At 68.3% G+C, this 115,343-nt stretch carries 95 protein-coding genes and 1 other RNA gene (2 of these 96 only partly in view); 47 read left to right on the top strand and 49 right to left on the bottom strand.

Annotation, left to right across the window (positions count from 1 at the left end; all coding sequences use genetic code 11):
* Together trpD and AC5WS7_RS35860 are read left to right on the top strand one after the other, a co-directional pair.
* A protein-coding gene (trpD, locus tag AC5WS7_RS35855; RefSeq protein ID WP_495959080.1) for an anthranilate phosphoribosyltransferase crosses the window boundary here: on the top strand, positions 1-1,011 show its 3' portion. 45 nt of this gene lie to the left of the window's left edge; 1,011 of the gene's 1,056 nt are visible here — the last part of the coding sequence; its start codon lies off the left edge, out of view; its stop codon occupies positions 1,009-1,011.
* A gap of 205 nt (positions 1,012-1,216) precedes the next feature.
* On the top strand, positions 1,217-1,873 hold the full coding sequence (locus tag AC5WS7_RS35860) for a YdcF family protein (RefSeq protein ID WP_495959081.1): 657 nt from the start codon (positions 1,217-1,219) through the stop codon (positions 1,871-1,873).
* 9 nt (positions 1,874-1,882) lie between these two features.
* Here AC5WS7_RS35860 and AC5WS7_RS35865 read toward each other — a convergent pair whose 3' ends face one another.
* From AC5WS7_RS35865 to AC5WS7_RS35880, 4 genes are all read right to left on the bottom strand, one after another.
* The gene (locus AC5WS7_RS35865; protein WP_495959082.1) at positions 1,883-2,335 is read right to left on the bottom strand and encodes a MaoC family dehydratase; all 453 of its coding nucleotides are present in this window, start codon (positions 2,333-2,335) and stop codon (positions 1,883-1,885) included.
* Between the two features lie 41 nt (positions 2,336-2,376).
* A complete protein-coding gene (locus AC5WS7_RS35870; protein WP_495959083.1) occupies positions 2,377-2,979 on the bottom strand; it encodes a TetR/AcrR family transcriptional regulator in 603 nt (200 codons plus the stop codon).
* Between the two features lie 9 nt (positions 2,980-2,988).
* Positions 2,989-4,170, bottom strand: a complete 1,182-nt coding sequence (locus AC5WS7_RS35875) for an MFS transporter (RefSeq protein ID WP_495959084.1) — start codon at positions 4,168-4,170, stop codon at positions 2,989-2,991.
* A gap of 326 nt (positions 4,171-4,496) precedes the next feature.
* Positions 4,497-5,024: a hypothetical protein gene (locus tag AC5WS7_RS35880; RefSeq protein WP_495959085.1), complete on the bottom strand. Its 528-nt coding sequence runs from the start codon at positions 5,022-5,024 to the stop codon at positions 4,497-4,499.
* A 15-nt stretch (positions 5,025-5,039) separates the two neighbouring features.
* Here AC5WS7_RS35880 and AC5WS7_RS35885 point away from each other — a divergent pair, with 15 nt between their 5' ends.
* Complete coding sequence (locus AC5WS7_RS35885) at positions 5,040-6,128, top strand: alpha/beta hydrolase family protein (RefSeq protein ID WP_495959086.1); 1,089 nt, start codon at positions 5,040-5,042, stop codon at positions 6,126-6,128.
* 335 nt (positions 6,129-6,463) lie between these two features.
* Here the strand turns inward: AC5WS7_RS35885 and AC5WS7_RS35890 are convergent, their stop codons facing one another.
* From AC5WS7_RS35890 to cysD, 6 genes are all read right to left on the bottom strand, one after another.
* Complete coding sequence (locus AC5WS7_RS35890) at positions 6,464-7,387, bottom strand: hypothetical protein (RefSeq protein ID WP_495959087.1); 924 nt, start codon at positions 7,385-7,387, stop codon at positions 6,464-6,466.
* A 148-nt stretch (positions 7,388-7,535) separates the two neighbouring features.
* Positions 7,536-8,669, bottom strand: coding sequence for a sulfotransferase family protein (locus AC5WS7_RS35895; protein WP_495959088.1), 1,134 nt, complete (start codon positions 8,667-8,669; stop codon positions 7,536-7,538).
* Between the two features lie 16 nt (positions 8,670-8,685).
* Positions 8,686-9,462 (bottom strand): SDR family oxidoreductase, encoded by a 777-nt coding sequence (locus tag AC5WS7_RS35900; protein ID WP_495959213.1) that lies wholly within the window; start codon positions 9,460-9,462, stop codon positions 8,686-8,688.
* Positions 9,463-9,533: 71 nt separating this feature from the next.
* On the bottom strand, positions 9,534-10,745 hold the full coding sequence (locus tag AC5WS7_RS35905; RefSeq protein ID WP_495959089.1) for a hypothetical protein: 1,212 nt from the start codon (positions 10,743-10,745) through the stop codon (positions 9,534-9,536).
* 48 nt (positions 10,746-10,793) lie between these two features.
* A complete protein-coding gene (gene cysC, locus AC5WS7_RS35910; RefSeq protein ID WP_495959090.1) occupies positions 10,794-12,626 on the bottom strand; it encodes an adenylyl-sulfate kinase in 1,833 nt (610 codons plus the stop codon).
* 115 nt (positions 12,627-12,741) lie between these two features.
* Entirely contained in the window at positions 12,742-13,647 is a 906-nt protein-coding gene (cysD, locus tag AC5WS7_RS35915; protein WP_495959214.1) for a sulfate adenylyltransferase subunit CysD, read from the bottom strand.
* A 220-nt stretch (positions 13,648-13,867) separates the two neighbouring features.
* On the opposite strand from cysD, the gene AC5WS7_RS35920 reads away from it, so the two are divergent.
* Positions 13,868-14,713, top strand: coding sequence for a helix-turn-helix domain-containing protein (locus AC5WS7_RS35920; protein ID WP_495959091.1), 846 nt, complete (start codon positions 13,868-13,870; stop codon positions 14,711-14,713).
* Positions 14,714-15,152: 439 nt separating this feature from the next.
* Entirely contained in the window at positions 15,153-16,532 is a 1,380-nt protein-coding gene (locus AC5WS7_RS35925) for an FAD-binding oxidoreductase (RefSeq protein ID WP_495959092.1), read from the top strand.
* 180 nt (positions 16,533-16,712) lie between these two features.
* On the opposite strand, the gene AC5WS7_RS35930 is transcribed toward AC5WS7_RS35925, so the two are convergent.
* On the bottom strand, positions 16,713-17,129 hold the full coding sequence (locus AC5WS7_RS35930; RefSeq protein ID WP_495959093.1) for a cytochrome c oxidase subunit 4: 417 nt from the start codon (positions 17,127-17,129) through the stop codon (positions 16,713-16,715).
* 13 nt (positions 17,130-17,142) lie between these two features.
* Complete coding sequence (gene ctaC / locus AC5WS7_RS35935; RefSeq protein WP_495959094.1) at positions 17,143-18,168, bottom strand: aa3-type cytochrome oxidase subunit II; 1,026 nt, start codon at positions 18,166-18,168, stop codon at positions 17,143-17,145.
* 538 nt (positions 18,169-18,706) lie between these two features.
* Here ctaC and asnB point away from each other — a divergent pair.
* The 4 genes from asnB (at position 18,707) to AC5WS7_RS35955 (ending at position 23,115) form a co-directional block, all read left to right on the top strand.
* Complete coding sequence (asnB, locus tag AC5WS7_RS35940; RefSeq protein WP_495959095.1) at positions 18,707-20,632, top strand: asparagine synthase (glutamine-hydrolyzing); 1,926 nt, start codon at positions 18,707-18,709, stop codon at positions 20,630-20,632.
* A 30-nt stretch (positions 20,633-20,662) separates the two neighbouring features.
* The gene (locus AC5WS7_RS35945) at positions 20,663-20,935 is read left to right on the top strand and encodes a type II toxin-antitoxin system Phd/YefM family antitoxin (RefSeq protein ID WP_495959096.1); all 273 of its coding nucleotides are present in this window, start codon (positions 20,663-20,665) and stop codon (positions 20,933-20,935) included.
* Entirely contained in the window at positions 20,932-21,201 is a 270-nt protein-coding gene (locus AC5WS7_RS35950; protein ID WP_495959097.1) for a type II toxin-antitoxin system RelE family toxin, read from the top strand. Before AC5WS7_RS35945 ends, AC5WS7_RS35950 begins: the two co-directional genes overlap by 4 nt.
* Before the next feature lie 270 nt (positions 21,202-21,471).
* Entirely contained in the window at positions 21,472-23,115 is a 1,644-nt protein-coding gene (locus tag AC5WS7_RS35955; protein WP_495959098.1) for a purple acid phosphatase family protein, read from the top strand.
* 149 nt (positions 23,116-23,264) lie between these two features.
* On the opposite strand, the gene AC5WS7_RS35960 is transcribed toward AC5WS7_RS35955, so the two are convergent.
* Both AC5WS7_RS35960 and cobT read right to left on the bottom strand, forming a co-directional pair.
* Positions 23,265-24,017, bottom strand: coding sequence for an adenosylcobinamide-GDP ribazoletransferase (locus tag AC5WS7_RS35960; protein WP_495959099.1), 753 nt, complete (start codon positions 24,015-24,017; stop codon positions 23,265-23,267).
* Between the two features lie 287 nt (positions 24,018-24,304).
* Complete coding sequence (gene cobT, locus AC5WS7_RS35965; protein ID WP_495959100.1) at positions 24,305-26,179, bottom strand: nicotinate-nucleotide--dimethylbenzimidazole phosphoribosyltransferase; 1,875 nt, start codon at positions 26,177-26,179, stop codon at positions 24,305-24,307.
* 149 nt (positions 26,180-26,328) lie between these two features.
* On the opposite strand from cobT, the gene AC5WS7_RS35970 reads away from it, so the two are divergent.
* On the top strand, positions 26,329-26,694 hold the full coding sequence (locus tag AC5WS7_RS35970; RefSeq protein ID WP_495959101.1) for a ClpX C4-type zinc finger protein: 366 nt from the start codon (positions 26,329-26,331) through the stop codon (positions 26,692-26,694).
* Positions 26,695-26,708: 14 nt separating this feature from the next.
* Here the strand turns inward: AC5WS7_RS35970 and AC5WS7_RS35975 are convergent, their stop codons facing one another.
* Entirely contained in the window at positions 26,709-27,662 is a 954-nt protein-coding gene (locus AC5WS7_RS35975; protein WP_495959102.1) for a helix-turn-helix domain-containing protein, read from the bottom strand.
* An 86-nt stretch (positions 27,663-27,748) separates the two neighbouring features.
* Here AC5WS7_RS35975 and AC5WS7_RS35980 point away from each other — a divergent pair, with 86 nt between their 5' ends.
* Entirely contained in the window at positions 27,749-27,913 is a 165-nt protein-coding gene (locus AC5WS7_RS35980) for a hypothetical protein (RefSeq protein ID WP_495959103.1), read from the top strand.
* Between the two features lie 14 nt (positions 27,914-27,927).
* Positions 27,928-28,098, top strand: coding sequence for a hypothetical protein (locus AC5WS7_RS35985; protein ID WP_495959104.1), 171 nt, complete (start codon positions 27,928-27,930; stop codon positions 28,096-28,098).
* 93 nt (positions 28,099-28,191) lie between these two features.
* Here AC5WS7_RS35985 and AC5WS7_RS35990 read toward each other — a convergent pair whose 3' ends face one another.
* Positions 28,192-28,851: a DUF3043 domain-containing protein gene (locus tag AC5WS7_RS35990; RefSeq protein ID WP_495959105.1), complete on the bottom strand. Its 660-nt coding sequence runs from the start codon at positions 28,849-28,851 to the stop codon at positions 28,192-28,194.
* 230 nt (positions 28,852-29,081) lie between these two features.
* Here AC5WS7_RS35990 and AC5WS7_RS35995 point away from each other — a divergent pair, with 230 nt between their 5' ends.
* The 3 genes from AC5WS7_RS35995 to AC5WS7_RS36005 all read left to right on the top strand — a co-directional run bounded on the left by AC5WS7_RS35995 (position 29,082) and on the right by AC5WS7_RS36005 (position 31,442).
* On the top strand, positions 29,082-29,432 hold the full coding sequence (locus AC5WS7_RS35995; RefSeq protein ID WP_040821053.1) for a HesB/IscA family protein: 351 nt from the start codon (positions 29,082-29,084) through the stop codon (positions 29,430-29,432).
* Between the two features lie 131 nt (positions 29,433-29,563).
* Positions 29,564-30,535, top strand: a complete 972-nt coding sequence (locus AC5WS7_RS36000) for a carbohydrate kinase family protein (RefSeq protein ID WP_495959106.1) — start codon at positions 29,564-29,566, stop codon at positions 30,533-30,535.
* A gap of 193 nt (positions 30,536-30,728) precedes the next feature.
* On the top strand, positions 30,729-31,442 hold the full coding sequence (locus AC5WS7_RS36005; RefSeq protein ID WP_495959107.1) for an MBL fold metallo-hydrolase: 714 nt from the start codon (positions 30,729-30,731) through the stop codon (positions 31,440-31,442).
* A gap of 24 nt (positions 31,443-31,466) precedes the next feature.
* Here the strand turns inward: AC5WS7_RS36005 and AC5WS7_RS36010 are convergent, their stop codons facing one another.
* Positions 31,467-32,567: a branched-chain amino acid aminotransferase gene (locus AC5WS7_RS36010; protein ID WP_495959108.1), complete on the bottom strand. Its 1,101-nt coding sequence runs from the start codon at positions 32,565-32,567 to the stop codon at positions 31,467-31,469.
* Between the two features lie 204 nt (positions 32,568-32,771).
* Positions 32,772-33,872 carry a glycine cleavage system aminomethyltransferase GcvT gene (gene gcvT / locus AC5WS7_RS36015; protein ID WP_495959109.1) on the bottom strand — a complete coding sequence of 367 codons (1,101 nt, stop codon included), beginning with the start codon at positions 33,870-33,872 and terminating at the stop codon, positions 32,772-32,774.
* Positions 33,873-34,043: 171 nt separating this feature from the next.
* Between gcvT and AC5WS7_RS36020 the strand changes: the two genes are divergently transcribed.
* Entirely contained in the window at positions 34,044-35,564 is a 1,521-nt protein-coding gene (locus AC5WS7_RS36020) for a leucyl aminopeptidase (RefSeq protein WP_495959110.1), read from the top strand.
* Positions 35,565-35,658: 94 nt separating this feature from the next.
* Here AC5WS7_RS36020 and AC5WS7_RS36025 read toward each other — a convergent pair whose 3' ends face one another.
* Entirely contained in the window at positions 35,659-36,021 is a 363-nt protein-coding gene (locus tag AC5WS7_RS36025; protein WP_495959111.1) for an oxidoreductase, read from the bottom strand.
* Between the two features lie 383 nt (positions 36,022-36,404).
* Between AC5WS7_RS36025 and sucB the strand changes: the two genes are divergently transcribed.
* From sucB to lipA, 5 genes are all read left to right on the top strand, one after another.
* Positions 36,405-38,171, top strand: coding sequence for a 2-oxoglutarate dehydrogenase, E2 component, dihydrolipoamide succinyltransferase (sucB, locus tag AC5WS7_RS36030; RefSeq protein ID WP_495959112.1), 1,767 nt, complete (start codon positions 36,405-36,407; stop codon positions 38,169-38,171).
* A 21-nt stretch (positions 38,172-38,192) separates the two neighbouring features.
* Positions 38,193-39,086 carry a TIGR01777 family oxidoreductase gene (locus AC5WS7_RS36035; RefSeq protein ID WP_495959113.1) on the top strand — a complete coding sequence of 298 codons (894 nt, stop codon included), beginning with the start codon at positions 38,193-38,195 and terminating at the stop codon, positions 39,084-39,086.
* Between the two features lie 97 nt (positions 39,087-39,183).
* Complete coding sequence (locus AC5WS7_RS36040; protein ID WP_495959114.1) at positions 39,184-39,750, top strand: GNAT family N-acetyltransferase; 567 nt, start codon at positions 39,184-39,186, stop codon at positions 39,748-39,750.
* Entirely contained in the window at positions 39,747-40,577 is an 831-nt protein-coding gene (gene lipB, locus AC5WS7_RS36045) for a lipoyl(octanoyl) transferase LipB (RefSeq protein WP_495959115.1), read from the top strand. The genes AC5WS7_RS36040 and lipB overlap by 4 nt, the downstream gene beginning before the upstream one ends.
* A gap of 24 nt (positions 40,578-40,601) precedes the next feature.
* Entirely contained in the window at positions 40,602-41,702 is a 1,101-nt protein-coding gene (gene lipA, locus AC5WS7_RS36050) for a lipoyl synthase (protein ID WP_495959116.1), read from the top strand.
* Here lipA and AC5WS7_RS36055 read toward each other — a convergent pair.
* From AC5WS7_RS36055 to AC5WS7_RS36070, 4 genes are all read right to left on the bottom strand, one after another.
* Entirely contained in the window at positions 41,699-42,160 is a 462-nt protein-coding gene (locus tag AC5WS7_RS36055) for a hypothetical protein (protein WP_495959117.1), read from the bottom strand. The two genes, lipA and AC5WS7_RS36055, sit on opposite strands and share 4 nt — an antisense overlap.
* 58 nt (positions 42,161-42,218) lie before the next feature.
* Entirely contained in the window at positions 42,219-42,599 is a 381-nt protein-coding gene (locus AC5WS7_RS36060; RefSeq protein WP_495959118.1) for a hypothetical protein, read from the bottom strand.
* 13 nt (positions 42,600-42,612) lie between these two features.
* Entirely contained in the window at positions 42,613-43,119 is a 507-nt protein-coding gene (locus tag AC5WS7_RS36065; RefSeq protein WP_495959119.1) for a hypothetical protein, read from the bottom strand.
* Positions 43,120-43,592: 473 nt separating this feature from the next.
* Positions 43,593-44,177, bottom strand: a complete 585-nt coding sequence (locus AC5WS7_RS36070; RefSeq protein WP_495959120.1) for an MspA family porin — start codon at positions 44,175-44,177, stop codon at positions 43,593-43,595.
* A 299-nt stretch (positions 44,178-44,476) separates the two neighbouring features.
* On the opposite strand from AC5WS7_RS36070, the gene AC5WS7_RS36075 reads away from it, so the two are divergent.
* From AC5WS7_RS36075 to AC5WS7_RS36085, 3 genes are all read left to right on the top strand, one after another.
* On the top strand, positions 44,477-44,674 hold the full coding sequence (locus AC5WS7_RS36075; RefSeq protein WP_495959121.1) for a hypothetical protein: 198 nt from the start codon (positions 44,477-44,479) through the stop codon (positions 44,672-44,674).
* A 94-nt stretch (positions 44,675-44,768) separates the two neighbouring features.
* The gene (locus tag AC5WS7_RS36080; protein ID WP_495959122.1) at positions 44,769-46,982 is read left to right on the top strand and encodes an elongation factor G-like protein EF-G2; all 2,214 of its coding nucleotides are present in this window, start codon (positions 44,769-44,771) and stop codon (positions 46,980-46,982) included.
* A 94-nt stretch (positions 46,983-47,076) separates the two neighbouring features.
* Entirely contained in the window at positions 47,077-47,826 is a 750-nt protein-coding gene (locus AC5WS7_RS36085) for a DUF4191 domain-containing protein (protein WP_495959123.1), read from the top strand.
* Positions 47,827-47,912: 86 nt separating this feature from the next.
* On the opposite strand, the gene AC5WS7_RS36090 is transcribed toward AC5WS7_RS36085, so the two are convergent.
* Positions 47,913-48,515, bottom strand: a complete 603-nt coding sequence (locus tag AC5WS7_RS36090) for an RDD family protein (protein ID WP_495959124.1) — start codon at positions 48,513-48,515, stop codon at positions 47,913-47,915.
* Positions 48,516-48,887: 372 nt separating this feature from the next.
* On the opposite strand from AC5WS7_RS36090, the gene glnA (AC5WS7_RS36095) reads away from it, so the two are divergent.
* Positions 48,888-50,324, top strand: a complete 1,437-nt coding sequence (glnA, locus tag AC5WS7_RS36095; protein WP_495959125.1) for a type I glutamate--ammonia ligase — start codon at positions 48,888-48,890, stop codon at positions 50,322-50,324.
* A gap of 58 nt (positions 50,325-50,382) precedes the next feature.
* Here the strand turns inward: glnA (AC5WS7_RS36095) and AC5WS7_RS36100 are convergent, their stop codons facing one another.
* Entirely contained in the window at positions 50,383-50,709 is a 327-nt protein-coding gene (locus AC5WS7_RS36100) for a tyrosine-type recombinase/integrase (RefSeq protein WP_495959215.1), read from the bottom strand.
* A gap of 842 nt (positions 50,710-51,551) precedes the next feature.
* On the opposite strand from AC5WS7_RS36100, the gene AC5WS7_RS36105 reads away from it, so the two are divergent.
* Together AC5WS7_RS36105 and AC5WS7_RS36110 are read left to right on the top strand one after the other, a co-directional pair.
* Positions 51,552-51,728, top strand: coding sequence for a hypothetical protein (locus AC5WS7_RS36105; RefSeq protein ID WP_495959126.1), 177 nt, complete (start codon positions 51,552-51,554; stop codon positions 51,726-51,728).
* A gap of 52 nt (positions 51,729-51,780) precedes the next feature.
* Positions 51,781-52,722 (top strand): hypothetical protein, encoded by a 942-nt coding sequence (locus AC5WS7_RS36110; RefSeq protein WP_495959127.1) that lies wholly within the window; start codon positions 51,781-51,783, stop codon positions 52,720-52,722.
* A 443-nt stretch (positions 52,723-53,165) separates the two neighbouring features.
* Here the strand turns inward: AC5WS7_RS36110 and AC5WS7_RS36115 are convergent, their stop codons facing one another.
* On the bottom strand, positions 53,166-54,119 hold the full coding sequence (locus AC5WS7_RS36115; RefSeq protein ID WP_495959128.1) for an alpha/beta hydrolase: 954 nt from the start codon (positions 54,117-54,119) through the stop codon (positions 53,166-53,168).
* 840 nt (positions 54,120-54,959) lie between these two features.
* Here AC5WS7_RS36115 and AC5WS7_RS36120 point away from each other — a divergent pair.
* Positions 54,960-55,868 (top strand): oxygenase MpaB family protein, encoded by a 909-nt coding sequence (locus tag AC5WS7_RS36120; RefSeq protein WP_495959129.1) that lies wholly within the window; start codon positions 54,960-54,962, stop codon positions 55,866-55,868.
* Between the two features lie 349 nt (positions 55,869-56,217).
* On the opposite strand, the gene AC5WS7_RS36125 is transcribed toward AC5WS7_RS36120, so the two are convergent.
* Positions 56,218-70,305, bottom strand: coding sequence for a non-ribosomal peptide synthetase (locus AC5WS7_RS36125; protein WP_495959130.1), 14,088 nt, complete (start codon positions 70,303-70,305; stop codon positions 56,218-56,220).
* A 255-nt stretch (positions 70,306-70,560) separates the two neighbouring features.
* On the opposite strand from AC5WS7_RS36125, the gene AC5WS7_RS36130 reads away from it, so the two are divergent.
* Both AC5WS7_RS36130 and AC5WS7_RS36135 read left to right on the top strand, forming a co-directional pair.
* Positions 70,561-71,637 carry an alpha/beta hydrolase gene (locus AC5WS7_RS36130; protein WP_495959131.1) on the top strand — a complete coding sequence of 359 codons (1,077 nt, stop codon included), beginning with the start codon at positions 70,561-70,563 and terminating at the stop codon, positions 71,635-71,637.
* A 9-nt stretch (positions 71,638-71,646) separates the two neighbouring features.
* A complete protein-coding gene (locus AC5WS7_RS36135) occupies positions 71,647-72,108 on the top strand; it encodes a 6,7-dimethyl-8-ribityllumazine synthase (RefSeq protein WP_495959132.1) in 462 nt (153 codons plus the stop codon).
* Here the strand turns inward: AC5WS7_RS36135 and AC5WS7_RS36140 are convergent.
* The 5 genes from AC5WS7_RS36140 to AC5WS7_RS36160 form a co-directional block, all read right to left on the bottom strand.
* Positions 72,077-73,375, bottom strand: coding sequence for an RNA polymerase sigma factor (locus tag AC5WS7_RS36140; RefSeq protein WP_495959133.1), 1,299 nt, complete (start codon positions 73,373-73,375; stop codon positions 72,077-72,079). The two genes, AC5WS7_RS36135 and AC5WS7_RS36140, sit on opposite strands and share 32 nt — an antisense overlap.
* The gene (locus tag AC5WS7_RS36145) at positions 73,372-73,767 is read right to left on the bottom strand and encodes a YciI family protein (protein WP_495959216.1); all 396 of its coding nucleotides are present in this window, start codon (positions 73,765-73,767) and stop codon (positions 73,372-73,374) included. The genes AC5WS7_RS36140 and AC5WS7_RS36145 overlap by 4 nt, the downstream gene beginning before the upstream one ends.
* A gap of 135 nt (positions 73,768-73,902) precedes the next feature.
* On the bottom strand, positions 73,903-75,117 hold the full coding sequence (locus tag AC5WS7_RS36150) for a serine hydrolase domain-containing protein (protein ID WP_495959134.1): 1,215 nt from the start codon (positions 75,115-75,117) through the stop codon (positions 73,903-73,905).
* Between the two features lie 51 nt (positions 75,118-75,168).
* Complete coding sequence (locus tag AC5WS7_RS36155) at positions 75,169-76,464, bottom strand: MFS transporter (protein WP_495959135.1); 1,296 nt, start codon at positions 76,462-76,464, stop codon at positions 75,169-75,171.
* A 46-nt stretch (positions 76,465-76,510) separates the two neighbouring features.
* Positions 76,511-76,918, bottom strand: coding sequence for a VOC family protein (locus AC5WS7_RS36160; protein WP_495959136.1), 408 nt, complete (start codon positions 76,916-76,918; stop codon positions 76,511-76,513).
* Between the two features lie 104 nt (positions 76,919-77,022).
* On the opposite strand from AC5WS7_RS36160, the gene AC5WS7_RS36165 reads away from it, so the two are divergent.
* A complete protein-coding gene (locus AC5WS7_RS36165) occupies positions 77,023-77,622 on the top strand; it encodes a TetR/AcrR family transcriptional regulator (protein WP_495959137.1) in 600 nt (199 codons plus the stop codon).
* 2 nt (positions 77,623-77,624) lie between these two features.
* Positions 77,625-77,981, top strand: a complete 357-nt coding sequence (locus tag AC5WS7_RS36170) for a DoxX family protein (RefSeq protein ID WP_495959138.1) — start codon at positions 77,625-77,627, stop codon at positions 77,979-77,981.
* Between the two features lie 37 nt (positions 77,982-78,018).
* On the opposite strand, the gene AC5WS7_RS36175 is transcribed toward AC5WS7_RS36170, so the two are convergent.
* Entirely contained in the window at positions 78,019-79,392 is a 1,374-nt protein-coding gene (locus AC5WS7_RS36175) for a bifunctional lysylphosphatidylglycerol flippase/synthetase MprF (protein ID WP_495959139.1), read from the bottom strand.
* 555 nt (positions 79,393-79,947) lie between these two features.
* Entirely contained in the window at positions 79,948-80,100 is a 153-nt protein-coding gene (locus AC5WS7_RS36180) for a hypothetical protein (RefSeq protein WP_495959140.1), read from the bottom strand.
* A 127-nt stretch (positions 80,101-80,227) separates the two neighbouring features.
* Between AC5WS7_RS36180 and AC5WS7_RS36185 the strand changes: the two genes are divergently transcribed.
* Positions 80,228-81,055: a class I SAM-dependent methyltransferase gene (locus tag AC5WS7_RS36185; RefSeq protein ID WP_495959141.1), complete on the top strand. Its 828-nt coding sequence runs from the start codon at positions 80,228-80,230 to the stop codon at positions 81,053-81,055.
* A 188-nt stretch (positions 81,056-81,243) separates the two neighbouring features.
* Here AC5WS7_RS36185 and AC5WS7_RS36190 read toward each other — a convergent pair whose 3' ends face one another.
* The 3 genes from AC5WS7_RS36190 to AC5WS7_RS36200 form a co-directional block, all read right to left on the bottom strand.
* Positions 81,244-84,258, bottom strand: coding sequence for a bifunctional [glutamine synthetase] adenylyltransferase/[glutamine synthetase]-adenylyl-L-tyrosine phosphorylase (locus AC5WS7_RS36190; protein ID WP_495959142.1), 3,015 nt, complete (start codon positions 84,256-84,258; stop codon positions 81,244-81,246).
* Positions 84,259-84,382: 124 nt separating this feature from the next.
* Positions 84,383-85,723: a type I glutamate--ammonia ligase gene (gene glnA / locus AC5WS7_RS36195; protein ID WP_495959143.1), complete on the bottom strand. Its 1,341-nt coding sequence runs from the start codon at positions 85,721-85,723 to the stop codon at positions 84,383-84,385.
* Between the two features lie 273 nt (positions 85,724-85,996).
* Positions 85,997-87,538: an alpha/beta hydrolase gene (locus AC5WS7_RS36200; RefSeq protein WP_495959144.1), complete on the bottom strand. Its 1,542-nt coding sequence runs from the start codon at positions 87,536-87,538 to the stop codon at positions 85,997-85,999.
* 143 nt (positions 87,539-87,681) lie between these two features.
* Here AC5WS7_RS36200 and panB point away from each other — a divergent pair, with 143 nt between their 5' ends.
* The 5 genes from panB (at position 87,682) to AC5WS7_RS36225 (ending at position 92,267) form a co-directional block, all read left to right on the top strand.
* Positions 87,682-88,530, top strand: a complete 849-nt coding sequence (gene panB / locus AC5WS7_RS36205) for a 3-methyl-2-oxobutanoate hydroxymethyltransferase (protein WP_495959145.1) — start codon at positions 87,682-87,684, stop codon at positions 88,528-88,530.
* A 154-nt stretch (positions 88,531-88,684) separates the two neighbouring features.
* Positions 88,685-89,767, top strand: coding sequence for a DUF4185 domain-containing protein (locus AC5WS7_RS36210; RefSeq protein WP_495959146.1), 1,083 nt, complete (start codon positions 88,685-88,687; stop codon positions 89,765-89,767).
* Between the two features lie 198 nt (positions 89,768-89,965).
* The gene (locus AC5WS7_RS36215) at positions 89,966-90,391 is read left to right on the top strand and encodes a hypothetical protein (RefSeq protein WP_495959147.1); all 426 of its coding nucleotides are present in this window, start codon (positions 89,966-89,968) and stop codon (positions 90,389-90,391) included.
* Positions 90,391-91,350, top strand: a complete 960-nt coding sequence (gene pip / locus AC5WS7_RS36220) for a prolyl aminopeptidase (RefSeq protein ID WP_495959148.1) — start codon at positions 90,391-90,393, stop codon at positions 91,348-91,350. The genes AC5WS7_RS36215 and pip overlap by 1 nt, the downstream gene beginning before the upstream one ends.
* Positions 91,350-92,267 carry a CHAD domain-containing protein gene (locus AC5WS7_RS36225; protein ID WP_495959149.1) on the top strand — a complete coding sequence of 306 codons (918 nt, stop codon included), beginning with the start codon at positions 91,350-91,352 and terminating at the stop codon, positions 92,265-92,267. The genes pip and AC5WS7_RS36225 overlap by 1 nt, the downstream gene beginning before the upstream one ends.
* Positions 92,268-92,334: 67 nt before the next feature.
* On the opposite strand, the gene AC5WS7_RS36230 is transcribed toward AC5WS7_RS36225, so the two are convergent.
* Both AC5WS7_RS36230 and AC5WS7_RS36235 read right to left on the bottom strand, forming a co-directional pair.
* Positions 92,335-92,667: a hypothetical protein gene (locus tag AC5WS7_RS36230; protein ID WP_495959150.1), complete on the bottom strand. Its 333-nt coding sequence runs from the start codon at positions 92,665-92,667 to the stop codon at positions 92,335-92,337.
* 764 nt (positions 92,668-93,431) lie between these two features.
* Positions 93,432-94,019 carry a TetR/AcrR family transcriptional regulator gene (locus AC5WS7_RS36235; RefSeq protein WP_495959151.1) on the bottom strand — a complete coding sequence of 196 codons (588 nt, stop codon included), beginning with the start codon at positions 94,017-94,019 and terminating at the stop codon, positions 93,432-93,434.
* A gap of 104 nt (positions 94,020-94,123) precedes the next feature.
* Here AC5WS7_RS36235 and AC5WS7_RS36240 point away from each other — a divergent pair, with 104 nt between their 5' ends.
* Positions 94,124-95,101 (top strand): zinc-dependent alcohol dehydrogenase family protein, encoded by a 978-nt coding sequence (locus AC5WS7_RS36240; protein ID WP_495959152.1) that lies wholly within the window; start codon positions 94,124-94,126, stop codon positions 95,099-95,101.
* An 80-nt stretch (positions 95,102-95,181) separates the two neighbouring features.
* The gene (locus AC5WS7_RS36245) at positions 95,182-96,105 is read left to right on the top strand and encodes an alpha/beta hydrolase family protein (RefSeq protein WP_495959153.1); all 924 of its coding nucleotides are present in this window, start codon (positions 95,182-95,184) and stop codon (positions 96,103-96,105) included.
* Positions 96,106-96,165: 60 nt separating this feature from the next.
* On the opposite strand, the gene rpoB is transcribed toward AC5WS7_RS36245, so the two are convergent.
* Positions 96,166-99,678: a DNA-directed RNA polymerase subunit beta gene (gene rpoB / locus AC5WS7_RS36250; RefSeq protein WP_495959217.1), complete on the bottom strand. Its 3,513-nt coding sequence runs from the start codon at positions 99,676-99,678 to the stop codon at positions 96,166-96,168.
* 318 nt (positions 99,679-99,996) lie between these two features.
* A complete protein-coding gene (locus AC5WS7_RS36255; protein WP_495959154.1) occupies positions 99,997-100,944 on the bottom strand; it encodes a slipin family protein in 948 nt (315 codons plus the stop codon).
* Between the two features lie 242 nt (positions 100,945-101,186).
* On the opposite strand from AC5WS7_RS36255, the gene AC5WS7_RS36260 reads away from it, so the two are divergent.
* Positions 101,187-101,981 carry a D-alanyl-D-alanine carboxypeptidase family protein gene (locus AC5WS7_RS36260; protein WP_495959155.1) on the top strand — a complete coding sequence of 265 codons (795 nt, stop codon included), beginning with the start codon at positions 101,187-101,189 and terminating at the stop codon, positions 101,979-101,981.
* A gap of 35 nt (positions 101,982-102,016) precedes the next feature.
* On the opposite strand, the gene AC5WS7_RS36265 is transcribed toward AC5WS7_RS36260, so the two are convergent.
* From AC5WS7_RS36265 to rnpB, 4 genes are all read right to left on the bottom strand, one after another.
* Positions 102,017-102,523, bottom strand: coding sequence for an HAD domain-containing protein (locus tag AC5WS7_RS36265; RefSeq protein WP_495959156.1), 507 nt, complete (start codon positions 102,521-102,523; stop codon positions 102,017-102,019).
* A 283-nt stretch (positions 102,524-102,806) separates the two neighbouring features.
* The gene (locus AC5WS7_RS36270; protein ID WP_495959157.1) at positions 102,807-103,883 is read right to left on the bottom strand and encodes an SDR family NAD(P)-dependent oxidoreductase; all 1,077 of its coding nucleotides are present in this window, start codon (positions 103,881-103,883) and stop codon (positions 102,807-102,809) included.
* A gap of 34 nt (positions 103,884-103,917) precedes the next feature.
* Complete coding sequence (locus AC5WS7_RS36275; protein ID WP_495959158.1) at positions 103,918-104,382, bottom strand: hypothetical protein; 465 nt, start codon at positions 104,380-104,382, stop codon at positions 103,918-103,920.
* Between the two features lie 207 nt (positions 104,383-104,589).
* An RNA gene (rnpB, locus tag AC5WS7_RS36280) (RNase P RNA component class A) lies at positions 104,590-105,000 on the bottom strand.
* 137 nt (positions 105,001-105,137) lie between these two features.
* Here rnpB and AC5WS7_RS36285 point away from each other — a divergent pair.
* The 3 genes from AC5WS7_RS36285 to AC5WS7_RS36295 all read left to right on the top strand — a co-directional run bounded on the left by AC5WS7_RS36285 (position 105,138) and on the right by AC5WS7_RS36295 (position 107,267).
* A complete protein-coding gene (locus tag AC5WS7_RS36285) occupies positions 105,138-106,025 on the top strand; it encodes an alpha/beta hydrolase (protein ID WP_495959159.1) in 888 nt (295 codons plus the stop codon).
* A 79-nt stretch (positions 106,026-106,104) separates the two neighbouring features.
* Positions 106,105-106,578 carry a GNAT family N-acetyltransferase gene (locus AC5WS7_RS36290; protein WP_495959160.1) on the top strand — a complete coding sequence of 158 codons (474 nt, stop codon included), beginning with the start codon at positions 106,105-106,107 and terminating at the stop codon, positions 106,576-106,578.
* 170 nt (positions 106,579-106,748) lie between these two features.
* On the top strand, positions 106,749-107,267 hold the full coding sequence (locus tag AC5WS7_RS36295) for a TrmH family RNA methyltransferase (RefSeq protein ID WP_495959161.1): 519 nt from the start codon (positions 106,749-106,751) through the stop codon (positions 107,265-107,267).
* Here the strand turns inward: AC5WS7_RS36295 and AC5WS7_RS36300 are convergent, their stop codons facing one another.
* From AC5WS7_RS36300 to cobC, 4 genes are all read right to left on the bottom strand, one after another.
* Positions 107,268-108,452 (bottom strand): bifunctional RNase H/acid phosphatase, encoded by a 1,185-nt coding sequence (locus AC5WS7_RS36300; RefSeq protein ID WP_495959162.1) that lies wholly within the window; start codon positions 108,450-108,452, stop codon positions 107,268-107,270.
* 7 nt (positions 108,453-108,459) lie between these two features.
* Entirely contained in the window at positions 108,460-109,197 is a 738-nt protein-coding gene (locus tag AC5WS7_RS36305; RefSeq protein ID WP_495959163.1) for a zinc ribbon domain-containing protein, read from the bottom strand.
* A 388-nt stretch (positions 109,198-109,585) separates the two neighbouring features.
* Positions 109,586-110,710: a Nif3-like dinuclear metal center hexameric protein gene (locus AC5WS7_RS36310; RefSeq protein WP_495959164.1), complete on the bottom strand. Its 1,125-nt coding sequence runs from the start codon at positions 110,708-110,710 to the stop codon at positions 109,586-109,588.
* A 62-nt stretch (positions 110,711-110,772) separates the two neighbouring features.
* A complete protein-coding gene (cobC, locus tag AC5WS7_RS36315; protein ID WP_495959218.1) occupies positions 110,773-111,810 on the bottom strand; it encodes an Rv2231c family histidinol phosphate aminotransferase CobC in 1,038 nt (345 codons plus the stop codon).
* A gap of 134 nt (positions 111,811-111,944) precedes the next feature.
* On the opposite strand from cobC, the gene AC5WS7_RS36320 reads away from it, so the two are divergent.
* The 3 genes from AC5WS7_RS36320 to AC5WS7_RS36330 form a co-directional block, all read left to right on the top strand.
* A complete protein-coding gene (locus AC5WS7_RS36320) occupies positions 111,945-112,463 on the top strand; it encodes a low molecular weight protein-tyrosine-phosphatase (protein ID WP_495959165.1) in 519 nt (172 codons plus the stop codon).
* 5 nt (positions 112,464-112,468) lie between these two features.
* A complete protein-coding gene (locus tag AC5WS7_RS36325) occupies positions 112,469-113,446 on the top strand; it encodes an SURF1 family cytochrome oxidase biogenesis protein (protein ID WP_495959219.1) in 978 nt (325 codons plus the stop codon).
* A gap of 482 nt (positions 113,447-113,928) precedes the next feature.
* Positions 113,929-115,343: the 5' portion of a cation:proton antiporter domain-containing protein gene (locus AC5WS7_RS36330; protein ID WP_495959166.1), read on the top strand. Its footprint extends 76 nt past the window's final position; 1,415 of the gene's 1,491 nt are visible here — the first part of the coding sequence; the start codon lies at positions 113,929-113,931; its stop codon lies off the right edge, out of view.

Below are 115,343 nucleotides of genomic sequence, written 5' to 3' on the forward strand. Positions count from 1 at the left end.
GGGGTCGATCTGACCACGGAGGAGACCGCGTGGGCGATCGATGAGATCTTCTCCGACAACGCCACTCAGGCGCAGATCGCCGCGTTCGGCGTCGCGATGAAGATGAAGGGCCCCACCCCGGCGGAGCTGGCCGGGCTGGCCGACGCGATGCTGGGGCTGTCCCGGCGGGTGCCGATCGAGGGTCCGGCGATAGATATCGTCGGCACCGGCGGCGATCGGTCGGGCACGGTGAACATTTCCACGATGTCCTCGATCGTGGTGTCGGCGGCCGGGGTTCCGGTGGTCAAGCACGGCAATCGGGCGGCCTCCTCCAAGAGCGGCGGCGCGGACGTACTCGAGGCACTCGGGGTGAAGATCGCACTCGGCCCGAAAGCGGTGGCGCGGTGCGTGCGCGAGGTCGGCATCGGATTCTGTTTCGCCCCGATATTCCACTCCGGGCTGCGTTTCGCCGGACGCGCCCGCGCCGAGATCGGCATCCCCACCGTCTACAACGTGCTCGGCCCGCTCACCAATCCGGCCCAGCCGCAGGCCGGGCTGATCGGCTGCGCCTTCGCGGACCTGGTCGGCGTGATCGCCGGCGCCTTCGCCGAACGCGGTAAGAACGCCCTGGTGGTGCGCGGTAACGACGGACTGGACGAGATCACCACCGCCGATACCACCGACGTCTGGGTGGTCACCGGCGGCAAGGTAGCCGAGACGACCGTCGATCCGGCCCGGCTGGGTATCGAGCGGGTCCCGCCCGAGGCCCTGCGCGGCGGCAACGCCGAAGTGAACGCCGCCATCGCCCGCGAGATGTTCGCGGGCGCTCCCGGCGCGGTCCGCGATGCGGTCCTGCTGAATTCCGCGGCCGCGATCGTGTCCTACGAACTCACCCCCGAATCGGCGGGCGGCGATATCCACGACGCCCTCGCCGCGTCGCTGACTCGGGTCGCGCACGCCGTGGACAGCGGCGCGGCCGTGGACCTGCTGACGCGCTGGGCGGCGCTGAGCAACAAGCTCGGCGACGACTGACCGGTCCCGCGAGCAAGCAACTGTCGTCGAAACACGCTTGTCGGCAAGAGGATTCGTCGTCACGGCTGGGACAGTGCACAGATTTGCCTCGCGTTCTTCGGAATTCGGCGCGGATTCACGGCTTCGATGACGTGGTCGCGAGTTTCGGGGTGATCATCGGAGGGCATTGCCGAGCCTGGCAGTGGCAGTCCTCCCGGGAGGTCCGATGTTCATCCGGTTCCGTCCGAGCCCGTATTCCCGCCGACGCACCGTCGCGACCACGCGAGTACTGCTCGCCGCCGCCGCGACGACCACGATTTTCGGAGCCGCCGGCCCCGCGACCGCCGACCCCGTCCCGCCGAATCCGCTCGCGGACATCCCCGCCGAGGTGCTCGCGGCACTACCCACCATGGCGGTTCCACTGCCCGGAATGTCGCTGACGGCCGGGTACGGCGCCGATACCGCGATCGTGATTCTGGGTTACGGCCTGCAGCCGGACGGCCGGATGCGGCCCGAGTTGATCCAGCGGCTCGAGGCCGGCTACGTGCAGGCGGTGCTCGCGCCGGCGGCCCCGGTGATCGTGACCGGCGGTAATCCGCACCACGGCGTCACCGAGGCGCAGGCGATGGCCGAATGGCTGGTCGCGCACGGTATTCCGCGCACGCGCATCCACACCGAGACACGGGCCGAGACGACCGTGCAGAACGCGAGGTACTCCCGTCATCTGATGGAAACCATCGGCGCGCGCAGGGCGGTCGTGGTCACGTCCTCGAACCACGTCGGCCGCGCCGTCATCGATTTCGTCACCGCGGGCGTCCCGGTGATCGGCACCCTCACCCCGGAACGGGCTCCGCTGCGGGTGATTCCGTTCGGGACGCGGTAGCGCCCGGCATCAGGACAGGTAGCGGACGATGCTCTCGGCGATGCAGGCCGGTTTCTCCGCGCCCTCGAGTTCGATGGTGACGGTGCGTTCGGCCTGGACGCCGCCGGGAATCTCCCGGACCGCGGCCAGGCTGACGCGGGCGCGGATGCGACCGCCTACCGGAACCGGGGTGATGAAGCGGACCTTGTTGAGCCCGTAGTTGATTCCCATCCGCACCCCGCCGACGCCGGTCGCCTGATTCACCAGCGGCACCGACAGCGACAGGGTCAGGAATCCGTGCGCGATGGGCCCGCCGAAGGGGCCCTGCGCCGCCTTCTCCGGATCGACGTGGATCCACTGGTGATCGCCGGTGGCATCGGCGAAGGTGTCCACACGCTGCTGATCGATCGTCATCCAGTCGCTGACACCGATCTCGGTGCCCACGGCGGCGGTGAACTCGGCCAGATTCGCGAACTCGGTCATAGGTAGCGCTCCTTCGGTTCTCGGCTCCTCACGTTAGCCAATCACGGCGTCCCCGGGGAGCGGGCGAGCGCCGCGTCCAGCAGGGTTTCGGCCGCCGCCCGGGCGTCGGCTCCCGCGGCGCCGTCACCGTCGATCTGGGTGACGACGGTGGCGCCCTCGATGAGCAGGAGCAACTGCCGGGCCACCGGCGGCGGGTCGGCGACGCCGGCCTCGGACAGCAACTGCTGCAACAGCTTTCGATATCGCATGAGGTGGCCGCGAGTGATGTCCCGGGCACTCTCGCCGCCGCGGCTGTCGGCCGCGTAGTTGACCACCGCACAGCCGCGGAAACCCTGTTCGGCGAACCAGCGCGTCAGCAGGTCGAACAGCGCGACCACCCGGGCGCGGCCCGCGGGCACCTCGGCCAGGCCGGCGGCCAGCCAGGCGTGGATGCGGTCACTGCGTTCGCGCACCACCGCCGCGGCCAGGCCCTCCTTGGACTCGAAGTAGCGGTAGATGGTCAGGGGTGAGGCGTTGGCCGCCGACGCGACCTCGCGCATGCCCACCGCGGCGAGACTGCGCTCGTAGAACAGCCGTGCGGCAACATCGAGCACCCGGGCTCGGGTGGCATCGGGATCGATCGTCTCTCCGGCCCTGACCGGCATCGGATCACCTCATTTCCGTATCTCCGGCACGAGTGCGGCGGGGGCCCGGACCGGTCTGCGCAGCACGGTACCCGCGAGCGCCGCGGCCCCGATCCCCAGGACCGCCGCCAGCACGAAGGCGGCGCGATATCCGACCCCGACCGCGAGCAGCCCGCCCACCGGCCCCGCCACCATGATGCCGAGATCCCAGCACGAGGTCACCGCGCCGACCGCCGCGCCCGGACGCAGCGGCCCGGTGCGCCGCAACGTGATCGCCACCGTCGCCGGATACATCAGCGCGAGCCCGGCTCCCGCCAGGACCGCCCCGGCCAGCACCGCCGGTTCGGTTCGCAGCAGTCCGGCCGACAGCAGACCCGCGGATTCCACGGCGAGCGAACACGTCGCGATGCCGACTCCGCCGATCCGATCGACCAGCGGACTTCCGACGAATCGCGTGACCAGGAAGGCGACGGCGAACAGCGACAACACCGCCGCCGCACCGCCGCCGTGGAAGCTGCGCAGATACAGCACGGCAAGTGCGGACACGGTGCCGTACCCGTATGCCGCGAGGCCGAAAACCATGCCAGGCAATCGAATTCCGGCGGGCGCCAGATCCGCGAGACGCCACCGCACACCGGTTCCGGACGAAGCCGGCCCCTGCCGCGGCGCGGCCGCCGTGAGCCCCGCCGAAGCCGCACCGAGAACGACCACGACCCACCACACTCCGCGGTATCCGGCGGCCGAATCCACCGCGGCGGCCAGCGCGGGCCCCACGGACAACCCGCCCCACATCGATAGTCCGAACCATCCCGCCACTCGCCCCCGCCGATCCGGATCGGTCCCAGCGAGCACCCAGGGCAGCGCACCGGAAAACAGCGCGGCCTCACCCGCACCCATCACCAGCCGCGATATCAACAACACCGCCGCGTCGGGCGCGATCAGATGCCCGACACCACCGATCGCGGTGAGCACACCGCCGAGCAACACCACCGGCCGGGCCCGCCCGTTGTCGGCGGCGGCCCCGGCGAACGGCCGGCCCACGGCGGTGGCCAGGAACGCGATTCCCACCGCACTGGCGCTCAGCACCGCCCCGCCGTCGAACCGCCGCGTCACGAACGCGGGCATCTCCTGCACGGTCGCGCCCAGTGCCAGATATCCGGCCAGCACCGCGAGCCAGAGCCGAATCAGGGGAACCATCGTCCGCGCAACCATATTCAGAAGATAACTATCGTTACCATCTCGGGTCAACCGCGAATAGACTGCGCGCCCGGCGAATACCGTCCAACGCCGGACGTCTCGCGCCGGGCCGACCCACGCGCACATGCGTAACACCCGCCGAGCCGTCCACGTGCCGCGAGGCTCGACGGCGGCCCGGCAGGCCGCGAATTCCGATCGCCGCCAAGGCACTTGCGCTCCGCCGCCGGGGTCGCGGCCGACGCACCGGCCGCAGTAGTGATCACAGTCGCGAACGCGGTCGAGCGGCACACCCGGCGACGGCACCAGCCGATAGCGGCAGGAAAGTTGTGCCGCAGCATGTTTCACTCGGTTCGGTCCGGCGAATCCTCGATCGGGAACAGAATCGGGCTGAGCAGGTACTGGGCCCTCCCGGGAGCGGGCTCGTTGTCCAGCCGCGGCACGATCACCCGGCGTAAATCCAAGATCAACTGCTCGAGTTCCGCGGGGTCGAGCCAGAGCGCATGCTGGCGGTAGCCGACCAGATCGGTTGCCGGATCGACGGTTTCCCGGTCCAGGTATGCGTCGAATTCGGCGAGCAGCACGGCCATCGCTGTGACGAACACCCGCCGGTGGTCCTCGACGGTGGCGGTGGCCGCGTCCGCGGCGTTGGCGACGATGGCGCATACGGGGCCCGAGGCTGTAGCGGCGACGGTGGTGGAATTGCTTCGCGCGGAACGATTCGGTGAGCTGGAGGCGCTGTTCGCACCCCCGCTCGCGGCCGTCGTATCGGCCGAGACCGTCCGGGCGGGCTGGGCGGAGAAGGTCGCCGAACTCGGCGCGATCGATGAGTTCGGCGCGGTGACCACCGAACCGCGCGACGCCGGACTCACCCTGGTGATCGTCCGATGCGGTGCGAACGCGGGAGCCTGCACATCCGTCTCGCCGTCGACTCCGACGGCCGATTGCACGGCTTGCGGCTCGCCCCGCCGATCGAAACCGGTTGGACGCCACCGCGATACGTCTCGACGCGCCGCTTCACCGAGCACCCGGTCACGCTCGGGGCGCAGCCGCGTGCCGTACCCGGCACACTCACGCTGCCGAAGGGACGGCGCGGCCGGCCCGGCATCGTACTCGTCGCGTCCGGCCCGAGCGATCGGGACGTCACCACCGGACCGAACAAACCATTCAAGGATCTCGCCTGGGGTCTGGCCACTCGCGGAATCGCGGTGGTGCGCTTCGACAAGCTCACGCTGGTACACGGTGAACTCGGCGGGGAACTCGGCTTCACCATGGTGGAGGAGTATCTGCCGCATATCAGCGCGGCGGTCGAGGCGCTGCGGCGGAATCCGCGGGTGGATCCGGACCGGATATTCCTGGTTGGGCACAGTGGTGGCGGTAAGGCCGCGGTCCGGGCCGCCGCGGCCGATCCCTCGATCGCCGGAGTGGCGATGCTGGCCTGCGACACCGTGCCGCTCCCCCGTGCCGCGCTCCGCGTATTCGAGTATCTGGCCGGTCTCGACACCGCGCCGGACACGACGAAAACCTCCGACGCCACGGCCGCGCTGGTCGCCCGGACCGAGGACCCGAACCTCGCACCCGACACACCCGCCGCCGAGCTGCTGTTCGGCTGGCCCGCGTCGTACTGGCTGGACCTGCGCGCCTTCGACCAGGTGGCGACGGCCGCGCAACTGCACCGCCCGGTCCTGGTTCTGCAGGGCGGCCGGGACTACCAGGTCACCGTCGCCGACGACCTGCCCGCCTGGCGTACCGGACTGGCCGCGAATCCGGCCGCGAGCATTCACGTTTTCGACGCGGACGACCACATGTTCTTCCCCGGCGCCGGGCCGTCCACTCCGGCGGACTATCACACACCGCACCACATTGATCCGGCGGTAGTGACCGCCATCACCGAATGGGCCCGCCCCGAACACGACTGCGGCCCGATCGGCCGTCTGCTGAACCGCCTCAGCCGGGGGTCATCCCACTCGAGCTGAGCGTTGATTCGAGCTGCGCGGAACCGTTGCCGCGCAGTCGAGCCCGACACCGCCGTAGTCAGACGACGGGGATCGCCCCTGGTCGCGGGAGGCCGTGGGCGAGGCGCCATCGACACCGGCGGCCGCGAGGGCACCGCTTCCCCTGCGCGAGAAGCGTATTCGCCGATCTGCCGCGCGGACCCGTTGTCGCGCAGCCGGTCCAGATCCGGCCGAAATCTGCTGACCGGAATCACCCGGTGCGCGCAGGGCCGCCCACGAGACGCCATCAACGACGGCAGTCGTCGGAGCGCTGCCGACCCGTGCGCGAGATCGGTTGCGGGACCGGCAACTCGGCGTCAGCGCGGAAACTGGACCAGGACGCGCATACCGGCGGGCTCGAGGAGTACGACGGTCGGGATGAGGTCCGAACCGCAGTCGTGCGGCTCCCGGACCAGATCGGCGAGAACGCCGGCGGCATCGGAATCGGCTCGGGCGAAGTACAGATGGTCCTCGCACGGGAAGGCGGCGACGAAACGGTCGCCGCCGATCAGCCCGGCCACCCGATCGGTGAAGCCGGGGATGGCCAACGCGGCGGCGGGCAGGTGGCGCGAATCGACGCCCTGGAAGTGCACGACGCGTTCGCGGGCGGACTCCCCGCGCAGGACCGTGCGCAGCCCCTCGCCCAGGTTCGCGTTGGCCTCCGCGAGCACGTCATCGAATGTGAAACCCGCCTCCTGCACCTGCTTTTCCAGCACCCAGTGCATGCCGAGCGAACCCTGCGGCGTCGGCGCGACACCCGCGACCACGACGTACAGCTGTCCGGGAATCAGCTCGCGCGATGCCACCTGACGCGGCGTCTCGGCCGCGGTGCGCAGCATGGGGATCATCAGCGGCTCGTCCGAACCGGCCTCGCGATCGGTCCGATTCGCGCGCTGCGACTCCTCCTGCTCGAGCTGCCGTTCGACCTCCTGCCGCGCCTGCTCCGCGGCGGCCAGGGCCTGATCCCAGCCGTCCGGACCGGGCCGGTCGAACGCCGCGGACACCTCCCGCAGATTCGGGAAGTTCTTGCGCAGGAACGTCTCGTCGGCCTCGGTGGGCGCCCAGTCCGAGGCGATGCCCGTGACCGACTCCGCGGTCATCCCGTGCTGGCGGATCACCGTCCGCCACGCCTGCCGATACCCGTCCTCGACCAGCACCGGCACGGTCGTATCGGCCATCTGCCCGGAATCTCCGTACCGGAAGATGACGATATTGACCTCGTCGCGCACAGCCTCACTCACCACAATGTCCTCCGGCCCGAATCTGCCCACAACAAAGGCGATTTCGGAACATAGGCGAGATCCGACGGACACGCCAAAACGATCTTCGCCGGTGGGCGGGTCGCGGCGGCGCGAACCGCTCGGGTCCGCGCCGCGCCGACCCCTCGCATCAGCCCGGGAAGTGCGCCCTGACCTGGTCCTCGGTCAGGCCGTAGTCGGCCAGCTCGTACCGGTGCGCGGGTTTGCGGTCCCCGCTGCGGCTCTCCTCGTCCAGGGCGGACATGGCCGCCCTGGCGGCGTCGGTGAACTCGATCCCGAACTGCCGGTAGACGGATTCGATGGTGCCGAGCGGATCCGCGCGCAGATCGGCGAAATCGACGTCGGCGAACTGCGCCGGATCGTGCCGCTTGCGCGCGGCGGTGAACTCGCGCAGCCCCCGCGACCACAGTTCCAGCTGCGATTCGCCGATCCGGCTGCCGGTGAACGTGGTCGACCAGCCCTTCGTGGCGTTCTCGGACAGGCTGCAGGTGGAGGCCATCACCGTCACCGGGTCGCGATGGGTCTGGATGATCAGCGCGTCCGGATACACCGCCAGCAGCGCGTCGAGAGCGAACAGGTGGCTGGGGTTCTTCAGGATCCAGCGCCGCGAGTCACCGAGCCCGATCAGTTGAAGGTTCTTGCGATGCCGGACATAGGCGTTGGTCCAGTCCTGGCTTTGCAGCCACCGCGAATACGTCGGCAGCCAGGCGAGGCTCTCATAGGCGATGGATTTCGCGGTCTGCCGCAACAGCTGCCAGCACTCCTCCACCTCGGCCGCCGACATGTAGTGCAGGCCCATGAATTCGGGGTTCTCCACATGGTGCTGCGCGAACCCGGCATCGATCTGCTGGAAAATCGGGTTCTGCGACCAGGTTTCGCGCGGCGGGCGCGGTTGCGGGTACTCGGTCAGCCACATCTCCAGCGCCTGGTGCTGCGGATCGGCCGCGAGCAACCGGTGCAGCGCGGTCGTGCCGGTGCGGGTCAGTCCGGTGACGAATATCGGCCGGGTGACCGGAGTTTCGGCGTACTCGGGATGGGCCTTCCAGGACGCCTCGCTCAACGCGCGGGCCACCAGCGCCCCGCGCAGAAAATAGCGATTCATCTTGCTGCCGAGTTCGGTCAGCCCGGCGTCGCGCTGATACGACTCCAGCAGCACGCCCAGCGCCTCGGTGTAGTCGTCGGGCCCGAAATCGGTGAGCCCGCAGGCTTTCGTCGCCGAGGCGTGCAGATCCTCGATCGTGCCGACGTCGGTACGGGGGGTCATATGTTCTTCGATTCCTTCAGTAGTGGTATTCGCCGCAGTTGACGTCGAGGGTCTGGCCGGTGATGGCGCTGGACCAGTCGGAGGCGAAGAACACCACCGCGCGGGCGATTTCGTCGGGTTCGGGCAGCCGCTTCAGATCCGAACGGCTCGCGGTCTGCTCGTACACCTGCTCGGCGGTGATGCCGTACTTCTTCGCGACCTCGCCGAAGTACCATTTCAGCTGATCGCTCCAGATATATCCGGGTGCGACGGTGTTGATTCGAATCTTCTTGGCGCCCAGCTCGGTCGCCAAGGTCTGGGACATCGCCAGCAAAGCCGCCTTGGCGACTTTGTAACTGCCGTAACGGGGTTCGGAGTGGCGCAGCACCATCGAATTGATCATCACCACCGAGCCCTCGGTTTTGGCCAGCTCGTCGGTGAACGCCTTGGTCACCCGCAATCCGCCCAGCACGGTGAGTTCCACGCTGTCCCGGATCTGCTGGAAGTCGGTGCGCTCCAGCGGTTTCATCGAAGGCACCGAGAACGCGTTGTTGACCAGCGCGTCCACCCGGCCGAAGGTCTCGACCGTGCGGGTGAGGAGGTTCGCGACCGCTGCGTCGTCGGTGATATCGGTGGGCACACTCAACGTCGCACCACCGGCCGCCGCCACCTCCGCGGCCACCTCGGCCAGCCGTGATTCGGTTCGCGCGGCGAGGACGACCTTGGCGCCCTGCGCCGCTGCTTGCAGGCAGATCGATCGCCCCAGTCCCGGCCCGACACCGCTGACCACGACGACCTTGCCGGCGAGCAGCATGCCGTGTCCACCGGGCAGGACCGGTGCGCCCGCCTCGTGACGTTCCGCCGAAGCCTCCGGCGTCGCCCCGGTCATGCCGGCATCCTGTCCGCGAAGGCCCGCTGCCGCTCGGCGATCCTTGCCCGCCAGCCACTCTCGTCGATCTTGTTCGTCTCGTAGTGCGGTAGGTGCGCGGCCACCTCGTCCAGTGCCAGCACCTCGATGGTGGGTCCGTCGGCGGGAGTCATCGCCCGGTCGACACGCTGCCAGCGGAACTGGAGGATGCCGCGCCGCCGTCCGGTGGTCTCGATCCAGTTGGCGATGCCCGGATTGCGCGCCGAGACGACCATGCGGATCATGCCGTCCGGATCCACCTGTGCCTGAGCGCTGTTCAGGCTGGTCTGGTGGTTGACGTAATCCAGCGAGATGTACCAGCGGCTGCCGAGCTGGAAACCCTGGTAGGGCGCATCGGATTTCGGCACCGTGATCAGCAACGCCTGGTCCTCGGCCAGCTCGAAATGCCCGACCGAGGAGTACTGCGTGCTGAGTCCGCCCGGGGTGAGCCGGGGCTCGGTCAGCGTATTGACCGGCAGGTCCAGGTAGAACCACTTGGGAAAGTTGAACCAGGTGTGGATACGCTGCACCAGTGCGCGCGCCGCGGCGCGATAGCGCTTGCGCAGCCGATCCAGATCCGCTGCGGCGGGTGCGGTTCCGATGGTATCCACGCGCTCGATGCGAATCGTTCCCTTGCGCTCGTTCGCCCAGTCGCCGTACACCTCACGCACGGCCAGCATCGAACCGCCCGCACCGAGGACGAAGTAATTCGGCCCCGGATCCGCCTTGGGCGGCCCGAATCGCAGCTGATAATTACCGTCCGCGTCGATCTGCAGGCGGCGGTCGTCGAACGCGTCGTCGCCGTTGGGGACATCGCTGGCGGTGTAATCGCCCTTCAGCACCTGGAAACTCAGGTCGACCGTGCTGCCGCGGGTTCCGGTGATCAGGTATTCCGCGCCGGGTTCGATATTCGCGTGATAGTAGAGGGTGTCCGGATTGTCCAGGCCCATCTTGGTGTACGGGCCGGTCGAGATGACGAACTGCGGATGGCTCGTGCCGTGTACCCCGGACAGCTGCAATACCGCCGCGATGCTCCCGGCGAGATATTCGTAGCCCTCGGCGAGATCTTCCGCGCTGTCGATGAAATCGGCTGCGGCGACCAATTTTTCGGCCTCGGCGATCGCGGCCCGGAACGGCTCGGTGATCGACGGTTCGGGCGGCGTGCTGGCCTCTGCGGGTGGGTTGTCCATTCGATTCCTGATTCGTCGCGAGTTGTCGTGGGGAATTGCGGTGTGCCGCTAGGGTCGCAGCGCTTCGAGAATGCGGGTGGCGACCTCGGCCGGTGTGCCGTCCTCGGGTGTGATGACGACATCGGCATGTTCGGGACGTTCGTACGGCGAGTCGATCCCGGTGAAATCGCGGATCTCCCCGGCCCGCGCCCGCGCATACAGTCCCTTGGGATCGCGGCGCTCGCACACCTCGAGCGGCGTGTCGACGAATATCTCGCCGAACGGCAGCCCGCGGTCCGCGTGCACCTGCCGCGCCAGCTCACGCTGCTCGGCGAACGGGCTGATCAGCGAAACGACCACCACCACACCGGCGTCGGCGAACAGGGCGGCGACCTCGGCGACCCGCCGGATGTTCTCCCGCCGATCCGCATCGGAGAAACCCAGGTCCGCGTTCAGGCCGTGCCGCAGATTGTCACCGTCGAGCAGATAGGCCGGGCGGCCCGAATCCACCAGGCGCCGTTCCAGTTCCACCGCGATCGTGGACTTCCCGGAACCCGACAGTCCGGTCAGCCACAGCGTCGCCCCGGCGCTGGCGCGCTCCGCGCGCTCGACCGCCGAACTGTGCCAGACGATCTCGTTGCGCCGCCCGGTCTCGCGGGCGAGGATCATGCCCGCGGCGACCGTCCGGTTGGTCACCTCGTCGATCAGGATGAAACTGCCGGTGCGGCAATTGTCGCGGTAAGGATCGAACATCAGCGGCGTCCGGCTCCGCAGCCGAACGCGGCCGATATCGTTGAGCGACAAGCTGTCCGCGTCCTCGACGCGATGCAGGGTGTTCACGTCCAAGCGGTAGTCCAGCTCGCTCACCCGCACCCGCGCAACCTGGGCCGCGGTGCGGACGGTGTAGTCGGTACCCGGCCGCAACACCGCCTCGTCGTCGAACCAGCACACCGTCGCATCGATTTCCCGATCGATATGGGGCCGGTTGCCCGGACGCGCGAGCATATCCCCGCGGCCGATGTCGAGTTCGTCCTCCAGCGCCAGTGAGACGGCCATTCCGGTGAACGCCTCGTCCACCTTGGTCCCGCCCGGACCCCAGATCCGCGCGACCCGGCTGGTCCGCCCGGACGGCAGCACCACGACCTCGTCGCCCGGTTTGAAGATGCCGCCCGCGACCGTCCCGGCGTAGCTGCGCGGTTCATCCGCAGAGGGCCGCAGCACGTACTGCACCGGCAGCCGGGCGTCGATCAGGTTGCGGTCCGAAGCGATGTGCACATCCTCGAGGTGGGCCAGCAGGGTCGGGCCCCGGTGCCACGGCATCCGGGTGGACGCCTCGACCACGTTGTCGCCCAGCAGCGCCGACACCGGGACGAAACTCAGATCGCCGACGGTCAGCTTCGCGGCGAAATCGGCGAATTCCGAACGGATCTCGTCGAATCGCTCCGGCGAGAAATCCACCAGGTCCATCTTGTTGACGCAGACCACCAGATGCGGAACGCCCAGCAGTGCGGCCAGGAAGGCGTGCCTGCGGGTCTGCTCGACCACGCCCTTGCGCGCGTCGATCAGGATCAGCGCCAGATCCGCGGTGGACGCGCCGGTCACCATGTTCCGGGTGTACTGAACGTGGCCCGGGGTGTCGGCGATGATGAACTTCCTTCGCGGCGTGGCGAAGTAGCGGTAGGCGACATCGATCGTGATGCCCTGCTCGCGTTCCGCGCGCAGCCCGTCGGTCACCAGCGCCAGATCCGCCGCCCCGTCGCCGCGTTGCGCGCTGACCCGCTCGATCGCGGCGATTTGATCGCTGAACAGACTCTTGGAGTCGTAGAGCAGACGACCGATCAACGTGGACTTGCCGTCGTCGACGCTGCCCGCGGTCGCCAGCCGTAACAGATTGCGGCTCATCAGAAGTAGCCCTCTCGCTTGCGATCCTCCATGCCGGACTCGCAGATCCGGTCGTCCGCTGCCCGAGGGTCGGAACCGTGCACCGCGTTCGGTCCACCGACACGCCTGGCAGTCATCAGAAGTAGCCTTCCCGCTTGCGATCCTCCATGCCGGACTCGGAGATCCGGTCGTCCGCGCGCGTCGCGCCGCGTTCGGTCAGCCGGGTGACGGCGGTTTCGGCGATCACCGCGGCCGGATCGGCGGCCTCGCTCCGCACGCATCCGGTGCAGGTCGCATCGCCGACGGTGCGGAAGCGCACGGTCTCCTCGAAAATCGGCTCGTCCGCGCGGGGAGCCAGGAAACGGTTGTCGGCCAGCAGCATTCCGTCGCGCCGGAAGACCCGCCGCCGATGCGCGTAGTACAGCGACGGCAGATCCACCGCCTCCCGGTCGATGTACTCCCAGATATCCAGTTCGGTCCAGTTCGACAGCGGGAACACTCGGATGTGTTCGCCCGCACGGTGTCTGCCGTTGTAGAGGTTCCAGATCTCCGGGCGCTGCGCCCGCGGCTCCCAGGCACCGAATTCGTCGCGGAAGCTGAACACCCGCTCCTTGGCCCGCGCCTTCTCCTCGTCGCGGCGCGCACCGCCGAAGACCGCGTCGAAGCGGTGTTCGCCGATCGCGCGCAGCAGGGTCGTGGTCTGCAGCCGGTTGCGCGTCTCGCCCGGACGCTCACGCACCCGGCCCGCATCGATATCGTCCTGCACCCGCGCCACCAGCAGCCGGGCTCCGGCCCGCTCCGCGGCACGGTCACGGAACTCGATCACCTCGTCGAAGTTGTGACCGGTGTCGATGTGCAGCAGTGTGAACGGCAGCGGCGCGGGCCAGAACGCCTTGCGCGCGAGTTCCAGCATCACGGCCGAATCCTTACCGCCCGAGAACAGCAGCACCGGCCGTTCGAAGGTCGCCGCGACCTCGCGGAAGATATGCACCGATTCGGCCTCCAGGGCCGCCAGATGCGACAGCTCGTATCCCGTTCGCATCACACTTCTCACCCACTCACCGCGACGGATCGTCCGCACCCGCGCCCGGCCACGGCCCGTCCGCCGTAAACCCGATCGGAGTTGCGATGTCGAATACTCGACGCTATCGTTCGATATTGTGACACCGACGATAGGCCCGGAACGCCGCGCCGGTCAAGAACCTGTTTCAGAAAACGGTTCGGCCGCATCCGCATCGCCCCCCACGCACCGCGTCGTCCAGGTGATCGGACTGCTGTCGCGGCACGCCGGCGACCATCTCTCGCTGGCGCGGATCGTCCGGGAGACCGGACTGTCCCGCGCCACCGCGCACGCGGTGCTCACCCAGCTCACCGCCGACCACTGGACCGTGCGCGACGCCGACGGGAATTACGGCCTCGGCCTGGGCCTGCTCACGGTCGCCCGGCGTGCCGAGGCGGCCTTCCCGCTGCGCCGCCTGGCCCTGGCCCCGATCCGCGAGTTCACCGCCCGTCAGGGCATTCCGGCCTTCCTCGCCGAACGTGAGGACGGTGCGATCGTCATCACGGAGGTCGCGGGCACCCCGACGCTGCCGTGGATCCGGCCGGGCCGACGCCTGCCGCTCGCACCGCCCGTGGTCCGCGAATTCCTGGCCTGGGCCCCCGAGGCCGAGCGCGAGACCTGGCTCGGCCACGCCGATCCGGCGCATCGCGACCGTCTGCTCGCCGTCCTGGCGGCGGTCCGCACCCGCGGATATTCGGTCGAGCGCCTGGCCGACGACTCGGCGCCCATGCTCGAAGCGCTTGCCGCGCTGCGCAACTCGCCCGTCACCGATCCGCTGCGCAACCGGCTCGGCGCGATGATCGCCGAGCTGATCACCATCGATTACCTGCCCGACGAACTGGGCCCGGCCAACGCCGTCGTCACCGTCGCGGCTCCGGTCTTTCTCGGGTCCACCGTGATCGCCGCCGTGGTCGCCTGCCCGGACTCTCTGCTGTCGGCCGAGGAACTCACCGCACTCGGCGCCGCCACGCGCGAGGTGGGCGACGCGCTGACCATGGCACTACGACGGGACACCACCGCACCGCTACCCACCGGCCGATCCATCTGACGAACCCGATCGACAACGCTGGTAGCCCCGCCTCACCCAACGCACCGCCGACAGCACCTACCGCACACGCCGCCCGGAGCACGCGGCCCACATCCGGCGACACCCACCGACCGGTCGACGCACCCGCCGCACCAGCGATACCGGCCGCCCACTCGACTTCCTCCCACCCCTTCCGGCACCGTCGCCCTCACCGGCGATCGGCCGAGCCGAGTGGCTCCTCGGCCCAGCCGACGACGCGCCCATGCCATGCCCGGGCCTCTGGACCGATACGGCCCGCCCGACTCGGCCAGGCAGTACACCAACTGCCCCACGAGTATCCGGAGTACCAATTCGCCCAGGTGCGAACGGCCGCGACCGGCATCGGGTTCGAGACGTCCCGCAAGAGCGGACCGGACCGCCACGGCCGACGTCTAATCTCCTGTGGCGCACAGGAATCGCCATGACCAACCCGCCGCGAGATATGTTCATCGGCGAGTCGCCGATCCGCCACACCTTCGGGGCAGACGGGAGGGGTGCAACTGTGGTTAGCTGTGAGGCCATGAGCACGTCGCTGGCCGCCTTCCCGGAGGAATATCTACCCCGCGATACCGCGGATGTCGTTCGCACCGTACGAGATTCACGACCGCAACCGCTGACGGTCCGAGGCGGCGAGCGCAACAGCGAGAGCGACGACGAACCAGGCCCGCCCGACCGCCGCGTCGTCCTGTCCCTGCGCCGGATGAACCGGGTCCAGGCGGTGGATGCCGAGGCCCGTCAGGTGCGAGTGCAGGCGGGCGCGCGGCTGTCCGATATCGACCGCACCCTCGCCGCACACGGTCTGGGTCTGCCCATCGTCGGCGACCACCGGGAGATCACCGCGGGCGGATTCGCCGCGGTGGGCGGCCTGTCCACCGCCTCGCACCGGTACGGGATGTTCAGCGATAACGTCCTCGGGATCGAATACGTCGATCCGGAAGGCAGGTTCGGCACCTGCGGGCGCAATCACCACGCCGAACGCTTCCACCGCATCCTGGGCGGCGCGGGCCGCACCGGCATCATCACCGCGCTCACCCTCCAGGCCATCGAGGTGGACAAGGACCACACCTGGCTGACCTCGGACGCGCACCGCTTCCTGGATTTCGACGGTTTCGTCGAGCACACCCTCGACGCGATCGAACGGCCCGGCGATGCGATGTTGCAGGTCGGCCGCTGGGTCGACACCGCGCCGCTGCGGGTCTCACGACCGGTCGGCACCGGCAACATCCAACTCGGCACGGTGCGCTTCGGCCAGTGGTCCAGCCTGCACCCCACCACCGCGACGCCGTCCCTGCGTGCTCGCCGCGAACTCGGCTCCCGGGCGCGCAAATCGCTCGGCGCGATCGCCTCGGCCGCGGGCGGGCGCGCGGGCATGCCGGTCCGCAACGCCGCCGCCGGTGCGCTGATGTTCTCCCCGAAGGTGCTCACCCTGCGCGACGCGGAATATCTCGCCGACACCGTGATCAGCACCTCCGAGCGCGGACCGGCCTATCGCGCAGCGGTTTTCGCGCCGCTGTCGACCTACACCGCGGTCTTCCACCGGCTGCACGACCTGTTCTGCGAATACCGCGAACGCAACGAGTGCTTCACGGTGATCTCCGCCCTGACCTACGGCGTGCGCTCCCCCTATCTGCACGAACTCGCCGATGAGGACCACGGCTTCATCAGCTTCACCTGCCGCCTTCGCCCCGCCAGCGCCTTCACCGGACGCTCGGGCACCGCCGACGCTTTGCGCGAGATCAACACCGCGATCGACGACATCTGCCGTTCCGAGCGGGCCCGCCGCTACCACGGGGCCGAATAAGCACAACGTATGAAGCAGCGCCCCGGTTCGGACAACCGGGGCGCTGCTTCACGCGTTGCTGTATGCCGGTACCCCTCGCTCGAGTACACCGTTCCGACGCCACCCGCAAGGTTCGCGGCCCGTCTCGCCGAACGGCGAGACGGGCCGCGAACAGCCGGAGCGGAGGCCGAAGATACAGCCTCAGTGCTTCTCGGGACCGATGTGGTACTCGAACACCAGACCGGCGGCCGCGGTCAGGATGCAGACCACGCCGATGGCGATCAGCCACAGCTGGAAGAACGCGAACCCGATCGCGGTGACCGCGGCCGCGCCGGCCAGGCTGATGGGCCAGAAGCTGCCGGGCGAGAAGAAGCCCAGATCGCCCGCGCCGTCCACGATCTCGGCCTCCTCGTAGTCCTCCGGACGCAGGTCCAGACGACGGGCGACGAAGCGGAAGTACGTGCCGACGATGAGGGTCAGGCCCGCGGTCAGCACGATCGCGGTGGTGCCCGCCCATTCCACACCGGTGCCGGACTGTCCGGTGAAGAAGGCGTAGATGACGGCCACGATGACGAAGAACACCGTGAGCAGCTCGAAGATGCGTGCTTCGACCTTCATATCAGTTCAGTCCTCAGTTGCTCTGGGCCTCGGTCGCCGAACGCACGGTGCGGTCGGTGTTGAACGGGTGCGTGGACACCGCCACCGGCGACTCGCCGATGTCGGCCAGCGCCTCGGCATTGGTCTTCCCGGCCTTGCGGTCGGTCATGTACTTGTCGAACTTCTCCGGCGTGACCGCCCGGACCTCGAAGTTCATCATCGAGTGGTACGTACCGCACATCTCCGCGCACCGGCCGACGAACGCGCCCTCCTTCTCGATCTTGGAGATCTGGAAGACGTTGTCGGAGTGGTTCTCCTTCGGATCCGGCATCACGTCGCGCTTGAACAGGAACTCCGGCACCCAGAACGAGTGGATGACGTCGGCCGAGGCGAGCTGGAACTCGATGACCCGGTTGGTCGGCAGCACCAGGACCGGCACCTCGGTGCTGGAACCGACGGTCTCGACCTTGTCGTAGTGCAGGTAGCTGATGTCGTTACCGGGCAGGCCGTGGTCCGGGCCGGGCTGCGCGTGGCCGTTGGCCTTGCGGTCCTTGTACTCGTCGATGATCTGCTGGTCCATCCCCTGACGGGTCTGGTCGACACCGTCGTAGACCTGGCCGTTCTCGTCGACCTTCTGGTAGCCGAACTTCCAGTTCCACTGGAACGCGGTCACGTCCACGACCACGTTCGGATTGGAGACCTTCTCGTGCACGTAGTTCTGCACGACCACGGTGAAGTAGAACAGCACCGCGATGATCACGAACGGAATCGCGGTGTAGGTCAGCTCCAGCGGCACGTTGTAGCCGGTCTGGCGCGGGAATTCCGGGGAGTTCGGCTTCTTGCGGTGGAAGGTGACGGTCCAGAACGTCAGACCCCACACCAGCACACCCATCGCCAGCGCGGCGATGACCGACCAGGTCCACAGCTCCCGCATCTTGGTCGCCTGCGGGGTGATACCCGAGGGCCATCCGAACCGAAGCACGGGATTGTCGATCGAGCAGCCGGAAACGGCGATGACAGTGATCCCCAAGGACACCGCCAGCCCGGCCCGCCGAAGCATGCGGCCTCGTCCGCCGGAGGTAGCGCCCCCGTCGGGCCGCGCCCCTATCGCTTCGCTCGCCTTGTGCGCCACGCTCAACGCCTTCCTGGTCGTCTATCCGACTCGGCGCCGCCCGGGCGGGCCGGACGGCATATTTTCAGCACGTTCGAGGAACTCACCGGCAGAGGCGCGCAAACGCACGCTCCACCTCGGGAGTTCCCGAGTACTACGCAGCGTAGACCAAACCGGCTACCGCGTTGTGCGCGGGTCGGATTCGACACCCCGGAGATCGAGCCGGCTCACCACACCATGGAAGCGGTCCGGCGCGATCTCGCCACTGCAACTCGCAGATGCCGGTCCACGTCGGCATGATTCCGAGCGCAGCGCCGCGGTACGGCGCACCTGGAGAACTGCGGTTCGGCGAACTGTAGGACTACGATTCACTGAACCGTACGGCTACGGTGCATCGAACACGGAAACTGCGGTATGTCATGCCCGGGGACCGACTTCGATCTCCTACCCGCCCCACCCCGATCCCGGAAACGAGGTTCCCGACGCCGTGTGTGGCCTGCTCGGATTTCTGACCGCCGATGTGGCGACCGACGAAGTCGTGCACCAGGTGTACGAGGCGCTGCAATGCGGACGTCACCGTGGGCCCGATGAGCGCGGCACCTGGCACGACGAGCACATCATCCTGGGCTTCAACCGCCTGTCGATCATCGATATCGAGCATTCGCACCAGCCGCTGCGCTGGGGGCCGCCGGAGAATCCGGAGCGGTACGCGCTGGCGTTCAACGGGGAGATCTACAACTACCTCGAACTGCGCGAGCAGCTGAGCGCCGAAGACGGTGCGCGGTTCCGCACCGAGGGCGACGGTGAATCCATCGTCGCGGCGTACCACCATTGGGGCACCGAGGCGTTCTCCCGGTTGCGCGGCATGTTCGCCTTCGCGATCTGGGATACCGAGACCCGGCAGCTGGTCATCGCGCGCGATCGGTTCGGCATCAAACCGCTGTTCGTCGCGACCGGTCCGGGCGGCACCGCCTACGCGAGTGAGAAGAAGAGCCTGCTGGAGCTGCTCGAGCCGCTGGGCCTGTCCCGGTCGGTCGATGTGCGGGCGGTCGAGCACTACACCGTCCTGCAGTACGTGCCCGAACCCGAGACGCTGCACGCCGACGTGCGCCGTCTGGAATCCGGCTGCTACGCGACGCTGACGCCGGGCGAGGCGCCGAAGGTCACCCGGTACTTCGAGCCGAAGTTCCGGGTGCGGCCGTTCGCGCCGGGCGGTGCCGAGACCCGCTATCGCGAAATCGCCGACGTGCTGCGGGATTCGGTGGCCAAACATATGCGCGCGGACGTCACGGTCGGGGCGTTCCTGTCCGGCGGTATCGACTCCACCGCCACCGCGGCGCTGGCGATCCAGCACAATCCGAACCTGCTCACCTTCACCTCGGCCTTCGAACGCGAGGGCTACTCCGAGGCCGATGTAGCCGCCGAGACCGCGGATGCGATCGGCGCGAAGCACTTCATCCGGGTGGTCAGCCCGGAGGACTTCGCCGGGGCGATCCCCGAAATCGTCTGGTACCTGGACGATCCCGTCGCGGATCCGGCCCTGGTGCCGCTGTACTTCGTGGCCAAGGAGGCCCGCAAGCACGTCAAGGTGGTGCTCTCCGGCGAGGGTGCGGACGAGTTGTTCGGCGGCTACACGATCTATCGAGAGCCGTTGTCGCTGAAGCCTTTCGAGTATCTGCCGCGTGGTGCGCGGCGGCTGCTGGGCAAGCTGTCCGACCGGATTCCCGAGGGCACCCGGGGTAAGAGCCTGCTGCACCGCGGGTCGCTCACCCTCGAGGAGCGCTACTACGGCAACGCCCGCAGTTTCAGCGATGCCCAGTTGCGTTCGGTGCTGCGCGATTTCCGGCCCGAATGGACCCATCAGGATGTGACCGCGCCGATCTACGCCCGCTCGCGCGGCTGGGATCCGGTGGCGCGCATGCAGCATCTGGACCTGTTCACGTGGTTGCGCGGGGACATCCTGGTCAAGGCCGACAAGATGACCATGGCCAACTCGCTCGAGCTGCGGGTGCCGTTCCTGGATCCCGAGGTGTTCGCGATCGCCGAACAGCTGCCGTACGAGCAGAAGATCACCTCCGAGACCACCAAGTACGCGCTGCGCCGGGCGCTCGAGGAGATCGTGCCGCCGCATGTGCTGCACCGCCCGAAGCTGGGCTTCCCGGTGCCGCTGCGGCACTGGCTGCGCGGTCCGGAGCTGTACGACTGGGCCGCACAGCAGATCGCCGAATCGCAGACCGATCATCTGCTGGACAAGGCGGCGATCAAGGCGATGCTGGAGGCGCACCGCACAGACGGCGTCGACCACAGCCGCCGCGTGTGGACGCTACTGATCTTCATGATCTGGCACGGCATCTTCGTCGAGGACCGCATCAAACCAGCCATCGAACAGCCCACCTACCCGGTGCGGTTGTAGTCGACACATAGATTGGTCATACTTATGACCATGAACGTGAAGCTGGCCGAGGTCAAGGCAACCCTGTCCGAAACAGTGTCCCGCGTACGTACCCAGCATGAGCGCGTCACGATCACCGTGCACGGCGAACCTGCAGCCGTTCTGATCGCCGTCGAGGATTTGGAAGCCCTCGAGGAGACCATCGCGGTTCTGTCCGACCCCGAGACCGTGGCCAGGATGGTCACCTCGGACGCCGAATTGGCGCGTGGTGAGGTAGTCGCCGCCGATGAGTTGGCCAAAGCGATGGCGAATCGGGCCCGGTGAGCGACTACACGCTGGAGACCACCCCGACCGTCCGGCGCATGCTGACCGAGCGGCTGCCCGAAGCAGTCGCTGCGGCGGCATTCGAGTTCATGACCGGACCACTACTGGACCAGCCTTATCGAGTTGGCAAACGGCTTCTGCCACCTTTGGATGACCGGTTCTCGGCGAGGCGCGGCACCTATCGGATCCTGTACCGGATCGACGATAAGCGGATGGTGGTGACCGTCGTCGATGTAGGACATCGCCGCGACATCTACAGAACCTGAGCGAAGCAGCCGACCGCTGAACCTCCAGGCCAGCGGGACCAAAGCCATGACCATACGTCGCATCCGGTCGGGTCCAGGTCGCGGCCCTTGATTGGGCGGACGGTTTCGCCGACGAATTCCTGCCGCACCCGCTGCCGGGGAGGGTCTCCGACGCCGCCGGAACGTCGCCGCCACGATCGACGGCTACGCCCGCGCGAACGCATCGCCGGTTCACCTGGTTTTCGCCGGGTCGTAGCCTCACCAGCACCGAACCGGAGTTAGCTGGAACTTATGGCGGAAAACCCAGGCCCCAGCAGTGACGGCACCGAACCGGACGCATCGCCGGAGGCCACGAATCAGGGCATCAGCCGGCGATGGCTGTTCGGCGCGTCGGCCGGCGCCGCGGTCGCCGGACTGGCGGTCGGGGCGGGCGGAGCCACCGCGCTGCGCGGCGGCAGCGATACTCGGGCCGCCGAGATCTGGCCGCGCACACCCGATCTGGTCATGAGCGCCGACGGTACCGCCGCGCCACACGTCTCGGGGCTGCACCTGCAGTTCGGCGCCGATGCGGCGCACGAAGCGGTGATTTCCTGGCACACCACGGCTTCGGTACGCAATCCGGTGGTGCGGTACGGCACCGCCGGCGCCGGCTTCGGCACTACCGTGCCCGCGCAGACCCGCACGTACCGGGACGCGAAGTCCGGTGTCGAGATCACCGCTCATCACGCGCGGCTGACCGGCCTGTCCCCCGATACCGACTATGTCTACGCCGCGGGCCACGACGGTGCGCCGCCGGAGCTGGGCACCCTGCGTACCGCGCCCAGCGGCCGGGCGGCGTTCCGGTTCACCAGCTTCGGCGATCAAGGCACGCCGACGCTCGGCAAACTCGTGAACGGCGCGTACGTCAACGACAATCTCGGCTCACCGTTCGCCGGAGACGTGACCGCCGGAATCGAGCGGGTCGCACCGCTGTTCAATCTGGTCAACGGCGATCTGTGCTACGCCAATCTGTCCACCGATCGGGTCCGCACCTGGAACGACTGGTGGGCCAACAACTCTCGCTCGGCCCGCTACCGGCCGTGGATGCCCGCACCCGGCAATCACGAGAACGAACTCGGCAACGGGCCGATCGGATATCAGGCGTTCCAGACGTATTTCACCGTGCCCGACGCGGGTAGCGAGGAACTCACCCGCGGGCTGTGGTACTCGTTCACCGCCGGTGGCGTGCGCGTCATCGCCCTGGCCAACGACGACATCTGCTATCAGGACGCGGGTAACAGCTATGTGCGCGGTTACTCCGGCGGCGCCCAGAAGCGTTGGCTCGAGGCCGAATTGGCGAAGGCACGCGCGGATCGCGGGATCGATTGGGTGGTGGTGTTCATGCACCAGACCGCGATCTCCTCGGCCGACAAGTTCAACGGAGCCGATCTGGGCATCCGGCAGGAATGGCTACCGCTGTTCGACCGCTATCAGGTCGATCTGGTGCTGGCCGGACACGAACACCATTACGAGCGTTCCCATCCGGTGCGCGGCGTGCTGGGCACCGACACCCTGACCCCGAAACCGGTGGACACCCGTGCCGATGTCATCGACACCAGCAAGGGCACAGTGCATCTGGTGATCGGCGGCGGCGGAACCTCGGCGCCGTCCAACGCCCTGTTCTTCCCCGGCGAGCAGTGCCGCGTTCTCACCACGGTCGGCGCGACGGATTCCGCCACCGGTAAGAAGACGCCCGTCTACGTCCAGGAGCAGGCGCCCTGGTCGGCCTTCAAGGATGCCGAACACCCCTACGGTTTCTGCGCCTTCGACGTCGATCCGGGCAAACCCGGCGGCAACACCACCATCAAGGCCACCTACTACGCGCTCACCGGGCCCACCAACACATTGCAGGCGGTCGACCACTTCACCCTCACCCGCCCGCGCTCCGACCGCTGAACCCGATCTGGCCGAAACAGATTCAGGGCCGGAACGTCGGCGCGGGCCCAGCCGATCGTCGGCGCAGCGCACGCCTGCGGGCCGGGGACTCGCGGTCGAACCGTTGCGTGGACGTGGCCCGCACCGAAGCGGGGTGGTGGCCGTGGCCCTCAGCGACCACCGAAGGTGGCGACGGCCAGGGCCAGCGTCGTACTCACTTCCAACGCCGCCCCGAGAACGTCGCCGTTGAGACCGCCGAACCGGGCGACGCAGTGCCGCACCAGGATTCCGGCGGCGATCAGCCCCACCGCGGCGGCCGTCACGCCGAGCCACCACCGGCCCGGCACGGCGAAAATCCCCGCGACAAGGGTGATCACGACCCACGGGACGGCGACCCGCGGCGATTGCGTCCCGGCGACCAACGTCCCGAATCCCGAACCGGGCGCGGCTTCGTAGCCGCGACGACAGGCCAGCACCACCGCGACCCGCCCGATCGCCACCGCCACCGCGACGGCCGGCCAGCGCCGCGATCCGGCCAGCGACGCGTACGAGAACGCCTGGATACCAACGGCGAACAGCACCGCCGCGACACCGAACGGCCCTGCCCCACCGCTCTTCATGATCTCGCGCGCACGTTCGGGCGGCCCGTAACTGCCGAGCCCGTCGAAGGTGTCGGCCAATCCGTCCAGATGCATGCCCCGGGTGGCCAACGCGAGAGCCCCCGCCACGATCAGCCCGGCCACCGCGAAACTCGTTCCCGCGGCGCCCAACACCCACATCAACCCCGCCGCCCCGGCTCCCAGCACGATCCCCACTGATGGAGCCATCGCGATCGCCCGCGCCGCCACCCGCCGATCCACCTCGTCCGGACCGGACACCGGCAGCACGGTCAGCCACGAGAACGCCAGGCGAATCCCGTTCACCGGCACACCTTCTCGCCCCGCGCCACAACGCCGCCCCGCGCGGCATGTTCCGCGCCGAAGGAACCGGGCAGGCCCGCCCGCACGACAGCATGTCCCACCGAGCCCCGTCGGGGTCCGCCTACATTCGCGTGAACCGCCTGCACCGCAATCGATTCCGGCCGGACGTCGTTCTCCGGACGCAACCACGGCGACAGCACCGACCGCTGCCGAACCACGCTGCTCGGACACCCCCGCCGAGGATTGCGGCGGGTCGGCGCGAGGAGGTCGGGCTCGACGCTGGTCACGGATCAGGGCGCTGCGGGCGCGGTGTCGTCGGCGGTGCTCACTCCGGCCTCGCCGAAGGTGGTCATTTCCGCGAGGGCGGCGACTGCGGCGCGCACGACGGGCAGGGCGGTCACCGCGCCGGAACCCTCGCCCAGGCGCATTTCCATTTCCACCAGCGGTTCCAGCCCGAGCTTGGTGAGAGCGACGCGATGCGCAGGTTCGGTCGAGCGATGGCCCGCGACCCACCAGGCCGACGCACCCGGTGCCAGCGCGTCGGCGAGCAGGGCCGCGGCCGTGACCACCACGCCGTCCAGGATCACCGGCGTCCGGCGCACCGCTGCCTGTGCCAGATAGCCGGCCATGGCGGCGAGATCCGCACCGCCCGCGACGCGCAGCAGGGCAGCCGGATCATGCACGTGCGGACGGGCCCGCCACATGGCGTCGCGGATCGCGGCCGCCTTGCGCATCCAGCCCGCATCGTCGACGCCGGTGCCGCGCCCGATGGCCAGCACCGGTTCGGTGTCGGTGATCGCGGCGATGAGAACCGTTGCGGGCGTGGTGTTCCCGATACCCATATCACCGGCGATCAGCAGATCCGCCCCGCCATCGATCTCCTCGTCGGCGATCGCGCGCCCAGCCGCGAGCGCGGCGTCGACCTCGGCCTGGGTCAGCGCGTCCTCGCGGTCGATGGCCCCGCTCGCCCGGCGCACCTTGTACGCCGAGACGACCGGATCGGTATCGGCGTCCACCGCCACATCCACCACGCGCACGCTCGCGTCCGCGAGCCGTGCCAGGGCGTTCACCGCCGCGCCGCCCGCGACGATATTGGCCACCATCTGCACGGTGACCTCGCTCGGAAAGGCCGAAACCCCGTGTCGCGCAATGCCGTGGTCGCCCGCGAACACCACGACCCGGGCCCGCTCGAACTGCTTCGGCGGGCAGACGCCCTGACATGCGGCAACCCAGTTGCCCAGCGTCTCCAGCCGCCCCAGCGCACCGGCGGGCTTGGTGAGCTGCAACTGCCGCTCCTGCGCCTGCATGCGGACGTGTTCATCGGGCGGTGCGACGATCCCGAAAACCGGCGCCTCGCCGGACAAGTCGTACATCGGGTCGGCCGCACCGGGAATCGCGGCCGCCGCCGAACCGTTCCCCGAATCCCGCACGGGCGCAGCGGAACCCGCCGCTGCGGCAGCCGCTGCGGCCTCGGCGGTCCCCGCTCCTTCCGTGCGCTCGTCTCGGGATTTCTCGCCGCCCCGGGCAGCCGCACCACCCGCCGCGGCCCCCGCTCGCCCGGCGGCAACGTCCTGCCGCGCGGCGGCGGCGACCGAAGCGCCTGCCGCAGTGGCGTTTCCGGATTCCCGAACCCGCACCGGCACCCCCGCGACGAGGAGATAGACCTCATCGCACAACGCCGCCACCCGCTGGTTGAGCGTCCCGATCTCATCGGCGAACAGCCGCCCCGACCGCGTACCCGGCAGCACCCCCAGCCCGGTCTCGGGGCTCACGATCACCAGCGGGTGTTCGTATCCGGCGATGGCCGCGACCAGCTCCTCGACATCGGGCGCGACTGTGCCGCGGGGCGACTCCCAGGCCGCCCGCGCATCGATCCGCCCGGTCAGCCAGGTGCCCAGATCATCGATCAGCGTCATCGGCGCCGGCTCGGCCAGCGCCCGCACCGGATCGCCCTCGACGACCCGCCAGTCCGCAGGCCGGCGCTCCCGGTGCGCCGCTACCCGGGCCGCGAAATCACCGTCGGCGGGATCCACCGCGGCGGTCGCGACGTACCGGACCGGACGGTCCCGGCCGGCCAGTTCCTCGGCGAAGGCCGATTTCCCGGACCGTGTCCCACCCAGCACCAGCGTCCGCAGCGGGCGCTGCCTCGAAGCATCGTTCAACACGCCAGAACGGTACCAATCGCCACCTCACCACGACATGTGCGCATCGGTACCTGGCCCTGCCCGCAGTCCACTTGTCAGGCTCGCCCTGACATGCCCATACTTGCGTCAGGCAATCCCTGACAAACTGCACCGAGCGCCAGGAGCGCACGATGACCGCACCGACCTCCGCCCCACCCCGCTGCTCGTTCTGCGGCAAGCCGCACTCCGAGGTGAACACCCTCGTCGCCGGTCCCGGCGTATACATCTGCGACGAATGCATCGCCCTGGCCGCGACGATCACGGAGAACCACCGCAAGTCCGACGCGCCGGCCCCGCTGCGGATCTGGCAGAAGATGTCGGACGACGAGATGCTCGAGCACATTCCGCGCGTGGCGGCGGTGGCCGAGCAGGTCGAGCGGAATTTGCGCGACTGGATTCAGGAGTTGCGTCGCCGCAAGGTCACCTGGGCCCGGATCGGCGGTGCGCTGAGCATCACCCGGCAGTCCGCCTGGGAGCGTTTCTCCGGCGAGGAATGAACCGCCGGCGCCAATCAGGATCCGAAGCGGCGACGGTATTCGGTGGGCGCGATGCCGACCTGACGCTGGAAGTGGTGCCGCAGCAGCGCCCCTGAGCCGAACCCGCAGCGCCCGGCGATGGTCTCGAGATCCAGCGAGGTCTCCTCCAAGAGCTGCTTGGCCAGCAGAATGCGTTGCGAGGTCAGCCATTTCACCGGAGTCGTCCCGGCCTCCGCGGCGAAGCGGCGGGCGAAGGTGCGGGTCGACATGGCCGATCGCGCGGCCAGATCCTCCACGGTGTGCGGCAGTTCGAGGTGTTCGTGCATCCAGCGCATGGTGTCCCCGAGACTGTCCGAATCGCAGTCCGGGACGGCACGCTCGATGAACTGCCGCTGCCCGCCGTCGCGCTGCGGCGGCACCACCATGCGGCGGGCGATCTTGTTGGCCACCGCGGTGCCCAGTTCCCGGCGAACCAGATGCAGACAGGCATCGATACCCGCCGCGGTGCCCGCACTGGTGATCACCGAACCCTCATCGACGAACAACACGTCCGGATCGACCGTCGCCTCCGGGTACATCTCGGCCAGCTGATCGACATACCGCCAGTGCGTGGTGCATTTGCGCCCGTCCAGCAGTCCGGCCGCCCCGGCCAGGAATGCGCCCGAACAGACCGTGAGCACGATCGCCCCAGCCGCGGCAGCATCGCGAACCGCCTGCACCACAAGGGGATCGAAGCCCTGCGATACGAACGGGAAGGCCGGAACCGCGACCAGGTCCGCGCCCCGCAATTCGTCCAGGCCGTACTGCGGCGTGACGGTGATCCCGGGCGTGCTGGATGCCAGCGCCCGTCCGGCCTGCGCACCGCACACCCGGAAATCGAACAGCGGTAGTCCGTCGTCGCGGCGGTCCAGGCCGAAAACCTCACAGACGACCCCGAATTCGAACATGGCCAGATGTTCGTTGAGCACGACGGCGACCTTGGAGAGCACCCGTCCAGTGTACGTGGCCGGATATTGTCGAAGTATGTCGTTACCGCCACTGTTGGCGGCAAGTGAATGCGCGCAAAATTACTGCCATGCTCATTCCGACACTGTTACTCCTGGTCATCGCCGCGCTGTCGGCCTACTTGCACTACCGGGCCGGGGCGCGACCCACCGGATCATCGAACGTCGTCGATCGGGACGCGGACCGGGTCAACCACGAACTGCGCGCCATCTTCGGCGTCCGCGAACCTCGCTGAAAGTCAGATGCCCCATGACCATTCGCGATCGACTGCATCGAACCTGGACCATCGTCGGCGAATTGACCAGCAGGCTCTACACTTTCACACCGGAGTCCCCCGGACGCGCCGGAATCCGCCCCGAGGACACCGCCCGCTTCGGCATCCTGCTCGACCCGTCCGGCGGTATGCGCGAACACGGCTGAGCGCGCCGACACTCGAGCCCGTTCGGCGCGATCCACCGCGGTCGCGACACGAACGAGCAGATTCGACCGGTCCCGGGACCGGCTCGAAGCCGATCAGACGCTGTCGCCGGGATTGACCCGCGGCTTGGGCATCCGCATCCGGCGGATCTGCGAAGCCCGCACGAAGGCGTACCAGCCCAGCTGCATCGAGGAGTTGGTGCTGGCGGGGAAACGCTCACGCACCCGGCGGTTGATGATGCGGCCCAGAACGACACCCTCACCCGCCATGAACACCATCATCACCAGCATGGCCAGCGTCACGTAGATCTGCACGGCCGGATTCAGGAACATCGCCACGATCAGCAGCAGCGCCAGCGGCATGAACAGCCCCACCAGATTGCGGCGAGCGTCGACCAGATCGCGCACGTAGGCGCGCACCGGACCGCGATCGCGCGGCGGCAGGTACTGGTCCTCACCGGCGGCCATACGGGCGCGACGGTCGGCGGCCGCGGCACGGCGCTCGGCAGCGGCGGCCTTGCGGTCGGCCTTCGTGCCCCGCGCGGCCTTGCGCCTGGCCCGGGCTTCCTTCTGGGTCATCGGCGCGGGGGCGACCGGGCCCCGGCGCTTCCCCTGGGCATCGCGCCGCTTCGGGGTGGGCCGCCCCTTGCCCGCCGTGACCGTGGCAGGCGTGCTCGAGCCGCCGGTCTCGGCGGCCGGGGCGTCCTCGGCGAGGTCGTTACTGCCGGCTGCATCGCCGCGGCGGAGGAACTTCACGCCGACCAGGCTATTGGATGAACCATCGCCCGGGAAATGCGGTACGCCCACTTGGTTGTGGCATAACTCATATCACACCGTTCAACCCCCGGTAACCCGGCGTTTCCGGGGTGCGCACGGACCCGGCCCGCGATGGAGTGGCACTATTGGAATAGAGGCCCACGGGGTGACGTTGACCGACTACGAGCCGTGCGCTGTTACGGGTTGAACACAGGTCCTTAGGAGAGTTCATGACTGTGCAGAACGAGACCACCACTCACGGTGTGACACTGACCGATGCCGCCGCGTCCAAGGCCAAGGCGCTGCTCGATCAGGAGGGCCGCGACGATCTGTCCCTGCGTATCGCCGTCCAGCCCGGTGGCTGCGCGGGCCTGCGCTATCAGCTCTTCTTCGACGATCGCGCGCTCGACGGCGACCTGGTCGTCGAATTCGGCGGCGTGAAGCTGGCCGTGGATCGCATGAGCGCCCCGTACGTGGAGGGCGCCTCCATCGACTTCGTCGACACCATCGAGAAGCAGGGTTTCACCATCGACAACCCGAACGCCACGGGTTCCTGCGCCTGCGGCGACAGCTTCAACTGATATCCGTCCCTCGGCGCGGAACTCGTTCGGGTTCCGCGCCAGTGTCATGTCTGTTCGCCCTTACCCACTCGTGATGATCACGCGGTACGGTGAAGGCTGATCTCGCCTCGACAGTGAAGGACCGGGTTTTCGTGACCATCGCAGTGTCCGCATCCATCGCGACAGACCATCTGATGCGTTTTCCGGGAAAGTTCTCCGACGTGCTGCTGGCCGATCAGCTGCAGCACGTGTCGCTGAGCTTCCTCGTCGACGATCTGGTCATCCGCCGCGGCGGCGTCGCCGGGAACATCGCCTACGCGATGGGCTTGCTGCGCCGCGATCCGCTGCTGGTCGGCGCGGTCGGCGCGGACTTCGGTGAATACCGGGACTGGTTGGAGGGCAACGGCGTCGACTGCTCGGGCGTGCGCATCTCGCAGACCGCACACACCGCGCGCTTCGTCTGCACCACCGACGAGACCATGGCTCAGATCGCCTCGTTCTATCCGGGCGCGATGAGCGAGGCCCGCGACATCTCGATCGCCGACCTCGCCGAGGATCACGCGCTGGACCTGGTACTCGTGGGCGCCAACGATCCCGACGCGATGGTCCGCCACACCCGGCAGTGCCGCGAGCTGGGCATCGCCTTCGCCGCGGATCCCTCCCAGCAACTCGCCCGGCTCGACGGCGAACAGGCGCTGGACCTGATCGACGGTGCCGCATACCTTTTCAGCAACGAGTACGAGTGGGGCCTGCTGCTGCAGAAGACGGGCCTGTCCCCCGAGGAAATCGGCCGTCGCGTCGGCATCCGGGTCACCACCCTCGGCGCGAAGGGCGTGGTGATCGTCGATCCCGACGGGGTCGAGGTGAATGTCGAAGTGGTGCCGGAACTTTCGAAGGTCGACCCGACCGGCGTCGGCGACGCGTTCCGGGCCGGATTCCTCACCGGGCACACCGGCGGGCTGAGCCTGGAGCGTTCCGCACAGCTGGGGTCGCTGATCGCCGTGCTGGTGCTGGAGACCGTCGGCACCCAGGAGTGGACCCTCGATCGGGACCGTGCGCTCGAGCGGATCGGGGCGGCCTACGGAGCCGACGCCGCTACCGACATCGCCGCCATCCTGAACTGAGCCGCATCCCAGCGTCGAGCGGAAGTCGTTCCGCCGCAAGCTGAATCACGAACCCGGAGAGCTTTGCCGCGGCATCGTCACGGCGGACCGCACCCGCGGTGTGCGCTGCACTGCCCACGGACCGACAGCACGGTGACCGTTCACAACCCGGCCGGATGCGTGGAGTTCGCCGACTGGCAATAGGGTGGTTCGTATGGGATCCGACCGTTTGTACTTCCGTCAGCTACTCGCAGGACGCGATTGGGCTGTGGGCGATCCGATCGCCACTCAGATGCGAAATTTCGCGTATCTGATCGGCGATCGTGAGACCGGCGACTGCGTTGTGGTGGATCCCGCGTACGCGGCAGGCGATCTGGTGGATATCGCCGAGGGCGACGGCTTGCGACTGACGGGAGTGCTGGCAACTCATCACCACCCCGATCACGTGGGCGGCACGATGATGGGTTTCACTCTGCGCGGGGTGCGCGAACTGCTGGAGCGGGCGCAGGTCCCGGTGCACGTGCATCGGCAGGAACTGCCGTGGGTGGCCAATGTCACCGGGATCGCGCCCAGCGAGCTGACCGGACACGAGCACGGTGACAAGGTCCGCGTCGGCGGATTCGACATCGAACTGCTGCACACCCCCGGACACACACCTGGCAGCATGTGCTTCCTGTTCGAGGACCGGCTCGTCGCGGGCGACACACTGTTCGTCGAGGGCTGCGGCCGCACCGACTTCCCGGGTGGGGATTCGGAGTCGATGTTCCGCAGCCTACGTCATCTAGCGGAGTTATCCGGCGATCCGGTCGTGTACCCCGGGCACTGGTACTCCCAGGAACCCAGTGCGGCACTGTCGGAGGTCCGCGAGAAGAACTACGTCATGCGCCCGCAGACCCTCGAGCAGTGGCAGATGTTGATGCCGGGCTGAACGAAGTCCGGTCCTTCGCCCCGGTCAGGCCAGCGCGCGCATCCAGCCGTGGATATCGGCGAAGGTGCCGCGCTGAATACCGGTGAGCGTGTCCCGCAGGGCCATGGTTACCTCACCGGGCTTGCCATCGGCGATGGTGAACTCACCGTCGTCCGATCGGACGGAGGCGACGGGGATGATCACGGCCGCGGTCCCACAGCCGAAAACCTCGGTGATCTCGCCTGATTCGGCGCCCTTGCGCCATTCTTCGACCGAGATCCGACGCTGTTCCACCTCGTATCCGGCGTCCGCGGCCAGGGTCAGCAGCGAGTCGCGGGTGATGCCCGGCAGCAGCGAACCGGACAGCTCCGGCGTCACCAGCCGCGCCTGCGAGCCCGAGCCGAACACGAAGAACAGGTTGTTGGTGCCCATCTCCTCGACATAGCGGTGATCGCATGCGTCGAGCCACACCACCTGGTCACAGCCCTGCTCACTGGCCTGTTTCTGCGCCAGCAGGGAGGCCGCGTAGTTACCCGCCACCTTCGCCTCGCCCGTACCGCCGGGAGCGGCGCGCACGTAGTCGGTGGACAGCCACACCCGCACCGGCTCGAGACCACGCGGGAAGTACGCACCGGCGGGCGATCCCAGCAGCAGGTATTTGTAGGCCCCGGCCGGCTTGACGCCCAGACCCGACTCGGTCGCGAACAGGAACGGCCGCAGGTACAGCGAATCCTCGCCACCGGCGGCGGGCACCCAGTCCGCATCGACCTCCAGCAATTGCCGCACCGATTCGACGAACAACTCCTCGGGCAGTTCGGCCATCGCCATGCGCCGCGAAGAGCGTTGGAAGCGTGCGGCATTCGCATCGATGCGGAAGGTCGCGATGCTGCCGTCGCTCTGCCGGTAGGCCTTGAGCCCCTCGAAGATCGCCTGCCCGTAGTGGAACACCATCGTCGCCGGGTCCATCGACAGCGGCGCATACGGCTCGACCCGCGCGTCGGTCCACTGGCCGTCGGCGTAGTCGATCGAAACCATGTGGTCGGTGAAGTAGCGCCCGAATCCCGGTGCCGCCAAGATTTCCTGCCGACGCTGCGCTGAGGTGGGCGCGGGATGCGGAATACGGGTGAACTGTGCGGCAGCGGTCATGGCTCGATCCTAGAACTCCGCGCCGAGCCTGTTCCGCGCGGTCCGGCATCTTGCACGCCATCCCCCGCCGCGACTGTGCACAGTGCTCAATCCGGTGCGCGCCGTTATGTCATCGGCTGGGCACGCTGCCTAACGAGCCGTCCGAGGCGATGCGACCCGAGCCAGCCGATCGTCCGGGCCCGCGAGGCGCGGATATGACTCTGATCAGGAGGTATGCGCGGTGACGAAGGGCGGACGTACGACTTTGGCGCGCAGCCGCCGACCGCGGACGTCGACCTCGACCTCGTCGCCGGGCTCGGGGGCAGCCGCGGTATCGAGCAGGGCCAGCGCGATGCCGACCTTGAGGGTGGGCGAGAAGGTGCCGGAGGTGGTCTCGCCGATCACCTCGTCCCCGCGCAGCACGGACTGCCCCTGCCGCAGCACGCCTCGCTCGACCGCCTCGAGTCCCAACAGGATTCGCCGCGGCCCGGACGACTTCTCCTGTTCCAGAGCGGCTTTGCCCCAGAACTCCGGCTTCTTCCAGCCCACGGCCCATCCGGCGCGCGCCTGCACCGGCGAAATGTCCAGTGCCAGTTCGTGTCCGTGCAGGGGATAGCCCATCTCGGTACGCAACGTGTCGCGGGCGCCCAGGCCCGCGGGCTCGCCGCCGGCAGCGCGCACCCCCGTCACGAGTTCGCGGAACAGCATCTCGGCGTCGTCCCAGCGCGGCAGCAGCTCGTACCCGTGCTCGCCGGTGTAGCCGGTGCGGCAGACCCGGACCGGGCGTCCGCCCCATTCGGTGTCGGCATAGGCCATGTACTCCATGTCGGCCGGAAGGCCGAGCCCGGTCAGAACGCGCGCCGATTCGGGTCCTTGAACGGCGAATACGGCATAGCCACGATGTTCCTCGGTGACGGTGACCCCCTCGGGCGCGGCCTCGCGCAGGGCGGCGACCACCGCGGCGGTGTTGGCCGCGTTGGGTACGAGGAAGATCTCGTCCTCGGCGACGTAATAGGCGATCAGATCATCGATCACCCCGCCATCGGGCGTACAGCACAGCGTGTACTGCGCCTTGCCGGGCCGGATCCGCCGCAGATCGTTGGTCAGCGCCGAATTCACGAACTCCGCCGCACCCGGCCCCGACACGGTGGCCTTGCCGAGATGGCTCACGTCGAATACACCGACGGTGGTGCGAACCGCCGTGTGCTCGGCCACCGTGCCGGCGTAGGACACCGGCATCTCCCAGCCGCCGAAGGGCGCGAAGGTCGCCCCCAGTTCGACGTGTACGTCGTGGATCGGCCCTCGCAGCAGGTTCGCGTCGTTCACCGGCCCAACCCTAGCCGCCGAATCTCTCCTCGTGTGCGCCTGCCGAACAGCCGCACCCTTTCCCCCGATGCGCACCCCTTGCCGCGCCTGTTTCGGGTGCGGATCCACGTAGCGGGTGCGCCTGCGCCGCACTGCCGTGACATGGCGTCGGCGGCCAGTAGCCTGTTCCGCATGACAGCTGTTGCAGATCGTTCGCTCGGACCGGATGTCGATCTGGTCGATTCCCTCAGTCCCGATACCGATGTGCTGGTTCTCGGAGTAATCGGTGGCGAGGACGGTCCGGCCCTCGCCGAGAGCGACGACGAGGTCGTCATCCGCGCGGTGGGATCCGAGGCGCTCGCCGCGGTGTTGGAGAGCCTGCGCGCGGTCGGCGCGAAGGGATCGGCCGAGGAGGTGACCCGCATTCCCGCGCCGGCGGGTTTGACCGGTGTCACGAGCGTCCTCGCGGTCGGCCTCGGCGCACCGGACGGCATCGACGCCGAGCAGGTGCGTCGTTCCGCGGGCGTCGCGGCCCGCGCGCTGACCGGCGTGCGCCGGGCGGCGACAACCCTGTCCCGCTCGTTACCCGGCCCAGGCCCTGCCGCCGAGGGATTCTTCCTCGGCGCGTACTCCTTCACCGCGTTCCGGTCCGAGAAGTCCGCACCCAAGCCGGAGGAGGCGCCCCTCGCGCGGGTCGATCTGCTGGTATCCGACCCCGCCGACACCGCGGCGGTCCGGCACGCGGTCCAGGTCGCCGAGGCGGTCGCGCTCGCCCGCGACTTCGTGAACACCCCGCCCAGCCATCTCTATCCCGCCGAATTCGCCGACCGCGCAAAGGCTTTCGCCGAGCAAGCCGGTCTGCAGGTCGAGATCCTCGACGAAAAAGCCCTCGCCGCACAGGGTTACGGCGGAATCATCGGCGTCGGCCAGGGCTCCTCGCGCCCGCCGCGGCTGATCCGGCTCACCCACGCGGGCGGTCCGAAGAAGATCGCACTGGTCGGCAAGGGCATCACGTTCGACACCGGCGGCATCTCCATCAAACCCGCCGCCAACATGGAGAACATGACCTCGGACATGGGCGGCGCCGCGGCCGTCATCGCGGCGACGATCGCGGCCGCCAAGCTGGAGCTGCCCGTCACTGTGACGGCCACGGTCCCCATGGCGGAGAACATGCCCTCGGCCACGGCGCAGCGCCCCGGCGATGTGCTCACCCAGTACGGCGGCACCACGGTCGAGGTGATCAACACCGACGCCGAGGGGCGGCTCATTCTCGCCGACGCGATCGTGCGGGCCTGCGAGGACGAGCCCGAGTACCTGATCGACGTGGCCACGTTGACGGGCGCGCAACTCGTCGCGCTGGGCAGCCGCACCCCGGGCGTCATGGGCACCGAGGAGTTCCGCGACCGGGTCGCGCAGCTGTCGCAGGCGACCGGCGAGAACGGCTGGGCGATGCCGCTGCCCGCCGAACTGCGCGCGGATCTCAACTCCAAGATCGCCGATCTGGCCAACGTCTCCCCGCATCGCTTCGGCGGCATGCTGGTGGCCGGGCTGTACTTGAAGGAGTTCGTCGCCGAGGGCGTGCAGTGGGCCCACCTCGACGTCGCCGGTCCCGCTTACAACACCGGCGGGCCCTTCGGATACATCCCCAAGGGCGGCACGGGCGTTCCGGTCCGCACGCTCATCGCCGTCCTCGGCGATATCGCGGCGGAGTAACGCGATGACGGACGGTTCGCGCGCGGCACCGCGTCGCGAGCCGCCCGTGCGGGGGCGATCTGCTGCCCCGGCCAGTCGGCCGGGTCGCGGCGGGTCAGTCCTCGATGCCGCGCAGTTCCCGCTCGACAGCTCGCTTGCGTTCGATGCGGCGGCGCGCGTCGAAGTCGCGCATGCGCTGGGGGTAGCCCGTCCGGCGCACGTCGTACACCGGAATGCCGAGGCGACCCGACAGACGCTGCGCGCCTCGCTCGCCCACGGTCCGGCGGGTCCATTCACCGTCGTGCGCCACGAGCACGACGGTGACATCGGTCACCGTGGTCTTCGGCTCCACGTACGCCTCGACGCCGACGTGGGAACGCACCCACTCGTCCAGATACCGGCCATCGCTCGCGGCTCCCCCGCCGCCCGATGTCCGGACGCGATCCACCGACTGGCGGAAACGATCCAGCAAACCCATCCCCCGCCGACCTCCTGTTCGAGATATCGGGTTCGTACAGACCCGATTCATCGATAGTGCCAGCCGTCGCGACGACGCGCCGGAAAGTGCCGCGTGCCATGGCGCAACCACCGGACACGGACCGCCCTGTGGTACACGGCGCGACGGCGAGTGCAAGGATGGACAGTCGGAACAAGAACCCCACACGGATCTCCGGTGCCACACAGAATGTTCGGTGGCGGTCGGCGGCCCGTGCGGTCCGGGCGCGGAGGCGGAGTTCCCATCACCGCCGAGGGCCCGGCGCACCTGCCGAATAGACTCGGACATCCGCCGCGACCCGCGGTGGGCGCCCGCCGAGAGACAACTGTTGTAGACCCGTCGAGCAGTTATAGGAGTCAACGGACATGGCCTTCTCCGTCCAGATGCCGGCCCTTGGTGAGAGTGTCACCGAGGGAACCGTGACCAGGTGGCTGAAGCAGGAAGGAGACACGGTCGAGGTCGACGAGCCCCTGCTCGAGGTGTCCACCGACAAGGTCGACACCGAGATCCCCTCGCCCGCCGCCGGTGTGCTCACCAAGATCGTGGCCAAGGAGGACGACGTCGTCGAGGTCGGCGGCGAGCTGGGCGTGATCGGCGCGGCCGATGAGGCGCCCGCCGCGGCTCCGGCCCCCGCGCCCGCCCCGAGCGAACCCGCTCCGGCCCCGCAGCCCGCCGCGCCCGCGCCGCAGCCCGCCGCCCCCGCACCGGCTCCCCAGGCCGCCGCCGCCCCGGCCGCCGCGTCCGGCACCCCGGTCAAGATGCCCGAATTGGGCGAGTCCGTCACCGAAGGCACCGTCACCCGTTGGCTCAAGCAGGTCGGCGATTCGGTCGAGGTCGACGAACCGCTGCTCGAGGTGTCCACCGACAAGGTCGACACCGAGATCCCCTCGCCCGTCGCGGGAACCCTGCTGGAGATCAGCGCGAACGAGGACGACGTGGTGTCCGTCGGCGGCCAGCTCGGCGTGATCGGCAGCGGCGCCCCGGCCGCGGCACCCGCACCGGCCCCGACTCCCGCTCCGGCCCCGCAACCCGCCGCAACAGCTCCGGCCCCGGCCCCGGCACCGGCTCCCCAGCCACCAGCGCCCGCACCGGCCCCGCAACCTGCCGCCCCGGCACCGGCCCCCGCGCCCGCCCGCACACAGTCTTCGGGTCCGGCCCACGCAGCCCCCTCGACCGGCAACGGCGAGGCGCCCTACGTGACCCCGCTGGTCCGCAAGCTCGCGGCGGAGAACAACGTCGACCTGGCTTCCGTCAAGGGATCCGGCGTCGGCGGACGGATCCGCAAGCAGGACGTGCTCGCCGCCGCCGAGGCCACCAAGGCGCCCGAGCCCGCCGCTCCGGCAGCGCCCGCCGCCGCACCCGCGGCGGCCGCACCGGCAGCGCCCGCCGGGGTCCGCCCGCAGCTGCAGGCTCTGCGCGGCACCACCCAGAAGGCGAGCCGCATCCGGCAGATCACCGCGACCAAGACGCGCGAATCGCTGCAGACCACCGCACAGCTGACCCAGACCCACGAGGCCGACGTCACCAAGATCGCGGCACTGCGGGCCAAGGCCAAGACCGCCTTCGCTGATCGCGAGGGTGTGAACCTGACCTTCCTGCCGTTCTTCGCGAAGGCGGCGGTGGAGGCCCTGGGCGTGCACCCGAACATCAACGCCTCCTACAACGAGGACACCAAGGAGATCACCTACCACTCCTCGGTGCACCTGGGTATCGCGGTGGACACCGAACAGGGTCTGCTGTCCCCGGTCATCCACAACGCCAGCGACCTGTCGCTGGCCGGCCTGGCCCGCGCGATCGCCGATATCGCCAACCGCGCCCGCACCGGCGGCCTGAAGCCGGACGAGCTGGCCGGCGGCACCTTCACCATCACCAACATCGGCAGCCAGGGCGCGTTGTTCGACACCCCGATCCTGGTCCCGCCGCAGTCGGCGATGCTGGGCACCGGCGCGATCGTCAAGCGCCCCATCGTGATCGCCGACAACGGCAACGAGTTCATCGGTATCCGCTCGATGTGCTACCTGCCGCTGACCTACGACCACCGGCTCATCGACGGCGCCGATGCCGGACGTTTCCTCACCACCATCCGGCATCGGCTGGAAGAGGCCGCATTCGAGGCGGATCTCGGTCTGTAACCAGAAATTCGGTAACACCGCATGAGGGTCGTGATCGCCGGTTCGTCCGGTTCGATCGGAACGGCACTGGTGGCGGCGCTGCGCCGGGACGGGCACGAAGTGGTCCGGCTGGTGCGGCGCCCCGCCGCCGCGCGAGACGAGTTCAGCTGGGATCCGATTCGCGCTCAGGTGCCCGAACGCGCCCTGCGAGGTTCGGACGCGGCGATCAATCTGTGCGGGGCCGGGGTCGGCCGCAGACGCTGGAACGGCGGCTACAAACAGGAGTTGCGGGACAGCCGGATCACTCCGACCGACGTGCTGGCCACCGCGGTCGCCGCCGCCGGGGTGCCGCTGCTGATCAACGCCAGCGGGGTGCACTACTACGGCGGCGCGACCGGTGACCGGGTCGTCACCGAAAGCTCGCCCGCGGGAACGGGTTTCCTCGGTACGCTGTGCCGCGATTGGGAGGCAGCGACCAAACCCGCCGACGACGCGGGCGTGCGCGTGGTGCACATCCGCAGCGCGCTCGTGCTGTCCCGGCACGGCGGACTGCTGAAACTGCTCGAACCGCTGTATCTGCTCGGTCTGGGCGGACGCCTGGGCAACGGCCGCCAGTACGTGCCATGGATCTCGCTCGCCGACGAGATCGGCGCGATTACCTTCGCCCTCACCAACGACACGTTGCGCGGCCCGGTCAACATGGCCGGACCCGCACCGGTCACCAACGCCGAATTCAGCCGCGCCCTGGCTCGCGCCCTGCACCGCCCCGCTCCGATGATGGTGCCGTCGGTGGCGTTGCGCCTGCTGATCGGCGAATTCGCCGAGGAGGCGATCCTGCACGGCCCCAGGGCGATTCCCGCCGTGCTCGAGGAAGCGGGCTACCCCTTCCGGCATCACACCATCGGGCAGGCCCTGGCCTCCGTCTTCGACGGCTGACGCCGCCGAATCGCCGCACGCGCGGGCGAACCGGGGCGGGCGAATATCACAATCGCGACCGCTCGGCCGCTGACCTGTCGCCGGTTACCGTGACCTGATGACCGATAACCGCCCGACCGAGCCGCTGATCCGCGACGCGCAGGAGACGGATCTGCCGGCGATCCTGGCGATTCACAACACCGCGATCGCGGAGACGACCGCGATCTGGGACACCGCGCCGGTCGATCTGGCCGAGCGACTGGCCTGGTGGCGGGCGCGCACGGCGGGCGGATTCCCCGTGCTGGTCGCCGAGATCGACGGCGCGGTGGCCGGATACGCCAGTTACGGGCAATGGCGTCCCAAATCGGGATACCGCTTCACCGTGGAGAATTCGGTGTACGTGGCGGCCCGGTTCCATCGCCGCGGCATCGCCACCGCACTGCTGACCGAACTGCTGGCACGAGCCGAACGCGCCGGGACCGTGCACGCGGTGATAGCCGCGATCGAATCCTCGAATACGACCTCGATCACCCTGCACGAGAAGTTCGGATTCCGCACGGTAGGGGTACTACCGGAAGTAGGACATAAATTCGGCGGATGGATGGACCTGACATTGATGCAGCTCACATTGGGTACCGCGGAACTCGCGGAGCCGGATCACGATAGCGTAACGTCCCCACGATGACCGAGCCCGCCAGCGCAGCCTTACGGGGCGAGCATGTGAACATCCCGGACCCGCTCGACGACGGCGTGACCGAGACCTCCGCGCTTCCGGTGATCCCACCGGCTCGCCGACGCACCGATTCCGCCCGCATGGACGACTCGCCGATCGAGATCGACTATCTGGGAGTGGTCGACTACGACCGCGCCCGGGACGTGCAGCGCGGCATCGCGGCCGAACGCGCCGCGGGCCGGGGCAGCGATCATCTGCTGCTCCTGGAACATCCGCCGGTCTACACCGCGGGCCGCCGCACCGAACCGCAGGACATGCCCACCGACGGCAGTCCGGTGCTGCCCACCGACCGCGGCGGCAAGATCACCTGGCACGGGCCGGGCCAGCTGGTCGGCTATCCGATCGTGCGCCTGGCCGAACCGGTCGACGTCATCGACTACGTGCGCCGCCTCGAGGAAGCGCTCATCGCGGTGTGCACCGACCTGGGACTGGCCTGCGGCCGGATTCGCGGACGCTCCGGCGTCTGGGTTCCGGCGAACGCTTGGCAACCCGCCCGCAAGGTCGCCGCGATCGGCGTGCGCGTCGAACGCGGTGTCGCCCTGCACGGCGTTTCGCTCAACTGCGATTCGTCCCTGGACGCCTACGAGGTGATCGTGCCCTGCGGTATCCGCGACGCCGGAGTGACGACCCTCAGCCGCGAATTGGGAGCCCACATCACGGTCGCCGAGGTGCTTGCGTCGGTGGCCGATTCGATCACGCGCGCCCTCGACGGCCGACTGCCGGTGGCCGATCACGATATTGCGCATGTCACACCAGCCGGAGCCACGCCGGGCGCGTGATCGCGCGGGCGTAGCATCGGTCGAGTGACCTCCGTCGACACCCCGACATCGACCGATCCGACCGGCACCACCCCGTCCGGCCCGGAGCCCGCCGCGATCCCGGCCCCCGCGCCGGGTGTGCCATTGGCCAACGGCCGCAAGCTGCTTCGCATCGAGGCGCGCAACGCGGAGACGCCGATCGAGCGCAAACCCGCGTGGATCCGCACCCGCGCCACCATGGGCCCGGAATACTCCGAGCTGAAGGGCCTGGTGAAACGCGAAGGGCTGCACACGGTCTGCGAGGAGGCGGGCTGCCCGAACATCTTCGAATGCTGGGAGGACCGCGAGGCCACCTTCCTGATCGGCGGCGAGCAGTGCACCCGGCGTTGCGATTTCTGCCAGATCGACACCGGTAAGCCCGCCGCACTGGACCGTGACGAGCCGCGCCGGGTCGCCGAGAGTGTGCAGGCGATGGGCCTGCGGTATTCGACGGTGACCGGTGTCGCCCGTGACGATCTGGACGACGGCGGCGCCTGGCTGTACGCCGAGACCGTCCGTGCGATCAAGCAGCTCAACCCGAATACCGGTGTGGAACTGTTGATTCCGGATTTCAACGCCGACCCCGACCAGCTGGCCGAGGTGTTCGCCACCCGCCCGGAGGTGCTGGCGCACAATCTGGAGACCGTGCCGCGCATCTTCAAGCGGATCCGCCCCGCGTTCCGCTACGAGCGTTCGCTGGCGGTGCTGACCGCGGCCCGCGAGGCCGGTCTGGTGACCAAGTCCAACCTGATCCTGGGCATGGGCGAGACGCCCGAAGAAGTCACCCAGGCGATGCGTGACCTGCACGAGGCCGGGTGCGACATCCTGACCATCACCCAGTACCTGCGCCCCTCGCCGCGGCACCATCCGGTGGACCGCTGGGTCAAGCCCGAGGAGTTCGTCGAGCACTCCCGCGTCGCCGAAGAGATCGGTTTCGCCGGTGTGATGGCGGGCCCGCTGGTCCGCTCCTCCTACCGCGCCGGCCGCCTCTACGCCCAGGCCATGGCCCACCACGGCCGCGAGATCGCCCCGGAGATGGCGCACCTGGCCGCCGAAGGTTCCGCCGCCCAGGAGGCAACCTCGGTCCTGGCCCGCTTCGGCTCCTAGCCGACCGGCACGAGGTCGCACATCTTCCACGGCGTGGCAGATGTGTCGAATTCCGCCCGCGCCTTTCTCGTCAAAGGCTCTTGGGAGTCTTCGGACCGCTCTGCCCGTATCGTGACGACGGCCGTGGCATGTTTATCGGAAGATTCTCGCACCTGCTCGACGGCGGTAACACGAACCTTTCCGTATTGCCCGGCATACGCGCCTCCCGCGTAACGTTCTCCCGATTCGGTCATGGCGGCCAACTGATCGTGAAGTTTTCCGCAGGTCAGTTTCATCATCTCGGCATACGTCGTATGGGGAGCAGCCGATATCACGGCTTCGAGAGCCGGAGTGTAATCCGCGGGTTGCGCGGCGGCGTCGGCCATGCTTGTGCTTTGCCGCGGATCAGGGGGCCTTTCCTCGGAGCAGGCAGCAAGCGAAACCACTACAAAGCAGGCCACCGAGACAGCGACCGCCATGATCGGGAAGGTTCCGCCCCGCTGCCGGCCACGGATTCCGACCGTCTCCACACTATTTTCACAGCTCATTTCGGGCCTCCGCCTCTGCAACCCGGCGAGGAAGCTCATCGTCGAGCTGTCCCAGCAGCCAGATGATCCGGTCGGGATCGCCGGTGTGCAGAGAGTACGGCACCCCGTATATGTCGGACAGGAGGTACCAACCAGCCGCATCCGCGGCACTACGCCACGGCGAGAGCTTGTCCGGCCTGCTGGTGTCCTTCACGATCCCGAACGTCAACGGCGATTCGTCTGTCCGGTACACGAAATACATCCGTGCCCCGGTGGTCCATGCCGCGACCGGCTCTATCGTCACCTCGCGGAGCGGATCCGGCGCATTCGCAAGGCGAATCAATTCCGAAATGACCTGTTTCGCGAAGTCGGAACCGCTCGATGCATCCATGGATCTCGCATTCTCAGTTGATCGGTACATTCGTGTTCACCCAGTTCGGGCAGAGGGTGCCGGTTCCCCACTGATTCAGAGTGACTCCGGAGCCGCCTTTTTCACAATACATTGTGATCAGCCCTTGGGGGCGACCATCGGGCTTCTCGTCCTCGACATCGACAACGGCGCGTATCCAGACCGATTCGCCGGTATTCCGGCAGGAAGTGGGAATACCCAGAAATGACCCGCAGCGCCATCGCTGAATTTGGGTGCGATATATGCGCCTCATCTGTCCGGACTCCGGATCGATCTGATACGTGGGAGGAGTGTGTCGAATTATATCGTCGAATACGTTCGGATTCGTGATGCCGTGTTTATGAAACATCTTGTCGAACCCGAAGCCGCTGTTCGTCGCCGGGTCGTAGTATCCGCGCCGAAGCGGAACCTCGTCGCCGAACTGATCGTGCGGAGCCATGAGAATCTCGTTCAACGGATAGCCGGAGTCGACGAGATGCGGGGCGGGCACGATGATCGGCACCGGTACACCGCGATGCGCCGAACCGCTGGACGAGCAGGGGGCATTGGCCGCATGTCCGGGCAAGGCAGGCGGAACATAACCGGGCACCGGGATGATCGCCTCACACGGATCCAGGGGCGGGGGCGCCGACGGCGGTGTCAGCGCCGCAGCCGGCGGCGATACCTGGGTTGTCGGTGGCGGAGTGGCGGGGACCGCCGACTGCGGAGCAGGCGGCGCCGATGACGGAGGCCCAGCCGGAAGGCCCGGGACGGTGGGTTCCTCGATTTCGGGAAAATTCCCCCAACACGGCCAGCCGGGGTGCATCTGCTGCCACTGATCACAAGGAATGTATGGGTTGATCGGCCTGGCGTCGGCAGTTCCACGGATCCCTGCCACCAGACCGGCAGCGACAACCATCACCATGGCGACGAAACCGATTCCGAGGCGTTGCCGTACAAACCGCGGCCGCATCCTGGTCGGATACATCGGTCAACTCACAGGTAGATCGGATCGCCATACACGGCCAGTGAGTTGTCCGCGGCGGGAGTGGTGATCTTGATCTGTGCGTAGGACCGCAGACTGACGGGGCCCAGGCAGCCATCGATCTTGATGTGTACCTGGTCGGCGGTGATCGAACCGTGGCGCCCTGTCAAAGCTTTCGTCCCGAAGGGGATGTCGGTGATCGTGCCGGGTTTGATATACACCGTCGGCGACAGCATCGCACTACCGCCGATGCTGGAGAAGACGCCGATGCTGACGGTCGGCCCGATAGCCAGTCCGATGGCCGCACCGCTGGTGACGTCCGCCTGACAACCGATCTGGTAGCCGAGGGCGATGCTGCCGGAATTCACCGGGGCAGAGCCGCTACCGCTCACATCAGCGGCCGCTTTGAGCGTGACGAATCCTTCACGGGTGAACAACGTGGCGGCGAGATTCGGGTATCTGTCGAGGTTTTCGTCGGTCTTTGTTACTCGAATGTGCCAGCCGTCGTCCGTAGTGGTCTCCCGGGACTTGTCGGCCAGCGGGTCCGCGGCAGCGGTGCCACCACCCACAACAGCAACCAGGACGGCGGCCAGCACACCGGCAAGTCCTGTGATAACGCCCCGTATATGCATTTGTTCCCCCACGCTCAGTTATGGACAAGTAACTTCGACGGGACGAATATTCCTGCGCCACAGGCGAATCCCCCCACGAAGACTGATCCTCAGTCGCCTGACTCTAGCACGACACCAGGGCTCGGGTCGATGACACGATGAGCCGCTCCGCGCAGTGGCGAGCCGACACCTCGGCCCCGCAGTATGACGAAAACCCTTGGACTGCAGTGGAATTGCACGATACACCAGCTGCGTAGGGGAGCAGCCGACGGCACTGATCATTCGTGGCCGATATCCGCGGCTCGAGCAGTGACGAGACGGCTGCGATCGGCATGACCACCACCGGTTTCGCCGTGGACTCGCCGGTGGTCCGGCAGCACGGTTCGGAAGGCGACACTGTCCGCGCGGTGAGACAAACGCGAAGTCGACGTATCCGGAAAATCAGCGATACCGGCCGCAACGTATTTCCGCAGAGGAAATAGTGCGGCTACCGGATTGATCTGTCGAATGGGTGACACATTGTGGTCGCCGGTGGGAAGCTCGGATTAACCACACGTGTCGACTCCGGGAGCACAGATGGTCGAGAGAGCGAGCACAACCGCCGGGTCCGATGGCAAAGCGGTCACCGCTGACCGGCCCGAGAATATTCGCAATGTGGTGCTGGTCGGGCATCCGGGTTCGGGGAAGACGACGCTGGTGGAGGCGCTCGCGGTCGCCACCGGGGCGCTCACCCGGGCGGGGCGGGTGGAGGACGGCACCTGCGTTTCGGACTACGACGACATCGAGCAACGCCAGCACCGCTCGGTGCAGCTGTCGGTGGTGCCGGTCGCGTGGGACGGGTTCAAGGTGAATCTGGTGGACACGCCGGGATACGCCGATTTCGTCGGCGAGTTGAGGGCCGGTCTGCGCGCGGCGGATGCGGCCCTTTTCGTCGTCTCGGCCGCCGCGGGAGCCGAGGGCGTCGGCGGGCAGACCTTGGCGCTGTGGGAGGAGTGCGCCGCCGTCGGGATGCCGCGCGCCCTGGTGATCACCCATCTGGATGCCGCCCGCGCCGATTTCGACGACATGACGCGCACCTGCCGCGAGATGCTCGGCGGCGGTGCGACCGAAAGCGTTCTGCCCCTACATCTTCCGGTGTACGGAAAGGCCGGCGCGGACGGACACCGCCCGGTGACCGGTCTGATCGATCTGCTCACCCAGCGGGTATTCGACTATTCCGCGGGCGCGCACACCCGCACCGAGGCCACCCCGGAGCAGGTGGCGCTGATCGAACAGGCGCGCGGGCAACTCATCGAGGGCATCATCGCCGAGAGCGAGGACGAGACCCTGATGAACCGCTACCTCGAGGGTGAGGAGATCGATCCGGACACCCTCGTGCCCGATCTGGAGCGAGCGGTGGCGCGCGGCAGCTTCCATCCGATCCTGATCGCCGCGCCGCCGCCCGAGGGGGCGCGCGAGGGGCTGGGCATGGTCGAGGTGCTCGATCTGATCACCCGCGGATTCCCCACGCCCGCAGAGCATTCGGTGGCGGCGGCATATCCGGGCAACGGTTCCGCGCCCACACCCCTGGCCTGCGATCCCACCGCGCCACTGGCCGCCGAGGTGATCCGCACGACCTCTGATCCGTACGTCGGCAGGCTCTCGCTGGTGCGGGTGTTCGCGGGCACGCTGCGCCCGGACGAGACAGTGCACGTCTGGGGCCACACCCCCTGCGGTCACGGCGAGCCCGCACCCGATCACGACGCGGACGAACGGGTGGGCGCGATCTCGGCCCCGTTCGGCAGGCAGCAGCGCCCGGTCGCAGAGGCGGTGGCGGGCGATATCGCCTGCGTCACCAAGCTCGGACATGCCGAGACCGGAGATACGTTGTCGCAGAAGGATTCTCCGCTGCTGATCGAGCCGTGGCCGATGCCCGAGCCGCTGCTTCCGGTCGCGGTCCGGGGCCACAGCAAGGCCGACGACGACAAACTCTCGCAGGGGCTGGCCCGGCTCGTGGCCGAGGATCCGGCGATCCAACTGGAACAGAACGGCCACACCCATCAACTGGTGCTGTGGTGTCTGGGCGAGGCACACCGCGACGTCGCGCTGGAGCGGCTGCGGTCGCGATTCGGGGTGCAGGTGGATCAGATCGATCACCAGGTGGCGCTGCGGGAGACGTTCGCCTCCAGCGCACCCGGGCGCGGACGGCACGTCAAACAGTCCGGCGGACACGGCCAGTACGCGATCTGCGAGATCGAGGTCGACCCGCTGCCGGAGGGGTCGGGAATCGAATTCGTCGACAAGGTCGTGGGCGGGGTGGTTCCGCGCCAGTTCATTCCCTCGGTGGAGAAGGGAGTTCGGGCGCAGGCGGCCCGCGGTGTGGCGGCCGGTTACCCGCTGGTGGATGTGCGGGTGACGTTGTTCGACGGTAAGGCGCATTCGGTCGACTCCTCCGATGCGGCCTTCCAGACCGCAGGCGCGCTGGCGCTGCGCGAGGCCGCGGCCGCCGCCCGGCTGGATCTGCTCGAACCGATCGCCGAGGTGAGCGTCACCGTTCCGGACGAGTATGTCGGCACGGTCCTGAGCGATCTGTCCAGCCGCCGCGGCCGCGTCCTGGGCACCGAACCGACGTCCGGTGCGCGCACGATCATCCGCGCCGAGGTTCCCGAACTCGAACTCGACCGGTACGCCATCGATCTGCGGTCACTCGCCCACGGCGCGGCGCAGTTCACCCGCGCGTACGTCCGGCACGAGGCGATGCCCCATCAGCTTGCGGAGTCGATCCGCACGCGGGCGAACATGTCGCCATGAGCACCGGCTGAGCTCGCGCCGCGCCGATTCGTTCCCGCCCGCGCCTCGCTCACCGGTGCGCCGTCGCCGATCACCGCACACTATTCTGAGAACCATGGCAGCAGGCAAGGGCGGCGCCAAGCCGTCGAAGGAAGCGAAGGCCGCGGAGAAGGCGGCGCGCAGGCAGGCGTCCAAGGAGCGGCGCAGGCAGCTCTGGCAGGTGTTCCAGATGCAGCGCAAGGAAGACAAGCTGCTGCTGCCCCTGATGATCGGCGCCTTCGTCGGCATCACGGTGATCCTGCTGGTCATCGGCCTGCTCGTGCACATGCAGTGGTACCTGTTGCCGATCGGCCTGGTGCTGGGCGGTCTGGTGGCCTTCATCATCTTCGGCCGCCGCGCCCAGAAGAACGCGTACGCGCGGATGGACGACCAGCCCGGTGCGGCCTGGTGGGTGCTGGACAACCTGCAGGGCAAGTGGCGCCCCACCCAGGCCGTCGCCGCCACCGCGCAGCTCGACGCGGTGCACCGGGTGATCGGCCTGCCCGGCGTCATCCTGGTCGCCGAGGGCTCCCCGCACCGGATCAAATCGCTGCTTGCCCAGGAGAAGAAGAAGACCGCCCGCCTGGTCGGCGACACTCCCATCTACGACGTCGTCGTCGGTAACGAGGAGGGCCAGGTCCCGCTCAAGAGCCTGCAGCGCTACCTCACCAAACTGCCCCGCAACATCGACCCCAAGCGAATGGACCTGATCGAGGGGCGCCTGTCGGCCCTGGCCACCCGCGGCGGCCCGGCCCTGCCCAAGGGGCCGCTGCCCGGCGGCGCGAAGATGCGCGGCGTGCAGCGCACCGTCCGCCGCCGCAGCTGAGCAGGCCGGACTCGGAGTGAAGGAAGGCGCAAGGCCCGCGTTCCGATCGGAACGCGGGCCTTCGTCCATCGGGAACGTTCAGCCGCTCAGCGCGAGCGCGCCAGACCCGTCCCGGTCGCACGGTCGTGCATGCCCCGGCCGTCCGAGTCGGCGAAAAGCGCCGGTACCACGAAGATGAGCAGCACCTGACGGACCAGGGCGCGAACGAAGCCGACCGCGGCGCCGAAACCGGGCGGCGTGGTCTCGCCGCGACGGCCGGCGCCCTTCTCGCCCTGCTCCGCGAGCGCCTCGATGACGTCGACCCGCACCACCCGCATCCGCAGGAAATACTGTCCCGGGGTGAAGCCGAACAGCGTCACCGTCGCGACACCGAGGACGAACCACACCAGGAACGTCGGCGTGGAAAGGGCGCTGGTGACGGCCTCGAAATTGGTCGGCGGCTGCTGGCCGGCGGCGACGTGCGCGCGGGCGATGATGCGCGCGGGATCGGGCCGCACGATCAGCGCCGCGATACCGGTCGCGATGATCCAGTCGACGAACATGCCCACGATGCGTCGCGACATCGGCGCCAGTGAGCCCACACCGGATTTCGGCAGTCCCAGCAGCTTGCCCGGATATTCGTCCGGCAGCGGCCCCCCGGAGTCCGCCGCGTGGGGCCCCGAGAGCCAGGAACCGGTGATACGTGCCATGTATCCAGCGTAGCCACGACGCCTGCCGCCGCATCGGCGGCCCGAAGCTCCCGCCGCGGCCGCCACCACGCGGAGTTTGCCGAGAATCCTCCTGGTTGCCGCAATATTCACCTGCGGAGATATCGGCCACATTTTGCTCAGCCCGGTACACCCCCGCCGGACCCCGCGATGGCAGGATGTCCCTGCTGGTCGCGCGCGGCCGGGCGCTGTTCGTGCCATCCCGATACGCCGGGGAGGCGCGTAACTCGCCGAGCAGTACGTGTAACACTGGCGAAACACAGCCTTGATTGTCGGGAAACACCGCATCCATACCGTCAAGCAGCGATACCCAGCAATCGGTACGGGCTGGGAACCGATCCGTAAGGAGTACAAGTGGCGTTCAGCACGGCCGACGAGGTCATCAGTTACATCAAGGAGCAGGAGCTCGAATACGTCGATATTCGGTTCACCGACCTCCCGGGTGTGCAACAGCACTTCTCGATCCCGGCGAAGGCGTTCACGGCCGATCTGGCCGAGGAGGGGCTGGCGTTCGACGGCTCCTCGGTGCGTGGTTTCCAGTCGATCGACGAGTCGGACATGCTGCTCCTGCCCGACTTCAGCACCGCCCGGATCGACCCGTTCCGCGCCGCCAAGACGCTGAACATGAACTTCTTCGTGCACGACCCGTTCACCCGTGAGGCCTACAGCCGCGACCCGCGCAACATCGCCCGCAAGGCGGAGGAGTACCTGCGCTCGACCGGCATCGCCGACACCGCGTTCTTCGGTCCCGAGGCGGAGTTCTACATCTTCGACTCGATCCGCTACGACTCGGCCATGAACGGCGCCTTCTACGAGATCGACTCGGTCTCGGGCTCCTGGAACACCGGCGCGGAGTTCAACCCGGACGGCACCCCCAACCGGGGCTACAAGGTCCGCAACAAGGGCGGTTACTTCCCCGTCGCGCCGTACGACCACTACGTCGACCTGCGGGACAAGATCTCGACCAACCTGCAGAACGCCGGTTTCGAGCTCGAACGCGGCCACCACGAGGTCGGCACCGCCGGCCAGGCCGAGATCAACTACAAGTTCAACACCCTGCTGGCCGCGGCCGACGATCTGCAGTTGTTCAAGTACATCGTCAAGAACACCGCGTGGCAGGAGGGCAAGACCGTCACCTTCATGCCCAAGCCGCTGTTCGGTGACAACGGCTCGGGTATGCACGTGCACCAGTCGCTGTGGAAGGACGGCAAGCCGCTGTTCCACGACGAGGCCGGCTACGGCGGTCTGTCCGACCTGGCCCGCCACTACATCGGCGGCATCCTGTACCACGCGCCGTCGCTGCTGGCGTTCACCAACCCGACGGTGAACTCCTACCACCGCCTGGTCCCGGGCTTCGAGGCCCCGATCAACCTGGTGTACTCGCAGCGCAACCGCTCCGCGGCCGTGCGCATCCCGGTCACCGGCAACAACCCGAAGGCCAAGCGCCTCGAGTTCCGCGCGCCGGACTCCTCGGGTAACCCGTACCTGGCCTTCGCCGCCATGATGATGGCGGGCCTGGACGGCATCAAGCGCAAGCTCGAGCCCGCCGCCCCGGTCGACAAGGACCTCTACGAGCTCCCGCCGGAGGAGGCCAAGAACATCGCCCAGGCCCCCACCAGCCTGGCCTCGGTCATCGACAAGCTCGAGCAGGACCACGAGTACCTCACCGAGGGCAACGTCTTCACCGAGGACCTCGTCGAGACCTGGATCGACATCAAGCGCAACCAGGAGATCGCCCCGATCAACCTGCGCCCGCACCCCTACGAGTTCGAGCTGTACTACGACGTGTAATCCTGACCTGCGGGTTTACGCCTGATTCAGGCGTTCGGTACGCAGTGGGTACGCAGCGCTACGAAGTCGCTTCCGCTGTCGAGTCCACCCGTTCGGTGATCACTGCCTCGATCACCAGGCGGGTGGACTCATCCGTATCCGGCCACAGATGGCCGTAGGTATCGAGCGTGGTCTTCGCCTTCGCGTGCCGCATTCGTGCCTGAACGACCTTGATGTTCGCGCCGTTGGCAATGAGCAGCGACGCCAGGTAGTGCCGAAGGTCTTGGAAGCTGAATTCTTTGGGAAGGATGGGGAAGCCGGGCCAGGTCGGGTGGGTTCGTTGCGTTTCGTGGTTGGTCGCCAGGTGGTTTCCATCCCACCGCTGAGCCGAGGCAGAGCCGAGCAGACAGTCGAGAGGGCATCAAGGGCGCCTGCGGCGTCGGCTGCGCCGATGGCTTCGCCACCCTTGCTCCCCTCCCGCCCGCCTGCTCCACGATGTGTCGACTCAGCGGCGGGATGGAAACCAAAGCCCCTCGCGTGCGGGGAGGCCGGCCGCGCGGTTCCGGCCCGGCACGACGAGGTTGAACACCGACGCCCCAAGAACGGAGACGGCCGAGGTGTCGGAGGAGGAGACCGGTACAGAGACGGTCGCGCCGCAGCAGGAGACACCCCAATCCGGAATGGAGACGCCTCACATGAAGATGGAGACACCCCAGGAGACACCCGCGCGCCGCGACCGGGTGGAATCCTGCCGAACACCGAAATCCCGCCATCGGATACGGCCGTCCCCTCGCCGTCTCCTGGAGACGCCCAGCCGTCTCCAGCCGTCTCCAACCCCACCGGAGGAGACGCCCATGGAGACACACAGGAGACGGCAGCCGTCTCCACACCGTCTCCCGGAGACGGCGAGGAGGCCCCGGATCGCGCGGTTCCGGCCGGTACGACGGGTTGAACACTGACGCTCGAAAACGGCACCACAGCCGGTTGACGGGGCAGGGTGCCAAACGAGCCGTGATCGACTGCGGGAGGTAAGCCGGGAACGGCTCACGTCGCGCCCAGCACTTGCTCGGTTATGCCAAAAGACCGCCGACCTGTCGACGCCCAGGCACATAGAATCCAATGAGGGCCGCCGAGAGCTGAACGCGCGGGCACGATGCTATCTCACCGGTCATCGAGATCCCGGGATCGGATGTGCGCCGTTGCGTGAACAGGTGTTGTGGCACATGCTGTACGAGTTCTCGGCCCGTCGTGGAGGTGCTGATGTTCCATCGGCACGATCTCGATACGACCGTTCTGATGAAGCTGTCGGGTCATATCTCGTTGGGCCGCCTTACAGATACGCACGGCTCCGCGACGACGGGTACGGCATTAGGCTGGCAGCGATCCGGCGGCACGGCGGCGAGCGGGTCGGTGATCTGCACATGAGATCCGCGCCCAGTTCCGATGCGCACGGGGGCTGCGGTCGGAGATGAGTGGTGTGCCCGGTGAACTGTGGCAGCAATTGCTGCGCATGCGGGATGACTTTATCGAACTACTCAGCCGCGAGGCCAGTGGCCACCTGCACCACACGTTGGGTCAGGTGGCCGATGAGGTCCGCGCGGCACGCAGAGTGTTGAGTGGTGCAGAGGAGGACGGCTACCGACGAATCCAGGGCATCAGGGGGCGAGGGAACCTGCCGATGGTCGGAGGTATTGGGGGCGACGGGTCGTTGCGCGTTGTTGACACGCCCGATCTGTCCGGCGTCAGGTCGCTGCGAGACCTGATGCGTGTGTCGGTGGGCGAGGCCGACAATAAAACCCTTACCGACGCGCTGAAGGGCCTGGAACAGCGCTACGGGCCGTACCGCCTGTCGAACGTCAGCGGAAAGTACCTCATACCACGCGGTGCCGCCAAATCCGCTGCTGTCGGCAAGTTCGACATGATGGCCACAGTGGTCGACAGCGAGGGCAAACAAGTCGGTAAGGTTTATAGCGTCTTCGAACTCGACAACGACGGTCGGCTAGTCGCACACCACAGGAGTATCAAACTCAAGAAGGCAGCTCGCGGAAAAGGCTTTTCGACCGCATTCAACGCAGCGACCGAAGATTACTATCGGCGTTGCGGGGTCGACCGGATCGAACTTGAGGCTACAGACAAGGACGGCGGACTCGTGTGGGCGCGCGCGGGATACACCTGGAACCGGGACCCAGATCGTCTTGCCTATTCGGTCAACAACATCACACAGCGAATCATCAAGTTCAAAGCACATGCGTCACCGGCCGATCAACAGCTCCTGGACTCCCTGCTGGCCAGGTTCGACGGACCATCGGCCCATTATCCGGAACCGGCCGAAATCGCTTTGCTGCGAGGAGAGAACGGCTCGAAACTCGGCGAGAAACTCATGAGAGGATCCTCGTGGTCCGGTATGAAAAAGCTGTGAGACCTTCTCCCACCAAGATGGGATTCATCAGGCAACGCAGCAAGATCATGTCCGAACACTTCATGACTTCGTCATGGCACACGATGTCCGCTGACATGCTGGTTCGGTACGCAGAAAGTACGCAGTAGCCCCAGCTGCAACCGGCACTTACCCAACAATGCCAACACAAAATCTGCAGGTCATCGAGCCGGGCCAACTCCACCAACGTCTACAAACGCCCAGGTAGCAGTCCGAGCTGTACTACGACGTCTAAGTCGTTCCGCGGCTCCGGGCCGCGGGTGGAGGACCGATTCGTGGTCTTCCACCTGCAGTTCGCACGGAGTAGTTCGTAGCGAGTAGTTCGTAGCGAGTCCATCCGTTCCGCGATCGCTTCATCGATTGCGGTTCGGGTGGACTCGTTTGCGTGGGGCCACAGGTTCGCCGCCGGGCGCAGGCGCGGTAGGTCAGTGCACGCCGAGCGCGGCCAGGATCATCGGCCGCGACGTCGCGAGGGCGCGTTGCCAGTACGGCCAGGTGTGGGTTCCGTTGTCGATGTCGATTCGGGCGGGGATGCCCAGGGCGTGCAGGCGGTCACCGAATATTCCGGCCGCGATCTGCGCCATGGACTCGAGGCCCATTCCGTTCACCGTGTCACCGACCGCGCGGGACGCGTCGAGCGGGCCGGGCACGCCGTTGCCCGAATAGATGTACATCGGCAGGCCGCGCAGCGATTGGGCCTGGACGACGGCGTCGTTGCGGGCCCACGCCGGATCCCCGGGCGGCCCCCACATATCGTCCAGATCGAAATTGCCCTCGTTCCACATCGCCGCGCGCATGCCCTCGTTCCAGAGCGGATACGTGGGATTCAGAAATCCGGAGAAGGATCCGGCGAACCTGAACTGATTTCGATGGTGCGCGGCCAGGATCACGGCGGCATCGCCGCCCATGGACGCGCCGACGATAGCGTCGTTCGTGCGCGATATGCCGTAGCCGGCCAAGTATGCGGGCAGCTCCCGGGTCAGGAAGGTCTCCCACTTGTAGGTGAACGTCTGATGGTTGGTGCTGCTGGGCCGATACCAGTCCGTGTAGAAACTCGAATGGCCGCCGACCGGGAACACCAATGTGACGTTGTCACCCACGAATTGGCGCAGCGCGTCGGTATCACTCACCCACTGGCTGTGGTCGGCAGGCGCGCGCAGCCCGTCGAGCAGGTACAGCGCGGCACTTCCGCCGTGCGCGGCCCACTGCACCTGAACCGGGATCGGCCCCATACTGGACGGCACCAGCAACTCCTGGAAACGGCCTGCGGGAGCGCGTGATTCGGCCGTCCGGATGGGCGCGGCATCGACGGTCACCGCAGCGAACGAGGACAACAGCACAGCCGCCACCACTGCGGCTCCGATCTTCAACCATGCCACCGACCGAACATACCGCCTGCTCACCCCCCTGAACCCCGATGGGAAGTCCGTGTTGCCATGAAAGAAACCGGTGAGTTGGGGTGAGCCCCGGGCGGATTGGGCCGGATCGCTGCGACCAGCCCTCCTGTGCACCCGAATGCGACTGGGATTCAGCATGTTTCCAGCCACACGCCCTGCGCGCTCGCATCCTGGGGGCACCCAGGCCTTCCCGCCACGCAATCTCAGTTCACGAGCGCTGTGCCGGCCGGAAGTCCGCCGATGGCGAACGAAGGACCGGCGGCGATCCCTTCCGCGGCAGCGATTCAGGACGGCACGACCCGCGGCGTCCGGCCGGTCGGGTCGGACCCCGCGTCGCGAGCGCGAGTGCGATGGTGCCGAGTGCGAACCCGCCGGCGAACCGGCCGATCGGCCGCGGCTCGGTGCGCGTCACAGGTGAGGATGGCAGCCGAGAGAGGCGCTGTATACCGCGGGGTGGGTGCTGGATGCGGCCAGGTTGCGACGTTCCTCGCGGGTGAGGTTGCGGCGCCTGAGGGGGTGATGCAGGTGGGCGCGCAGCTTCGGCAGCAGGGGGCGATGGGCGGGGCGGTGCAGGTGGATCATCGCCATCACTCTCCCTTCTCGATTCCTGGTGAGACTTCATTCTTCCACCGGATCATCGGTGTCGGCGCCGGTATTTCACGCGATTCCCGCTTCGGCCCGGACGATCACCGGTTCGGAGCGGTTCCGCGCGGGATGCGACCGCGTCCTTGCCAGCGCGACGACATGATGAGAGACTTTTATAACAACCTTCTCAATGTCGAGATGGTCCACCGCGCCGCCTGTGCGATCGAAGGAGATCCCGTGACCGCGTCCACCCGAATCGAGCCCGCCGACCGCGAACTTCCGGCCCGTCGGCCTTTCACATCCGAGAGCCGGATGTGGGACGAGGTCGGGTTGATCACTTTTCCGTTCACCTCGGGATCGGCCTTCCTGTTGCAGACGATGGAACCGTCGATCGCGGCGGTGGTCGACGAACATTCGACCTTCCGAACCGATCCGATGGGCCGCGCCTTCCGCAGTATCGCCTCGGTGATGATGTGGATCTACGCGGGAGACGAGGCGCTGGCCGAGGCCGATCGGCTTCGCAAGATGCACACCACGCTCAATACCGTTGACGCACAGGGGGTCCGGCATACCGCGCTGTCGTCCGGACCGTGGGCGTGGGTGCTGCACACCGCGGTCTACGCCTACACCGAGGGCGCGAAACCCTTCACCCGCACGCCGCTGAGCGAAGCCGACAAGGAGGAGTACTACCAGGAGGTCGTGCAGCTGATGCGCAACTTCTCGGTGGCGCCCAAGGAGATTCCGCCGACCTACCGCGAATGGCTGGACTACTTCCACGACAAGCTGGAGAACCATCTGCTCGCGACCCCGGTCGCCTACGACTTCCTGAAGGTGAGCCGGCGGATCGCCCCGCCGTCCTCGCTTCCTGGTCCGCTCGCCCCGCTGTGGCGGGCCGTCACAACGCCGGTGAGCCGCCTGCAGTACTTCTTCACCGTGGGCACCACACCCGCGTCCGCCCGGGAGAAACTGGGCCTGAGCTGGTCGTCCACCGACGAGGCGACGCTGCGCGCCCTCGGCTGGCTGGTCGGGCGCACCGTCCCGATGCTTCCCGAACGGCTGCGCTACTTCCCCATCGCCTACGAGGCCCGCCGCCTCGAACGCGATCGCGCCCGCCTGCGCAAGAAGATCGACCTGCGACCTATCTGAACCCTGCGAAACCGGCTGGCGTTCGGCCGGTGATCGCCCGCGCGCCCCGGCGGCCCCGGGCGGCCTGCCGCGCCGCACTGCCTCGGCCCGCGCCGGCGAGAGCCCGTCGGACGCTACGGCACCATGGCGTCGACTTCCCCGAAGCGACCCGGACCCCGGACCAACGACCCGGTCCGGGTGCCGTCACGGCGTCCGGCCGCCTTACGCCGACGACACGCGGGCGATCGACCAGTGTTCGCACGTGCTACCGACTCCGGCGCCACGGACTCGACCTACCTCCGAGGCGATTCGGACCCGGTGTCACCGCAGCACGTGATCACCTGCGTGCGAATGACACCCGGGCGACCGGTCAGTCGTTCCGCACGCGCTCCCCGGTCGGCGCGGGAAAGAATCCCGACTCGACGAAGGCCGTGACGTACGCGTCCAGCATCGCGGAATCGACCGGCGGGCAAGCGATCCCGTACCGCGCGAGGGCCGCCCGGGTGCGGGTGTCCTCGACGGTGATCGGCGAACCGCCGTAGTTGCCGCTGACCAGGGCAGCGCGCACCAGCGAGTCGTCGCCCGCGGCATCGCGGGCGGCCGCCTCCTCGGCCAGCCGGACCGCGATCTGCTCCACCGGGGCGATCTCGATGGGAATTCCGTTGCGGCTCAAGGCCTGGAAGATCTCGCCGATCCGCACCGCATTCCGGTTCACCAGGTGGTAGGCCGCACCGTCGGCCGGTTCGGACGCCAGCGCCACGATCGCCGCGACGACGTAGTTCACCGGGACCAGCGGCATCGCCGCATCGCCGGTGTCGGGCGCCAGACCGAGGATGGCCGCGGCCCGGATCATATTCCAGAACGAGTCGTCGGCACTGTTCACACCACTGCGCGGATCACCGGACACCAGGCCGGGCCGGTAGATGCGCACCGGCACGCCACGCTCACCGGCCTGCCGGATCAGTTGCTCGGCAACCCATTTACTGGCCACGTACCCGTTGTCGGACACCTCCGCGACACTCAGCTCGGTATCCTCCGGGCCCGTGAAATCCGGTGTGAGAGCGACGGGAATAACCGTATTGGCCGTGGAGATGTAGTGCACCGGCTTGATCCGGCCGTTGGTGGCCAGGCGCAGCACCTCACGGGTGCCCGACACGTTGGCCGCACGCAACCGCGCGTAGGGCTCGATATGGTTGACCCGGGCGCCGTTGTGGAAGATCACATCCACCCGCTCGGCCAGCCGGGTGTAACCCGCCTGATCCAGTCCGAACCTGGGCGCGGCCAGATCGCCCGCGACAGCGACGATCCGGGAGCGGTACGAATCCTGCCAGAGCCGGTAGTGCCCGAGCGAATCACGAATTCGCTGCTCCGCCTGGCCGTCGTCGTCACCGCGCACCAGGCACCACACCCGCGCCGAGGTGCTGTCCAGCAGTTCGCGCAGCAGATGTGCGCCCACGAATCCGGTTGCGCCGGTGAGCAGTACGTCCTGCGGCGCATCCGCGCGCGCGGGAAGTACACCGGCGCCGTCGATCTCGGATTCGAGCACCGCGTCGGCGGCCATCGAGGGCCGCGGATCGGTTACCGCGACCGCCGACTCGCCCGGATCGTCGATCCGGGCCGCGAGGGCGCGCACGGTGGGCGCGGTGAACAGCGCCGCCATCGGCACATCGATGCCGAGCCGGCTGTTCAACGCCCGCTGCAATGTGAAGGCCAGCAGCGAACTGCCGCCGAGGGCGAAGAAGTCGTCCTCGGCGCCGACGCGATCGACCTGCAGCACCTCGGTGAAGACCTCGGCGACCGACCGCTCGGTGTCGGTGGCCGGGGCGACGAATTCCCGCGTCCGCAACACCGGTCGCGGCAAGGCCTTGCGGTCGGCCTTACCGCTGGCGTTCATCGGCATGGCATCGAGCACCATGATCGCCGAGGGGACCATGTACGAGGGCAGCACCTGGCTCAGCGACGCCCGCAGGGCATCGACCGACAGGTCCTCGACCGCCGGAACCACGTAGGCGACGAGCTGGTCGCCGATCTCCGAGGGCGCCACCACCACGACCGTCTGGGCGACCGTGGCTTCGGCCAGCAGCGCGGTCTCGATCTCGCCCAGCTCGATCCGGTGGCCCCGGATCTTCGCCTGGAAATCGCTGCGGCCCAGGTACTCCAGCACACCGTCGGGTCGCCGCCGCACCAGATCACCGGTCCGGTACATCCGCGATCCGGGCGGCCCGTACGGATCCGCGACGAACCGGTCGGCGCTCAGGTCCGGTCGGCGCAGATAGCCGCGCGCCAATTGGGTTCCGGCCAAATACAATTCGCCGACCACGCCGGCCGGGGTGAGCCGCAACCGGGAGTCCAGCACATAGGTGCGTGTATTCCATTGCGCCACACCGATCGGCACCGTCGTCCGGTCGGCGGTGGATGCGGGCCGGTACGTCACCGACACCGCGGCCTCGGTCGGGCCGTACAGGTTGTGCAGCCCGGCCGAGGACAACGCGGCGAATTCGGCGACGGTGCCGGGCGGCAGCGCCTCGCCGATGGCGAACACCGCACGCAGCGAGGCCACCTGCGCGGGCTGTGCGGCGGCCAGGAACACCTGCAGTACCGAGGGCACGAAATCGGTGACCGTCACCTGGTGCGTTTCGATCAGCTCGGCCAGATAGCGCGGGTCGCGCTGTCCGGCGGGGGCGGCGAGCACCACCCGCGCGCCCGCCCACAGCGGCACGAAGTAACCCCAGAGCGAGACATCGAACGTCGTCGCCGTCTTCTGCAGGTACACATCGCGCGGCGCGATCGAGTAGTGCTCGGCCATCCAGGCGATCTGATTGGTGATCGCGCCGTGCGGAACCAGCACGCCCTTCGGGCGGCCCGTGGACCCGGAGGTGAACAGCAGGTACGCCGGATGATCCGCACGCAGCGGGGCGCGCAGTTCGCTCGCGCCGACCGGTTCGGCGGAGTATTCCGGCAACTCGAGCGTGTCCAGGTCGATCCCGCGGGCGCCCGGCACCTCCGCACCGCCGGTGGTCAGCACCAGCGCGGGCTCGGCGGTCTCCAGCACGTACGCGATCCGCCCGGCCGGGTGCTCGAGGTCCAGCGGCAGGTAGGCCCCGCCCGCGCTCAGCACCGCGTACATCGCCACCATCAGTTCGGGCGAGCGCGGAATTGCCAGCGCGACAATGGATTCCGGCCCGATGCCCTGCCCGATCAGATATCGGGCGAGCCGGTTGACGCGCTCGTCGAACTCCCGATAGGTCCACACCGTCTCGTCGTGCACCACGGCCACCGCGTCCGGCGCCGCGGCGACCGCGCGGCGGTATCCGCTCACCAGCAGCTCGTCGGCAACCGGATGCGCGGTTTCGGCCGCATCGCTCAGCAAGGCCGCGCGCTCGGCCGCATCGATAACATCGATATCGCCCAGCACCGCTTCGGGATCGCGGGCGAGCGCGCCGAGCAGCCGGACGAAACGATCCACGAAACGCTGCACGGTGTCGGGCTCGAACATGTCCGAGGCGTACGTGACGATGCCGGCGATTCCCTGCGGCGCGCCCTCGGCGTCATAGGAATCGCCGATCATCCAGTGCAGATCGAACTGCGAGACCTCCACGCCGATATCCAGGCCCGACACGCCCAGCCCGGGCATTTCCAGGGCCACCGGCGCGAGATTCTGGAACGACAGCGCCACCTGGTACAGCGGGTGCCGGGCCGGTGAACGCACCGGATCCAGCACGCCGACCAGCCGTTCGAACGGCACGTCCGCATTGGCGAAGGCCCGGATGTCCTCGTCCCGCTGCCGCGCGAGCAGTTCGCTGAACGTCGCGCGGGCGTCGTAACGGGTGCGGAAGACCAGCGTGTTGATGAACATGCCGATCAGGTCGTCCAGCGCCGCGTCACCACGACCGGCGACCGGCGAACCGATCGCGATGTCGTCGGTACCCGACAGACGCGCCAGCAGCACCGCGAGCGCCGTGTGCACGGTCATGAACAGCGTCGCGCCGTGCGTGCGCGACAGTTCCGCGAGGGCAGCATGGGTTTCGGCGTCGATCCGGACCTCGACTCGGCCGCCGGTGTAGGAACGCAGCAGCGGCCGCGGCCGATCCGAGGGCAGGTCGAGCTGGTCCGGCAGACCCGCCAGCGCGGTTCGCCAATAGGAGATCTGCGCGGCGGCAACCGAATCCGGGTCGTCCTCGGAACCGAGCACGGTGCGCTGCCAGATGCTGTAGTCCGCGTACTGCACCGGCAGCGGCTCCCATTGCGGAGCCTGTCCGGCGCTGCGCGCGGCGTACGCCAGCATCAGATCCCGGGCCATCGGGCCGATCGAGGAACCATCGGCGGCAATGTGATTCACCACCACGGCCAGCACGTACTCGTGTTCGTCCGATTCGGCCGCGCCCAGGTCGAACAGCGCGACAACCAGCGGAACCCGCTCGGTGAGATCGAATTGCGTGCGCGCGAGCTCGGCCACCGCCTCCGCGACCGCGGACGGGTCGACCGGCTGCACGTGCAAGGGCGGAACCGCCTGCGCCGCAGGCAGAATCACTTGCACCGGGCCGTCGTCCGGGGTGCCGGAATCGCCCGCGGCGGTCCCGGCATTCGCCGCGAGCGGATACACCGTGCGCAGAATCTCGTGCCGGGTGACCAGATCCGCGATCGCCGCCCGCAGCGCGTCCACATCGAGATCGCCGCGCAGACGCACCGCCATCGGCACGTTGTAGGCCACCGACGCGGTGTCGAAGCGGTTGAGCAGCCACATCCCGAGCTGGGCCGGAGACAGCGGAATCCGTTCCGGCCGCGGACCGGCCACCAGCGCCGGGCGATCATCGGCGACGGCGTGGTCGGTGAGGCGTGCGGCCAGAGCGGCCACCGTGGATGCCTCGAACAGCAGCCGCACCGGTACCCGCGCGTCCAGCGCCGCGCCCACGCGAGCCATGAGCCGGGTCGCGATCAGCGAGTTGCCGCCGAGTTCGAAGAAATCGTCATCGGCGCCGACCGGTGTTGCGGGAGCGAGCAATTCGGTGAACGCCTCCGCGACCAGTTCCTCCAGCCGCCCGGACGGTGCGCGGAATTCGCGGGTGTGCAGTTGCGGGGCGGGCAGCGCGGCGCGGTCGAGCTTACCGACCGGGGTGAGCGGGATCCGGTCGAGCACCATGACGGTGGTGGGCACCATATGGGCGGGCAACCGCCGTTCGGCGACCGCGACCAGTTCGTCCGCATCGGCCACGGCACCGGCCGCGGCGTGCACGTAGGACACGAGAATGGTCGCGCCGGTGGGCAGTTCGTGCCCGACGGTGACGGCGAAGTCGATGCCGTCCTGTCCGGCCAGCACCGCGTCGATCTCACCGAGCTCGATCCGGAATCCGCGGATCTTCACCTGGAAGTCGTTGCGGCCCAGGTACTCCAGTTCACCGTCGAAGGTGCGCCGGACCAGATCGCCGGTCCGGTACAGCCGGGAACCGCTGGGATCGAACGGATTCGCCACGAAGCGGGCCGCGGTCAGCGCGGGACGTTCGTGATAGCCGCGGGCCTGCTGCGCACCGGTGATGTACAGCTCGCCGACGGCCCGGTCCGGCACCGGCGACAACCGCTCGTCCAGAACGTATTCGGTGATGGCGCGAATCGGGCCGCCCAGGGTCACCGTCTCGCCGGGCACCAGCGGGGCGCTGATATTGGTCATGATCGTGGTCTCGGTGGGGCCGTACCCGTTGTAGAACTCGCGGGTGCGCCGGCCGCCGATCGGAATCGCCCAGCGCTGCACCAGGTCCGGCGGGCACGCTTCGCCACCGGCGATCACCACGCGCAGCTTGTCCAGCCCCTTGGGGTCCACCGAGGCCAGTGCGGACGGGGTGATGAAGGCGTGGGTGACCCGCTCGCGAGCCAGCAGCGCGGCCAACTCCGCGCCACCGTAGACGGTCGGCGCGGCGACCACCATGGTCGCGCCGCCACCGAGCGCCAGCAGCAATTCCAGAATCGACGCGTCGAACGACGGCGAGGCGAAATGCAGTGTGCGCGAACTACTCGTCACCCGGTAACGCTCACGCTGCTCCTCGCAGAAGCTCGCCAGCCCGGCGTGCGTCACGACCACGCCCTTGGGCAGACCGGTCGAACCCGAGGTGTAGATGACGTAGGCCGGATGCGCCGCGCGCAGCGGCCGCAGCCGATCCGCGTCGGTCACCGGATCGGCCGAACTCGCATCGATCAACTGCTCGGTCTCGACGTCGTCGAGGACCAGCCACTCCACCTGCGCGGGCAGGTCGGCGCGCACCGACTCGACGGTCAATCCCAGCACCGCGTGCGAATCGGCCAGCATATGGGCGACCCGATCGGCGGGGTAGTTCGGATCGACCGGCACGAATCCGGCGCCGGATTTGGCGATCGCCCACACCGCGAGCACCGATTCCGGCGACCGCGGGATGCCGATCGCGACCAGGTCCTCCGGGCCGATACCGCGATCGATCAGTACGCGAGCCAGCTGCGTCGAGCGTTCGTCCAGTTCCAGGTACTCGAGTTCGGACAGCTGCGCGGTGGCGTCGGCGAAGATCACCGCGACACCGTCCGGATTGTTGTCCACGGCCGCGGACATCAGATCCGGCAGCGTCGGCGCCGAATCCTCCGGTGGCGGGGCCACCGGCGCGGACGGGACGACGGGCCCGCGGGCCCGCTCGGCGGCGTCCAGCAGATCCACATCGCCGACGATGATCCCCGGGTCGGCGGCCACAGCCGTGACGAACCGCTCGAACCGGCGCGCGATCCCGTTCACTGTGGCCTCGTCGAAAACGTCGGTGGCATAGGTGAATCCGGCGACCAGCACATCCGGTGTGCCGTCCGCGGCGTAGTGCGGCTCGACCGTGACCAGCAGATCGAATTTGGCGGTAACCTCACCGGTGTCCAGCGCCGCGACGGTCAGGCCGGGCAGCTCGAGCGTCGCCTGTTCCAGGTTCTGGAATGCCAGTACCACCTGGAACAGCGGATCACCACCGGCCGCACTCGGCCCGACCGCCTCGGCCACCCGCTCGAACGGAATGTCCGCATGGGCGAAGGCCGACAGATCGGTCTCGCGAGCGCGCCCGATCAGGGCCGCGAACGGGCCGGAACGGTCGACGTCCAGGCGCAGGGTCAGGGTGTTGACGAACATGCCGACCAGATCGTCCAGCGCCGCCGCGCCGCGGCCCGCGATCGGTGTGCCGATCGCGATGTCCGATCCGCCGGACAGCCGCGCCAGCAGCGCCGCCAGCGCCGCGTGCACCACCATGAACAGCGACGAATGATGTTCTCGCGCAAGATCGGTGAGTCCGGCGTGCACCGCGGCGGGCACCGTCACGGTGGCCAGTGCGCCGCGCCCGGACGGCCGCGGCGGACGCGGATGGTCCAGCGGCAGCCTCGGCGCCTGCGCGATACCCGCCAGCTGTCGCCGCCAGTACGCCAATTGCTGTGCGGCGACGGAGTTCTCGTCGTCGTCGGTACCGATGACCGCGCGCTGCCACAGGGTGAAGTCCGCGTACTGCACCGGCAGCGGCGCCCAGCCCGGCGCGTTGCCCTCGAGCCGCGCGAGATAGGCGGTGACCAGGTCGCGGGCCAACGGGGCCAGCGATACGCCGTCGGCCGAAATATGGTGCACCACAACGACGAGCAGGTGATCGCCCGTGGCCGGATCGGAGTAGAGGCGGGCCCGCACCGGCGGATGCGCGGTCACGTCGAATCCGGTGGCCATCACCTCGCTCACCCGGCCGAGATCCTCGGCCGTGGCGGTCTCGACCGGCACACCGTCCGGCAGTGTCTCGGCGACCGAGAGGATCTCCTGATGCGGCTCGCCACCGGGGCCGGACAGCGGGAATCGGGTGCGCAGCGATTCGTGCCGTTCCAGCACGTCCAGGACGGCGTTGCGCATCGCCTCGACGTTCAGCTCGCCGGTGAGGCGAATCGCGAACGGCAGGTTGTAGACCGGCGAATCCGGATCGATCTGGTTCAGCAGCCACATCCGCTGCTGTGCCAGCGACAGCGGCACGATCGCCGGTCGCTCGGCACGGACCAGCGGCGGGCGCTGCGCGGCATCGCCCGCGCCCGGCACGATTCCGGCCGCGAGCGCGGCCACCGTCGGGGTGTCGAACAGCGCGCGCACCGAGACCCGGGCGTTCAGCGCCGCGCCCAGCCGCGCGACCACCTGCGTCGCGATCAGGGAATTGCCGCCGAGACCGAAGAAGTCGTCGTCCGCGCCGACCCGTTCCACACCGAGCACCTCGGCGAACACCCGGGCCACGATCTCCTCGATCGGGGTCGAGGGGGCGCGGAACTCGCGAGCGGCGAACGTCGGGCGCGGCAGCGCCTTGCGATCCAGCTTGCCACTCTGGTTGAGCGGCAACGCGTCCAGCTCCAGCACGGTCACCGGCACCATGTAGGACGGCAGGGTCCGGCCCAGCGCGGCACGCAACCGGTCCGGTTCGATCCGCGCGCCCGGCGCCGCGACCGCATAACCCACCAGCTGGTCACCGATCTCGGAGGCGATCACCGCGACCGCGGCGTGCGCGACCTCCGGCTGCGCGCCCAGGGCCGATTCGATCTCGCCGAGTTCGATGCGCTGGCCCCGGAGTTTGACCTGGAAGTCGCTGCGGCCGAAGTACTTCAGCACACCCTGCGACGTCCACGCGGCCAGGTCGCCGGTGCGGTACATCCGCCCGCCGGAGCCGAACGGGTCGGCGACGAAACGTTCCGCGGTCAGCTCCTCGCGCCCGATGTAGCCGCGGGCCAGCTGATCTCCGGCGATGTAGAGCTCACCGGTCACCCCGGCGGGCACCGGACGCAGCCGCGAATCCAGCACGTAGACACGGCTGTTCCAGCCGGGCGCGCCGATCGGCAGCCCGCCCTGCTCGTTCCCGGTCGCGAGCAACGTGGTCACCGCGATCGTGGTTTCGGTGGGGCCGTACACGTTCAGCGTGTCCACGTCGCCGAGTTCCCGCAGCGCGGCCACGGTCTCCGCGGGCAGCAGCTCACCGCCGGAGATCACCAGGCGCAGCGACGGCAACGATCCCGCCGCGGCGTGTGAGACGAACACCGACAGCATCGACGGCACGAAGTCGGTGACGGTGACCCGCTGCGCCGCAATGGTTTCCGCGATGTACTGCGCGTCGCGGTGGCCGTCGTGGGTGGCCAGGACGAGCGTGGCCCCGACGCGCAGCGGCAGGTAGTAACCCCAGATCGAGTCGAAGGTGACCGCGGCCTTGAGCAGGTAGACGTCGTCCGGGTGCACCGGGTACTCCGCCTGCATCCAGGTCATGTGATTGACCAGCGCGCCCTGCGACACCGCGACGCCCTTGGGCCGCCCGGTGGAACCCGAGGTGAACATGACGTAGGCCAGGTTCTCCGGGCGCACCGGGCGCACCAGCTCCTCGGTGGCCAGCGGGCCGCAGTCCAGATCGCTCATGTCCACGGTATCGATGGCCAGCACCTCGACGCCTTCGGGCACCGGCACGGCGTCCGCGGTGGTGGTGAGCACGCAGACCGGTCGCGCGGTGCGGAAGACGTACTCGATGCGCTCGGCCGGATGATCCGGGTCCACGGGCGTGTACGCACCACCGGCGCTGCGAACCGCGTAGATGGCGATCATCAGCTCCGGCGACCGCCGGATCGCGATGCCGACCACCGAGTCGGCCCCCACGCCACGCGAGATCAACAGGCGGGCAAGCCGATTGACGCGCTCACCGAACTCGCGGTAGGTCAGTTCGGTGCCCTCGTAGACCAGTGCGGTTCGATCCGGATATTCCTGCACCGCGCGGCGGAACCCCGACTGCAACTGCTCGGGATCGATCGGGTGGGCGGTGTCGTTCCACTCGTGCAGTACGCGCTCGCGTTCTGCCGCGTCCAGCACGTCGATGCTCTCGACCGGCTTCCGCGGATCGGCCACGAGCGCATCCAGTACCCGAACCATCCGCGCGGCAAGGGTTTCCACCTCGTCGTCGGAAAAGCGGCTGCGCAGGTACTTCCAGGTCACCTCGAGCGCCGACTCGGCCAGCACCACCAGCGTCAGCGGGTAGTGCGAATCGTCCACCATGCCGACTCCGGTGACGGTCATCCCGTCGATGGAGCTGGCGGCGGCGATCGCCTCCTCGTTCAGCGGATACGATTCGAAGACCAGCAGGCTGTCGAATTGCGTTGCGTCACCGGCGATCTGCTGGATCTCGGTGAGCCCGACATGATGGTGCTCGAACAGGGCGACCTGCGCACGCTGCAATTCGCGCAGCAGGTCGGCGACGGTGACCCCGCCCTCGACCCGGACCCGCACCGGCACGGTGTTGACGAACAGGCCCACCATCGATTCCACGCCGGGCAGATCCGCCGGACGGCCGGATACCGCGGCGCCGAACACCACGTCGTCGCGGCCGACGAGCCGGCCCAGCAGGATGCCCCAGGCGGCCTGGACCACGGTGTTCACCGTGACGCCCAGTTCCGCGGCGTAGTCGGCGATCCGGCGGGTGGCCTCGGCATCGAATCCGGTGACCACCTTGCCGATTTCGTAGTTCTCGGCCGTCTTCGGTTGCGGCGCGAGCAATGTCGGCTCGTCCACGCCCGCGAGCGCCTCGCCCCACAGCCGCAGCGACTCGTCCCGGTCCCGGTGCGACAGCCAGGTCAGGAAGTTCCGGTAGGACTCCGGGCGCGGGAGTGCGGACGCGTCGCCGCGAGTGGCGTACAGCAGCAACAGGTCTCGCAGCAGCACCGGCATGGACCAGCCGTCGAGCAGGATGTGGTGCGTGGTGATCGCCAGATGCCACCGGTCGGATGCGCTGCGGTACACCGCGAATCGCAGCAGCGGCGCGGTGGACGGGTCGAAATGCGTTGCGCGGTCCGCGGCTGTGCGGCGGCGCAATTCGGGTTCGCGCTCGTCCTCGGGCAGCGCGGTCAGGTCCTCCTCGCGCCAGGGCACGGTGACCCGGTCCAGGACCACCTGCACCGACCGCCCCTCGGCGCCGGTGGCGAAGGCGGCACGCAGGCTCGGATAGCGGTCCACGATCGCCTGTGCGGCCGTGCGCAACCGGGCCGTGTCCACGGTGCCGCCGAGGTCCACCCGGGCCTGGATGGTGTAGACGTCGACCGTGGACTGCGTCAGCATCGTGTGGAACAGCAGTCCGGACTGCAGCGGCGAGAGCGGCCAGATCTCCGACAGCGCCGGGTAATTGCGCTCCCACACCGCGATATCGGACTGCGCCGCCCGCACCAGCGGCAGATCCGACGGGGTCAGCCCGCCCGCGTCCGGACGTTGCGCGTGTCCGGCCAGCGCGGTCAGCGCGGTGACCCACAGATCGGCGAGTTCCTGCACCCGCTCGCGGGACAGCAAACCGGCCGGGAACGCGAACGACGCGCCCAGCTGCGGTCCGTCCGGACCGTCGGTGACGATCGCGTTGATATCGATCGCGCCGTTGGCGGGCATGTCGCGATCCAGTTCGGCGTCGAAATCGCCCAGTTCACCGGTCGGCGCCCAGCCCGATTCGGCGAGCTCCGCGGCCTCGCCGCCGGCCGCGATCCGGCCCAGGTAGTTGAACGTGATCTGGCCGAGATCCCGTAGCTGCCCGGAGGTTTCGGGGTTGAAGTGGCTCAGCAGGCCGAACCCGAGCCCCCGGCCCGGCACCGCCAGCAGCTGTTCCTTGATGGCCTTGAGCACATCACCGGCGGCCGGGCCGCCGTCGAACACCGCCGCGAAATCGGCATCCGCGAGATCGAGCCGGACGGGATACGCACTGGTGAACCAGCCGACGGTACGCGACAGGTCCGCGCCCGGCACGAAATCGTCCTCGCGGCCGTGCCCCTCGAGCCGGACCAGCACCGCCCCGCCCGTCGCGTCGCCGCGCCAGCGGCTCACCGCCAATGCCAGCGCCGACAGCAGCGCGTCGTTGGCGCCGCCGCGGAACTTCGCGGGAATCGTGGCCAGCGCCGCCTCGGTCACCTCCGGCGGCACCGTCACCCGCAACCGCTCGACGGTGGCCAGGGTGTCGACGGCGGGGTCGAACGCACGCGAACCGAGCTGCGGATCGTCCGTCTGCGAAATCTCTTGCCACAGCGGCAGTTCCGCGACGACTTCGGGCCGCCGCGCCGCCGCGGCCAAGGCGTGCGCCCAGCGCCGCATCGAGGTGCCGACCGCGGGCAGCGCCACCGGCTGCCCGGCCGCGATCTGCAGCCAGGCCACCATCAGATCCGGAATGAGGATGCGCCAGGACACCCCGTCGATCACGAAGTGATGCGCGACGACGAGCAGGACGTCGTGGCGACCGGGCGTCCGAGCGTCCGGCTCGCTACGGAAGGCGAATCGGACGAACTGCACCATGGCCGCGCCCGCGGGATCCAATCGGCCCAGCGCCGCATCGAATTCCGCGCTCGCCCGGCGGCCGAGTTCGGCCTCGTCGATATCGGCGGGCAGCTCCACCCGATGCACCAGCGCGGCCGCATCGACCGCACCCGGGGCGAGGGCCTCGAAAGTCCAGCCCTGCTCGGCATTTCCGCGCAGACGCGAACGCAGCACGTCGTGGTGATCCAGCACGGCGTTCAGCGTGGCGAGCAACGTCTCGTCGTCGAGTTCGTCGGGCAGCCGCAGCGTCATCGACTGGGAGTAGCGCCGATACGCCGGCCCCTTGGCCAGGGTGGCCGCCATCAGCGGCGTCAGCGGCATCTCGCCGACCCCGCCGCCGGGCAGTTCGGCGAGCTGTTCACGCGCGGATTCGCCTACGGCGGTAGCGATTTCGGCCAGGCCGGCGACCGTGCGGTGGTTGAACACGTCCTGCGCGGTGAAGGCGAGGCCGCGGGCCTTGGCGCGCGAGACGAGCTGAATCGACAGAATTGAGTCGCCGCCCAGCCCGAAGAACGAGTCGTCCACACCCACCCGCTCGACGCCGAGCAACCCGGCGAAGAGTTCTGCGATCAGGATTTCGTTCTCGGTGACCGGCGCGCGGAATTCGGCGGCCTCGAAGACCGGCTCGGGCAGCGCCGCGCGGTCGAGCTTGCCGACCGGGGTGAGCGGGATCGCGTCGAGCACCATGATCAGGGTCGGAATCATGTACGCGGGCAACGATTCCGCGAGGAATTCGGCCAGCCGGCCGGTGTCGACTGCGGTTCCCGCACGCGGCAGGACATACGACACCAGCGCCTTGGAACCCGAGGGGAGCGTGCGGTCCAGCGTGGCCGCGTAATCGATGTCCGGATGTGCGGTCAGCGCGTTGTCGATCTCGCCGAGTTCGATGCGCACACCGCGGATCTTCACCTGGAAATCGGTACGGCCGAGATATTCGATCGTGCCGGATTCGGTGCGCCGCACCAGATCTCCGGTCCGGTACAGCCGCGCTCCCGGCTTGGCGGTCTCGGCGTCGAACGGGCTGGCGACGAACCGCTCCGCGGTCAGGCCGGGCCGGCCCAGATATCCGCGCGCCAGCGCCGGGCCGGACAGATACAACTCGCCGGTCGTGCCCGCCGGCACCGGCCGCAGCCGCGCATCGAGCACGAACGCGCCCATCCCGGGAACCGCGGTGCCGATGGTGACCAGCTCGTCCGGGTGCAGTGCGCCGGTGGCGGTCGCCAGAATGGTGGCCTCGGTGGGCCCGTAGCCATTGAGGAAGGTGCGTCCGTCCCGGGCCCAGCGGCCGACCAGTTCGGGGCCGAACCGGTCGCCGGCGACCATGACGGTCCGCAGGTCGTCCAGTCCGGTCGAATCCACCGACTCCAGCGCGCCCGGGGTGATCAGCATGTGCGTCACGCGTTCGCGCCGCAGCAAATCGGCCAGTTCGTGTCCGCCGAACACCTGTGGCGGCGACACGATCAGCGTCGCGCCCGAGGAGAAGGCCAGCATCAGCTCCAGGACCGAGACGTCGAAGTTCGGCGAGCAGACATGCGCCACCCGCGACTCCCGGTCGACACCGAACGACTCCCGCATGGCGGTCACCAGGCTGCCGAGACCGCCGTGGCCGACCACGACGCCCTTGGGCCGACCGGTCGAGCCGGACGTATAGATGTAATAGGCCGGATGCAGTTCGGACACCGTCCGCACCCGGTCGGCGTAGGAAACCGGGTGCGCTGGGTGTGCGGCGATCCGCTCGGCATGTGCCGGATCGTCCAGTTCGATCCACTCCGGACCGGCGGCGAACGCGGCGCGGTGGGCGGTCGTGGTCAAGCCGAGCACGGCGCCGGAATCGGACAGGATGTGCTCGATGCGCTCGGCCGGATAGGCCGGGTCCACCGGGACGAACGCCGCACCGGTCTTGGCGATCGCCCAGACGGCCAGGACCGATTCGATACTGCGCGCGATACCGACCGCCACCGCGTCGTCGGCGCCTATCCCCCGCGCGATGAGCTCACGGGCCAGGCGCGAGGACGACTCGTCCAGCTCGCGATAGGTCAGCTGCCGAACGTCGGCCGGATCACCGGAGGCACTGAATCGGATCGCGACGGTGTCGGCCGCGTACTCCACGGCGGCGGTGAGCAGGCTCGGAAAAAGCACACTCCCCCGCCGGCGATTTCCGCGCGACTGCTGACGCCCTGTATTCGTTCTCACCGTGCCGAATGGTACCGGTCAAGCCCCGTCGGGCGCTGTCGTGGTTGCCCCGGCCGATCGACGTGCGACCGCACACCGGCGGCCAAGGGCCGCCCGGTCCGTAGGCCGATCCGTGCGACGCTCCCCGTCCTGGGTTCTTCGTAGTGCCGTGCTGCCGAGTTCACCGCAGGGTATCGCCCGCACCGGACCCACTGTTTCAGCGTGCGCCCGGCACCGGGCCCCAAGGGTGCCCGGCTCGGCTTTCCGCCCTGGCTCGCGCAGGTCGTGGCCGCGATCACCACACGCCCCGGAGCGGCCGGTCGACATGTGGCAGCCGCCACCGAGGGCATCGATCACGTCTCGTACGCCGAGTTCGCAACGCCGTATCACCTCGCCGCGGCCGCCGCACGGATAAATTGGACTGCGGCGGCCGGCCGCCGCCGGTGTGAAGGGAGCAGTATGGTGCAGGCCGAGACCGGTGGGTTCGACGGACGGGGCGGACGGGTCTTCTGGCGCGCCTGGGTTCCCGGGGACCGGGTGCGCGGGGTGATCGCTCTGGTGCACGGGGTCGCCGAACACTCCGGACGATACGAACACGTCGGGAAGCGCTTGGCGGACAGCGGTTTCGCGGTCTACGCACTCGACCATATCGGACATGGGCGCTCGGCCGGGCACCGCGCGAACATCGACTCGATCGACGGCGCGGCCGACAATGTCGCCGCACTGCTGGAGCTGGCCTCGCAGCGTCATCCCGGCGTGCCGCGCTTCGTGCTCGGGCACAGCATGGGCAGCCTCGTCACCCTCTACCTGGCCACCCGCGCCCCGCTGGTCGTGGCCGGTGTGGCGATCTCCGCACCCCCGCTGGACATCTCCGCGGGCAACGCCCTGCAACGCGCGCTGGCTCCCGTACTGAGCCGATGGATGCCGAACCTCGGTGTGCTACAGCTGGATTCCGCCACGATCAGCCGCGACCCCGAAGTCGTGCGCGCCTACGACACCGATCCCCTGGTCTTTCGCGGCAAACTCCCCGCACGCACCGGTGCGGAAATGCTGGCGGCCACCGAGACCGTCACCGCCCGGCTGGACCGGCTGACCGTCCCGACTCTGGTGCTGCACGGCGCCGCCGACGCGCTGGCCGCCCCGTCCAGCGCGGACACCATCGAACAGCGCGCGGGTGCGAGCGATCTCACGGTCATCCGTTATCCGGGCCTCTACCACGAGATTTTCAACGAACCCGAGCAGGACGCGGTGCTCGGCGACCTGGTCGGCTGGCTGGAGAAGCATTCGGGCACCGGGTAGCATCCGGCCATGAGCACTCCCACCGAGGGCCGCGTCGCCTTCATTCGCGCCAGCTGGCACCGTCCCATCGTGACGCGGGCGTACGAAGGTTTTCTGGCCGAGTACCGCGACCTCGGCTTCGATCCGGCGACCGTCGAGGTCTTCGACGTGCCCGGGGCGTTCGAGATTCCGCTGCACGCGCAGCGGCTGGCCCGCACCGGCCGCTACGGCGCGATCGTCGCCTCGGCCCTGGTCGTCGACGGCGGCATCTACCGCCACGAATTCGTCGCCTCGGCCGTGATCGACGGGCTGATGCGGGTGCAACTCGACAACGACGTGCCGGTGTTCTCGGTGGTGCTGACCCCGCACCACTTCCACGAGCACAGTGAGCACGTGACCTACTTCACCGAACATTTCGTCACCAAGGGCGCCGAGGCCGCCCGTGCGCTCGCGACCACGCTCAGTTCGCTGCGCGACCTGCCGGTGGGCTGAGTCCGCCGGCGGAATCGTCCGGCGCCGCGGCGGATTGGCCGAGACGGTCGGCACGGGCATGCAGATATCGTTGCCGCGGCAGGGTTTCGGCTCGGTTCGCGGCGGCGCGATAGGCCTCGCGTGCGGCTTCGCGGTCACCGAGCAACTCCAGCAGATGCGCCCGCACGGCATCGACGCGGTGATCGTCCGGCAGCCGGGGGGCGACGTCGTCGACCAGCGCAAGCCCTGCCCGCGGCCCACGTGACATCGCCACGGCGACAGCGTGATTGAGCGCCACCACCGGATTGTCGCCGAATGCGAGCAGCCGCTCGTAGAGGGCGGTGATCTGCGGCCAGTCGGTGGCGGCGTAGTCGGCGGCCTCGTCGTGCACGGCGGCGATCGCGGCCTGCAACTGATAGGGCCCGACATCCCCGCGTGGCAGAGTGGCGGTGATCAGCTCGACACCTTCGGCGATATCGTCCGCGCGCCACAGACTTCGATCCTGGTCCGCCATCGGTATCAGCTCACCACCCGCGCCGATGCGGGCCGGGCGACGCGCGTCGGTGAGCAACATCAGCGCCAGCAGTCCGGCGGACTCGCCGTCGCCGGGCAGCAGACGATGAGTCAGGCGAGCCAATCTGATTGCCTCGCTGGACAATTCGGCCCGATACAGTAGCGAGCCCGCGGTCGCCGCATACCCCTCGGTGAAGATCAGATACAGCACGTGCAGCACGGCGGCCAGCCGCTCCTCGCGCTCGGCCGCCGACGGCGGGGCGAACCGGACACCGCTGTCCCGGATGGTCGTCTTGGCCCGGGTGATACGCCGGGTCATGGTCGCCTCCGAAACCAGGAAGGCACGGGCGATCTCGGCGGTGGACAGCCCACCGACCGCCCGCAGTGTCAGGGCGATCTGCGAGGGCGGCGACAACGCCGGATGACAGCACATGAACAACAGGATGAGCGTGTCGTCGGCGTCGCCGGGCGCGCGATCCGCGGGCGGAGCGACCAGATCCCGCGGTGATCGCCGGTTCGCGACCACGTCCTCACGCCGCCGCCGCGACTGATCCCGGCGCAGCAGATCGGTCAGCCGCCGGGCCGCGACGGCGATCAGCCAGCTCAGCGGCTCCTCGGGAGTTCCCTCCCCCGGCCACTGCGTGGCGGCGGCCAGCAGCGCCTCCTGCACCGCGTCCTCGGCTGCGTCGAAATGCCCGTAGCGGCGGACCAGCGCGCCGAGGACCCGCGGCGTCAGCTGACGTAGCAGGTCCTCGATCTCGGTGCGGGAGTTCACAATTCGTCGACGGACTCCGCGATCGGCCGGATATCGGCATAGGCGCGGGCGACGGCCTCCGGCGGTCCCGGGCAGTCCCGCAGCCGCTCGGCGATCTCGGTGGCGCGGTCGAAGCTGACGCAGTCGACCACCCAGTATCCGGCGAGCACCTCCTCGGTCTCCGCGAACGGCCCGTCGGTGACGAACGGCGTCCCGTTGCGATTGCCCACCCTGCGGGTGTGCACCGGCGCGGTCAGCCCGCGCGTCTCCACCAGTTCCCCGGACTCCTCCAACTCCTGGTTGAACTTGGTCATGAACGCGTGCAACTCGGCGAAATCCCGCGGTGACCAGGTGGACTCCCCGGCTCCGCCCATCCCGTCGTAGTCCCGCTGCGATCCGTAGCTCAGAATCATGTACTTCACGGCGAACTCCTTCCGGTCAGCACCCCTGCGGCACTGTCACCAGGTACGTCGAAGCCGCTGTCCATTCTCGGACATCGGATCGCCGATTCCCCGGATTGCCTCGAAATCGCCGCCGAAGCCGAGCGGTCAGTCCCGCAATGCCCGATAGGTCAGGGTCAGGAAGTCCTCGCCCAGCCGAATCTGCCAGTCGCCCGCCACGATGATGTTGCTGGTCTGCACGAACAACAGGGCCACCAGGTCATGCCGGGGGTCGGCGACCCAGAAGGTACCGAAACCGCCCGGCCAGGACACCGCACCGACTCCCGGGCCGACGCCGTCCTGCCGGGTGCGGACCTGTACGCCGTATCCGAAACCTTGGTCCTCCCACATGGTTTGCCCCAGCGGCGGATTGAACGGCGGATCGGCGTGCTGAGCGGGCGTGAGACGATCGCGCGACATCGCCCGCACAGTGTCCCCGGTCAGAATCCGCGTGCCGTCGAGTTCGCCGCGGCCGAGGATCATCCGGGCGAAACGCGCGTAGTCGTCGACGGTGGAGACCAGACCCGCACCGCCGGACGCGAACCGCGGCCGCTGCGCCCATGCCGTGGTGTCCGGGTGGTCGAGGACCTCGCCCTCGCGCGAGTACAGGACCGTGAGACGTTCGCGGGCGGATCCGGGCACCACGAAACCGGTGTCCACCATGCCCAGCGGCTCGAAGATCCGTTCGGCCAGTACCGTTTCCAGCGGCTGACCGGTGACGCGGCTGATCAGCACGCCGAGCACGTCCGATGCGGTGTGGTAGCGCCACAACTCACCGGGCTGGGCGATGAGCGGCAGTTCGCCGAGACGGCGCATCCACGCGTCGGGGTCCAGCGGCTCGCAGCCCGGTATGGCCAGGGCGGTGGCGACCGGGTCGGCGGTGAGTGAGAACAGTTGCGGCGCAAGGCCGGAGCGTCCCCAGCCCAGCCCGAACCGATAGGTGAGCAGATCCTCCAGCGTGATCGGCCGGGTGGCGGGCACGACGTCATCGGGCGGGCCGAGCGGGTCGCGCATGACCTTGCGATCGGCGAGTTCGGGCAGCCAGGGATCCACCGGATCGGACAGCCCGATCAGCCCCTGTTCCACCAGTTGCAGGGCGGCGACCGCCGTGACCGGTTTGGTCATCGACGCCATCCGGAACAGCGCGTCGCGGCGCATCGGCCGCCGCCTTTCGCGATCCTGCCAGCCCGCGGTGTCCACCTGAATCACGTCACCGCGCCGGTGGATCATGGCGACCAGACCCGCGACCTCGCCGCGGTCGGCGTAACCCGTCAGCGTCTCACTCAGCAAGCCCAGGCCGCCGGCCGAAAACCCGTTCGCCACAACAGTTCCTTTCGCATCACCGTCGTCAGCGTCAACCGGGCGGACGAGCGGTTATTCCCGCCGCCGCAGCGCCAGTGCGCCCAGGCCCGCGAACAGCATGTACACCCCGACCACCCAAAGACCGGCGCGCTGGGTTCCGGTGAGATCCTTCAGCCAGCCGGTGATGTAGGGGGCCGCGAATCCGCTGATATTGCCCAGCGAGTTGATCAGCGCGATGCCGCCCGCCGCGGCCGCGCCGGACAGGAAGGTGCCCGGCAACGCCCAGAAGGCCGGCAGCGCCGCGAGAACGCCTACCGCGCATACGGTTACGGCGGTCATCGCCGCGAACGGGTTGCCCAGGTAGAGCGCGACCGGAATGGCCAGACCGCCGATGATCGACGGCAGCGCGACATGCCACCGGCGCTCGCCGGTCCGGTCGCCGTGCCTGCCCCACCACACCATCGCGACCGCGCCGATGACGTACGGCACCGCCGTGATCAGGCCGCGCTGCACCACCGAATAGTGGCTGCCGTACTGCTGCTGGAATCCGGCGATGATCGTGGGCAGGAAGAAGCCCAGGGCGTACAGCCCATAGGCGATGCCGCCGTAGATCGCGGCGAGGCCCAGAATGCGCGGATGGGTCAGCGCCCGCCGCAACGTCCAGTGCTCGGCCTGGGCCAGCTCGGCCTCCTCGCGCGCGAGTTCGGTTGCCAGCCATTCGCGTTCGGGCCCGGTCAGCCAGCGGGCCTGCTCGGGCCGGTCGGTCAGGTAGAACCAGGTGAGCACGGCCAGAGCCAGCGCGGGCACGCCCTCGACCAGGAACATGAACCGCCAGCCGCTCAGCCCGAATACGCCTTCGCCGTACTGGATCACCAGACTCGACAGCGTCGAGCCGACCGCCGTGGAGATGGGCACCGCCACCATGAACATCGCGACGATCCGGGCACGATAGCGCTGCGGGAACCAGTAGGTCAGATACAGCAGGATGCCGGGAAAGAATCCGGCCTCCGCCACGCCGAGCAGGAACCGCAGCACGATCAGCACGGTGGCGTTCGGCACGAACACCATCGCGGTCGCGATCACGCCCCAGCTGAGCATGATTCGCGCCATCCAGCGCCGCGCGCCGAACCGGTGCAGCGCCAGATTACTCGGCACCTCGAGCACCAGATAACCGAGAAAGAAGATGCCCGAGGCGAATCCGAACACCGTCTCGGACAGGGCGAGATCGTGTTTCATCCCGCTGGGACCGGCGAAACCGATGTTCACCCGGTCCAGATAGTTCACGAAATACAGCAGACCCAGGAACGGCACCAGGCGGAGACCGACCTTGCGCAGCGTGGTCCGGGAGACATCGGCGGCTTCGAACACTTGCGTACTGTCGTGTCCGCAATGCCGGATGTCAAGGCGCGCGGGGTCATCCGGCCGGGTAGACCGCGATCTCGACGAGGTTGCCGTCCAGGTCGCGGCAGTAGTGCGAGATCATCTCCCCCAGCGCGCCGACCTTGACCACGGGCCCCTCGGTGATCTCCACGCCGCACGCGGTGAGCTGTCCGTGCACCTGTTCGGGAGTGGCGGCGGTGACGAAGCACAGGTCCGCCGACCCGGCCGCGGCCACCGCACCGGTCAGCCACGCCGGATCGTCCGCGGCCATCGCCACCGGCCGCAGATTGATCTTCTGCTGCCCGAATACCAGCGCGGTCCGTCCGGCCGTGCCGAACGTCTCCACCCGCATTCCCAGCACCCGTTCGTACCAGGCGGCAGTCGCCGCGACGTCCCGGCAGTTCAGGACGATGTGGTCGAAGCGTTCGACGGCAAATCCCATGTGCCGCAGGGTACTCCACCTCGGACGAGTCGAGTCCGGTGCAGATGCGCGCCTTGCCCGAATATGCGGAACCATCGGTTCCGTTATTTGCTATATTCGGAACCGTGAGTTCCGGAACAACCGAACCCCGGCCGGGCAGGCCCCTGTCCGCCGAGACCGATCGCGCCGTCCGGGCGGCCACCCTCGCCCTCCTCGACGAGGTCGGGTACGCGGGCCTGCGGGTACAGGACGTGGCCACCCGCGCGGGCGTCGGCAAGGCCGCGCTCTACCGGCGATGGCCGTCCAAGGCCGCGCTGGCGATGCACCACCTGATCGGCGATCTGGCTCCCCGGACGTATCGCGACACCGGCAGCCTGCGCGGCGACCTGCGCGAGGTGGCCGCGGACTTCGTCGCCCGGATGGCGAACCCCCGGGTGCGGGCAGTCCTGCCGGAAATCTTCGCGGATCTGCTGCACGAACAAGCGCTGCAGAGCGTTTTCGAGGAGGTCTGCCTCCGCCCCGAGCAGGACCTCGTCCGGCGGACCGCCGAACGCGCGGTCGAACGCGGCGAACTCACCACCGTCCCGGACGTGCGCTGGGCGCACGCGCAGTTCTCCGGCCCGGTGTTCCTGTGGCTGTACCTGCTCGGCGGTCACGGCGACGCCGCGCTGATCGACCGGGTCGCGGACGCGGTGTACGCGACCTGGATCAACGAAGGGAAGTAGATATGAACGGCTGGCTGTGGGCGGGACAGATCATTCTGGCCGCCGCATTCGTCCTCGGCGGTGGCGTGAAGATCGTGCTGCCGAAGGACAAACTGCGGCCGATGATGCCCTGGGTCGAGGACATGTCGGCCAGCGCCGTGCGCGGAATCGGCGCGATCGAGGTGATCGGCGGGGCCGGGGTCGTACTGCCCTGGGCGACCGGGATCGCCATGATCCTGACCCCGATCGCGGCGGTCGGTCTGGCGCTGGTCATGGTCGGCGGATTCGTCACCCACGCCCGGCGCGCTGAATGGTCGCGCACGCCGTCCAATCTCGTACTGTTCGTCATCGCCGTGCTGGTGGCGATCGGCCGGTTCTGATCTCCGGGGGCGGACCCGCACCCGCGGCCCGCCCCGCTCAGATCTGCTTGCGGTGCGGCACGAACTCGAGGGTCAGCAGCGCCACGGCCGTGAACACGATCTCGCGCCAGCGGATCAGCACGAAGCGCTGATTGCCGAAGGAGTTGAACTTGCGCAGGAACCGGTACAGCGATTCGAGCCGGATCATCGGGTCCAGCACGCGGGCGAGCAGATACAGCGCCTGGCGCGTGCGGGTCCGATCCTTGTCGCTGTACAACTCCGGGAACGCGGCGAAGGCCAGCGAAATGCGCCGCACGCCGTGTTCGCGGCCGTAATCGACCAGATCCACGATCATGCGCTCGTCCAGGCCGTTGGGCGCGTCCTTGCGGCGCCACGGCACGTCCAGGCTCAGCTCACTGCCGTGATTGGCCTCGCCGTACCGCTGGAATCCGACGACCCGGCCGTCGCTGTCGCGGGCGATCACCACCAGCATGCCCGGATGCCGGCCGTCCAGCAGATGGTCCAGGATCATCGAGAACCCGCGGGTCTGGCGGCCGTGATGCCATTCGTCGACGATCGCGAACAGGGTCCGGCGCAGCGATTCGCTCAGCTCCCGCTCGGGCAGGATCTCGGTGCTCACGCCGAAGTTGCGGGTGCGGCTGACCGCCTGGCGCAGATTGCGGAATTTGCGGCCGACCATATCGAAGCCGTCGACCTCGACGACCACATCGCGGCCGATCGGAATCGAGTGCAGCCCACGATGTTCCGTGGCCCTGGTCCGCCACAGCTCGCACACCTCCGGGCTCGCGCCCAGCACGGCGATCCGCCAGCCGTGTGCCATGGCGAATGCGGAGAACTCCGTGATGAGCGTCCCGAAGACGGCGCGGTCGCCGACCGGATCGCCCGCCACCACCGCGATGCCGAACCGGGTGCGGTAACCGATGGCCGCGGCGGAGGTCGCGTCGAAGAAATAGGATTTGGACGAGTGCAGCGCGAACGGCGCGAGCGGATCGCCCGCCGTCGTGTCGACCAGCGCCGCGATGCGCAGCTGATGTTCCGGCTGCGGACGTGAACTCTGCGGCAGCATCATGATGAACCCGGTCGAGGCCAGGAAGACGAACCCGACCGCCGGATGTTCCGCGCGATAGGCGATGTTCGACATGCCGAGCACGATCACCGCGACGGTAACGTGCGGCAGCGTGATCGGTCGCCGCAGATGCAGACCGCGCGCCACGAACAGCCCCGACAGTGAGGCGGCCACGAACCAGCCGCGATCGACGCCCTCGCGCGAGGCTCGGTCCGCCGCGTACACCAGCACGACGCCGACCAGCAGCAGCACCACGATCAGCGGCAGCCGCACGGCTCGGGTGGGAGTGAGGACGACCTGTCGGTAAGTGCGATAACCGGCGACCGCCGAGTTGAGGTCCGCCATGTCACAACCCCCGCCGAGGCAGGAATTCGAGCTGGTGGGCGTGTCGCACGTCCACGAACATCCTCGACATGGTGGTCCTCCCGATGGTCGCGTCCTGACGGATACACTATGCGGAACGCAGGTTCCGGGTCGCTGGACCCCACCAACTCGGCGGCACGGCGGCCCGTACCGCCCGTCGATCCCGGTGTTCCCTCGTCTCGGCCTACCCGCCGATCCGGACATGACTCGGCGGCGCAGTCGTATGCGCGTCTGAATAACCGATACCGCGAGAAACTTGTTCCCCGCAATAGGTTTACGAGATACCCCGCACGGCTATACGAATGCGATTATAAAGCAGCAAATATCGGGCAATCCACCCTTGCCCGAGCAGTCCGCCGACTCGTCTTCGGTACCGCGTAAAACTGGACCGACCAGCGGTTTCAGCAACTTCTCAGGCAGCGCGGCCGATACCGAACAGAGACCGGACCGCCACCCGTCGGCCATCTGCCGAAGCCGCCGACGCGCGCGGTCCCGGCCGCTCGGACGACGCGAGCGAGGGATCCTGTGAACTTCATCTCACAGCTCGTCCGCGATATCGGCCTGCGCGGCGAGGAGATCATCGCCGTGGTCGTCGATCCACGCGCCGAGGGCCGTCATCGGACCGGCGACGAGACTGGCGCCCGGATCGGTCGATCGGCATTCGACCCGAGACGGTGCCCCGCACAGCACGCCCGACACGGTGCGACGTGAGGCGAACCGCTGCCGAGTCGGCTCCCGAGTACAGGCGTTGCGCCGCAGGGGATTCAGACAGAGCCGGTCGGATATCCGAGCCCTGGTACCACGGCCGCATTCGCTCGTGCTGTGCGGTAACATTGCCGGCCGCGTCGGTCGAGGAGGATATGACTACCCGAGGGGTGCGGATTACGCCGCCACCATCGGAAAGCCTGCTCATCAGCGGCTTCACGACATTCTGAATACTCAGCGCGAACAGTATGCCGAACATCTTCACAACATCGTGACGCACGAAGCCGAGCTGAAGACCATACCCCTCTGGGGTAGGTACGTTTCCCGGCCCGCCTGGAATAACGGCTGGTTCGAGGGATTGGATCTGGCCGCTCTGCACATGTTCGTGGCGACACACCGGCCCGCGCGGTATATCGAGATCGGATCCGTTAATTCTACCAAGATCACTCGACATGCCGCACGGAAAAGCGACCTCTCCCTGCATATCACATCGATCGACCCCGCACCACGAGCCGAAATCGACGTGCTCTGTGATGAAGTCATCAGGCAATCAGCCGAGACCATCGACCAGACGCTGTTCGACGACATCGGCCCGGGCGACATCCTGTTTGTCGACAATTCGCACCGCGTCTTCACCAACTCCGCCGCGGTCGTGATCTTGCTCGAAGTCCTGCCCCGCCTGCAACCCGGCGTCCTGATCCACATCCACGACGTCTTCTTGCCCTACGACTACCCGTCAGAATGGAGCGCACGCTTCTATTCCGAGCAGTACCTGCTCGCCGCGTGGCTGCTGGCGGAAGGGCCGCACGTTCGCGTAGAGCTCGCCAATATGTTCGTGAGCCGCGATGAGGAACTCGCAGCAATTCTGAATCCTCTCTGGACCGGTCCGCTGTCCGACGTTCAGCGGCACGGTGGTTCGTTCTGGCTCCGGAAGCTCTGACAAAACCAACCTGACCATCGAGACTGGAACGCCATCAGCGACGTGAGCGGGGCCTCCGCAGCCCGCCCGGAACCGACGAGGGTGATCCTCCGGCACCGAGTCCGCCGTAATGGCGGCCCCGCCGGCTCCGCGGACACTGCGGGATTAGTCATCCGCCCCCTTCGACGGCACCGAGCGGGCCCGAATTCTCACTCCCCGCCGAACACCCGCTCCACGACCGTCTTCGCTCGTCTGGTCACACGCATGTAGTGGTCCAGGAATTCGCTGCCGTCGTCGTTGGGCCAGCCCGCGACCCGCGCGACCGCAGACAGCAGCCTGCCCGGACCCGGAAGTTGGTCGGCGGGTTTGCCGCGGACCAGGACCAGGGCGTTGCGGGCCTTGGTGGCGGTGAGCCAGGCGTCGCGGAGCAGGGCCACGTCGGTGGCGTCCAACAGGTCGGCTTGCTCGATGGCTTCGAGCGATTGCAGGGTGGAGGTGTTGTGCAGGGACTGCACCTCGTGGGCGTGGCGCAGCTGCAAAAGCTGGACCGTCCATTCGATATCGGCCAGACCGCCGCGGCCGAGTTTGGTGTGCGTGGCCGGATTCGCGCCGCGCGGCAGGCGTTCGGAGTCGACGCGGGCCTTGATCCGGCGGATCTCGCGGACCGCGTCGCCCGAGACGCCACCGGCCGGATACCGCACCGCATCGATGACGTGCAGGAATCGCAGTCCCAGCTGCTGATCGCCCGCGACCTGGTGGGCGCGCAACAGGGCCTGCACCTCCCAGGGCTGGGCCCACTGCCGGTAGTAGGCCTCGTAGGCGGCCAGCGTGCGCACCAGGGCCCCGTTCCGCCCCTCGGGCCGCAAACCGGCGTCGACCTGCAGCGGCGGATCGGTGCTCGGCGCACCCAGCAGGCGCTGGACCTGGTCGGCGATGGCGATCGACCATTTCACCGCGACCGTCTCGTCCGCACCGGGACGCGGATCGCAGACGAACAGCACGTCGGCGTCCGAGCCGTAGCCCAGTTCCAGACCGCCGAGGCGGCCCATCCCGATCACGGCGAAGTCCGCGGGCGCCTCGTGCCCCATCTCGGCCTCGCTGGCGCGGATCACCGCGCGCAACGACGCCTCCAGCACCGCCACCCACACCGAGGACAGCGCCGAACACACCTGGGGCACCTCGAGCATGCCCAGCACATCGGCCGAGGCGACGCGGGCCAATTCGTGCCGGCGCAGCGAACGAGCCGTTGCCACAGCGCGTTTGGGATCCTCGTAGCGCGCCGCACCGGAGATGATCCCGCCGCGCACGTCCGCGGCCTTCGGGCTCAGCAGCAGCGGGCCGCTCGGACCGTCGGCGAACATGCGGATCGTCTCGGGCGCGTTGATCAGCAGATCGGGCAGGTAGGCCGAGGAACCCAGCACGATCATCAGCCGCTGCGCGATCGCGCCCTCGTCCCGCAGCTCGCGCAGGAACCAGGTCTGATCGTCCAGGCCCTCGGACACCCGGCGATAGGCCAGCAGTCCCTGATCCGGATTCGGCGTCTCGCCCAGCCATTCCAGCAGCGTCGGCAGCAGCAGCGCCTGGATGCGTCCCTTGCGGCCGATCTCGCCGGTCAGCGCCTTGAGATGGCTCAGGGCGTTCTCGGGGTCCGCGTAGCCGAGCGCGGCGAGCTGGCGGACCGCCGCGGCCGGACTCAGCCGCAACGCGTCGGCGTCCAGGCGCGCGACCGAGTCCAGCAGCGGCCGGTAGAACAACTTCGCGTGCAACCGGCGCACCCGCACCGCGTTGCGCTTGATCTCACTGGCCAGCACCCCGACCGCGTCCTGCCGCCCGTCCGGGCGCATATGCGCCGCACGGGCCAGCCAGCGCATGCCCTCCTCGTCGTCGAACGCGGGCAGCGTGTGGGTGCGCTTGAGCCGCTGCAATTGCAGCCGATGCTCGAGCAGGCGCAGGAATTCGTACGAGGCGGTGAGATTGGCGGCGTCGTCGCGGCCGACATAACCGCGGTCGGCCAGTGCGGTCAGCGCCTCGACGGTGCCCTGCACGTGCAGCGATTCATCGGCCTTACCGTGCACCAGCTGCAACAACTGCACCGCGAACTCGACATCGCGCAGACTGCCGTGCCCGAGTTTGAGTTCGCGCTCGCGCAGGTCCTCGGGCACCAGATCCTCCACCCGGCGCCGCATCGCCTGCACGTCGGCGACGAAATCGGGCCGCTCCGAGGCGGTCCAGACCATCGGCATCAGCGCGTCGCGATACTGCCCGCCCAACTCCAGATCACCCGTGGCGGGGCGATTCTTCAACAGCGCCTGGAACTCCCAGGTGCGCGCCCAGCGCTTGTAGTAGGCGATGTGCGAGTCCAGCGTGCGCACCAGCGCACCCGCCTTGCCCTCGGGGCGCAGGGCCGCGTCCACCTCGAAGAAGGCGCTCGAGGCCACCGACATCATCTCCGCGGCCAACCGGCTCGCGGTGGCGTCGGCGGGTTCGGCGACGAAGACGACATCCACATCGGAAACGTAATTCAGCTCGCGCGCACCGCATTTGCCCATCGCGACCACCGCGAGGCGCACCGGCACCGATTGTTCCGGGCACACCCGCGCGACCGCGACCGACAGCGCCGCGGTGAGCGCGGCGTCGGCCAGATCGGTCAGCTGCCGGCCCACCTGCTGATACGGCAGCACCGGTTCGTTCTCCACGGTGGCGGCCAGATCGATCGCCGCCAGCAACATCAGCTGATCACGATATCGCTTGCGCAGCAACGCGACCGCCTCCGGACCGGAGATCTCCGCGCGGTACAGCATCGGCCCGGCGCACTCGCCGCTCTCCGGCACCGCCCGCACCGCGTCGAGCAGATCGGCGAGCAACTCCTCGCGATCGGGCAGCTGCTTGCGCTGCAACAGCTGCCAGCATTCGGGATCGGCCACCAGATGATCGGCGAACGCACTGGACGAACCGATCAGCGAGAACAACCTGCCCCGCACCGAGGTATCGGTCCGCAAGACCGAATCCAGTGCCGCCCAACGTGTTCCGAGCTGCTCACGTAACCGGATCAGGGTCAGCAGCGCCAGGTCGGCGTCGGGCGACCGGGACAGCGCCCACAACACGGGAATGCTTTCGACGTTGTCCCACGCCAACTCTCGCAGTGACTGCGCTGCCGTCGGCTCGAGAAGTCCGAGCCGGCCGACGCCGGGCACTACCGGACGGGCGGTCGGTGGCCGTACCATGCTGCCAAAATTACACGGTCACACCGCACCGCCGGGGGCCCATACCCCTGTTCCGAGAAATTGTTCTCGCTTCGTGCCGCGGCCGGTACGACCGGCGAACCTCCCGCATCCGTCCGGCGCGTGACTACAGCCCGAGGTATTCCTTGAGCTCGAAGGGGGTCACCTGCGCGCGGTATCCGGCCCACTCCCGGCGCTTGTTGCGCAGGAAGAAGTCGAACACGTGCTCACCGAGCGTCTCGGCGACCAGCTCGGAACGCTCCATCACCCGCAGCGCGTCCTCCAGGCTGGTGGGCAGTTCCTTGAAGCCCATCGCGCGGCGTTCGGCGGCGGTGAGCGCCCACACGTCGTCCTCCGCCTCCGGTGGCAGGTTGTAGCCCTTCTCGATGCCGCGCAGACCCGCTGCCAGCAACACCGCGAAGGTCAGATACGGATTGCAGGCCGAATCGGGGCTGCGGATCTCGACCCGCCGGGACGAGGACTTGTTCGGCGTGTACATCGGAACCCGAACCAGCGCAGAACGATTCGAGCGTCCCCAGGAGGCCGCGGTGGGCGCCTCGCCGCCGTGCACGAGGCGCTTGTACGAGTTCACCCACTGATTGGTGACCGCGCTGATCTCCGGGGCGTGCTCGAGGATGCCGGCGATGAACGCGCGCGCGGTCTCGGACAGGTTGTTCGGATCGTCCGGATCGGCGAAGGCGTTGGCCTCGCCCTCGAACAGGCTCATATGCGTGTGCATGGCCGAGCCGGGATGTTCGGGGAACGGCTTGGGCATGAACGTCGCGCGCACGCCCTCGTCGATCGCCACCTCCTTGATCAGGTAGCGGAAGGTCATCACGTTGTCGGCCATGGACAACGCGTCGGCGTAGCGCAGATCGATCTCCTGCTGGCCGGGCGCGCCCTCGTGATGGCTGAACTCCACCGAGATCCCCATCGACTCCAGCGCGTCGATCGCGTGCCGCCGGAAGTTCGGCGCGGAATCGTGCACCGCCTGATCGAAGAAACCGCCGGTGTCCGCGGGGATCGGCGCGGTGCCGTCCTGCGGGCTGTCCTGCAACAGGAAGAACTCGATCTCCGGATGCACATAGCAGCTGAAGCCGAGGTCACCGGCCTTGTTCAGCTGCCGCCGCAGCACGTGGCGCGGATCGGCCCAGGACGGCGAGCCGTCCGGCATCGCGATATCGCAGAACATTCGCGCCGAATGCTGATGACCCTTGCTCGTCGACCAGGGCAGCACCTGGAACGTGGACGGATCCGGTTTGGCGACCATATCGGCCTCCGACACCCGGGCGAACCCCTCGATGGCCGAACCGTCGAACCCGATGCCCTCCTCGAAGGCGCCCTCGAGCTCGGCGGGAGCGATCGCCACCGACTTCAGATACCCCAGCACATCGGTGAACCAGAGTCGCACGAACCGGATGTCCCGTTCCTCCAGCGTGCGCAGCACGAATTCCTTCTGGCGATCCATAAGCGCGAGCGTAAGCACCCGGCGTTAAATCCGTGTTACATGGCTGTGTTTGATTGCCTCCGCTCCGCTCCGGCGTGTTCGCGGCCCCCGAGGCTCGCCGATGAGCACTCGAGACTCGGGCTTCGCCAATGCGCTTCGAGTGCTCATCGGCGAGCCGGCCGCGAACTCCTCGCTCGAAGGCTCGCTCCGTGCGGATTACGTCGGGAGCGCACGTGACATGTGGCCGGAACGTGACCTCGCCCCGGAGTGTCGGGCGACGCTGCGGCGAACTGCTCATCCGCAGGTGAGGCCCTGCGCGGGCTCCTTCAGATCGATCAGGTAGCTGGTGACCGCGTCGTCCACGCACGGCACGCCGCCGGACAGGAACACCGTGTGCCTGGTGCCGCGGTTGGTGATCAGGTCCGCGCCGAGCTGCTGAGCCAGGTCCACGCCCGCCTGGTAGGGAGTCGCCGGATCGTTGGTGGTGGAGATGACCACGGTCTTGGCCAGACCCGGAATCGAGAGTTTGTGCGGGTTCTCGGTATTGGGAACCGGCCAGAACGCGCACATCTCCAGCGGCGCCTGGCTGCTGCCGTGCCCGTCGTCCAGGAATGGCGCGACCTTGCGGTACTCGGCGTCCTCCCGCGCGGCCACGGCACGATCCTTGATCGCCGGATCGTCGACGCAGTGGATGGCCAGGAACGCGTCCTGGGAATTGTCGTAACTGCCGTCCTTGCTCCGGCCGTCGTACAGATCGGCCAGGCGCAGCAGCACGTCGCCCTGACCGTTGCGCAGCTGGATGAGCCCGGCGGTGAGCAGATCCCAGTTGTCGCTGGCGTAGAGGGTGTTCTGCACGCCGGTGATCGCGTCACCGTAGGTCAGCGTGCGGTTCTCCTTGGTGGGAGCGGGGTGGTCCCACAGTGGATCCACGAGCTTCTGGAACTGCGCGGTCGCCTGCGCCGGATCGGCGCCCAGCGGGCAGTCGGACTTCTTCACGCAACTCTGCACATACATGTCGAAGGCCTTCTGGAAGCCCGCGGCCTGGTCGACCGACTCCTGTTGCGGCTGCTGCTCCGGATCGACCGCGCCGTCCAGCACCATCGCGCGCACCTTGTCCGGGAACTTCTCCGCGTAGCTGTAGCCCAGGCGGGTGCCGTAGGAGTAGCCGACGTAGGTCAGCTTCGGATCACCCAGCACGCCCCGGATGATGTCCATGTCCTGCACCACCTCGCGAGTGCCGACGTGGGCCAGGAAGTCGTTGCCCGTGCGCTGGGTGCAGTGCGCGGCGAACTGCTTGTCCTCGTTCTCCTGCGCGGCGATCCCGGCGGTGTTGTTCTCCTTGGGCGCTTCGGCGCGCTGCGCGTCCCACTCCTTACCGGTCAGGCATTTGATCAACGGGGTCGAACTGCCGGTGCCGCGCGGATCGAAGCCGATCCGGTCGAAACGCTGCGCCAGCGGGGTGTCCTGCCCCTGCTGCACCATCCAGGTTCCGGCCTCGCCCGGACCGCCCGGGTTGAACATCAGCGAACCGATCTTCTGGCCCGTCGCCTTGATCCGCGACACCGCGATCCGCGCGGTGGCTCCGCCGGGATTGCCGTAGTCGACCGGCACGCTGATGTGCGTGCACTCGGCGGCCTTGGGCATGCGCTCGTCCGCACTGCCGAATCCGGCGCAGCTGCCCCACTGCGGGGTCTGCTCGTAGAACTTCTGCAGGGCCGCCGCCGAGGGCGTCGACGAGGTTGGCACGGACTGCTCCTTGGACGACGTGGAGCAGGCGGCAGCCACACAGACCAGGGCCACAACCGCCGCGACACGACCGGATCGCAACAACGACATGGCGACGATCCTCGCATTCGAACCTGTGTGATGAAATCCATGGTCCAGCGGCCTTCGCCGGGTGCCGGCCCGGTGGCATGCTGGTGGAGTCACATCAGCCCGGGGACCCGTTGGGCCTCGAGGAATCGACGAAAGGGACGATGATGTCCACAACCGATGCGGAAACCCCTGCTTACGGCGCCGCGCCGCAGACTTCTCGGCGGAAGACGCGAGTGCAGCACCTACAGCAGATGAAATCCGCCGGGGACAAGTGGGCGATGCTCACCGCCTACGACTACTCCACGGCGAAACTGTTCGAAGCGGCCGGAATTCCGGTACTTCTGGTCGGCGATTCGGCGGCCAACGTCGTCTACGGCTACGACACCACCGTGCCGATCACCGTGGACGAGCTGATCCCGTTGGTGCGCGGCGTGGTTCGCGGCGCACCGCATGCCATGGTGGTCGCGGATCTGCCGTTCGGCAGCTATGAGGGCTCGCCGCAGCAGGCGCTGGCCACGGCCATCCGATTCATGAAGGAGGGCGGCGCGCACGCGGTCAAACTCGAAGGGGGCGAACGTGTTTCGGACACCATCGCCACCCTCGTGGCGGCCGGCATCCCGGTGATGGCGCATATCGGGTTCACCCCGCAGAGCGTCAACACCCTCGGCGGATTCCGGGTGCAGGGTCGCGGCGACGCGGCCGAACAGCTCATCGCCGACGCGATCGCTGTTCAGGAGGCCGGCGCTTTCTCGGTGGTGATGGAGATGGTGCCCGCCGAGCTGGCCGGGCAGGTCACCCGCAAGCTGACCATTCCCACCGTCGGCATCGGCGCCGGCGCGGACTGCGACGCCCAGGTGCTGGTCTGGCAGGACATGGCCGGCTACACCAGCGGTAAGACGGCGCGTTTCGTCAAGCAGTTCGCCCAGGTCGGCGATCAGCTGCGCACCGCCGCGGCCGACTACGCCGACGAGGTGCGCCGCGGGGTGTTCCCGGGCCCCGGGCACTCCTTCTGATCCTTCGCCGCCTCGCGGCGGGCGGGCCGTGCGCGGCCGGCGGGCCGTCCGCTGCGGGTTGGGTCGCCGACGCTCGCCGGGGCCCGGTCGGGTTTCGCGGTGCTTCCCCCGGGGAAGTCCGGTCTGTCGGACCCGACGAAGGAGGGGGCGAGCCATGGCCCAGAACGGCACGTATCTGTGTGACAACCAAGGTGATTCGGCCGCCGGCTTCGGGGTGGGCTCGGGGGATCTCGGTATTCCGTTCCAATTACCGGATGGGACATGGGGTTACGTGTTCGGTGACTGCTTCGCCGGGCAGGAGGCCACCGATCCGTACATCGGCAGCCCGGTGATGTTGTACCAGAACACATTCGACGCTTCGGGGCAGACGCCGATCACGTTCACCGGATCGCAGCCGAGCCCGAAGGCCGCTCAACTGTTCGGCTACCAGCACCGCGCGGACAACGGATTCGGTTACGAGGTCAGCCGGATCCCCAATGACGCAATAAGTTTGAGTCAGGGCGGCAGATCGCGGCTGTTCGTCCAGTACACGTCGGTGGCCCAGTGGGTCGCGCCGGGCAGCGCCGACGACGGGTCACTGCAGGGCGGCGTCGCGTACTCCGACGACGGCGGCGCGAGCTGGCGGGACTTCGACCAGCACTGGCCGGGCAGCGGCCAGGGCAGTAACGGCAACCCAGAGCTGATGTGGAGCTTCGCCGGCGTCGACCCCGACGGCTATCTGTACATCTTCAGCAAGGCCTGGAACGGCAGCCACAACTACGCCGGCGACGGTGGCCGGATCCAGCTGTTCCGGCTGCGGCCCGCGGATTTCTTCGACGGCGATTTCGGCGCGCGGGAGAACTGGGTTTTTCAGGGCGGCGCCTGGCAGTGGCTGCCCGCCGCGGCCGCCGCGCCGACCTCGATCTTCGCTCCCGGCAACGGGATCGGCGAATTCTCGGTGAAGCGGATCGGCGAGACCTATGTGATGAGCTATTTCGACACCACCGACTACAGCATCCGCACGCGCACCGCTGCCCGGCCGGACCAGGTCTGGTCGGATCCGAGAACGCAGGTGGTCGGCGATCGCGGGCTATCGCCGTCCCGATGTCGGCTGCCGGTGCTGAAGAATCTGTACGGCGGTTACATTCATCCGGGCAGCGCGGATCCGTCGAATCTGACGTTGATCATCAGCGCCTGGGACGGCACCGGCGGCCACCGGCCCTATACCGCCACCCAGTGGTCGGGCTTGTCGGCCTGATCGGCGGCCCGCGGGCTCGCACGGCGACGAGACCGCGAATCCCGCGCTCCGAGACCGGGTGACGGCCCGGAGGTGGTGAGGAGCTCACCCGCGGTGGCACACTCGATGCCGACGGATACGAATTTCGAACAAAACGAACATAAGTAAAGGGTGCAGATGTCGCAGAGCCGTTGGATGACTCGCGGGACGCTCGGGTCCATGGGGATCGCCGCGGTGGTGATGCTGGTCGCCGGATGCGGGTCGAGTGGCTCACCGGCCCCGGCGGGATCCAGCGGTCCGGCCTCGTCCACCTCGGCCTCGGCTGCGGCCACCGGAACGGCGAGCTCGACCGTCACCACCTCCCCGCAGCCCGACCCGCAGGATCCGATCGCGCAGAAGTTGTGCGACGAGATCAAACCGCAGCTGTCGGACTGGCGGGTGCAGGGGCCCTCGCTCAGCGGCACGGCGCTCAACATCGCGGTGCACGAATGGGCCCTGCGCAACGGCGGACTCCAGCTCAGTGCCCGCGTCCTCGGTGACAAGGCGATGATCGATCGCATCACCAGCAAGACCTGCCCCGACGTGCGCACCGAAGCCCTGCAGGCACTGAACCTGCCGAACCTCGCCGCGGGCATTCTGTTCTGATGCGCACCCTGTACCCGCCCCTGGAAGCCAACCGGCACGCCTGGCTGGACGTCGGCGACGGCCAGCGGCTGTATTGGGAGGAGAGCGGCAATCCGGACGGCAAACCGGTGGTCTTCCTGCACGGCGGGCCGGGCGGCGCCAGCGCACCGTTCCACCGGCAGTTCTTCGATCCGCAGGCGTACCGGATCGTGCTGTTCGATCAGCGCGGCTGCGGTCGCTCCACACCGCATATCGCCGACGGGGCGAGCCTCGAGACCAATACCACCGGAAATCTGGTCGCCGACATCGAGAAGCTCCGCACTCATCTGGGCGTGGAACGCTGGCAGGTGTTCGGCGGATCGTGGGGTTCCACGCTCGCGCTGGCCTACGCCCAGGCCCATCCCGAGCGCGTCACCGAACTCGTGCTGCGCGGGATATTCCTGTTGCGGCGCAAGGAGATCGACTGGTATTACAACGGCGCGGCCGGCTACGTCTACCCGGACGAGTGGGAGAAGTTCCTCGCCCCGGTGCCGCCGGACGAGCGCGACGGTGACCTGGTGAGCGTCTACCAGCGGCTGCTGCACTCCCCCGACGAGGCCGTGGCGACCGCCGCCGCGATCGCCTGGACCACCTGGGAAAGCTCCACCAGTGCACTCCTGCCGCAACCGGATCGGGTCGCCGAGACCGCCGAACCGCGGTTCGCCCTGGCCTTCGCCCGCATCGAGAACCACTATTTCGTGAACGGCGGATTCTTCGACGAGGGCCGGCTGTTGCGCGATATCGACCGCATCGCCGAGATTCCCGGCGTCATCGTGCAGGGGCGTCACGACATCGTCTGCCCGGCGGTGAGCGCCTGGGATCTGCACCGCGCCTGGCCGAATTCGGAGCTGCACATCGTCGCCGACGCCGGTCACGCGGCCAGCGAGCCGGGGATCGCCCATCACCTCATCGAAGCCACCGACAAATTCCGGGAGGTCTGATGGCCGACACCGCCGGTTCCGCTCTCACCGCCGTTCTCGACGACGACGTCGAGCGGCTGTTGCGCGCCGAACCGGCGGTACGCCGGGACGCACCGGATTCGGTGCACGCGATGCGGGTGTCCACCCGGCGACTGCGCAGTGTGCTGCGGTCCTACCGCAAACTCCTCGAGTCCGGTCGCGTCCGCGAGATACGGGACGAATTGCGCTGGCTGGCAGCGGTTCTCGGGACCGCCCGGGATGCCGAGGTGTGTGCCGACCGGTTCGCGGCCCTGCTCGAACAGCACCGCAGCACGCCGGACGCCGACCGGCCGGACGACCCGACCGCCGCCCTGCGGCGCACGGTGTCCGAACTCGTCGAGAACGAACGCGCCGCCTACTCCGCCGCGCACGCGGTCGTACTGCGCGAACTCGACGGCGACCGGTACGCGAGTCTGCGTGCGGCGCTGCTGGACCTGCGCAGCGCTCCCCCGCTGGTGGCAAACCGCGCCGACGCCGAGGCGAGCCGGGTCTTCGGCAAGGTGCTCAGCGCCGACTTCGAGCAGCTGCGACTGCTGGTCGACCGGGAAATCACGATGCACGCCGATCCGGCGGTCGGCGAGGACGAGCGCATCGAGCACCTGCACGAAATCCGTAAGTCCGCCAAGCGATTACGGTACTGCTCGGAGGCGGCCGCCGATGTCCTCGGCGGCCCGGCGGCCGAATTGGCATTGCGCGCCAAGAAATTACAATCGGTGCTCGGCGACCACCGCGATGCCGTCGAGGCCATGGCGGCCATCCGGGCCGCCGCTGACCACTCCGGAACCCCCGATACCTCCCCCTTCGACCACCTCTACGAATGCGAGGCGGTGGCGGCCCGTAAGGCCCTCGGACAATATTCCGCCGCAGCCGATTTCGTCCGGCAGCGAGACAAGGGTTGACGACGTCGGAACCTTTCGGGCCGACCCGGGACCGTTGGTCCGGGGTCGGCCCGAATTCGGTTCGCGCTTACTGCAATGCCAGCATCGAACCGTTGAGCTGATCCATCGGCCCGTAGACGGTGAACACGACCCGGCCGCTCGGATACTGCGACGAAAGATCCGCTGCCGAATCGAGTGCCTGGCCGAACGAGGCGGCGGACGGATGGGGAAGGATCCCGATCGTCTGCCCGATGTGGGTCTGGTGCACCCACTGGGTGTCACCCGGGGTGAGGTCCACCTGGACCCCACCGGGCAGTGGCGTGAGCGCGAATGCGGAGGCGGACCCCGCTCCCATCACGGCCAAAACCGAAGCGGCTCCGGCGATCAACGCACCGGCCACCAACTTGCGAACTACACGCATATAAACAGAACCTGCTTTCCGACGTTCGTTGACACCCTTTGTTTTCACCGCCACCCCCGACGGGGAAACATCCAACGCGGAACACTTTATGACGTCAGTCACGGTCCGGCCAGTTCGGAGCGGATCGCCGCGCCAGACACGCCGATAACGATCGAATATCGGCCCGATCCGCCGGATTCGGGACGATCCCCGCTCCGGAGTTTCGCGCACTCGTTCGAACCGCACAGCCTCGGGTGCCTGCGGGTTCGGCGCATTCCCAGCGACTCGCGGCCACAGTTCCCCGCCTCGATCCGATGCCGCGCGACCGGGCGGCGCGCCGTCACCTACAGGACGGCCGGATCGGCGTGGCGCACGCGGGGGCACGCTCGCCGATGAGAGCCGATCGATATCACCGGCCGAAGAACAGACCGTACAGTTCGGGTGCTCCCGGCCGCCGAAATCGGCTATTTCCCATCCGATTCCAGCACCTTTCTGCATGGACGGCCGAGCGCTGTTACTGTGGCGCAGGTATTCGCGGGGCCGCCCTGTCTGCCCCACTATGTCCGAATGCGATACCGCACTACCGAACATGAGGAGTTCCGTACCGTATGTCGTCCATCGTCTACGACTACCTGTTGCCGTTGCTGGGCCCCGAAGAGGCCACCCACTGGGCTCAGATCCTGGTGATCAGCCCGGCCGGCTGACGACACAGTCTGTCGAACCGACATCGACGGCGGCCTCCCGTGCGGAGGCCGCCGTCGGCGTTTGCGGCACAGCCGCGGAACTCAATCCACTCGGCGCAGCCCGGCGATCAGCAGGCCGACCAACCGGCGCGCGTCATATCCGGGCCGCCCGCCGCCGGCACACAGCCCACCGGCCCCGCGCATCAGCTCCAAGGCATTCTGACCGGGCAGAATCTCCCCCGAATCGACTGCGGCAGTGAGCAATCGATCGCATACGGGCTCCAGGCGCTCGAGGAAGTACGCGTGCAGCGGATCGAAGCAGGGGTCCTCGGACTGTAGAACCGTGGCGAGCCCTTGTTTGGTGACCAGGAAATCCACGAAGCGGTCCATCCACTGCCGCAGCGCGGCATGCGGAGTCGCACCGCTTTCCAGTAGTTCGGACCCCGCCTCGGCAAGGGCCTCGACCTGATGCCGGTACACCGCGATGATCAGATCGGCCCGCGTCGGGAAGTGGCGGTAGATCGTGGCGGTCCCGACCCCCGCCGCGGCGGCGATATCACGGATCGGCGCCTCGACTCCCGAGGTGACGAAAACCGCCGCGGCCGCATCCAGCAGTGCGGCCTCGTTCCGCCGCGCATCGGCCCGTTTGGACTTGACCGAACCTGTGCCATGCCGATCGTCATCACTCACGCGCGCCCGCCTTCACCACTTGCGTTGCTAAACGGGACAGCGTCCCGTATCTTTAATCGGGACGACGTCCCGTTTTCTTCCATGATGCCAGAAGGGAATTCCCCATGCCACGCGTCGTGATCTTCGACGAACCCGGCGACCCCGATGTACTGCGCATCGTCGAGGAGCCGATCACCGAGCCCGGTGCCGGTGAAGTGCGAATCAGAATCGAGGCCTTCGCCGTCAACCGGCTCGACCAGATGGCGCGCGCGGGCGCGTCTCCCCGGCCGATCCGGTTGCCGCACGCACGCTTGGGAGTCGAGGGCACCGGCGTCATCGACGCCGTCGGCCCGGAGGTCGAGGGGTGCACGGCCGGCGACGCGGTGCTGATCGCGGCCCTGCCCGATGCGGACGTGCGCGGAACCTACGCCGAATACACCGTCGTCCCGGCCACCGCCGTCATACCCAGGCCGGCGGGAACGAGCGTCATCGAGGCGGCCGCGCTGTGGGTGTCCTATTCCACCGCCTACGGTGCGCTGGTGGAGAAGGCCGGGATGCGGCCGGGCGATCATGTCCTGATCACGGCGGCCTCGAGTGCGGTCGGGCTGGCCGCCATCCAGATCGCCGGTCAGATCGGTGCCGTGCCGATCGCGGTCACCAGCCATCCGGGCAAGAAAACCGCTCTGCTGGCCGCCGGGGCCGCAGCGGTCATCGTGAGCGACGAACAGAACGTTCCCGAGGCCGCGCGGCTACACACCGGCGGGGCCGGCGTCGAGATCATCCTCGATTCGATCATGGGACCGGGCCTGGCCGAGTTGGCCACGGCCGCCAGGTTCGGCGGGACGCTGATCACGGTGGGCTGGCTGGACCCCCGGCCCGCGGCGTTCCCGGCGAACGCCCTGACCATTCACCGGTACATGAGTTTCGAGCACACTCTCGATCCGGTGGCGGTGCGCCGCATCGCCGCATTCCTCGGCGCCGGACTGCGTTTCGGGGCGCTGCGGCCGACCGTGGACACGGTGTTCGCCTTCGAGGACGTCGTCGAGGCGCATCGCCATCTGGAAAAAGGACAGCAGATCGGCAAGGTCGTCGTCACCGTCTGAACCCGAGCACGGGACAACGCCGCGATCGATGCGGCGAATCCGTTGTGCGCGTTACCATTCCACCGAAAGGACCCGGTCCGATGACCGATTTCGATGTTCCCCCGCCCGCACCGGTCGTCTCGGTGAAGCCGATCGTGCTGCCCGCTCCCGGCCGCGGCACGGACCTGCGGGTCAGGGTGTCCGCCCCGGCGACCGGGTACGACCTGCCGATCATCGTATTCTGCCACGGCTTCGGCTCGTCGCTGGACGGTTACGGCCCGCTGGCCGACTTCTGGGCGGCGCACGGTTTCATGGTCGTCCAGCCCACCCACCTCGACTCCCGGACGCTGGGCCTGGCGCCGAACGATCCTCGCACACCACGGATCTGGCGTTATCGCGTCGAGGACGTGAAGCGCGTCCTGGACAATCTGGACCTTCTGGAAGCCGCCGTCCCCGGCCTGGCCGGGCGCGTGGACCGAACTCGCATCGCCGCGGCCGGACATTCCTTCGGCGGCCAGACCGCCGGCGTACTGCTGGGCCTGCGGGTCATGGATCCGGTGACCGGCGCGGGGGAAGACCTGTCCGACGCCCGGATCACCGCCGGCGTGCTGCTGGCCACCGCCGGTAAGGGCGGTGCGGATCTGAGTCCGTTCGCGGCCGAACACTTTCCCTTCATGAATCCGGATTTCTCGGCCATGCGCACACCCGCCCTGATCGTCGCGGGCGACCGGGACAACTCCCCGATGACCGTGCGCGGGCCGGACTGGCTGGCCGACCCGTACCTGCTCGCCCCCGGCGACAAAAGCCTGCTGACGCTGTTCGAAGCCGAGCATTCCCTCGGCGGTATCCCCGGCTACGAGGCCAGGGAGACAACTGATGAGAGTCCCGAACGGGTCGCGGTGATCCAGCACCTCACGTGGGCGTACCTTCGCCACGCGCTCGATATCGAGAGTTCCAGCTGGCCCGCGGCGCAGAAGGCGTTGGCGGACCGGCCCGACCCGCTGGGGCGCGTCGAGTCCAAGTGAGGCAGTCCAGCGCCGGACACGCCGCGCACCGGAGATCCGGTGCGCGGCGTTCCTGCCCGATCAGCTCGACAGATCGTCGATCGTCGCGGATTCGTTGCGGGACAGCGTGATTCCGAGGTTGGCGGCGGTGCGATCGAGATCGTCGTCGTCATGGTGCAATTCGACCGCGGCCCCGTCGGTGGAGAGCACCTCCACGTTCAGGCACAACGCCTGCAGTTCCTTGAGCAGAACCTTGAACGACTCCGGTATACCCGGCTCGGGGATGTTCTCGCCCTTGACGATCGCCTCGTACACCTTCACCCGGCCCACCACGTCATCGGACTTGATGGTCAGCAACTCCTGCAGCGTGTACGCCGCACCGTAGGCCTGCATGGCCCAGCACTCCATCTCACCGAAACGCTGACCACCGAACTGCGCCTTACCACCGAGGGGCTGCTGGGTGATCATCGAGTACGGACCCGTCGACCGCGCGTGGATCTTGTCGTCCACCAGGTGGTGCAGCTTCAGGATGTACATGTAACCCACCGCCACCGGGTACGGGAACGGCTCCCCCGAGCGACCGTCGAACAGCGTGGCCTTGCCGTCGGCCCCGACCATGACCTCACCGTCCCGATTGGGCAGCGTCGAGGCCAGCAGTCCGGCGAGTTCCTCCTCGCGCGCACCGTCGAAAACCGGTGTGGCCAGGTTCGTTTCGGGCTCCGCGGACAGCAGCTCCGCCGGCAGCCGCCGCGCCCAGTCCGGACGACCGCCACCGTCGGTGAGCCGAATGTTCCAGCCCGTCTTGCCGATCCAGCCCAGATGCGTCTCCAGGATCTGGCCGATGTTCATCCGGCGCGGCACACCGTGCGTGTTCAGGATGATGTCGACCGGAGTCCCATCCGGCAGGAACGGCATGTCCTCCTTCGGCAGGATCTTGCCGATCACGCCCTTGTTACCGTGCCGACCCGCCAGCTTGTCGCCGTCCTGAATCTTGCGCTTCTGCGCAACGTAGACACGCACCAGCTCGTTCACGCCGGGAGGCAGATCGTCGTCGTCATCCCGCGAGAACACCCGGATACCGATGACCTTGCCCGACTCACCGTGCGGCACCTTCAGCGAGGTATCACGCACCTCACGCGCCTTCTCACCGAAAATCGCCCGCAGCAGGCGCTCCTCCGGCGTCAGCTCGGTCTCACCCTTCGGAGTGACCTTGCCGACCAGGATGTCGCCGTCACGAACCTCCGCACCGATCCGCACGATGCCACGCTCGTCGAGATCGGCCAGAACCTCATCGGACACATTCGGGATATCGCGGGTGATCTCCTCGGTACCCAATTTCGTGTCCCGCGCGTCGACTTCGTGCTCCTCGATGTGGATCGAGGTCAGCACGTCCTCTTCCACGAGGCGCTGCGACAGGATGATCGCGTCCTCGTAGTTGTAACCCTCCCAAGGCATCACCGCGACCAGAAGGTTCTTGCCGAGGGCCATCTCACCGTTCTGAGTACTGGGCCCATCGGCCAGGACCTGGCCCGGCTCGACCCGCTGACCCTCGTCCACGATCGGACGCTGGTTGGAGCAGGTGCCCTGATTCGTCCGGCTGAACTTGTGCAGCCGATACGAACGCCGGGTGCCGTCGTCGTGCATGACGGTGACGAAATCGGCCGAAACCTCTTCCACCACACCGGCTTTGTCGTTCACCACGACATCGCCGGCATCGATCGCCGCGCGCAGTTCCATGCCGGTGCCGACCAGCGGCGATTCCGAACGGATCAGCGGCACGGCCTGTTTCTGCATGTTCGCGCCCATCAGCGCGCGGTTCGCGTCGTCGTGCTCGAGGAACGGGATCATCGCCGTCGCGACCGACACCATCTGGCGCGGCGAGACGTCCATGTAGTCGACCAAGCCCGGATCGACCAGCTCGACCTCGGAATCCTTGCGCCGCACCAGGACTCGCGAGGAGGTGAAACGCCCCTCGGCATCGAGCGGCTCGTTCGCCTGCGCGACGACGTGCCTGTCCTCCTGATCGGCGGACAGGTAGTCGACCTGGTCGGTCACCCTGCCGTCGACGACCCTGCGGTACGGCGTCTCGATGAAACCGAACGGGTTGACCCGCGCGTACACCGACAGATAGCCGATCAGGCCGATGTTCGGTCCCTCCGGCGTCTCGATCGGGCACATCCGGCCGTAGTGGCTGTAGTGCACGTCGCGCACCTCGAGACCGGCGCGTTCGCGGGTGAGGCCGCCCGGCCCCAGCGCCGAGAGGCGACGTTTCTGGGTGAGGCTCGCGAGCGGATTGCGTTCGTCCAGGAAGGTCGAGGACTGCGAGGTGCCGAAGAACTCGCGGATCGCCGCCACGACCGGACGAATGTTCATCAGGGTCTGCGGGGTGATCGCCTCGACGTCCTGCGTGGTCATGCGTTCCCGGACCACGCGCTCCATCCGGGACAGGCCCAACCGGATCTGGTTCTGGATGAGTTCACCGATGGTGCGCAACCGGCGATTGCCGAAATGGTCGATATCGTCGACCTCGACCGGCACCTGCCGGCCGCCGGGCGCGGTCATCGTCGAATCGCCCGCGTGCAGACGCAGCAGATATTCGATGATTGCGGCGATATCCGGTTCGGTGAGCACCCGGCCGCCCTCGGCTGCGGGCTCGATGCCGAGTTTGCCGCTGACCTTGTGCCGCCCGACGCGGGCCAGATCGTAGCGCTTCTCGTTGAAGAAGAGATTCTCCAGCAGGACCTGCGCGGACTCCTTCGTGGGCGGCTCGCCCGGGCGCAGCTTGCGGTGGATGTCCAGCAGCGCCTCGTCGGTGCCGGCCGTATTGTCCTTCTCCAGCGAGGTCATCATGATCTCGGAGAAGCCGAAGCGTTCGGCGATCTGCTCGGCACTCCAGCCGAGCGCCTTGAGCAGCACCGTCACCGGCTGACGGCGCTTGCGGTCGATGCGGACGCCGATGGTATCGCGTTTGTCGATATCGAATTCCAGCCACGCGCCGCGACTCGGGATGACGCGGGCGCTGTGCAGCGTCTTCTCGGTCGTCTTGTCGACGGATTCGTCGAAGTACACGCCCGGCGAACGCACCAGCTGCGAGACGATCACCCGCTCGGTGCCGTTGACGACGAATGTGCCGCGGTCGGTCATCATCGGGAAATCGCCCATGAAAACGGTCTGGGACTTGATCTCGCCGGTGTTGTTGTTGATGAACTCCGCGGTGACGAACAGCGGGGCCGCGTAGGTCAGATCCTTGTCCTTGCATTCCTCGACCGAGGCCTTGACCTCCTCGAAGCGCGGATCGGACAAGGACAGCGACATCGTCGCGGCGAAGTCCTCGATCGGGCTGAGCTCCTCGAGCACCTCCTCCAGGCCGCCCAGGGCCGGCTCTCCCGCCGCGCGCGCCCGTTCGCGCCATGCCCGGCCGCCGGTCAGCCAGTCGAACGACTCGGTCTGAACCGCCAGCAGATCCGGAATGTCCAGGGGTTCATGGAGTTTGGCGAACGAAACCCGTGTGGGCGCGCCGGGAATCCGGGCCGCGGGCCGCACGGTATCGACTTCGGTCTGACTCGAGACTGCCAAGATACGTCCTTCCAGCACCTCGCGGCGACCACGCCTGTTCACGGTCGTCGCGGTATCTGCTCGTCCTGTGGGCTGCATTTCTCATGGCGCACCGTGCCGGATACCGACCTAACCTGACTCGACACCAACGGGCGGAAAGCGACACGCAGACAGTGCGCTTTCCGCAGTCAATTCATTTTCGAGAGCTGGACAGTATGCGCCCTGGCGCGAAAGCCAAAATTACACCCGAAACGACTGGATGTCGAGGGCAGAAACAAACAGACACCGCAATGCAAGTGCCTTTCCCCTTCAATAATGACATCCGGATATACGGCTCGTCAAGGACGATTCGGCGAGTCATTCGTCGAGTCGAGACCGAACGGTCGCATCCTCGCGCGCGGCGCCGGGCTGCAGGATCTCGATGGTGTCGGACCTGCTGCGCGACTTCGGTTCCAGGATCGGAGAATCCGCTGTCTCGGCGCTCACTTCCGGCGCGGGCGAGTCCGGTTCCGCGGACTCGCCGGGTTCCGCGGCCCCTTCGCCCGGTGTCGAACGCTCCAGAAAGCGCAGCAGTTCGACCGGGAAGGGCAGCACCAGCGTCGAATTCTTCTCCGCGGCGACCTCCACCACGGTTTGCAGCAGCCGCAGTTGCAGGGCGGCCGGGGCGGCCGCCATCGTCTCGCCCGCGTCGGCCAATTTCTGCGAGGCCTGCAATTCGCCCTCGGCGGTGATGACCCGGGCGCGGCGCTCACGTTCGGCCTCGGCCTGCCGCGACATCGAGCGCTTCATCGATTCGGGCAGGGCGACATCCTTGATCTCCACCCGATCGATGTGCACGCCCCAGGACAGCGCCGGACTGTCGATCATGAGCTCGAGGCCCCGATTGAGGTGCTCCCGGTTGGACAGCAGATCGTCCAGATCGCTCTTGCCGATGATCGAGCGCAGCGAGGTCTGCGCCACCTGCGCGATCGCGAACAGGTAGTCCTGCACGTCGACCACGGCCTGCACCGGATCGATCACCCGGAAGTAGACGACCGCGTCCACCCGCACGGTGACGTTGTCACGAGTGATGCCCTCCTGCCCCGGCACCGGCATGGTGACGATCTGTACCGGCACCTTGCGCATCCGGTCCACCCCCGGGATCAGCACCCGCAACCCGGGCTCGCGCACGTCACGAACCCGACCGAAGCGGAACACGACCCCCCGCTCGAACTGCTCCACCACCCGCATACTCGCCGCGAACGCCATTGCGGTCACTACCGCTCCCGCCCCCACCACGACGCCGAAGATGCCCAAGATATCCATATCGCACCGCCACGCGAACCGCCCGGCACACGGAAGAGACCGGGCCCTGCATCGATCATGGCACCGGCGCGGCGCGCATGCGAGCACGATCGCATCGGGCCACCCCCGGCCTGCCGATGACGACGGACAGCCTTGCGCCGCCACGAACATCCGGTGAGCCGGTTGGCAGGTCGCGCACCCGGAATCGCGCACAAACGCAGGCGATCCCGCCGCGCGGTCACACCGAACGGCACAATATGCCGATGCGATCAATTGCCCGAGCGATGCTGGCTGCCGCCTCCGGACTGCTGCTCATCGCACCCGCTCCTGCCGTGGCCGCGCCCGCCGCGAACCTCTCGCACACCCGGTTGCCCGCGATGTCCGCGGAGCCGGACGGTGTGCGGGCGCCGTTCGCCGAGCTCGCCGACGGGCGGACCGGCGCGGTGCGCTGGTCGCGGCAGCCGAACACCCGGGCGCCGATGGGCAGCACCACGGGCCTGGTGCCCGGCGAGGTGCTGACCGCCAGGCAGTTGCTCTACGCGATGATGTTGCCCTCCGGCTGCGATGCCGCCTACACCCTCGCCGAGGCGTACGGCCCCGGCCAAGCCGCGTTCATCGGCAAGATGAACGCGACCGCGGCCCGCCTGGGCATGGCCGACACCCATTTCACCGACCCCAGTGGCCTGCCCGCCCCGTCCGGCTATTCCACCCCGGCCGACCTGGTCGAGCTCGGTATGAACGCCATGTCCCGGCCCCTGTTCCGCGGCATCGTGAGCACCCAGACCTACCACCAGCCCGCCGGCCCGGCCAACCGCGACCACCTCTGGCGCACAACGAATCTGCTGCTGCGTGACTACCCCGGCACCATCGGCATCAAGACCGGTTCCACCGACGCCGCCGGCACCTGCCTGCTGTTCGAAACGGTCCGAGCGGGCCAACCTCTGCTCGGCGTAGTCCTGCACAGCTCACCCACCAGCGACGCCGCGGCCGAATCCGACGCGCAGCACATGCTCGATTGGGGGTTCGGCCCGATCCTGAGCCTCATTCCCATCCCCTGACAACGTCCGAACAGATTCGGTCATAGTCACCGGCATCACGATGCGTCCAGCCATTCGCCGACGGCGGCAAAATCGGTATCCAGCAGCCCGGACACACCATCGACCCGATGCAGCAGGGCCCGGCCGGGATGGTTGCCGCGAACCCAGATCCGGTCGTGATCCCTGATCTCGTCATCGACCCAGACGAATGGACGACCAGCGGCCGCGCTGACCAAAGCCCTTGTCTTCCAATGCAATCCGTCGTGATAGTAGTCACCCTCGGGATACTCGGGCAAGCTCACCACGGGTAAAGGCGGCAGTCCGAGGATCGGCGCGATGACGAGGTTCGCGTCCTCGGCCCACCCGCTCGCCCAGGCCAATTCACATCCCAACGCCAGCAGTCGCGTGCCGACGGCACGGCTGATCCGAGACAGTGCCGGGTTGGTCGGCTGCTGCCACGCAGCCCAATCCCTTTCGCCCGCAACCGGGTCGGCCGCATCGTGCGGAAGCACCGTCCCGTCGACGTCCAGGAACAACAACACTCGATCCCTGCCGGTCGCCACCGAACCAGTCTGCCCGGACTGCCGTGCAACGGCATCCGAAACACACAGCCGCACATCGAATCACGGCCGGGAATCATCGCCGGACACCAACCTCCCGGGGCAGACTCGCCACAAGCAGAATCCGAGCCGGTGAAGCTACCGTTCCCAGCGCAGCCGATAGACCGGTGATGAGAGGAACGCATCCGGCGAGAGCCACCAGTATCGCGATGTATATCAGGCGTGCCGGCACGCCCCGCACGAACTTCGCATCCCCGACGCACCGATCGCCGCCGCACGGCAGAGTTCATCTGCCATGTACGTGTGATGCCGAGAAGGCTACTCCCGGAACTCGTTCGATCGCACCGGAGTTTTCGCCGCCGGCCGCCCTATCCGACGGCGGGATCTCCCAGTGGCCAGAGCATCTGGCCTGGACCGCAGCGGATGATGGCCGAATCGGCGTGCTCGGGTCTGCGAACGGATCGACACCGGTGAGAGCCGAACTGGCGGACCAGAGTTCAGCGGCTGTGCCGGGATCGGTCATGTGGGCGTGGGGTGTTTCCCGGTGCGGTTGCCCGCGCAGACCGAATGCCCTTGGGCCCCAGAGCTGCCCGCCGACGATCTCGGGGTCCACAACGGCTCGGACGATGCTTTGCGCGCCCATGTGCTTACCGTGCACCATGACCGCCGCGGGCAGTCCGCGCAGATGCTGGGCGGTGGTGCGCACGAACAACGGCGGCCGCGACGGGGTCAGCGAATCCAGCGCGCCGCCGGGGTGGGCGACGATGCTTGCCGTCCCGACGCCGTGTGCGCGCAGCCGACGATCCAGTTCGAACCCGAACAGCATCTGAGCCAGTTTCGATCGTCCGTAGCTGCGCGCGGGCCGATAGTCGTGCTCGGATTGCAGATCGGTGAGATCCAGCCGTTCCGATCGCGCGGCGAAGCTGCCCACCGTGACCACCCGGCTGCCCTCCGCCGCGACCAGTTTCGGCGCCAGGTGCGCGACCAGCGCGAAATGCCCCAGATGGTTTGTCGCGAACATCAATTCGTGTCCCTGTGCGCTCAGCCGACGGCCGGGACCGTCCAACGCGACACCCGCGTTCAGCACAACCGCGTCCAGCCTGACGGCCCCGAGCGCATCCACCGCCTCGGGCAGCGAGTCCAGATTCGCCAGATCCATTCGCACGCACCGCAACCGAGCATCGGGCACCCGCCGACGAATCGCGCTCACCGCCATCTCCCCCTTACCGATGTCCCGGCAACCGAGCAGCACGGTCGCCCCGGCTGCCGCGAGCCGCTCGGCAACGAAATACCCGATCCCCGCACTCGCCCCGGTAACCAGAACTGTCTTCCCGTCGGCCCGTTCACCGCTCTCCCACGTCATACCCCCACCCTGCCCACAACCGCTTGCACCGCCCTCACACACGACTTGCGCGCGCCGCGCCCGGCGGCCACACAACCGTCACCGGCACACCGCGCTCCCGCGCCAGCGCGACCACACTGCCGGTGCCGCTACGCTCGCCTGCCTCCCCATCCCACACTGCGATCAGCCGATCGCACGCCTCGACCACGGCACCGTTAGCGGCCTCGTACGCATCGGCGCCGGCCTCGTCGAAGTCCATGATCCGAACGCTTTCCGCCCGCTTCAGCAGTTCATCGAACAGCGGCGCGTGGTCGGGCTGCACCTTCCGCTCCCGATAGTTCCGCGAGGGCAGCACGACCTCCAACCGGCCACCCGCGTCGAGCACAGCCTGGGCGAACACCGAATCAGCACCCGGCGCAATACAACTGACGCCGGTCACCGCGGCGGTCCCACCCTGTGCGGTGATCTCGCGAATGACCTGCGCGTACACCAGCGCCACCGTATCCGCGGTCAGGTTCATATGTCCGGTCACGCCGATGCGCACCCCCGCACTCCTTTACGTCGTCGCGTCAACCATAGGCCGGTCGTGAATCGGTCGGTCGCTGTTATCGTGAAGCTGGCACATCGCCGACACCAACAGTGAACAGACGCATGGGCAAGTCGGTGGCGCGGTTCGAGGTCGACACCGAGGGAGATCGCGCCCGTTGCGGTTCGTAGCAGCGAAGAGGGGACGAGTCGGTCTATAAGCCGGATCCTGTTCCCGGCTTGCGCCGGGTGGCGACCATCCATCTGGATGCACCGTTGCCGGGCACCTCGAGCGGTCCACCCGCGGGCTCGGGCGAGCAGCCCTCGAACACCCGCGCAGCCGCACTCGCGGGGAGTGCGGCCTTCGACCTTGCTCCGGGCGGGGTTTACCTAGCCGCCCCGGTCACCCGGGGCGCTGGTGCGCTCTTACCGCACCGTTTCACCCTTACCGGCGCGTTGCGCGCCGGCGGTTTGTTTTCTGTGGCACTGTCCCGCGGGTCACCCCGGGTTGCCGTTAACAACCGCCCTGCTCTGTGGAGTCCGGACTTTCCTCGGCGCCGGGCGGCGGCACAATCGTGCCCGTTCCCGTCGCCGCGGTCGCCCGACCGACTCGTCCGGGGGCATTATGCCGCACCGGGTGTTCGGCGGCCCCGCGGGTACTGCCCTGCGGACGCCTCGCGCCGAGATTTCCGGTCATGACCGGGGATCCAGCGCAGCGGACCGAAACCGGAACAAGTACCGTATTTCGCCATGGAGCGTGTCGAGGTGGGGTTCCCTTCGGGAAACGATCAGTGTGCAGCGTGGCTCTACCGGCCCGATGGACCACCCAAACCGCGCCCGCTGGTCATCATGGGCCACGGGCTGGGGGCGAATCGGGAAATGGGTCTGGACCGGTATGCACGCCGGTTCACCGCGGCCGGGATGGGTTGTCTGGTCTTCGATTACCGCAACTTCGGGGCAAGCGGCGGCACACCGCGCCAACTGATCAGCATTCGCAAGCAGCGTGCGGACTGGCGTTCGGCGATCCACTACGCGCGCACCATCAAGGGTTTCGACGCGACACGAATCGCCTTGTGGGGCAGTTCGTTCGGCGGCGGGCACGTGCTGTCGATCGCACACGAGGACGACTATCTCGCCGCGGTGGTCGCGCAATGCCCGTTCACCAGCGGCTGGTCCTCGGCGATGGCCAAGGGCCCGATCAGCCTCACCAAGACCGGCGTCGTCGCCACCACCGACCTGCTGATCGGCACGATCACGCGCAAACCGGTCAAGGTCCGCCTCGCCGGGCGCAAGCGGTCCGCGGCGTTGATGAGCGCCTCGGACGTGCCGGAGGGGTTCGGCCGCCTGGCCGAGGAGAGCGAGCAGTACCAGCCGAAGGTGGCCGCGCGCTTCGGACTTCAGGTGCTGTTCGATTCCCCGTGGCGGCGTACCAAGGCCATCAAGGTGCCCGTGCTGTACTCGCTGTGCGACAACGACTCGGTCGCGCCGGTCAAACCGGCCCTCAAGGCCGCCGAACGCACCAAGCACTCGATCGTCAAGCGGTACCCGATCGGGCATTTCGACATCTATTTCGACGACTGGTTCGAGAAGGCCGTCTACGACCAGACCGATTTCCTGGTCTCGGTACTGCGCCCGTAACCGCCTGTCGCGCAATGGTTTCGCTCCGGACGACGTAATCCGATTGCCCGGGACCGGGCCCTGGGAGGACGATCACCGGATGACCGTGCGACAGATTCCTCCGCAGGAGTGGCAGACGATCCGGACCGCGCGCCTGGCCGCGCTGGCCGGATCCCCGCCGGGGACCTTCGCCACTGTGCTGGCGGAGGCGCAGAGCTGGGACGAGGAGCACTGGCGGCTGTGGGCCGCGCGCCGCACCATGTTCGTGGCCGAATCGGGTCCGGATGTGATCGGCTGCGCGGGCGGCCTCCTGGAACACGATGTCCCGGTACTGGTGTCGATGTTCGTGGAGCCCGCGGCACGCGGCACCGGAGTCTCGCGCGAGCTGATCGAGGCGGTCGCCGGCTGGGCGCGGGCCGGCGGGCACGCCGAACTGCGGCTCTGGGTGGTCGACGGCAATACCTCTGCCGAGAAGCTCTACCGCAGAATGGGTTTCACCCCGACCGGACTGATCCGCAATACCGGTGTGCACGCGCCGGACACCGAATACGAGATGTCCCTGCCGCTGCGCTGAACCTCCTCGCCGCGAATCGGGCACTGCCGCAGGTACAATGAACGGTATCCCGGTGGGCGAGCACATGCCCATCCCGATGATGGCCCCGGTGCGCCGAAGAGCACCGTCTCGATGATCCTATTTCATGCTAATTCCGTTGTCCCCCACGGGAAGGGCCTTCCCGTGCACCGATGAGCGCGGCGCGGGCGCGCACGCCCGCGGAAATCCACCGCCGACGCCGCGACCGAGCGCACACCTGCTGGAATCACCTCGTCGCGGCGCCGCTGTGGCCCAAGCACGGCGTCAATCTGGGCACGCTGCTGCGGACCTGCGACGCGGTCGGCGCATGTCTGGCCGTGCCGCGGTGGCCGTGGATTCCCGAAGCGCTCGCACGCGGAAACACCTTGCGGCACCGCACCTGTGTGCACTGGATCGACGGTCGCACCGATCGCTGGCTGGACCGGCAGCGCGGCGGCGGATCGGCGATCGTCGGGGTGGAGCTCACCGACGAATCGATCCGCCTCGCCGATCTGCCGGTCGCGCGCAAGCGTACCGTGATCGTCCTGGGGAACGAGGGCTCGGGAATCCCGCCCGAAGGACTCGAACGCCTCGACGTGGCCGTGGAGATCCCGATGGTCGGCACCGGGCACAGCCTCAACGTGGCGGTCGCGGGCTCCCTGGTGCTCTACAAGCTGGCCGGTCTGTGCTGATCACAGGTAGGAGGTGTCGTTCACCAAGCGCACCGAGGAGCCGCCGTCGGGATAGAACTCGGCGATCGACAGCGAGGCCAGATCCAGGTGTAACCGGTACAGCAGCGAGGGACCCACCCCGAGAGCCAGTTGCAGCAGGGTCTTGATGGGTGTGACGTGACTGACCACGACGACGTTGCGCCCCGGATACAGCCCCACCAGGTCCGCGCGCGCCGCCTCGACCCGCTCGCGCACCGCGGCGAAACTCTCACCACCCGGCGGCGATACCGTGGAATCACTCAGCCAGCGCGCGTGCAACTCCGGATCGGCCTGCGCCGCCTCGGCGAAGGTGAGTCCCTCCCAGTCACCGAAATCGGTCTCGATGAGCCGATCCAGCACCCGGACCTCGACGTTCAGCGCCTCACCGACCGCAGCCGCCGTCTCTCGCGCGCGGCCGAGCGGCGAGGATACGATCGCGGCGATATCCCCTTTGGCCGCAAGGTATTTCGCCGCCCGCGCGGCCTGCTCCCGCCCCAACGCGGTGAGCGGCGGATTCCCGCGACCCGAATAGCGCCGCTCGACCGACAGTTCGGTCTGCCCGTGCCGCAACAACAGCAGCCGGGTCGGACGTCCGCGCGCACCGGTCCAGCCGGGCGCGGTCGCCGATTTCCGTTGTGCCGCATGGGCGTCGCCGGACTCGTCGATCCAGCTGGGTGGCGCGGGCTCCACCCCGACCGCCGGATCGTGCCGGACCGCCGCGGTTTCCGGATCCTGCGCCGCACTCACCTCATCGATGAGCGGCGCGTCGTCCATGGCCTCGTTGGCGAGCCGGTCGGCATGGGAATTCTGCGCTCGCGGAATCCAGCTGAAATCGACCCGGTCGAATTGCGTGATCAGCTGCCGCGCCCGGTCGTTGAGCGGAATCATGGCCGGGTGCTTGACCTTCCAGCGACCGGTCATCTGCTCGACGACCAGTTTGGAGTCCATCCGCACCGACACCTGCCGCGCACCCAGCTCCGCCGCGGCCGAGAGCCCAGCGATCAACCCGCGGTATTCGGCCACGTTGTTGGTGGTGGTGCCGAGCGATTCCTTCCGCTCTGCGAGCACCCTGCCGTGATTGGCGTCCCAGACCACCGCGCCGTATCCGGCCGGGCCGGGATTGCCCCGCGAACCGCCGTCCGCCTCGACGATCACGCTGTCGGTCACGGCCGCCTCACAACCCGGATTGCTTGGTGCGCACCATGATCGCGCCGCACTCCGGGCAGCGGACCACCGCATCCGGCGCGGCCTTCGCGATCCGCGCGATCTCGCCGCGATCGAGTTCGATCCGGCACGCGCCGCAACGGCGGGCCTGTAGCAGCGCCGCGCCGACGCCGTGCTGAGCCCGCTGCTTGTCGTAGACCGAGAGCAGTTCCGCCGGGAACTGGGCCAGCAACTGCTCACGATCGCCCGAGCAGCGCTGGGCGGCGACCTCGAGGTCGGCCAGCGCTTCGTCCCGGCGGCGCTGCGCCTCGGCGAGCTCCTCCTCGGCCTTGGTCAGGTTCGCCCCGGTGTGCTCGTGATCGGCGACCGCGGCCTCGCGGCGCTCCATCACCTCGAGCAGATCGTCCTCGAGCACCGAGCGGCGGCGTTCCAGACTGCCCAGCTCATGCTGTAGTTCGGAGAGCTGCTTCGCCCCGACCGTGCCGCCCTCGAGCATGCCCCGGTCGCGCTGTTCGCGCTTGCTGACGCCGTCGATCTCGGTTTCCAGCTTGCGGATGTCACGGTCGAGGTCGTCGAGCCGGATCTCGACCTTCACCGCCGCATCCTTGCGGGAGGTGCGCTCGGCCTCGAGCCGCTCCACCTCCTGTTGCTCCGGCAGGACCTTGCGCCGATGCGCGATACGCGTCAGCTCCGCATCGACCGCGGCGAGGTCGAGCAACTTGGCCTGGATCGTTGGTTCGACATTCAACGCGGGACTTACTCCTCGACACTCTGGAACTATCCGACAGCGCGCCGGACCAGCCGACGCCGAAGTTCCAACCGTACTCCGCACCCGCCCGCGCACACCTCAACCCCGCCGTTTTGTCCCGGCCCCGAGCCGCGAACCCGCCCCGGCGGAATCCAGCGACGGGCACGGGCACCACGCGATCCGGCAAGGGTAGGCGCGCATCGCGAAGACGTGCGCGACGACGAGGATGCCGACGCACTGTGCCGAGGCGGTCCGGATTCCGGTCCCGACCGGCCGCTCGGCGAACAGATCGCGCAGGTGTCGACGCTTACCGGCTGATGTTCGGCGAAGGCTCGCCGCCCCGGGCCCGGATATGCCGACCGCGGCGGGTGCCGGTCCGAACTGTCGCTCAGTCGTCGACGGCGCCGAGCGTCCAGGGGTCGGTGCGAATGGCGCTCACCCGGGTTTGCAGATCGGGCAGTGCGGTGCCAACGATGCTTTCGGCCTGAGCGCACCAGGGGTATTCGGTGGCCCAGTGCGCGGCGTCCACGAGTGCGGGACCGCCCGCGCGAAGATGCTCGTCGGCGGGGTGGTGCCGCAGATCGGCCGTGACGTAGGCGTCCACGCCGAGCCGGGACACCTTGGCCAGGAAGGAATCTCCCGCGCCGCCGCAGACCGCCACCGAGGCGATACGGCGCTCGGGATCGCCCGCCGCGCGCACTCCCCAGGCGGTTGCGGGCAGCGCCGCGCGAACCCGGGCGGTGAACTGCCGCAACGTTTCCGGCGCCGGCAGCTCCCCGACGCGGCCGAGGCCGAGCCCGCTCGGCAGGCTCGCGCGCTCGGTGACGAAATAGGCGGGCTCCTCGTACGGATGGGCCTGTCGCAGGGCGGCCAGCACCGCGGTCCGGGCGGACGGCGGCGCGACGACCTCGATCCGGTCCTCCGCAACCTGCTCCAGCTCGCCGATCCGGCCGAGCGCGGGATTCGCGCCGGCGACCGGGCGGAACTGCCCGGTACCCGGGACCCGCCAACAACATTCGCGGTAGTCGCCCGAACCACCCGCACCGGCCGCGAACAGCGCTTCCAGTACCGCCGCGGAGTGTTCGAGCGGGACGTTGACGGCCCATTCATCCAGCGCCGCAGTGGGTTTGGGATCCAGCGGCCCGATCACCCGCAGGCCCAGCACGTCCGCCAGCGCATCGGAGACGCCCGGCGCGGCGGAGTCGGCATTGGTGTGCGCGGTGAACAGCGCACATCCGGAACGAATCAGCCTGTGCAGCAACGCGCCCTTCGGCGTGCTCGCGGCCACGGTGTCCACCCCGCGCAGCAACAGCGGATGGTGTACCACCAAAGCCTGTGCGCCCCAAGCGATCGCCTCGTCCACCACCGCCTCGGTGGCGTCCACCGCGAACAGCACCCGGGACACGTCGTCCCCCGGATCCCCGCACACCAGCCCGACCGAATCCCACGATTCGGCCAGCCGCGGCGGATACGCCTCGTCCAGCACCGCGACGAGCTCACTCACCTGCGCCACTCTCGAACCTCCTCCACTGGCGATCAACACGCCGACCACTGGTCACGCCGGAATTCGTCGTCTCATACGCCGACCTCGCGCAGCGCCGCGACCAGGCGGTCCACCTCGGCCTCGGGACGGACCGCGATGCGCAGGTGGCCGGGGCCCAGCCCCGGAAAGGTGTCGCCGCGCCGCACCGCGACGCCCACACCGGCGAGACGTTTGCGCAGCAGTTCGGCATCGGGCACCCGGATCAGCAGGAACGGTCCGTGCGCGGGTTCGTGTACCTCGATGCCCAGCGCGCGCAGTCGCGGGATCATCGCGGCGCGGTCCGCGGCGATGCGCACCGCACGCTCCCGCGATTCGGCCACCGCGGCCGGATCTCCGGTCGCCGCAACGGCTTCCAATTGCAGGGCGCCCAGCGGCCAGTGCGCGCGGCCGTGCCGGACCCGGGCCAGCAGCTCCGGCGGGCCCAGGAAATAGCCGCACCGCAGGCCCGCCAACGCCCAGGTCTTGGTCAGGCTGCGCAGCACCAGGACATCACGGAACGACTGCGCCGCAAGCGATTCCGGCTCGCCCGGCACCGCATCGGCGAACGCCTCGTCCACCACGACCACCCGGCCCGGCCGCCGCAGCGCGAGAATCGTCTCGGCGGGATGCAGCACCGACGTCGGATTGGTGGGATTGCCCAGCACCACCAGATCGGCGTCCTCGGGTACCAGCCCGGGATCGAGGACGTAGGGCTCGTTCAGCACCACCCGGGTCACCGCCACCCCGGCCTCACGCAAGGCCAGCTCGGGTTCGGTGAAGGAGGGGTGGATCACCGCGGCCAGAGCAGGCTCCAGACGAGGCAGCATCGCGAAACCCTCGGCCGCGCCCGCGAGCAACAGCACCTCCTCCGGAGTGCGCCCGTGCCGCGCCGCGACGACCCCGCGCGCCGCCAGATCCTCGGCCTGCCCCGGATAGCGGCCGAGGGCCGCCAGCCGCGCCGCCAGCCGCTCACGCAACCAGGCGGGCGGCCCCTCGCCCTGCACGTTCACCGCGAAGTCCAGCATCCCGGGCCGCACGTCGACATCGCCGTGGTGCCGCAGTTTCGCCGCGTCGACCTGCCCCGATTCCAGCTCGGACCGCACGCCCCGCACCGCCGCGGGCCCGGTTGGGGGCCCCGGCTCGAGTTCGGGTTCGCGATCCGCCGTGGTGTCCTCGGGCACAGCGATACACCCTACGTGGCCGCCCGCCACGGGGAACCGACACAATGGCTGTCGTGGGCGAGCTGCACGTGACATTCATCTGCACCGGCAATATCTGCCGGTCTCCGATGGCCGAGAAGATCTTCGCGGCGAACATCGAGCGGGCCGGGCTGGCCGATCGCGTGCGGGTGAGCAGCGCGGGGACGACCCCGTGGCACGCCGGAGGCGACGCCGACCCGCGCACGACGACGGTGCTGGCCCGCCACGGCTACCCGATCGGCCACGTGGCCGCGATGATCGGCCCGGACCACCTGAGCGCAGATCTGCTCATCGCCCTGGACAGCTCCCACGACCGGGAACTGACCCGGCTCGGGGTGCCCGCGGACCGCCGTCGGCTGCTGCGCAGTTTCGATCCGCACGCGCCCGCTCCCGACGTCTCCGACCCCTACTACGGCAACGACCACGACTTCGAGATGGTCCGCGAGAAGATCGAGGCGGCCATGCCCGGACTGCTGGACTGGGTGCGAGAGCAGCTCGGCGAGGAGCCCGTCGTCCAGGCCCGAGGGTACGGCGATCGGCGATGAACCTGCTGCGGCGACTGTCCTTCCTGTTCCGGCCGAGCTGGGCGATCCTGGCCGTGGTGGTCGTCGCGTTCGCGTACCTGTGCTTCACGGTGCTCGCGCCGTGGCAGCTGGGCAAGAACGTCTCGACCTCGCATCGGAACAATCTGATCGCCGACTCGGTGAACGCCGCTCCGGTCCCGGTGGGGCAGTTCTTGGCCGATCCGAAGGCCCGGGACACCGAATGGCGGCGGGTCACCGCCACCGGCAGCTATGTGCCGGGCTCGACGGTGCTCGAACGGCTGCAGCGCCTGGACGACAAACCCGCGTACGGAATCCTGGCCGAATTCCGTCTCGACGACGGCCGCACCCTGCTGGTCGACCGCGGCCTGGTCGGCGCGGCCGACGGCTCCCATCTGCCGTCCATCGCCGAACCACCGGCCGGGCAGCAGCGCATCGAGGGCCGGGTGCGCAAATCCGAGGGCGTCATTCCGGGTAAGGACCCGATGACCCAGGACGGCTACCGGCAGGTGTACTCCATCGACACCACCCAGCTGTCCACCGTGCTGGGCACCCCCCTCACCACCATCCCGACCGGCGGCGCGGGCGGCTACCTGCAGTTGAGCGACGGCCAGCCCGGGGTGTTCACCCCGCAGCCGCTGCCGCAACTCGACGCGGGCCCGTATCTGTCCTACGGACTGCAGTGGATCGCGTTCGGCGTGATGGCTCCGCTCGGTCTCGGCTATTTCGTCTATGCCGAGATCCGCGAGCGTCGTCGCGAACGCGGTGCGGCACCGGAGGATTCCACCCCCGCCGCCGAACCTGCCGCCGCGGCAACCACTTCCACCGTGTCTCCGGCCGAACCCGACACTCCCGCAGCGCTTTCCACCCCGGTGACCGACGATGTCCCGGAACCGGCCGCTGCCGCAACCGAACCGGAGCCGGTTCCGCGCGTGCGCAGCAACGCCGAACGCCTCGCCGATCGATACGGCGGCATGCGGCGCTGAACGGGCGCCGACTCACCGGCGTGCGCCGTCGAGGGGCGCATTCCGGATCGGGTTCACCGCGTGCCCGCATCGCGGACCAGCGGCACCCGTGAAGTCGTCCGGACAACGCGCACAAGTCATTCGCACGGGCCGGGAGCCCTTGTCCGGCAGCGTAATTCGCACACATTCCAGGTTGACCGTCTGGCCCGCTGAGCACCGCCGAACGCCGCTTCGGCCGGACACGTCCGATCGTCCCGGGCCGAAGGACGGCTCGCGGATCGTCGGTACGCCACGGGTAATCCGTCTCCCGTACCCGGCTCGGTGCGTGGACCGCCCGGGCAGGCGCGTGCGAGCGAAGGCCGGCGAACCGTTAAAATTGTGGGCGGTGTGTCGGGAAGTCTGGTCGGCGAATTCGTCAGTTCAGGAGAGGGCTTCCGTGCGCACACCACATCGCAGGACCACCAGGGGCTCTGGTTCGAGACCGTTACCGGAGCATGGCCGCGATGGATGATGTGACACCGTTCGCGGTGGTGTTGTTGATCGCCTCGCTGGTGGGCCTGGTCGCGGTGCTGTCCAATCGGCTCGGCGAATGGTTCCCGGTTCCCGCGCCCGCTCTGTTCCTGATCGGCTCCGCGGCGGCCTCGGACATCTGGCCGAGTCTGGGCAAGATCCCGATCACAGTGGTCGAGGAGATCGTCACCGTGGCGCTGGTGGTGATCCTGTTCGACGGCGGAATGCAGATCGGCTGGCGGCGGTTCCGGGCCAACGCGGGAGCCATCACCTGGATCGGCGTGGCCGGAACTCTCGTGACGGCCGCGGCCGTGGCGTTCGCCGCGCATACGTTCTTCGGGCTCGACTGGCGTATCGCGCTGCTGCTGGGCACCGCGTTGTCGCCGACCGACCCCGCGGTGGTGTTCTCGGTGCTGGGACGTCGGCGAATCGGCGGACGGGGCGGCGTCGTCCTACAGGGCGAATCGGGGGCGAACGATCCGGTCGGCATCGCCCTGCTGGTGGTGCTGCTCGGTGCGAGCCGGATCGATATGCAGTCGATCGGTTCGGTACTGGGCGAGTTCGCGGTACAGATCATCGTCGGCGCGGTGGCCGGGCTGGCCGGCGGGCTGGGGCTGCTGTGGTTCATGCGGCGGGTGCCGCTTCCGGCCGCGGGCCTGTATTCGCTGCGCGTGCTGATGTGCGTGATCGCCATCTACGGTGCGACGACGCTGGCACACGGTTCCGGATTCCTGGCGGTGCTGGTCGCGGGAATCGTCATCGGCGGCCAGCGCGCGCCCTACCGCGCCGATATCGAACGATTCCATTCGGCGCTGGCCAGCCTGGGCGAGATCGTGGCGTTCGTGATGCTCGGCTTCACCATCCACGTCACCGGTCCGCACGGCGTGGTCGACGGCGGCGCGTGGTGGATCGGGCTGCTGCTGGCGGTGCTGCTGACGCTGGTGATCCGGCCGCTCCTGGTCGGCACGCTGATCTGGCGGATGCGCCTGGGCGCGGGTGAACGGCTGTTCATTCTGTGGACCGGGCTCAAGGGCGCGGTGCCGATTCTGCTGGGCACATACATCCTGCGCGCCGGTGTACCCGATGCTCAGCGGGCGTACGAGATCATCTTCGTGGTGGTGGCCTTCTCGGTCATCGTGCAGGGCAGCGTCGTTCCCGTCCTGGCGCGGTGGCTCGGTATCCCGTTGCGGACGGTGAATCCGCGACCGTGGACGATGAACGTCCGTTTCGAAGAAGAACCCGACAGTCTGCACCGTTTCACCGTCGCCGCAGGTTCGGTCGCCGACGGGACCACGGTCGCCGGCCTGCCCTCCGACGACCTGTGGGTGAGCGTCATCATCCGGCGTGGGCGACTGGTCACCGTCACCCCGGAAACGCTGCTGCTCAGCGGGGACGAGGTACTGATCTT

It is taken from the genome of Nocardia sp. PLKS1-43 (genome assembly GCF_059510335.1).

Coding starts and splice junctions, on each gene's coding strand:
- AC5WS7_RS35860 (WP_495959081.1), top strand. CDS start 1,217: ATGTTCATCCGGTTCCGTCCGAGCCCGTATTCCCGCCGACGCACCGTC.
- AC5WS7_RS35865 (WP_495959082.1), bottom strand. CDS start 2,335: ATGACCGAGTTCGCGAATCTGGCCGAGTTCACCGCCGCCGTGGGCACC.
- AC5WS7_RS35870 (WP_495959083.1), bottom strand. CDS start 2,979: ATGCCGGTCAGGGCCGGAGAGACGATCGATCCCGATGCCACCCGAGCC.
- AC5WS7_RS35875 (WP_495959084.1), bottom strand. CDS start 4,170: ATGGTTGCGCGGACGATGGTTCCCCTGATTCGGCTCTGGCTCGCGGTG.
- AC5WS7_RS35885 (WP_495959086.1), top strand. CDS start 5,040: ATGCGGTGCGAACGCGGGAGCCTGCACATCCGTCTCGCCGTCGACTCC.
- AC5WS7_RS35895 (WP_495959088.1), bottom strand. CDS start 8,669: ATGACCCCCCGTACCGACGTCGGCACGATCGAGGATCTGCACGCCTCG.
- AC5WS7_RS35900 (WP_495959213.1), bottom strand. CDS start 9,462: ATGCTGCTCGCCGGCAAGGTCGTCGTGGTCAGCGGTGTCGGGCCGGGA.
- AC5WS7_RS35905 (WP_495959089.1), bottom strand. CDS start 10,745: ATGGACAACCCACCCGCAGAGGCCAGCACGCCGCCCGAACCGTCGATC.
- cysC (WP_495959090.1), bottom strand. CDS start 12,626: ATGAGCCGCAATCTGTTACGGCTGGCGACCGCGGGCAGCGTCGACGAC.
- cysD (WP_495959214.1), bottom strand. CDS start 13,647: ATGCGAACGGGATACGAGCTGTCGCATCTGGCGGCCCTGGAGGCCGAA.
- AC5WS7_RS35925 (WP_495959092.1), top strand. CDS start 15,153: ATGACCAACCCGCCGCGAGATATGTTCATCGGCGAGTCGCCGATCCGC.
- AC5WS7_RS35930 (WP_495959093.1), bottom strand. CDS start 17,129: ATGAAGGTCGAAGCACGCATCTTCGAGCTGCTCACGGTGTTCTTCGTC.
- ctaC (WP_495959094.1), bottom strand. CDS start 18,168: ATGCTTCGGCGGGCCGGGCTGGCGGTGTCCTTGGGGATCACTGTCATC.
- AC5WS7_RS35945 (WP_495959096.1), top strand. CDS start 20,663: ATGAACGTGAAGCTGGCCGAGGTCAAGGCAACCCTGTCCGAAACAGTG.
- AC5WS7_RS35955 (WP_495959098.1), top strand. CDS start 21,472: ATGGCGGAAAACCCAGGCCCCAGCAGTGACGGCACCGAACCGGACGCA.
- AC5WS7_RS35970 (WP_495959101.1), top strand. CDS start 26,329: ATGACCGCACCGACCTCCGCCCCACCCCGCTGCTCGTTCTGCGGCAAG.
- AC5WS7_RS35980 (WP_495959103.1), top strand. CDS start 27,749: ATGCTCATTCCGACACTGTTACTCCTGGTCATCGCCGCGCTGTCGGCC.
- AC5WS7_RS35985 (WP_495959104.1), top strand. CDS start 27,928: ATGACCATTCGCGATCGACTGCATCGAACCTGGACCATCGTCGGCGAA.
- AC5WS7_RS35995 (WP_040821053.1), top strand. CDS start 29,082: ATGACTGTGCAGAACGAGACCACCACTCACGGTGTGACACTGACCGAT.
- AC5WS7_RS36005 (WP_495959107.1), top strand. CDS start 30,729: ATGGGATCCGACCGTTTGTACTTCCGTCAGCTACTCGCAGGACGCGAT.
- AC5WS7_RS36010 (WP_495959108.1), bottom strand. CDS start 32,567: ATGACCGCTGCCGCACAGTTCACCCGTATTCCGCATCCCGCGCCCACC.
- AC5WS7_RS36020 (WP_495959110.1), top strand. CDS start 34,044: ATGACAGCTGTTGCAGATCGTTCGCTCGGACCGGATGTCGATCTGGTC.
- AC5WS7_RS36025 (WP_495959111.1), bottom strand. CDS start 36,021: ATGGGTTTGCTGGATCGTTTCCGCCAGTCGGTGGATCGCGTCCGGACA.
- sucB (WP_495959112.1), top strand. CDS start 36,405: ATGGCCTTCTCCGTCCAGATGCCGGCCCTTGGTGAGAGTGTCACCGAG.
- AC5WS7_RS36035 (WP_495959113.1), top strand. CDS start 38,193: ATGAGGGTCGTGATCGCCGGTTCGTCCGGTTCGATCGGAACGGCACTG.
- AC5WS7_RS36040 (WP_495959114.1), top strand. CDS start 39,184: ATGACCGATAACCGCCCGACCGAGCCGCTGATCCGCGACGCGCAGGAG.
- lipB (WP_495959115.1), top strand. CDS start 39,747: ATGACCGAGCCCGCCAGCGCAGCCTTACGGGGCGAGCATGTGAACATC.
- AC5WS7_RS36055 (WP_495959117.1), bottom strand. CDS start 42,160: ATGGCGGTCGCTGTCTCGGTGGCCTGCTTTGTAGTGGTTTCGCTTGCT.
- AC5WS7_RS36060 (WP_495959118.1), bottom strand. CDS start 42,599: ATGGATGCATCGAGCGGTTCCGACTTCGCGAAACAGGTCATTTCGGAA.
- AC5WS7_RS36080 (WP_495959122.1), top strand. CDS start 44,769: ATGGTCGAGAGAGCGAGCACAACCGCCGGGTCCGATGGCAAAGCGGTC.
- AC5WS7_RS36085 (WP_495959123.1), top strand. CDS start 47,077: ATGGCAGCAGGCAAGGGCGGCGCCAAGCCGTCGAAGGAAGCGAAGGCC.
- AC5WS7_RS36090 (WP_495959124.1), bottom strand. CDS start 48,515: ATGGCACGTATCACCGGTTCCTGGCTCTCGGGGCCCCACGCGGCGGAC.
- AC5WS7_RS36135 (WP_495959132.1), top strand. CDS start 71,647: ATGAGCACTCCCACCGAGGGCCGCGTCGCCTTCATTCGCGCCAGCTGG.
- AC5WS7_RS36145 (WP_495959216.1), bottom strand. CDS start 73,767: ATGATTCTGAGCTACGGATCGCAGCGGGACTACGACGGGATGGGCGGA.
- AC5WS7_RS36160 (WP_495959136.1), bottom strand. CDS start 76,918: ATGGGATTTGCCGTCGAACGCTTCGACCACATCGTCCTGAACTGCCGG.
- AC5WS7_RS36170 (WP_495959138.1), top strand. CDS start 77,625: ATGAACGGCTGGCTGTGGGCGGGACAGATCATTCTGGCCGCCGCATTC.
- AC5WS7_RS36175 (WP_495959139.1), bottom strand. CDS start 79,392: ATGGCGGACCTCAACTCGGCGGTCGCCGGTTATCGCACTTACCGACAG.
- AC5WS7_RS36190 (WP_495959142.1), bottom strand. CDS start 84,258: ATGGTACGGCCACCGACCGCCCGTCCGGTAGTGCCCGGCGTCGGCCGG.
- glnA (WP_495959143.1), bottom strand. CDS start 85,723: ATGGATCGCCAGAAGGAATTCGTGCTGCGCACGCTGGAGGAACGGGAC.
- AC5WS7_RS36200 (WP_495959144.1), bottom strand. CDS start 87,538: ATGTCGTTGTTGCGATCCGGTCGTGTCGCGGCGGTTGTGGCCCTGGTC.
- panB (WP_495959145.1), top strand. CDS start 87,682: ATGTCCACAACCGATGCGGAAACCCCTGCTTACGGCGCCGCGCCGCAG.
- AC5WS7_RS36210 (WP_495959146.1), top strand. CDS start 88,685: ATGGCCCAGAACGGCACGTATCTGTGTGACAACCAAGGTGATTCGGCC.
- AC5WS7_RS36215 (WP_495959147.1), top strand. CDS start 89,966: ATGGGGATCGCCGCGGTGGTGATGCTGGTCGCCGGATGCGGGTCGAGT.
- pip (WP_495959148.1), top strand. CDS start 90,391: ATGCGCACCCTGTACCCGCCCCTGGAAGCCAACCGGCACGCCTGGCTG.
- AC5WS7_RS36225 (WP_495959149.1), top strand. CDS start 91,350: ATGGCCGACACCGCCGGTTCCGCTCTCACCGCCGTTCTCGACGACGAC.
- AC5WS7_RS36230 (WP_495959150.1), bottom strand. CDS start 92,667: ATGCGTGTAGTTCGCAAGTTGGTGGCCGGTGCGTTGATCGCCGGAGCC.
- AC5WS7_RS36240 (WP_495959152.1), top strand. CDS start 94,124: ATGCCACGCGTCGTGATCTTCGACGAACCCGGCGACCCCGATGTACTG.
- AC5WS7_RS36245 (WP_495959153.1), top strand. CDS start 95,182: ATGACCGATTTCGATGTTCCCCCGCCCGCACCGGTCGTCTCGGTGAAG.
- AC5WS7_RS36255 (WP_495959154.1), bottom strand. CDS start 100,944: ATGGATATCTTGGGCATCTTCGGCGTCGTGGTGGGGGCGGGAGCGGTA.
- AC5WS7_RS36260 (WP_495959155.1), top strand. CDS start 101,187: ATGCGATCAATTGCCCGAGCGATGCTGGCTGCCGCCTCCGGACTGCTG.
- AC5WS7_RS36270 (WP_495959157.1), bottom strand. CDS start 103,883: ATGACGTGGGAGAGCGGTGAACGGGCCGACGGGAAGACAGTTCTGGTT.
- AC5WS7_RS36275 (WP_495959158.1), bottom strand. CDS start 104,382: ATGAACCTGACCGCGGATACGGTGGCGCTGGTGTACGCGCAGGTCATT.
- AC5WS7_RS36285 (WP_495959159.1), top strand. CDS start 105,138: ATGGAGCGTGTCGAGGTGGGGTTCCCTTCGGGAAACGATCAGTGTGCA.
- AC5WS7_RS36290 (WP_495959160.1), top strand. CDS start 106,105: ATGACCGTGCGACAGATTCCTCCGCAGGAGTGGCAGACGATCCGGACC.
- AC5WS7_RS36295 (WP_495959161.1), top strand. CDS start 106,749: ATGAGCGCGGCGCGGGCGCGCACGCCCGCGGAAATCCACCGCCGACGC.
- AC5WS7_RS36320 (WP_495959165.1), top strand. CDS start 111,945: ATGGCTGTCGTGGGCGAGCTGCACGTGACATTCATCTGCACCGGCAAT.